102 protein-coding genes, 8 pseudogenes and 1 riboswitch (2 of these 111 only partly in view) are annotated in these 112932 nt (G+C 73.0%); of the genes and pseudogenes, 46 read left to right on the top strand and 64 right to left on the bottom strand.

Features of this window, described 5'->3' with window-relative positions; all coding sequences use genetic code 11:
* Positions 1–165 carry the 3' end of a PLP-dependent transferase gene (locus ABZ858_RS09415; protein ID WP_361374533.1) on the top strand. It extends 1044 nt beyond the left edge of the window, so 165 of the gene's 1209 nt are visible here — the last part of the coding sequence; the start codon falls outside the window, past its left edge; the stop codon is at positions 163–165.
* Between the two features lie 113 nt (positions 166–278).
* On the opposite strand, the gene ABZ858_RS09410 is transcribed toward ABZ858_RS09415, so the two are convergent.
* From ABZ858_RS09410 to ABZ858_RS09400, 3 genes are all read right to left on the bottom strand, one after another.
* Entirely contained in the window at positions 279–1745 is a 1467-nt protein-coding gene (locus ABZ858_RS09410; RefSeq protein ID WP_361374355.1) for a GNAT family N-acetyltransferase, read from the bottom strand.
* 190 nt (positions 1746–1935) lie between these two features.
* The gene (locus tag ABZ858_RS09405; RefSeq protein WP_361374353.1) at positions 1936–3528 is read right to left on the bottom strand and encodes an alkaline phosphatase D family protein; all 1593 of its coding nucleotides are present in this window, start codon (positions 3526–3528) and stop codon (positions 1936–1938) included.
* A 244-nt stretch (positions 3529–3772) separates the two neighbouring features.
* Positions 3773–5332, bottom strand: coding sequence for a PLP-dependent aminotransferase family protein (locus ABZ858_RS09400; protein ID WP_361374351.1), 1560 nt, complete (start codon positions 5330–5332; stop codon positions 3773–3775).
* On the opposite strand from ABZ858_RS09400, the pseudogene ABZ858_RS09395 reads away from it, so the two are divergent.
* Positions 5323–6216, top strand: a pseudogene (locus tag ABZ858_RS09395) (EamA family transporter); the annotation flags it as partial. The gene ABZ858_RS09400 and the pseudogene ABZ858_RS09395 overlap by 10 nt on opposite strands.
* A gap of 45 nt (positions 6217–6261) precedes the next feature.
* Here ABZ858_RS09395 and ABZ858_RS09390 read toward each other — a convergent pair.
* Positions 6262–7092: an alpha/beta fold hydrolase gene (locus ABZ858_RS09390; protein WP_361374349.1), complete on the bottom strand. Its 831-nt coding sequence runs from the start codon at positions 7090–7092 to the stop codon at positions 6262–6264.
* Positions 7093–7408: 316 nt separating this feature from the next.
* On the opposite strand from ABZ858_RS09390, the gene ABZ858_RS09385 reads away from it, so the two are divergent.
* Positions 7409–8170, top strand: a complete 762-nt coding sequence (locus ABZ858_RS09385) for a GntR family transcriptional regulator (RefSeq protein WP_361374347.1) — start codon at positions 7409–7411, stop codon at positions 8168–8170.
* A gap of 182 nt (positions 8171–8352) precedes the next feature.
* Here ABZ858_RS09385 and ABZ858_RS09380 read toward each other — a convergent pair whose 3' ends face one another.
* A complete protein-coding gene (locus ABZ858_RS09380; RefSeq protein WP_361374345.1) occupies positions 8353–9510 on the bottom strand; it encodes an ROK family transcriptional regulator in 1158 nt (385 codons plus the stop codon).
* A gap of 278 nt (positions 9511–9788) precedes the next feature.
* Here ABZ858_RS09380 and ABZ858_RS09375 point away from each other — a divergent pair, with 278 nt between their 5' ends.
* On the top strand, positions 9789–10238 hold the full coding sequence (locus ABZ858_RS09375) for a hypothetical protein (protein WP_361374343.1): 450 nt from the start codon (positions 9789–9791) through the stop codon (positions 10236–10238).
* Positions 10239–10242: 4 nt separating this feature from the next.
* On the opposite strand, the gene mug is transcribed toward ABZ858_RS09375, so the two are convergent.
* The 8 genes from mug to ABZ858_RS09335 all read right to left on the bottom strand — a co-directional run bounded on the left by mug (position 10243) and on the right by ABZ858_RS09335 (position 20140).
* Complete coding sequence (gene mug / locus ABZ858_RS09370) at positions 10243–10743, bottom strand: G/U mismatch-specific DNA glycosylase (protein WP_361374341.1); 501 nt, start codon at positions 10741–10743, stop codon at positions 10243–10245.
* A 44-nt stretch (positions 10744–10787) separates the two neighbouring features.
* On the bottom strand, positions 10788–12230 hold the full coding sequence (gene purB, locus ABZ858_RS09365) for an adenylosuccinate lyase (RefSeq protein WP_361374339.1): 1443 nt from the start codon (positions 12228–12230) through the stop codon (positions 10788–10790).
* 129 nt (positions 12231–12359) lie between these two features.
* Complete coding sequence (locus tag ABZ858_RS09360; protein ID WP_361374337.1) at positions 12360–13163, bottom strand: SGNH/GDSL hydrolase family protein; 804 nt, start codon at positions 13161–13163, stop codon at positions 12360–12362.
* A 101-nt stretch (positions 13164–13264) separates the two neighbouring features.
* Positions 13265–14287, bottom strand: a complete 1023-nt coding sequence (locus ABZ858_RS09355) for a hemolysin family protein (RefSeq protein ID WP_361374335.1) — start codon at positions 14285–14287, stop codon at positions 13265–13267.
* The gene (locus ABZ858_RS09350; RefSeq protein WP_361374333.1) at positions 14284–15747 is read right to left on the bottom strand and encodes a hemolysin family protein; all 1464 of its coding nucleotides are present in this window, start codon (positions 15745–15747) and stop codon (positions 14284–14286) included. The genes ABZ858_RS09355 and ABZ858_RS09350 overlap by 4 nt, the downstream gene beginning before the upstream one ends.
* 171 nt (positions 15748–15918) lie before the next feature.
* Positions 15919–16344 carry a GNAT family N-acetyltransferase gene (locus ABZ858_RS09345; protein ID WP_361374331.1) on the bottom strand — a complete coding sequence of 142 codons (426 nt, stop codon included), beginning with the start codon at positions 16342–16344 and terminating at the stop codon, positions 15919–15921.
* A gap of 273 nt (positions 16345–16617) precedes the next feature.
* Positions 16618–19185, bottom strand: coding sequence for an ABC transporter permease (locus tag ABZ858_RS09340; protein WP_361374329.1), 2568 nt, complete (start codon positions 19183–19185; stop codon positions 16618–16620).
* Positions 19186–19189: 4 nt separating this feature from the next.
* Positions 19190–20140 (bottom strand): ABC transporter ATP-binding protein, encoded by a 951-nt coding sequence (locus ABZ858_RS09335; protein WP_361374327.1) that lies wholly within the window; start codon positions 20138–20140, stop codon positions 19190–19192.
* Between the two features lie 300 nt (positions 20141–20440).
* On the opposite strand from ABZ858_RS09335, the gene ABZ858_RS09330 reads away from it, so the two are divergent.
* Both ABZ858_RS09330 and ABZ858_RS09325 read left to right on the top strand, forming a co-directional pair.
* Positions 20441–20659, top strand: a complete 219-nt coding sequence (locus ABZ858_RS09330; RefSeq protein ID WP_361374325.1) for a toxin-antitoxin system HicB family antitoxin — start codon at positions 20441–20443, stop codon at positions 20657–20659.
* 4 nt (positions 20660–20663) lie between these two features.
* Positions 20664–21038 carry a fic family toxin-antitoxin system, toxin component gene (locus ABZ858_RS09325; protein WP_361374323.1) on the top strand — a complete coding sequence of 125 codons (375 nt, stop codon included), beginning with the start codon at positions 20664–20666 and terminating at the stop codon, positions 21036–21038.
* 18 nt (positions 21039–21056) lie between these two features.
* Here the strand turns inward: ABZ858_RS09325 and ABZ858_RS09320 are convergent, their stop codons facing one another.
* The 4 genes from ABZ858_RS09320 to bioB form a co-directional block, all read right to left on the bottom strand.
* Positions 21057–21761: a class I SAM-dependent methyltransferase gene (locus ABZ858_RS09320; RefSeq protein ID WP_361374321.1), complete on the bottom strand. Its 705-nt coding sequence runs from the start codon at positions 21759–21761 to the stop codon at positions 21057–21059.
* A gap of 273 nt (positions 21762–22034) precedes the next feature.
* Positions 22035–22763 (bottom strand): dethiobiotin synthase, encoded by a 729-nt coding sequence (bioD, locus tag ABZ858_RS09315; protein ID WP_361374319.1) that lies wholly within the window; start codon positions 22761–22763, stop codon positions 22035–22037.
* 1 nt (position 22764) lies between these two features.
* The gene (locus tag ABZ858_RS09310; protein WP_361374317.1) at positions 22765–24045 is read right to left on the bottom strand and encodes an adenosylmethionine--8-amino-7-oxononanoate transaminase; all 1281 of its coding nucleotides are present in this window, start codon (positions 24043–24045) and stop codon (positions 22765–22767) included.
* Positions 24038–25330: a biotin synthase BioB gene (gene bioB / locus ABZ858_RS09305; protein WP_361374315.1), complete on the bottom strand. Its 1293-nt coding sequence runs from the start codon at positions 25328–25330 to the stop codon at positions 24038–24040. Before bioB ends, ABZ858_RS09310 begins: the two co-directional genes overlap by 8 nt.
* Before the next feature lie 147 nt (positions 25331–25477).
* On the opposite strand from bioB, the gene ABZ858_RS09300 reads away from it, so the two are divergent.
* Complete coding sequence (locus ABZ858_RS09300; protein ID WP_361374313.1) at positions 25478–26605, top strand: 8-amino-7-oxononanoate synthase; 1128 nt, start codon at positions 25478–25480, stop codon at positions 26603–26605.
* Positions 26606–26737: 132 nt separating this feature from the next.
* On the opposite strand, the gene ABZ858_RS09295 is transcribed toward ABZ858_RS09300, so the two are convergent.
* Both ABZ858_RS09295 and ABZ858_RS09290 read right to left on the bottom strand, forming a co-directional pair.
* Positions 26738–26968, bottom strand: coding sequence for a DUF397 domain-containing protein (locus tag ABZ858_RS09295; protein WP_361374311.1), 231 nt, complete (start codon positions 26966–26968; stop codon positions 26738–26740).
* A 28-nt stretch (positions 26969–26996) separates the two neighbouring features.
* Positions 26997–27857: a helix-turn-helix transcriptional regulator gene (locus ABZ858_RS09290; protein ID WP_361374309.1), complete on the bottom strand. Its 861-nt coding sequence runs from the start codon at positions 27855–27857 to the stop codon at positions 26997–26999.
* Between the two features lie 265 nt (positions 27858–28122).
* Here ABZ858_RS09290 and ABZ858_RS09285 point away from each other — a divergent pair, with 265 nt between their 5' ends.
* Positions 28123–28563 carry an ATP-binding protein gene (locus ABZ858_RS09285; RefSeq protein WP_361374307.1) on the top strand — a complete coding sequence of 147 codons (441 nt, stop codon included), beginning with the start codon at positions 28123–28125 and terminating at the stop codon, positions 28561–28563.
* Between the two features lie 50 nt (positions 28564–28613).
* Here ABZ858_RS09285 and ABZ858_RS09280 read toward each other — a convergent pair whose 3' ends face one another.
* Positions 28614–29087 (bottom strand): C40 family peptidase, encoded by a 474-nt coding sequence (locus ABZ858_RS09280; protein WP_361374305.1) that lies wholly within the window; start codon positions 29085–29087, stop codon positions 28614–28616.
* Positions 29088–29090: 3 nt separating this feature from the next.
* Positions 29091–29305: riboswitch (cyclic di-AMP (ydaO/yuaA leader) on the bottom strand.
* Between the two features lie 728 nt (positions 29306–30033).
* On the opposite strand from ABZ858_RS09280, the gene ABZ858_RS09275 reads away from it, so the two are divergent.
* From ABZ858_RS09275 to ABZ858_RS09245, 7 genes are all read left to right on the top strand, one after another.
* Positions 30034–30384 carry an ANTAR domain-containing protein gene (locus tag ABZ858_RS09275; RefSeq protein WP_361374303.1) on the top strand — a complete coding sequence of 117 codons (351 nt, stop codon included), beginning with the start codon at positions 30034–30036 and terminating at the stop codon, positions 30382–30384.
* A 43-nt stretch (positions 30385–30427) separates the two neighbouring features.
* The gene (locus ABZ858_RS09270) at positions 30428–30682 is read left to right on the top strand and encodes a type II toxin-antitoxin system Phd/YefM family antitoxin (RefSeq protein ID WP_361374301.1); all 255 of its coding nucleotides are present in this window, start codon (positions 30428–30430) and stop codon (positions 30680–30682) included.
* 197 nt (positions 30683–30879) lie between these two features.
* Positions 30880–32448 (top strand): alpha/beta hydrolase, encoded by a 1569-nt coding sequence (locus ABZ858_RS09265; RefSeq protein ID WP_361374531.1) that lies wholly within the window; start codon positions 30880–30882, stop codon positions 32446–32448.
* 209 nt (positions 32449–32657) lie between these two features.
* Positions 32658–33284, top strand: a complete 627-nt coding sequence (locus tag ABZ858_RS09260) for a DedA family protein (RefSeq protein ID WP_361374299.1) — start codon at positions 32658–32660, stop codon at positions 33282–33284.
* A gap of 74 nt (positions 33285–33358) precedes the next feature.
* Complete coding sequence (locus ABZ858_RS09255) at positions 33359–33889, top strand: DUF6153 family protein (protein ID WP_361374297.1); 531 nt, start codon at positions 33359–33361, stop codon at positions 33887–33889.
* Positions 33890–33994: 105 nt separating this feature from the next.
* Complete coding sequence (locus tag ABZ858_RS09250; protein WP_361374295.1) at positions 33995–34684, top strand: DUF305 domain-containing protein; 690 nt, start codon at positions 33995–33997, stop codon at positions 34682–34684.
* A 140-nt stretch (positions 34685–34824) separates the two neighbouring features.
* The gene (locus tag ABZ858_RS09245; protein ID WP_361374293.1) at positions 34825–35325 is read left to right on the top strand and encodes a DUF4396 domain-containing protein; all 501 of its coding nucleotides are present in this window, start codon (positions 34825–34827) and stop codon (positions 35323–35325) included.
* Between the two features lie 31 nt (positions 35326–35356).
* Here the strand turns inward: ABZ858_RS09245 and ABZ858_RS09240 are convergent, their stop codons facing one another.
* Positions 35357–35665, bottom strand: coding sequence for a hypothetical protein (locus tag ABZ858_RS09240; RefSeq protein ID WP_361374291.1), 309 nt, complete (start codon positions 35663–35665; stop codon positions 35357–35359).
* Positions 35666–35864: 199 nt separating this feature from the next.
* On the opposite strand from ABZ858_RS09240, the gene ABZ858_RS09235 reads away from it, so the two are divergent.
* Entirely contained in the window at positions 35865–36284 is a 420-nt protein-coding gene (locus ABZ858_RS09235; RefSeq protein WP_361374289.1) for a CBS domain-containing protein, read from the top strand.
* A gap of 57 nt (positions 36285–36341) precedes the next feature.
* Here ABZ858_RS09235 and rocD read toward each other — a convergent pair whose 3' ends face one another.
* The 8 genes from rocD to ABZ858_RS09195 all read right to left on the bottom strand — a co-directional run bounded on the left by rocD (position 36342) and on the right by ABZ858_RS09195 (position 43858).
* Positions 36342–37562, bottom strand: a complete 1221-nt coding sequence (gene rocD, locus ABZ858_RS09230; protein WP_361374287.1) for an ornithine--oxo-acid transaminase — start codon at positions 37560–37562, stop codon at positions 36342–36344.
* Complete coding sequence (ddaH, locus tag ABZ858_RS09225) at positions 37559–38389, bottom strand: dimethylargininase (protein ID WP_361374285.1); 831 nt, start codon at positions 38387–38389, stop codon at positions 37559–37561. The genes rocD and ddaH overlap by 4 nt, the downstream gene beginning before the upstream one ends.
* A gap of 124 nt (positions 38390–38513) precedes the next feature.
* On the bottom strand, positions 38514–39017 hold the full coding sequence (locus ABZ858_RS09220) for an Lrp/AsnC family transcriptional regulator (protein WP_361374283.1): 504 nt from the start codon (positions 39015–39017) through the stop codon (positions 38514–38516).
* A gap of 195 nt (positions 39018–39212) precedes the next feature.
* Positions 39213–39383 carry a hypothetical protein gene (locus ABZ858_RS09215; RefSeq protein ID WP_361374281.1) on the bottom strand — a complete coding sequence of 57 codons (171 nt, stop codon included), beginning with the start codon at positions 39381–39383 and terminating at the stop codon, positions 39213–39215.
* Positions 39384–39507: 124 nt separating this feature from the next.
* Positions 39508–40455 (bottom strand): cytochrome c oxidase assembly protein, encoded by a 948-nt coding sequence (locus tag ABZ858_RS09210; protein ID WP_361374279.1) that lies wholly within the window; start codon positions 40453–40455, stop codon positions 39508–39510.
* Between the two features lie 150 nt (positions 40456–40605).
* Positions 40606–41631 (bottom strand): 6-phosphofructokinase, encoded by a 1026-nt coding sequence (locus ABZ858_RS09205; RefSeq protein WP_361374277.1) that lies wholly within the window; start codon positions 41629–41631, stop codon positions 40606–40608.
* A gap of 239 nt (positions 41632–41870) precedes the next feature.
* Positions 41871–42599 carry a glutamine amidotransferase gene (locus ABZ858_RS09200; protein ID WP_361374275.1) on the bottom strand — a complete coding sequence of 243 codons (729 nt, stop codon included), beginning with the start codon at positions 42597–42599 and terminating at the stop codon, positions 41871–41873.
* Between the two features lie 20 nt (positions 42600–42619).
* Positions 42620–43858: a MurT ligase domain-containing protein gene (locus tag ABZ858_RS09195; RefSeq protein ID WP_361374273.1), complete on the bottom strand. Its 1239-nt coding sequence runs from the start codon at positions 43856–43858 to the stop codon at positions 42620–42622.
* A gap of 157 nt (positions 43859–44015) precedes the next feature.
* Between ABZ858_RS09195 and def the strand changes: the two genes are divergently transcribed.
* Complete coding sequence (def, locus tag ABZ858_RS09190) at positions 44016–44561, top strand: peptide deformylase (RefSeq protein WP_361374271.1); 546 nt, start codon at positions 44016–44018, stop codon at positions 44559–44561.
* 55 nt (positions 44562–44616) lie between these two features.
* Here the strand turns inward: def and ABZ858_RS09185 are convergent, their stop codons facing one another.
* On the bottom strand, positions 44617–45261 hold the full coding sequence (locus ABZ858_RS09185; protein ID WP_361374269.1) for a TetR family transcriptional regulator: 645 nt from the start codon (positions 45259–45261) through the stop codon (positions 44617–44619).
* 174 nt (positions 45262–45435) lie between these two features.
* Here ABZ858_RS09185 and ABZ858_RS09180 point away from each other — a divergent pair, with 174 nt between their 5' ends.
* Complete coding sequence (locus ABZ858_RS09180; protein ID WP_361374267.1) at positions 45436–46662, top strand: acyl-CoA dehydrogenase family protein; 1227 nt, start codon at positions 45436–45438, stop codon at positions 46660–46662.
* A gap of 110 nt (positions 46663–46772) precedes the next feature.
* On the opposite strand, the gene ABZ858_RS09175 is transcribed toward ABZ858_RS09180, so the two are convergent.
* The 8 genes from ABZ858_RS09175 to ABZ858_RS09140 all read right to left on the bottom strand — a co-directional run bounded on the left by ABZ858_RS09175 (position 46773) and on the right by ABZ858_RS09140 (position 54969).
* A complete protein-coding gene (locus ABZ858_RS09175) occupies positions 46773–47339 on the bottom strand; it encodes a cupin domain-containing protein (RefSeq protein WP_361374265.1) in 567 nt (188 codons plus the stop codon).
* Positions 47340–47345: 6 nt separating this feature from the next.
* The gene (locus ABZ858_RS09170; protein ID WP_361374263.1) at positions 47346–48587 is read right to left on the bottom strand and encodes a cytochrome P450; all 1242 of its coding nucleotides are present in this window, start codon (positions 48585–48587) and stop codon (positions 47346–47348) included.
* Positions 48584–49720, bottom strand: coding sequence for a type III polyketide synthase (locus ABZ858_RS09165; RefSeq protein ID WP_361374261.1), 1137 nt, complete (start codon positions 49718–49720; stop codon positions 48584–48586). The genes ABZ858_RS09170 and ABZ858_RS09165 overlap by 4 nt, the downstream gene beginning before the upstream one ends.
* A 498-nt stretch (positions 49721–50218) precedes the next feature.
* Positions 50219–50461 (bottom strand): DUF6213 family protein, encoded by a 243-nt coding sequence (locus ABZ858_RS09160; RefSeq protein WP_361374259.1) that lies wholly within the window; start codon positions 50459–50461, stop codon positions 50219–50221.
* Between the two features lie 25 nt (positions 50462–50486).
* Entirely contained in the window at positions 50487–51872 is a 1386-nt protein-coding gene (locus ABZ858_RS09155) for an NADP-dependent succinic semialdehyde dehydrogenase (RefSeq protein WP_361374257.1), read from the bottom strand.
* Positions 51873–51946: 74 nt separating this feature from the next.
* Positions 51947–52423 (bottom strand): NUDIX domain-containing protein, encoded by a 477-nt coding sequence (locus ABZ858_RS09150; protein ID WP_361374255.1) that lies wholly within the window; start codon positions 52421–52423, stop codon positions 51947–51949.
* Complete coding sequence (locus tag ABZ858_RS09145; protein ID WP_361374253.1) at positions 52420–53958, bottom strand: ATP-dependent DNA ligase; 1539 nt, start codon at positions 53956–53958, stop codon at positions 52420–52422. The genes ABZ858_RS09150 and ABZ858_RS09145 overlap by 4 nt, the downstream gene beginning before the upstream one ends.
* Before the next feature lie 57 nt (positions 53959–54015).
* A complete protein-coding gene (locus ABZ858_RS09140) occupies positions 54016–54969 on the bottom strand; it encodes an NAD(P)/FAD-dependent oxidoreductase (protein WP_361374529.1) in 954 nt (317 codons plus the stop codon).
* 131 nt (positions 54970–55100) lie between these two features.
* Here ABZ858_RS09140 and ABZ858_RS09135 point away from each other — a divergent pair, with 131 nt between their 5' ends.
* The 5 genes and pseudogenes from ABZ858_RS09135 (at position 55101) to ABZ858_RS09115 (ending at position 59332) form a co-directional block, all read left to right on the top strand.
* Positions 55101–55685: an XRE family transcriptional regulator gene (locus ABZ858_RS09135; RefSeq protein WP_361374251.1), complete on the top strand. Its 585-nt coding sequence runs from the start codon at positions 55101–55103 to the stop codon at positions 55683–55685.
* Between the two features lie 85 nt (positions 55686–55770).
* Entirely contained in the window at positions 55771–56748 is a 978-nt protein-coding gene (locus tag ABZ858_RS09130; RefSeq protein WP_361374249.1) for an NADPH:quinone oxidoreductase family protein, read from the top strand.
* A pseudogene (locus ABZ858_RS09125) lies at positions 56745–57937 on the top strand (acyl-CoA dehydrogenase family protein). The gene ABZ858_RS09130 and the pseudogene ABZ858_RS09125 overlap by 4 nt, the downstream one beginning before the upstream one ends.
* Positions 57934–59007, top strand: a complete 1074-nt coding sequence (locus tag ABZ858_RS09120; protein WP_361374247.1) for an acyl-CoA dehydrogenase family protein — start codon at positions 57934–57936, stop codon at positions 59005–59007. Before ABZ858_RS09125 ends, ABZ858_RS09120 begins: the two are co-directional and overlap by 4 nt.
* Before the next feature lie 130 nt (positions 59008–59137).
* Entirely contained in the window at positions 59138–59332 is a 195-nt protein-coding gene (locus ABZ858_RS09115) for a hypothetical protein (RefSeq protein ID WP_361374245.1), read from the top strand.
* 21 nt (positions 59333–59353) lie between these two features.
* On the opposite strand, the gene ABZ858_RS09110 is transcribed toward ABZ858_RS09115, so the two are convergent.
* The 4 genes from ABZ858_RS09110 to xylB all read right to left on the bottom strand — a co-directional run bounded on the left by ABZ858_RS09110 (position 59354) and on the right by xylB (position 64667).
* Complete coding sequence (locus ABZ858_RS09110; protein WP_361374243.1) at positions 59354–60586, bottom strand: phosphodiester glycosidase family protein; 1233 nt, start codon at positions 60584–60586, stop codon at positions 59354–59356.
* A gap of 236 nt (positions 60587–60822) precedes the next feature.
* Complete coding sequence (locus ABZ858_RS09105) at positions 60823–61422, bottom strand: N-acetylmuramoyl-L-alanine amidase (protein WP_361374241.1); 600 nt, start codon at positions 61420–61422, stop codon at positions 60823–60825.
* A 438-nt stretch (positions 61423–61860) separates the two neighbouring features.
* A complete protein-coding gene (locus tag ABZ858_RS09100) occupies positions 61861–63144 on the bottom strand; it encodes an ROK family transcriptional regulator (protein WP_361374239.1) in 1284 nt (427 codons plus the stop codon).
* A gap of 77 nt (positions 63145–63221) precedes the next feature.
* A complete protein-coding gene (gene xylB, locus ABZ858_RS09095) occupies positions 63222–64667 on the bottom strand; it encodes a xylulokinase (protein WP_361374237.1) in 1446 nt (481 codons plus the stop codon).
* A 205-nt stretch (positions 64668–64872) separates the two neighbouring features.
* On the opposite strand from xylB, the gene xylA reads away from it, so the two are divergent.
* Positions 64873–66039: a xylose isomerase gene (gene xylA, locus ABZ858_RS09090; RefSeq protein WP_361374235.1), complete on the top strand. Its 1167-nt coding sequence runs from the start codon at positions 64873–64875 to the stop codon at positions 66037–66039.
* A gap of 104 nt (positions 66040–66143) precedes the next feature.
* On the opposite strand, the pseudogene ABZ858_RS09085 reads toward xylA, so the two are convergent.
* Positions 66144–66971 (bottom strand): annotated as a pseudogene (locus ABZ858_RS09085) (esterase-like activity of phytase family protein); the annotation flags it as partial.
* A gap of 432 nt (positions 66972–67403) precedes the next feature.
* Here ABZ858_RS09085 and ABZ858_RS09080 point away from each other — a divergent pair.
* Entirely contained in the window at positions 67404–68477 is a 1074-nt protein-coding gene (locus tag ABZ858_RS09080) for an acyl-CoA desaturase (protein WP_361374233.1), read from the top strand.
* A gap of 167 nt (positions 68478–68644) precedes the next feature.
* A complete protein-coding gene (locus tag ABZ858_RS09075) occupies positions 68645–68827 on the top strand; it encodes a hypothetical protein (RefSeq protein ID WP_361374231.1) in 183 nt (60 codons plus the stop codon).
* A gap of 43 nt (positions 68828–68870) precedes the next feature.
* On the opposite strand, the gene ABZ858_RS09070 is transcribed toward ABZ858_RS09075, so the two are convergent.
* The gene (locus ABZ858_RS09070; RefSeq protein ID WP_361374229.1) at positions 68871–69743 is read right to left on the bottom strand and encodes a hypothetical protein; all 873 of its coding nucleotides are present in this window, start codon (positions 69741–69743) and stop codon (positions 68871–68873) included.
* A 196-nt stretch (positions 69744–69939) separates the two neighbouring features.
* Between ABZ858_RS09070 and ABZ858_RS09065 the strand changes: the two genes are divergently transcribed.
* Positions 69940–70848 carry an oxygenase MpaB family protein gene (locus tag ABZ858_RS09065; RefSeq protein ID WP_361374227.1) on the top strand — a complete coding sequence of 303 codons (909 nt, stop codon included), beginning with the start codon at positions 69940–69942 and terminating at the stop codon, positions 70846–70848.
* On the opposite strand, the gene ABZ858_RS09060 is transcribed toward ABZ858_RS09065, so the two are convergent.
* Positions 70825–71358: a PadR family transcriptional regulator gene (locus ABZ858_RS09060; RefSeq protein WP_361374225.1), complete on the bottom strand. Its 534-nt coding sequence runs from the start codon at positions 71356–71358 to the stop codon at positions 70825–70827. The genes ABZ858_RS09065 and ABZ858_RS09060 overlap by 24 nt on opposite strands.
* A gap of 129 nt (positions 71359–71487) precedes the next feature.
* Between ABZ858_RS09060 and ABZ858_RS09055 the strand changes: the two genes are divergently transcribed.
* A complete protein-coding gene (locus tag ABZ858_RS09055; protein WP_361374223.1) occupies positions 71488–72243 on the top strand; it encodes an alpha/beta hydrolase in 756 nt (251 codons plus the stop codon).
* Positions 72244–72276: 33 nt separating this feature from the next.
* Here ABZ858_RS09055 and ABZ858_RS09050 read toward each other — a convergent pair whose 3' ends face one another.
* Positions 72277–72876, bottom strand: a complete 600-nt coding sequence (locus ABZ858_RS09050; protein ID WP_361374221.1) for a class I SAM-dependent methyltransferase — start codon at positions 72874–72876, stop codon at positions 72277–72279.
* Between the two features lie 36 nt (positions 72877–72912).
* Entirely contained in the window at positions 72913–73341 is a 429-nt protein-coding gene (locus ABZ858_RS09045) for a PPOX class F420-dependent oxidoreductase (RefSeq protein ID WP_361374219.1), read from the bottom strand.
* 108 nt (positions 73342–73449) lie between these two features.
* Between ABZ858_RS09045 and ABZ858_RS09040 the strand changes: the two genes are divergently transcribed.
* Positions 73450–73863 carry a roadblock/LC7 domain-containing protein gene (locus ABZ858_RS09040; protein ID WP_361374217.1) on the top strand — a complete coding sequence of 138 codons (414 nt, stop codon included), beginning with the start codon at positions 73450–73452 and terminating at the stop codon, positions 73861–73863.
* 125 nt (positions 73864–73988) lie between these two features.
* Positions 73989–74807: pseudogene (locus tag ABZ858_RS09035) on the top strand (DUF6397 family protein); the annotation flags it as partial.
* A 169-nt stretch (positions 74808–74976) separates the two neighbouring features.
* Here ABZ858_RS09035 and ABZ858_RS09030 read toward each other — a convergent pair.
* Positions 74977–75843: an acyl-CoA thioesterase II gene (locus ABZ858_RS09030; protein ID WP_361374215.1), complete on the bottom strand. Its 867-nt coding sequence runs from the start codon at positions 75841–75843 to the stop codon at positions 74977–74979.
* Positions 75844–75883: 40 nt separating this feature from the next.
* Positions 75884–78397 carry a DUF3516 domain-containing protein gene (locus ABZ858_RS09025; protein WP_361374213.1) on the bottom strand — a complete coding sequence of 838 codons (2514 nt, stop codon included), beginning with the start codon at positions 78395–78397 and terminating at the stop codon, positions 75884–75886.
* Between the two features lie 145 nt (positions 78398–78542).
* Between ABZ858_RS09025 and ABZ858_RS09020 the strand changes: the two genes are divergently transcribed.
* Positions 78543–79337, top strand: coding sequence for a metal-dependent hydrolase (locus ABZ858_RS09020; protein ID WP_361374211.1), 795 nt, complete (start codon positions 78543–78545; stop codon positions 79335–79337).
* A 134-nt stretch (positions 79338–79471) separates the two neighbouring features.
* Here ABZ858_RS09020 and ABZ858_RS09015 read toward each other — a convergent pair whose 3' ends face one another.
* From ABZ858_RS09015 to ABZ858_RS09000, 4 genes are all read right to left on the bottom strand, one after another.
* Entirely contained in the window at positions 79472–79723 is a 252-nt protein-coding gene (locus ABZ858_RS09015; protein WP_361374209.1) for a type B 50S ribosomal protein L31, read from the bottom strand.
* 63 nt (positions 79724–79786) lie between these two features.
* The gene (locus tag ABZ858_RS09010) at positions 79787–80260 is read right to left on the bottom strand and encodes a DUF5709 domain-containing protein (RefSeq protein WP_361374207.1); all 474 of its coding nucleotides are present in this window, start codon (positions 80258–80260) and stop codon (positions 79787–79789) included.
* A gap of 255 nt (positions 80261–80515) precedes the next feature.
* Positions 80516–82297 carry an ABC transporter ATP-binding protein gene (locus ABZ858_RS09005; protein WP_361374205.1) on the bottom strand — a complete coding sequence of 594 codons (1782 nt, stop codon included), beginning with the start codon at positions 82295–82297 and terminating at the stop codon, positions 80516–80518.
* A complete protein-coding gene (locus ABZ858_RS09000; protein WP_361374203.1) occupies positions 82294–84213 on the bottom strand; it encodes an ABC transporter ATP-binding protein in 1920 nt (639 codons plus the stop codon). Before ABZ858_RS09000 ends, ABZ858_RS09005 begins: the two co-directional genes overlap by 4 nt.
* 433 nt (positions 84214–84646) lie before the next feature.
* Between ABZ858_RS09000 and ABZ858_RS08995 the strand changes: the two genes are divergently transcribed.
* The gene (locus ABZ858_RS08995) at positions 84647–85396 is read left to right on the top strand and encodes a L,D-transpeptidase family protein (protein WP_361374527.1); all 750 of its coding nucleotides are present in this window, start codon (positions 84647–84649) and stop codon (positions 85394–85396) included.
* 362 nt (positions 85397–85758) lie between these two features.
* Here ABZ858_RS08995 and ABZ858_RS08990 read toward each other — a convergent pair whose 3' ends face one another.
* Positions 85759–86226: a MarR family transcriptional regulator gene (locus ABZ858_RS08990; RefSeq protein WP_361374201.1), complete on the bottom strand. Its 468-nt coding sequence runs from the start codon at positions 86224–86226 to the stop codon at positions 85759–85761.
* A 117-nt stretch (positions 86227–86343) separates the two neighbouring features.
* Between ABZ858_RS08990 and ABZ858_RS08985 the strand changes: the two genes are divergently transcribed.
* Positions 86344–88146 (top strand): ABC transporter ATP-binding protein, encoded by a 1803-nt coding sequence (locus ABZ858_RS08985; protein WP_361374199.1) that lies wholly within the window; start codon positions 86344–86346, stop codon positions 88144–88146.
* 43 nt (positions 88147–88189) lie between these two features.
* Complete coding sequence (mltG, locus tag ABZ858_RS08980) at positions 88190–89053, top strand: endolytic transglycosylase MltG (RefSeq protein WP_361374197.1); 864 nt, start codon at positions 88190–88192, stop codon at positions 89051–89053.
* Positions 89054–89286: 233 nt separating this feature from the next.
* Here mltG and ABZ858_RS08975 read toward each other — a convergent pair whose 3' ends face one another.
* Entirely contained in the window at positions 89287–90366 is a 1080-nt protein-coding gene (locus tag ABZ858_RS08975; RefSeq protein ID WP_361374195.1) for an NAD(P)-binding domain-containing protein, read from the bottom strand.
* Between the two features lie 58 nt (positions 90367–90424).
* Here ABZ858_RS08975 and ABZ858_RS08970 point away from each other — a divergent pair, with 58 nt between their 5' ends.
* The 3 genes from ABZ858_RS08970 (at position 90425) to ltrA (ending at position 93744) form a co-directional block, all read left to right on the top strand.
* On the top strand, positions 90425–90847 hold the full coding sequence (locus tag ABZ858_RS08970; RefSeq protein WP_361374193.1) for a secondary thiamine-phosphate synthase enzyme YjbQ: 423 nt from the start codon (positions 90425–90427) through the stop codon (positions 90845–90847).
* A gap of 282 nt (positions 90848–91129) precedes the next feature.
* Complete coding sequence (locus ABZ858_RS08965) at positions 91130–91660, top strand: hypothetical protein (protein WP_361374191.1); 531 nt, start codon at positions 91130–91132, stop codon at positions 91658–91660.
* 653 nt (positions 91661–92313) lie between these two features.
* The gene (gene ltrA, locus ABZ858_RS08960) at positions 92314–93744 is read left to right on the top strand and encodes a group II intron reverse transcriptase/maturase (RefSeq protein ID WP_361374189.1); all 1431 of its coding nucleotides are present in this window, start codon (positions 92314–92316) and stop codon (positions 93742–93744) included.
* Between the two features lie 145 nt (positions 93745–93889).
* Here the strand turns inward: ltrA and ABZ858_RS08955 are convergent.
* From ABZ858_RS08955 to ABZ858_RS08945, 3 genes and pseudogenes are all read right to left on the bottom strand, one after another.
* Positions 93890–94571 (bottom strand): annotated as a pseudogene (locus ABZ858_RS08955) (IS5 family transposase); the annotation flags it as partial.
* 75 nt (positions 94572–94646) lie between these two features.
* Positions 94647–95287 (bottom strand): annotated as a pseudogene (locus ABZ858_RS08950) (hypothetical protein); the annotation flags it as partial.
* A 127-nt stretch (positions 95288–95414) separates the two neighbouring features.
* Entirely contained in the window at positions 95415–96239 is an 825-nt protein-coding gene (locus ABZ858_RS08945) for an SAM-dependent methyltransferase (RefSeq protein ID WP_361374187.1), read from the bottom strand.
* A gap of 432 nt (positions 96240–96671) precedes the next feature.
* On the opposite strand from ABZ858_RS08945, the gene ABZ858_RS08940 reads away from it, so the two are divergent.
* The 3 genes from ABZ858_RS08940 (at position 96672) to ABZ858_RS08930 (ending at position 99046) form a co-directional block, all read left to right on the top strand.
* Positions 96672–97226, top strand: coding sequence for a sigma-70 family RNA polymerase sigma factor (locus tag ABZ858_RS08940; RefSeq protein ID WP_361374185.1), 555 nt, complete (start codon positions 96672–96674; stop codon positions 97224–97226).
* The gene (locus ABZ858_RS08935) at positions 97223–97915 is read left to right on the top strand and encodes a hypothetical protein (protein ID WP_361374183.1); all 693 of its coding nucleotides are present in this window, start codon (positions 97223–97225) and stop codon (positions 97913–97915) included. The genes ABZ858_RS08940 and ABZ858_RS08935 overlap by 4 nt, the downstream gene beginning before the upstream one ends.
* Before the next feature lie 423 nt (positions 97916–98338).
* Positions 98339–99046 carry a DNA/RNA non-specific endonuclease gene (locus tag ABZ858_RS08930; RefSeq protein ID WP_361374181.1) on the top strand — a complete coding sequence of 236 codons (708 nt, stop codon included), beginning with the start codon at positions 98339–98341 and terminating at the stop codon, positions 99044–99046.
* Positions 99047–99251: 205 nt separating this feature from the next.
* Here the strand turns inward: ABZ858_RS08930 and ABZ858_RS08925 are convergent, their stop codons facing one another.
* On the bottom strand, positions 99252–99398 hold the full coding sequence (locus ABZ858_RS08925) for a hypothetical protein (protein WP_361374179.1): 147 nt from the start codon (positions 99396–99398) through the stop codon (positions 99252–99254).
* 601 nt (positions 99399–99999) lie between these two features.
* On the opposite strand from ABZ858_RS08925, the pseudogene ABZ858_RS08920 reads away from it, so the two are divergent.
* Positions 100000–100741: pseudogene (locus ABZ858_RS08920) on the top strand (phosphoketolase); the annotation flags it as partial.
* 119 nt (positions 100742–100860) lie between these two features.
* Positions 100861–101787: a pyridoxamine 5'-phosphate oxidase family protein gene (locus ABZ858_RS08915; protein ID WP_361374177.1), complete on the top strand. Its 927-nt coding sequence runs from the start codon at positions 100861–100863 to the stop codon at positions 101785–101787.
* 179 nt (positions 101788–101966) lie between these two features.
* Here the strand turns inward: ABZ858_RS08915 and ABZ858_RS08910 are convergent.
* Together ABZ858_RS08910 and ABZ858_RS08905 are read right to left on the bottom strand one after the other, a co-directional pair.
* Positions 101967–102415, bottom strand: a pseudogene (locus ABZ858_RS08910) (cyclic nucleotide-binding domain-containing protein).
* Positions 102416–102584: 169 nt separating this feature from the next.
* Positions 102585–103166 (bottom strand): TetR/AcrR family transcriptional regulator, encoded by a 582-nt coding sequence (locus ABZ858_RS08905; protein WP_361374175.1) that lies wholly within the window; start codon positions 103164–103166, stop codon positions 102585–102587.
* Positions 103167–103369: 203 nt separating this feature from the next.
* Here ABZ858_RS08905 and ABZ858_RS08900 point away from each other — a divergent pair, with 203 nt between their 5' ends.
* From ABZ858_RS08900 to ABZ858_RS08885, 4 genes are read left to right on the top strand one after another with little or no spacing between them, the layout of a single operon-like run.
* Entirely contained in the window at positions 103370–103957 is a 588-nt protein-coding gene (locus ABZ858_RS08900) for a 2Fe-2S iron-sulfur cluster-binding protein (protein ID WP_361374173.1), read from the top strand.
* Positions 103954–104946 (top strand): xanthine dehydrogenase family protein subunit M, encoded by a 993-nt coding sequence (locus tag ABZ858_RS08895; protein WP_361374171.1) that lies wholly within the window; start codon positions 103954–103956, stop codon positions 104944–104946. The genes ABZ858_RS08900 and ABZ858_RS08895 overlap by 4 nt, the downstream gene beginning before the upstream one ends.
* Positions 104943–107084 carry a xanthine dehydrogenase family protein molybdopterin-binding subunit gene (locus tag ABZ858_RS08890; RefSeq protein ID WP_361374169.1) on the top strand — a complete coding sequence of 714 codons (2142 nt, stop codon included), beginning with the start codon at positions 104943–104945 and terminating at the stop codon, positions 107082–107084. Before ABZ858_RS08895 ends, ABZ858_RS08890 begins: the two co-directional genes overlap by 4 nt.
* A complete protein-coding gene (locus ABZ858_RS08885; protein WP_361374167.1) occupies positions 107077–108264 on the top strand; it encodes an XdhC/CoxI family protein in 1188 nt (395 codons plus the stop codon). Before ABZ858_RS08890 ends, ABZ858_RS08885 begins: the two co-directional genes overlap by 8 nt.
* Before the next feature lie 43 nt (positions 108265–108307).
* Here ABZ858_RS08885 and ABZ858_RS08880 read toward each other — a convergent pair whose 3' ends face one another.
* The 3 genes from ABZ858_RS08880 to ABZ858_RS08870 all read right to left on the bottom strand — a co-directional run.
* Entirely contained in the window at positions 108308–111250 is a 2943-nt protein-coding gene (locus ABZ858_RS08880; protein WP_361374165.1) for an AAA family ATPase, read from the bottom strand.
* Positions 111251–111569: 319 nt separating this feature from the next.
* Positions 111570–112682: a (-)-alpha-amorphene synthase gene (locus tag ABZ858_RS08875; RefSeq protein WP_361374163.1), complete on the bottom strand. Its 1113-nt coding sequence runs from the start codon at positions 112680–112682 to the stop codon at positions 111570–111572.
* A 32-nt stretch (positions 112683–112714) separates the two neighbouring features.
* Positions 112715–112932, bottom strand: the final stretch of a protein-coding gene (locus ABZ858_RS08870; RefSeq protein WP_361374161.1) for a cytochrome P450. Its footprint extends 1186 nt past the window's final position; only the last 218 of its 1404 coding nucleotides appear in the window; its start codon lies beyond the right edge, outside the window; it ends in the stop codon at positions 112715–112717.

Raw genomic sequence — 112932 nt, 5'->3', positions numbered from 1 at the left:
GTGGACGCGGCGGACCGGCGCGGCGCCGGCGTCAGCGACCGGCTGCTGCGGATGTCGGTCGGCCTGGAGGACGTCGAGGACCTCTGGGCGGACCTGGACGCGGCACTCGGCCGGCACCACCGGCGACCGCCCGCGGTCAAGGGCCTGCACGAGGCGATGAACTGAGCTGAACTGAGCGGAGGCACAAGGAAGAGGCACAAGGAAGGAAGAGGGGGGGAGGGGCGGCAGAAGTCCGGCGGCCCGGTGCTCGCGCCCGGACCGCCCCGCGGTGGCCCCCGTCAGCCGCGTTCGCGCACGCCGGGACCGTCGCACTCCTCCCGCCGGCTGTCGTACGGCAGCCGTGAGGCGACCGGTGTCGCGTCCAGGCGGGCCGTGACCACCAGGGTGCCCTCCTCGATCTGGTAGTCCAGCGGCAGGCCGAGGCCGCGCATGGCGGCGACCATGCCGGTGTTGGACGCCTGGGTCACGGCGTAGACGCTGGCGCAGCCCGCCTCCACGGCCATCGTCACCAGCCGGCCCAGGAGTTGGGCGCCGACGCCGCGCCGCTGCCAGTCGTCCTCCACCAGCAGCGCGACCTCGGTCTCGTCGCCGTCCCACAGCAGATGGCCGAGGCCGATGATCCGCCCCGAGGCGGTCTGCGCGGCGAGCGTCCGTCCGAAGCGGGGGCTCAGCAGGTGGTTCAGATAGCGGTCGGCGTCACCGGCCGGCCCGTGGTAGCGCAGGGCCAGTGTCCGCGGCGAGCACCGGTCGTGCATCCGCCGGGCCGCGGGCAGGTCGCCGGTGTCGGCGCGGCGCACGGTGATCGCGTCGCCCGCCGGGAGCGTCAGCACGTCCTGGCTGCGCGGGATGCGCGGGCCGAGCCGGGTGTCCAGCTCGACCAGTGCCCGGGCCCGCGCGAACTCGGTGGGCGTGAACGGCAGGTACGGCCGCTCGACGGTGATCACGCCGCCCTCCGGCGCCCGCAGCCGCAGCACCGTGTCCTCGAGCACCCCTTCGGCCGGCACCGGCTCGGGCCCCCGGCCGCCGCCCGCCGGCCGGGCCGGCAGCGAACGGATGGTGCAGCGCCCCAGCAACTGGCGCAGGGCCAGCGGCAGTTCCGCCGTGTCCAGCGCGGTGCGCGCGGCCAGCCCCAGGACCCGTGTGGGCGCGTCGACCAGATCGTGCGCGTCGGCCCGCTCGATCCAGGTGTCGCTGCCGCCGGCCGCGGCGACCGAACGGGTCAGCTCCGCCGCCTCGATGCCGCCCGGGGCGCGCAGCAGGAACTCGTCCACCGTGCCCTGGGCCAGCGGATGCGTCTGCAGGCTGAGGATGTCCACGCCCCGGCCGGCCAGCGCCGCGCAGAGCGAGGCCAGCGACCCCGGTTCGTCCCGCACCGTCGTCCGCATCCGCCACAGGGCACTGGGCCCGGACGTCTCCTCGCCCGCCCCGCCCGCCCCGGAGGAGGAGTGCGGGGCGGAGGCGGACGGCCCGGCCTGCCGCCGGACGGCGGCGCGCGGCCGGGCACCGGTATCCTCCGCCGGAGGCGCGTGGCCGTGGCGCCGTGCCCACCAGGTGTGGAACCCGGCCGTCGCCAGCAGCGCCACCGCCGAGACCAGCAGCAGTCCCGGTCCGTCCGGGCCGTGCCCGATCAGGTTCGCCACGCCGTCCGCCACCGCGACCGCCGTGAACAGCGCGGCCAGCTCGACCACGTCACGCCGCCAGTGGTGCACGGGGCGCCCGTGCTTCGTCCGTGTCACATCAGACATCGCTCGACTCATGCAGCCACTGTGGAGGAGGGGTGTTGCCTGATCGCGAACGCCCTGTGACTTACTGGTAAAGAGCGGATCTGCGCGCTTTGCGGCCCTTACGGCCTTTGCCGCGCCATGGATCGGCGCGGCGGTGCCGCGCGCCAGGGGATGACGCCGGTGCGCGGCACCGGTCAAGAGAGTACGGGAGTCACTGCCCGACCCGCCCCGGCCGCAGCGCCCGCGTGAACAGGACCGTGCCGTCCTGCTCGCGCAGCCGGACCGTCAGCTCCCCGCTGTCGCCGTCGATGTCGACCTCGCCGAAGAACTGGTAGCCCTCGGCGGGCGAGACGTTGGCGGCGGCCGGCGCCTTGACGAACACCCGGTCGGGGCCGAACGTGCCGTCCAGCGCGCTGGCCGGGAAGGCGCCCGCGTTCAGCGGACCGGAGACGAACTCCCAGAACGGCTCGAAGTCCTTGAACGCCGCCCGTGAAGGGTCGTAGTGCTGGGCCGAGGTGTGGTGGACGTCCGCCGTCAGCCACACCGTGCCGGTGATCCGGCGGTGCTTGACGAACCGCAGCAGTTCGGCGATCTGCAGTTCGCGGCCGAGCGGCGCGCCGGGGTCGCCCTGCGCGACGGCCTCGAAGTTCGGCCGGCCCTCGACCGGGTCGGGTACCACCAGGCCCAGCGGCATGTCGGCGGCGATCACCTTCCACACCGCCCGGGACCGGGCCAGCTCCCGCTTGAGCCACTCCAGCTGCTCGCGGCCGAGGATGCCCTGCGGATCGCTCTGCTGGTCGTCGGGCGAGTTGGCGTCGCGGTAGGTCCGCATGTCGAGCACGAACACGTCGAGCAGCGGCCCGTGGTGGTGGACGCGGTAGATCCGGCCGTCGGGGCGGCCGCTGAGGGTGGAGACCGGGAAGTACTCGGAGAAGGCCCGCCGGGCGCGCGACGCCAGGTCGTCGAGCCGGGTGCCGGCCGGGTAGGGCGTGCCGGAACCGATGACCTCGCCCGGGTACCAGTTGTTGCGGACCTCGTGGTCGTCCCACTGGATGATTCCGGGCACCTGGGCGTTGAACCGGCGCAGGGCCGCGTCCAGCAGGTTGTAGCGGAAGTTGCCGCGGAAGTCGGCCAGCGAGACGGCGACGTGCGACTTCTCCTCGGTGGTGACGCTGCGGTAGAGGCTGCCGTCCGGGAGCGCGGCGGTCGCCGCGATCGGGCCGTCGGCGTAGATGTTGTCGCCGCTGCACAGGAAGAAGTCCGGGTCCAGCTTGGCCATGGCGTCGAAGATGCGGTAGCCGCCGATCAACTCGTTGATGCCCCAGCCCTGTCCGGCCAGGTCACCGGACCACACGAACCGCACGCCCCGGCGGCGTCGCGCGGGCGCGGTGCGGAAGGTGCCGTACGCCGGTTCGCCGGTGCGGCGCGGGTCGTCCGAGTCGCAGAGCAGCACGCGGTAGTGGATCTGCTCGCCGGCCGGCAGTCCGTGCAGCCGGGCGGTGCCCGTGAAGTCGGTGCCGGAGCCGAGCAGCGGGCCGTGCCACCTGCGGGGGTTGCGGAACGACTCGGTGGCGGACGTCTCGACGGTCATCCGGGCCGGGCGGTCCGCGCGCACCCACACCAGGCCCGAGTCGGTGGTCACGTCGCCCGCCTGCACGCCCCAGTCCGCCCGGGGGCGGCCGGACAGGGCGAGCGCCGGTGCCGCGCCGAGCGCGCCGGGCAGGGTGAGGGCCGCCGACGCGGCCAGCGAGCCGCGCAGCACGCTGCGGCGGCCGGGGAAGGGACGGTGGGGACGGTGGGACATGGGAGGCGCCTCCATGGACGGGGTCCGGCCGGTGTTCGCCGCCCACACCTACTGGTGCGGCGCGGCGCGCACGGAAACCACGAGTGAACACACGCCCCGCCGCCGGGCGTGCCAGGCACCGCCCGCCCGCGCCGACTCGACCCGTCAACCCCCCACCCGACCCGTCAACCCCCCACCCGACCCGTCAACCCCCCACCCGGCCCGCCAACTCACCACGCGACCCGTCAACCCGCCGCCCCACCCGTCAACCCGCCGCCCGCGCCATCAGCCGTACGCCTTCACGGAGCCGCGCGGGTGACAGGTGCGCGTACCCGAGGACGAGCGACACGCCGCCCTCCGGCGCGCCACCGGTACCCCGCACGCGCGCGTGCGGGCTTTCGACCGGCAGCAGCCCGCACCCGGTCGCCGCCTGGCCCCCCACGCGCGCGTGCGGGCCCCCGGCCCTCCCCACCGCCCCCTCCGTGCCGTCCGCGCCGCCCGCGTGCCGGTACGCCGTCAGGGTGCGCACCGCGACCCCGGCCTCGTCCACGCGCGCGAGGAACCGCTGCTCGGGACCGCAGCGCGCGGGCAGTTCGGCGATCAGGTGCAGGCCCGCGGCGATCCCGGACAGCCGGACCCCGGGGAAGTGCTCCTCCAGCGCGGCGACGAGCGCGTCCCGGCGCTCCCGGTAGGCGCGCTGGCAGCGGCGCAGTTGCCGGTCGTAGTCGCCCCGCTCGATGAAGTGGGCGAACAGCGCCTGGTCGACGGTGGGATGGCCGAGGTCCATGGTGCGCTTGCGTTCGACGACCTCGTCGGCCAGCGCGTCGGGCACCAGCAGCCAGCCCAGCCGCAGTCCCGGCGCCAGCGACTTGCTCACCGACCCCGCGTAGACGACGCGTTCCGGGTCCAGGCCCTGGAGGGCGCCCACGGGGGCGCGGTCGTAGCGGAAGTCGCCGTCGTAGTCGTCCTCGAAGACGAAGCCGTCCACCGACCGGGCCCACTCCAGCAGTCCGGCGCGGCGCCGCGCGGAGCAGGCGATGCCGGTGGGGAACTGGTGGGCCGGGGTCGTCACCACGGTCCGTACACCGGACCGGCGCAGCGGCTCCAGGGCGGGACCCTCGGCGTCCAGCGGCAGCGGCACGGTGGCGATGCCCGCCGAGGCGTACAGGGCGCTGTGCTGCGGGCTGCCGGGGTCCTCCACGCCGACCAGCCGGGTCCCGCGCGCGTACAGCACCGAACCGAGCAGGCAGGTGGCCTGCGCCACCCCCGAGACGACCACGATCCGCTCGGGGTCCGCGACGACCCCGCGGCGGCGGGCCAGCAGTCCGGCCAGCGCCGTGCGCAGCCGGGGCAGCCCGCGCGGGTCCGGGTATCCCAGGTCGTGGTGGGGGAGGTCCGCAAGGACGGAGCGGTGCGCGGCGGCCCAGGCGGCGCGCGGGAACAGCGACAGGTCCGGGGTGCCGGGCACGAAGTCCGCGCGGGTGCCCGGCGGGCGCGGCGCGAGGTCCCGCGCGCGCGTGGGCGCGGCCCGGACGGCACCGCCCACCCAGGTCCCGGCGCCGCGCCCGCTGCGCAGGTACCCCTCCGCCGTCAGCTGCTCGTACGCCTCGGTGACCAGCCCCCGCGACACGCCGAGGTCGGCCGCGAGGTCACGGCTGGAGGGCAGCCGCGTGCCCGGCGCGAGCCGGCCCGAGCGGACCGCCTCGCGCAGCGCCGCCTGCAAGGCACGGCCACGCGCGCGTGCGGGCGCCGCCGCGGCCGGCAGCAGCAGCTCCCAGGCGGCCGTGCCGGACAGGCCCGTCGGATTGGTCCCCGATGATGTCATGGAAGTGGACCTTAAACCGGGCCGCCGGACTCCCTAGCGTCGCTGCCATGAACGCCACCACCTCGCGCGGCGCGCTGCTCGCCGCGTTCGCCTGCGTCCTCGTCGGAGGATCCTTCACCGCCAACAGCGTCCTCGGCCACTACCCCTACGCGGGCGGCCAGTTCCTGCGCTACGGCCTGGCCTGCCTGCTGCTCCTGCCGCTCGCCGGACCCGGCGCTGCCGCCCGGCTGCGGCGGCTCACGCCCCGCCGGTGGGCGCGGCTCGCGCTGCTCGCCGCGGTGGGCATGGTCGGCTTCAACCTGGCGATCCTGGCCGCCGAGCGCTCCGCCGAACCGGCCGTGCCCGGCGTCTTCGTGGGCTGCGCCCCGGTGGTCGTCGCGGTCGTGGTGCCGCTGCTGGAACGCCGCCGCCCGCAGCGGGCCGTGCTGTACGGCGCCTCGCTGGTCGCCGTGGGCGCCCTGACCGTGCAGGGCTGGGGCCGGACCGACGGTGCCGGGATCGCCTTCTCCGCCTGCGCGCTGGCCGGCGAGGTCGGTTTCGCGGTCCTCGCGGTGCCGGTGCTGCGCCCGCTCGGGCCCCGGCTGCTGTCCGCCGCGGTGTCCGGCGTCGCCGCCGTGGAGGCGGCGGCCGCCGGGGTCCTGCTGGACGGCTCCTCCTGGCTGCGCCGCCCGGACGCGGGCGAGGCCGCGGCGCTGCTGTGGCAGGCGGCGGTCGTCACCGTGATCGGCTTCGTGTGCTGGTACATGGGGATGCAGCGGATCGGCGCCGAGCGCGCCACCCTCTTCTCCGGTCTCATCCCCGTCGCGGCGGCCTGCTCCGCCCCGTTCGTCGGCACCGGCTCCTACGGACCGGCCCAGGCCGCGGGCAGCGCCCTGGTGGGCGCCGGGGTCGCCCTGGGCTCGGGGGCGCTGCGGCGGCCCGGACGGAGGTCAGCGGCTGCCGTCGAGGATCACCCGTGCGACCAGCGCCGGGTCGTCGTTCATCGGGACGTGCCCGCAACCGGGCAGCCGCACCAGCCGGGCCTGCGGGATGACCCGCTTGGCGCGCACCCCCTGGCGGCGCAGCAGCAGCCGGTCCCTGGCGCCCCAGGCCACGGTGACCGGGACGCCCGGTATGTCGTCCGCGAACCGGACGCCGATGCCCGCCCGGAGGGTCTCCTCGAACCCGGTGGCCTGCGCCAGGGCCAGCGTCTCGGCGACCACGGCCTCGGGTGAACGCCGGGCCGGGTGCGCGTAGATGGTGCTCGTCAGCACGGTGCGGCCGGCGGCCGTCCGCGAGAGGCGCTCGACCAGCGGCAGCGGCGTCCGGCGGGCCGTCGACCGCATCGCCTGGAGCACACCGAACGCGTAACGGCGTTCGGACTCGGTCCAGAAGCCGGCCGGGGACAGCGCCGTGACGGAGCGGGCGAGCTTCTCGCGGCCCAGCTCCAGGGCGAGCAGGCCCCCCAGGGAGTTGCCGGCCACGTGCGGCCGCTCGATCTCCAGGGCCTCGCACAGGGCGGCCAGGGCGGCGTTCATCGTCGGCAGGTCGTGCCGCAGCCCGTCGGGCAGCGCGGGCGAGGCGCCGAAGCCGGGCAGGTCCACGGCGATCACGTCCCGCTCGCCCGCCAGCAGGTGGATCACCGGGTCCCAGGCCTGCCGGTGGTGCCCGATGCCGTGCAGCAGGAGCAGCGGCTCACCGCTGCCCACGCGCGCGTAGGACAGGGTCACGGTCCTGGGGCCGTGCGCGGCGGGGACCGGGAAGGAGACGGTGGTCGACATGGGTGCTCCTCGTCGGGATTCACTGACGGACGCCGAGTAGACAGCTTGTCAGCAATTACTACCGCCGGGTAGCCCCCGGGTGTGCCGGAAGCCCCCGCCCGCTCCAGGGCGGGGGCTTCGCCGTCATGTCGCGAATGCGACGGTGCGCGAACTTCGCGTGAACGCTGTGCGCGGCGGCGTCCGGGCGCCCCGGGAACGTCGATGATTGGTCTTGACCAAGGGGGAGGGCGGCCCTATGGTCGCAGAGAAGTACAACAACCTTTAATAAACAAGGGCGCTAAAACGCCGCCGGACCACGGCGATTGCGGAGGACAGGGTGGGGACCACGCAGCTCGAATCGGTGCCGGAGCCCAAGTACTGGCATCTGAAGACCGTACTCAGTGAGGCCCTGGACTCGGAGTTCTCGGTCGGCGAGGTCCTGCCCAACGAGCGGGATCTGGCCGCCCGCTTCGGCGTGGCCCGCGCGACCCTCCGCCAGGCCCTCGAACAGCTCGAACTGGAAGGCAGGCTCCAGCGCCGCCGCGGCGTCGGCACCACCGTCGCCCCGCCGCGCGTGGGCGTCGCCGTCGGCACCGAGCAGGACGCCTGGCCGGGCGCGGCCGGCGATGCCTGGCACCCCGCGGACTGCGAGCGGACGACCCCGCCGGCGGCCGTCGCCGACACTCTCGGCCTCGGTCGCGAGGAGACCGTGCACACGGTGCGCCGCTCCCGGGTGAGCCACGGCCAGCCCGTCGCGGCCGAGCTGCTCTACATCCCGGCGTCCTCGGTGCCCGACCTGACCGCGATCGACGCGCCCTCCGGACCGGCACGCGCGCGCGCCGTGCTGCGCGAGCTGCACCGGCTGGACCTGGACGGCCAGGAGCGGGCCGTCGAACTCGGCTCGGCCCGCGCGGACGTCGCCAGGGAACTGGACCGGCTGCCTGGCGCCCCCGTCCTCGTCGTCACCACCCGCTTCGTGGCCGAGGGCCGCACCGCGGCGCTCTCCGTGGCCACCTACCGCGCGGACACCTGCCGACTCACCTTCGGGGACTCGGGCGGCGTGGAGATCCACCACGGACCCGAGCGCCAGGCGTCCTGACCGCCGGCCGGCCACCGGCGCCGGCGGGTGACGGCCACGAACGCGGGGCGCCGCACACCGGAGGCGCCCCGCTCCATGGCGAGCACCCCGCCCTGCGGTGAGCGCCCCGCCCTGCGGTGAGCGCCCCGCCCTGCGGTGAGCGCCCCGCCCTGCGGTGAGCGTCCCGCACCCGCGCCCCGGTCTCACCGCCGGGACGTCACCGTGCTCTCCACCGCGAACAGCTGCTCCTCCACATGGTCGAGGGCCAGCCGCAGGGCGCCGGTCGCCACGGCCGCCTCGCCGAGCAGCGAGAGGGTCACCTGCGGGGGGCGCAGGCAGTAGCGGGCCAGTTCGCGCCGCAGCGGCTCCAGTACGCCGTCCAGGCCGGCCGCCCAGCCGCCGACCACCACCAGCTCCGGGTCCAGGGCCAGCGCCAGCGCCGCCACGTCGTGGACGAGCCGCTGGATGAAGCGCTCCATGGCGGCCAGCGCCTGCCGGTCGCCCTCGCGGGCCTGGGCGAACACCGCCGCCACCGCCTGCTCGTCCAGCGGGTGCAGCGGCTGGTCCGTGGTGGACAGCAGCGTCTCGGGGGTCTCGCCCCGCCCCAGCAGGTGCAGCGCGCCGATCTCGCCCGCGGCCCCGCCGAACCCGCGGTGCAGCCGGCCGCCGATCAGCGCACCGGCGCCCGGACTCAGCCCCGCCATCACCATCACCACGTCGTCGGAGTCCTTGGCGGCGCCCTTCCAGTGCTCGGCGACCGCGGCGGCATTGGCGTCGTTCTCGACCAGCACCGGGCACTTGAAGGAACGGCTCAGCCGCTCGCCCAGGTGCAGTCCCGTCCACCCGGGCAGCGCGGTGCCCAGGCGGACGACGCCGCCCGCCTCGACGATCCCGGGCGTGCCGACCCCGACGGCCCGCAGGGAGCTGCGCGGCACGCCGGCCCGGCGCAGCAGTTCGGCCACCGCCGTCCGCAGCCGTTCCAGGCGCTCGTCCGCGTCGGCGGCCTCGTCGACCTCCTTGGCCTGGGCGCCGAGCACCCGGCCGTCCAGATCGGCGAGCAGCGCGGCGACCCGGTGCGGGCCGATCTCCAGGCCGAGCAGATGCCCGGCCTCCGCCCGGAACCGGAACCGCCGCGCCGGGCGTCCCTGTCGCCGGGCGGCCCCTTCCTCGGCCGCCTGTTCGACGACGAGGCCCGCCTCGATGAGATCCTCGACGACGCCCTCGACCGTGGGCCGGGACAGCCCGGTCACCCGGGTGATCTCCGTGAGCGTCGCGCGGTCGGTGGCACGCAGCGCGTGCAGCACCACCGCGGAATTGATCCTTCGCAGCAGCGAGGGGTCCCCGCCGGTCAGCCGCCCCAACGTCCGTCCTCCCAGCTCGTGCGCGTGTTGGGCGGATCGTACTCGGCGCGGGCCGGGGCGGCGAGCGCCGGGATGCCGGCAGCGCGCCCGGGCCGGCACCGGCCCTTCGCGGGTCGCAGTCGCCACCGCCCACCGGCCACCACCGCCCACCGGCCACCACCGCCCACCGGCCGCCGCCGCTGGCCCGGCCACCGTCCGTCGCCACCGGCCGGTGTCCCCGGGCGGGCCGCCGCCTGACGCCCCGCCAATTGTCAGTGGTGGCCGGTTTACTGGAACGCATGGACATCGCGAAGGCGCTCGCCGTGATCGAGCGGCTGTGCTCCGGGCCGCTTCCCGCCGGGCCCGCAGGAGCCGGTACCGGCGTCGGCACGGCCGGACCCGGCTACCGCATAGCCGAGTTGGCGACGAGCGAGGACTTCTGGGAGGACGACGGCACCCGGCGCGAGGAGACGGCGGAGCAGTACGCATGCGACCGGGACGCACTGGCGCAGCGGCTGGCCGAGCGCTGGGGGCCGCCCCAGGTCTTCAGCCTGTACAGCGTGCTCGACCGGACCGTGCGCGGGGAGGAGGTGGCACAGCCGTGGGCCGCCCTGAGCGGCCATGTGCCCGACGTGCAGCTGTGGCGGTCGGAGCCGACCGGCCGGTGGACAGCGCTCGGCGTCTCCCAGTGGGACAAGGAGCTGCCGTTCCAGCTGCTCGCCGTCGTCACGGACATGGACCCGCCGTGACCCGTCAGCCGGCCTCCGCCGCCGTCCGCAGCCGGGCGAACTCGTGCGCCATGGTCTCGGCGGTCCAGTGCGCGTTGAGCCCGCTCGGATTGGGCAGCACCCACACCCGGGTGTCCCCGATCACCCGGTCCTGCGGCCCCACCCGCGCCTTGCGGTCCTCGAAGGCCGCCCGGTACGCGGTCACGCCGACCACGGCCAGCCACCGCGGCCGCAGCCGCGCCACCTTCAGCGCCAGCGTCCGGCCGCCCTCGCGGTACTCCTCGGGCGCCAGCTCGTCGGCGCGCGCGGTCGGCCGGGCCACCACGTTCGTGATGCCGAGACCGTACGACGGCAGTGCGTCCTGCTCGGCGGGGAGCAGCAGCCGGGGGGTGAACTCCGACCGGTGCAGCACCGGCCAGAACCGGTTGCCCGGGCGGGCGAAGTGGTGGCCCGTCGCGGCCGACAGCAGACCGGGGTTGATACCGCAGAACAGCACGCGCAGGCCGTCCGCGACCACGTCCGGCACCGGACGGTCGCGGGCGGCCTCCAGCTCCGCGCGGGTGAACCGGGTCAGAGGATCGCCCCCGGGGCGTACGCGGCGGCCTGCGGGTGCCGCTCGATGACCTCCTCGATCCGGGCGACGACCGCGGCGACCTGATCGGCGGCGGCGCCGGTGAAGGACAGCTTGTCGGCCATCAGCTCGTCCAGTTGCGCGCGGTCGAGCGGGAGGCGCTCGTCGGCGGCGAACTTGTCGAGCAGGTCGTTGCGCTCGGCACCCTGCTCCCGCATGGCGAGCGCGGTGGCGACGGCGTTCTCCTTGATGGCCTCGTGGGCGGCCTCGCGGCCGACACCGGCGCGCACCGCGCCCATCAGCACCTTGGTGGTCGCCAGGAACGGCAGGTAGCGGTCCAGCTCACGGGCGACCACCGCGGGGAAGGCGCCGAACTCGTCGAGCACCGTCAGGAACGTCTCCAGCAGCCCGTCCAGCGCGAAGAACGCGTCCGGCAGCGCGACCCGGCGCACCACCGAGCAGGACACGTCGCCCTCGTTCCACTGGTCGCCGGCCAGCTCGCCGGTCATCGACGCGTACCCGCGCAGGATCACCATGAGGCCGTTGACGCGCTCGCAGGAGCGGGTGTTCATCTTGTGCGGCATCGCGGAGGAGCCGACCTGGCCCGGCTTGAAGCCCTCGGTGACCAGCTCGTGCCCGGCCATCAGCCGCACTGTCCTGGCCACCGAGGACGGGGCCGAGGCCAGCTGCACCAGGGCGGTGACGACCTCGTAGTCCAGGGAGCGCGGGTAGACCTGGCCGACCGAGGTGAACGCCTGCGCGAAGCCGAGGTGGCCCGCGACGCGCCGCTCCAGCTCGGCGAGCCTGCCCGCGTCGCCGCCCAGCAGGTCCAGCATGTCCTGGGCCGTGCCGACCGGGCCCTTGATGCCGCGCAGCGGGTAGCGGCCGAGCAGTTCCTCGACGCGCCCGTACGCCACCAGCAGCTCGTCGGCCGCGGTGGCGAAGCGCTTGCCGAGGGTGGTGGCCTGCGCGGCCACGTTGTGCGAGCGGCCGGCCATGACCAGCTCGGCGTACTCCGCCGCGAGCCGGCCCAGCCGGGCCAGCACGGCCACCGTGCGGTCGCGCACCAGCTCCAGGGAGAGCCGGATCTGCAACTGCTCGACGTTCTCCGTCAGGTCCCGGGAGGTCATGCCCTTGTGCACCTGCTCGTGCCCGGCGAGGTCGTTGAACTCCTCGATCCGCGCCTTCACGTCGTGCCGCGTGACCTTCTCGCGCTCGGCGATCGAGGCCAGGTCGACCCGGTCGAGGACGCGCTCGTAGTCGGCGATCGCCTCGTCGGGGACCTCGATCCCGAGATCCTTCTGGGCGCGCAGCACGGCGAGCCAGAGCTGCCGCTCCAGCCTCACCTTCTGCTCGGGCGACCAGAGCGTGGCGAGCTCGGCGGAGGCGTAGCGTCCGGCGAGGACGTTCGGGATACGGGGCTTTGCGGGCGCAGCAGTCACGTGCACCGAGTCTACTGGCGATTCGTGCAGGCCAGCGCCACGGGGGTGTTCGTCGGAAGCTACGAGCGCGGAGAAGCCGTGAGGGCGGCGACCCTGGAGGGCGCATACGCCGTCGACGCCGGCCTGGTGCTACACCTGCCCGGCGTCGGCCGCGGCGGGAGCGTCCCCGTAGGGCAGCAGGTCGGGCCGCTTGGGCGGACGGCCGTCCCCGGAGGAGCGGCCGGTCAGGCGCCTGCCTATCCAGGGCAGCAGGTGCTGCCGGGCGAAGCGGGCGTCCGCGGCCCGGCGGGCCGCCCAGCCCGGCGGCACGGTCGTCGGCATCGGCGTGTGCCACTCGGTGTCCTCGGGCGCGTACCCGAGGGACTGCCACACCGCCTCCGCGACCCGGCGGTGGCCCTCGCCCGTCAGGTGCAGCCGGTCCATGTCCCACAGGCGCGGATCGGCCAGCGAGGGCGCGCCGTACAGGTCGACGACCAGGGCGCCGTGCCGCTCGGCCAGCGCGTCGACGCAGGCGTACAGCTCCTCCATGCGCGGCCGGAACCGTTCCAGGACGGGGCCCTGGCGGCCGGGGCTGCGCATCAGCACGAGCTGCCCGCACGACGGCGCCAGCCGCTCCACCGCCTCCGTCAGCAGGCTCCGCACCCGCCCCATGTCGCACTTGGGGCGCAGCGTGTCGTTCAGGCCGCCCACCAGCGTCACCACGTCGGCCTTCATGGCCGCCGCGACCGGGACCTGCTCGTCCACGATCTGCCCGATGAGCTTGCCGCGCACGGCCAGGTTGGCGTAGCGGAAGCCGGGGGAACGAGCGGCCATCCGGGCCGCCAGGAGGTCGGCCCAGCCCCGGTAGGAGCCGTCGGGCAGCAGGTCCGACATGCCCTCGGTGAACGAGTCGCCGACCGCGACCAGGCTGCTGTGTGTGGGATTCGTCTGCATGGCGTCAGCGATGGTATCCGGTGCCGACCCGCGCATACCAAGCGGTCGGTCCTGCCGTGGTACGGAGGGGACCGGCGCACGCAGATACGGCGAGGGCCGCCTCACACCCGCTGCCCGAACAGCTCCCGCAGCACGTCCTCCATCGTCACCAGACCGGCCAGCCGGCCGTCCGCGCCCAGCACCGCCGCCAGATGCGTACGGCTGCCGCGCATCGCGGTGAGCACGTCGTCCAGCGGCGTGCTCTCCCGGACCCGGGCGATGGGCCGCATGTCCCGCAGCCGGAACGGCTCGTCGTGCGGCGAGGCGTCCAGCGCGTCCTTCACATGGAGGTAGCCCACGATCCGGCGCCCCTCGTCGACCACCGGGAAGCGGGAGAAGCCGGACTCGGCCGACAGCCGCTCCAACTGCTCCGGAGTGACCCCGGGGCGGGCGTAGACGACCCGCTCCAGCGGGAGCACGACATCGCGCACCGGACGGCTGCCCAGCTCCAGCGCGTCGTGCAGCCGCTCCTGGGCGCGGTCGTCGATGAGACCGGCCTCGCCGGCGTCCTTGACGATCTCGGCCAGCTCGGTGTCCGTGAAGGTCGCCGACACCTCGTCCTTCGCCTCCACCCGCATCAGCTTCAGCAGGGCGTTCGCGAAGGTGTTCACCGTGAAGATCACCGGGCGCAGGGCCCGGGACAGCGCGACCAGCGGCGGCCCGAGCAGCAGCGCGCTGCGCACCGGCTCCGCGAGCGCGATGTTCTTCGGCACCATCTCGCCGAGCAGCATGTGCAGATACGTCGCCAGCGCCAGCGCGATCACGAAGGACACCGCGTGTCCCGCGCCCACGGGCACGCCCAGCGCGTGGAAGGCGGGCTCCAGCAGGTGCGCGATCGCGGGCTCGGCGACCACACCGAGCACCAGCGTGCACAGGGTGATGCCGAGCTGGGCCGCCGCCAGCAGGGCGGACACGTGCTCCAGGCCCCACAGCACGCTCCGCGCGCGCCGGTCGCCCTCCGCGCCCTCCTCCACGTACTGCTCGATCTGGCTGCGGCGCACCGAGATCAGCGCGAACTCGGCGCCGACGAAGAAGGCGTTGACGACCAGGGTCGCCAGACCGATCAGGATCTGTACGGCGGTCACCGGCCGGCCCTCTTCCTGTCGCTTCGGTGCTGGTCGCCCGGATGCTGGTCGCTCTGGTGCCGGTCGTTGTCGTGCCGGCCGTCCTGGTGCCGGTCGCCGGGACTCCCGGCGCGTGAGCGCTTGCCGCGCGGCGCGGCCGGGACGTCCGGCCGGTCGTCGAGCGGCGCGTGCAGCAGCACCCGCGCGGCCCGGCGCCCGCTCGCGTCCACCACGTCCAGCCGCCAGCCGGCGATCTGGAGGATGTCCCCGGTCTCCGGTATCCGGCCCAGCTCGGTGGCGACGAGCCCGGCGAGCGTCTCGTACGGCCCGTCCGGCACCCGCAGTCCCACGCGTGCCAGCCGGTCCACGCGGGCGGAGCCGTCGGCCGAGTACAGGGCGTGGCCCTCCGCGTCGGCGCCCGCCGGGGCGAGTTCCGGCGTCTCGTGCGGATCGTGCTCGTCGCGCACCTCGCCGACGACCTCCTCGACGATGTCCTCCAGCGTGGCCACACCCGCCGTGCCGCCGTACTCGTCGATGACGACCGCCATCGTCCGCCGGCCGGAAAGCCGGTCCAGCAGCCGGTCGACGGTCAGCGACTCGGGGACCAGCATCGGCTCGCGCATGATCTCCGAGACCCGCAGCTGGGTCCGCCGCCCGGCGGGCACCGCCAGGACGTCCTTGACATGCGCGGTGCCCACCACCGAGTCGAGGCTGCCCCGGTAGACGGGGAAGCGGGACAGCCCGGTCGCCCGGGTCGCGTTCGCCACGTCCTCGCAGGTGGCCTGCGCTTCGAGGGCGATGACCTGGACGCGCGGCGTCATCACGTGCTGCGCGGTCAGGTCGGCGAGGTTGAGTGTGCGCACGAACAGCTCGGCGGTGTCCGCCTCCAGGGCGCCCGCCTTCGCGGAGTGCCGGGCCAGCGCCGCCAGTTCCTGCGGGCCGCGCGCGGAGGCCAGCTCCTCGGCCGGCTCCACCCCGAGCCGGCGCACCACGCGGTTCGCCATGCTGTTGAGGTGGCTGATGAACGGGCGGAAGGCCGCGCTGAACCAGCGCTGCGGCGTGCCCACCCGCCGGGCGATCGCCAGCGGTGAGGAGATCGCCCAGTTCTTGGGCACCAGTTCGCCGACGACCATCAGGAAGACCGTGGACAGGGCGGTGCCCAGCACCAGGGCCACGGTGGTCGCCGTGGACCGCGAGAGGCCGAGCGCGCCGAGCGGCCCCGCGAGGAGCTTGGCGATCGACGGCTCGGCGAGCATGCCGACCACCAGATTGGTCACGGTGATGCCGAGCTGCGCGCCGGACAGCTGGAACGTCAGGTTCCGTACGGCCTTGAGGGCGCCGGCCGCGCCCCGCTCGCCCCGCTCGGCAGCCCGCTCCAGGGCACCGCGCTCCACGGTGGTCAGGGAGAACTCGGCCGCCACGAAGGCACCGCAGGCCAGCGACAGCAGTACCGCCACGAGCAGCAGGAGCACTTCGGTCATCGGTTCACCCCCGTCCCATGGTCGGACAGGGCACGGAGAATCGCGCGGTGGTGCCGGTGATGCCGGTGATGCGTACCGGGAGGCTCGCCCATGGGCGGACGCTCACAACCTTTCATGGAGGACCGAGTGCTCCCTCCAGGGTAAAGGACAGGCAAAAAACCTCCCGGGGTATCAGTCGGTGAGCGGCTTCACCCAGCGCCGCCAGTGCTCCTCGGGCGTGTACCCCGAAGCGCGCCAGGCCTGATGCGCGGTCTCGTTCCCGGTCAGCACCATCGCGTCCGCGCGCCGCCCGCCGAGCCGGGCGAACCGCTCCTCGGCGGCGGCCAGCAGCGCCGAGCCGACGCCCCGGCGCCGCCGGTCCGGGCGTACCGCCAGGCGGTACAGATGGCAGCGCCAGCCGTCGAAGCCCGCGATCACCGTGCCGACCAACTCGCCGGCGTCCTCCGCCAGCAGCAGCGCCCGCGGGTCCCGGGCGAGCAGTCGCCGCACCCCGTCCTGGTCGTCACTGATGCTCGTGCCCTCGGCGGCGGTCTTCCAGAACGCCAGGACAGGTTCGAGATCGTCGGCGGTCGCCGCCCGTATGCGCAGGTCGCTCATGCGGTGATCCCACCATGTGGGTCCGCGCCCCGAACGGAATTCCAGCATCCGGACGCGCCGGTCGCGCCGAATCCGGGTCATGGCCCGACCTGGTCCCTGGACCCGGACGCGGCCCCCGGAACTGACCCCGGCTCCTGCCCACCGGCCGGTCACCGCAGGACTCCACCGGCCGGTCACCGCAGGACCCCACCGGCCGGTCACCGCAGGACGCTCCTCCGCACCCGCCCTGCCCCGGCGGCCGCGTGCCCCGCCACACCTCGCCCGGCGACACCCTCACTCGTGCGCGATCGCCGCCAGCACGTTCATGCGGGACGCGCGCAACGCCGGCAGCAGGGCCGCCGCGACGCCCACCAGCGCCGAGCCGAGCACGACCGCGACGATCGTGCTCCAGGGGATCGCCAGCGCCCGCATGCCCTGAAGAGCCAGGACCCGCTGGGTGCACACGCCCCACACCAGTCCCAGGGCCAGCCCCAGGACCGCGCCGAACACCGCGATGACCACCGATTCCAGCCGGATCATCCGGCGCAGCTGCCGCCGGGACAGCCCGATCGCCCGCAGCAGCCCGATCTCCCGGGTCCGCTCCACCACCGACAGCGCCAGCGTGTTGACCACCCCGAGCACCGCGATGACGATGGCCAGCCCCAGCAGCGCGTAGACGAGGTAGAGCAGCACCGCGATCTGGTCATGCACCAGCTTCTTGTAGTCGGCCTGGTCGCGCACCTGCACGTTCGGATACGGGGCGAGGGCCTTCTCCAGCCGGGCGCGCAACGGTCCGGCGCCCGTGCCGGGGGCCGCGTTCACGTACAGGGCGGCGTCCTGGCCGCCGGGTACGTACCGGTCGAGGGTGCCGAGGCCGGTGTACAGCCCGCCCTGCAGGCCGAACCCCTCGGCCTGGTCCTGGTCGGTCAGGGCGCCCACGGTCAGCCCGCCCCGACGCCCGCCCTGGAACTCGGCGGGCAGCACGGTGCCCACCCGCACGCCGTGTTTCCGCGCGAAGTCCGCGTCCAGCGCCAGATGTCCGGCGGCCAGCGCCGAGGCGGTGTCCCCGGCCGCGTAGGAGAGGTGGGCGACCGCGTCCAGCGACCGGTCGTAGCCGGAGACGGCCGTCTCCACCCGCTTGCCGTCCGGCAGCCGCACCGCGACCGGCGCCAGCCGCTGCCGGACCAGGACGCCCGCGCCCGGGGTGGCTCGGACCGCGGCGGTGACCTCGGGCGGGAAGGGCAGGAACGTGCGGTTCTGCACGATGTAGTCGGCGCCGAGCGTCCGCTCGATCTGCCGGTCGATGGACCGGGTCATGGAGGCACTGGCCACGGACATCCCGCCGACCAGGGCCAGGCCCACCATCAGGGCGGCCGCCGTCGCCCCCGTCCGTCGCGGGTTGCGCAGGGCGTTGCGCTGGCTCAGCCGCCCCACCGGCCCGAACAGCGCCGGGAACGCCCCGCCCAGCACCCGGATCAGCGGACGCACCAGCAGCGGCCCCGCGGTCACGGTCGCCACCAGGGTCAGGACGACGCCGCAGCCCAGCAGCGCGACGGCGGTCGCCGTCCGGCCGGCGGCGGCGCAGCCCCCGAGCGCGGCCGCGCCGGCGGCGCCGACGACCGCGCCCGCCACCGCCCGCACCGTGAGCGGCCGCCCCACACCGGCGACCTCCGCGTCCGCCAGGGCCGCCATGGGGGAGACGGCCGCGGCGCGGCGGGCCGGGAGATACGCCGCCACGAACGTCACGGCGACACCGACGGCGTACGCCGCGACGGGCGTGACCCACCCGATGACCATGTCACCCGTCCGCAGCCGCATGCCGAAGGCGCTCAGCAGCCGGATGAGCCCGGCGGCGAGGCCGATGCCGGCCGCCAGGCCGAGTGTGGAGCCGACCAGGCCGAGCAGCACCGCCTCGGTCAGCACCGAGCGGCGCACCTGGCGCCGGTCGGCGCCCAGGGCACGCAGCAGCCCCAGCTCGCGGGTGCGCTGGGCGATCAGCATCGAGAAGGTGTTGACGATCAGGAAGACGCCGACCAGGACCGCGATCCCGGCGAAGCCGAGCATCACGTACTTGATGACCGCCAGGAAGGTGCCGAGGCTCGCGGCGGCCGACTTGGCCTGCTCGGCCGCCGTCCGCACGTCGTACGCCCCGCCGCCCACCGCCGCGGCGACCCGGCGCTTGAGCAGCGCGTCACCGACCCCCGGGGCCGCGTCGACCGAGATGGCGGTCGCGCGGGCCGTGGACCCGAGCAGCCGGGCCTGCGCGGCCGGCGTGTCGAGGTAGAGCAGTGTCGCGCCGGGGTTGGTGGTGGTGAACGTGGCGATCCCGGCCAGCCGCACCCGGAAGACGCCCGGCGGGGCCTGGACCGTCAGCGCGTCGCCGATGCGCAGGTGCTGGTGCGCCGCCGTGTCGGCGTCCAGCAGGGCCTCGCCGTCGCCGTGCGGGGCGTGCCCGGAGGTCAGTCTCGTGTCGCTGCGGCCGGCGGCCTCCCAGTTGCGGGCGACGGCGGGGGAGCCGCTGGTCAGGCCGACGGGACGGTTCCTGCTGTCGACCACCGCCACGTTCTCCACGACCGCGTCCACGTGGGTCGCCGCGACGCCCGGCACCCCGGCCAGCCGCCGGGCCAGCGCGGCGGGCAGTGTCGGGACGGCACCGGTCCGCACGGGCGACCGCAGATCCTGCCGGGGCGAGACCGTGACATCGGCGGCGGTCGAGGCGAAGAGCCGGTCGAAGGTGCGGGTGACGGTGTCGGAGAAGATCAGGCTGCCCGCGACGAAGGCCACGGACAGCAGCACGGCCAGGGCCGAGAGCAGCAACCGCCCCTTGTGCGCCAGGAAGCTGCGCAGGGTCGCCCGGAGCACGCCGTCAGGCCCCCTCGACGGCGGTGCCGTCCCCGTCCTGGAGCAGGGCACCGTCCTCGTCGAACGGGCTGCCGACCAGGCCGGGACCGGGACCCGTACTCGGGCCTTGGCTCGGACCAGGACCAGGACCAGGACCAGGAACGGGACCGGGACCGGGATCGGGACCGGAGCCGGGTGCCGGGCGGCCGTCGCCGGCGAACAGGCGCATGCGCTCCAGCACCGCCTCCGCCGTCGGCCGCTCCCGCTCGTCCACGATCCGGCCGTCCGCGAGATAGAGCACGAGATCGGAGTGGGCCGCCGCGCCCGGGTCGTGGGTGACCATGACGACCGTCTGCCCGAGGCCGTCCACGGCGTGCCGCAGGAAGCCGAGCACCTCCTGGCCGGACCGCGAGTCGAGATTGCCGGTCGGCTCGTCCGCGAAGATCAGCTCGGGCCGGGAGGCGAGCGCCCGCGCGCACGCCACGCGCTGCTGCTGTCCTCCGGAGAGCTGGGCGGGCCGGTGCCCCAGCCGGTCCTCCAGGCCCAGGGTGCCGATGACCTCCTCCAGCCACCGCTCGTCGGGCCGGCGGCCCGCGATGTCCATCGGCAGCGTGATGTTCTCCAGCGCGCTCAGCGTGGGGACGAGGTTGAACGACTGGAACATGAACCCGATCCGGTCCCGGCGCAGCCGGGTCAGCTCACGGTCCCCGAGCCCCGTGATCTCGGTGTCACCGATCCACACCTGTCCGGCCGAGACGGTGTCGAGCCCGGCCAGGCAGTGCATCAGAGTGGACTTCCCGGAGCCGGACGGGCCCATGACCGCGGTGAACCGGCCGCGGGCGATGCCCACGTCCACCGAGTCCAGGGCGAGCACGGCGGTCTCGCCCGTCCCGTACGCCTTGGTCAGACCGCGGGCGCGGGCCGCGGACCCATCGGCGGCCGGTGCCCGGCGCGGCGCGGCGGCAGGTGTGGGCACGGCGGCCTCCTCGGTGGTCCGTCGGACGGGAACGTCCCGGCTCATGACTGTTTGTCCCCGTCGAGCGTAGTGTGACCGGCGGCACAGCCGGTATCCCCCGTTGGGCCGAGTCCGCACTCCACCCCCGGGTCGGGACGGCGGTTCCGGTGTAGGGGACACCCTCCACCCGCTGCCCTTCCCACCGGCCGTACGCGCCGTCCCCCCAACCGGTCGCGCCCGCCGCCCGCCGCCCGACGCCCGCCGCCGGTACCCCCGCCAGTTCGCTTGCCGAAGCTAGCGTTCCGGCGCTAGCGTCGAAGCATGGCGAAGACCCAGCTGAACGTGAGGGTGGACGAGGGCACCGCCCGCGCCGCTCGGGAGCGCGCCCTGGCCCGTGGGATGAGCGTCAACCGCTACATCGAGGAACTCGTCCGCCAGGACACCGGAGAGGCGGGCCGCACCTTCGTGGAGGCCGCCGCCGACTTCATGAAGAACTACGAGACCGTCTTCGCCGAGGAGTTCGGCGAAGGACGGCGCTGATCCCTTGGACGACCTCAGCATCGACCTCGCCTGGCTGCTCATGCTCGCCGAGCGGATGACACCCGGCGACCCCCAGGTCACCGACTGGGGCGCCCTCGTGGCCGCCGTGGCCCGGCACCGCGCCGAGATCTTCGACGTACCGGTCTACGACAGCCCGCACACCCGGGCCGCCGCGCTCCTGCAACTGCTCGTCCACGTCCCCGCGCTGGAGCGGTCCAACGCCCTGTTCGCCTCCGCGGTGGCCTACGCCTATCTGGTCGCCAGCGGCCTCAAGGTCGTCACCTCGCCCGAGCAGGTGCGCGACCTGGTCCGGCTGGTCAAGAGCGGTGAGGCGTCGCTGCACGACATCGCGCGGGAGCTGCGCCAGTGGAGCCGGTGACCCGCGCGTGACCGCCGGTCAGCCGCCCGCCGGGGTCCCGTCCGCCGTCGGCCGCCAGGCGGTGCCCAGCGAACAGAACGAGCTGGGCAGCACCGGACCCGTCCCGGGCAGCAGCATCCGCCGGTAGGGCCCCAGTTCGAACCCGGCCGCCCGCAGCGCGGCGACCGGATCACGGGACAGATGGCAGCCGCCGGCCAGCGGCGGCCACACCGTGCGGTCCAGGGCGCGCTGGGTGAGCGTCATCGCCCGGCCGCCGCCGCTGCCGTGCTCCAGGAAGCGCACCTCGCCGCCCGGCCGCAGCACCCGGCGCGCCTCGGCGAGCGCCCGCGGCACATCGCGCACGCTGCACAGGACGAGGGAGAACACCGCGGCGTCGAACCCCTCGCTCTTGACCGGCAGCGCCTCGGCGCGGCCCGGCACCACGTCGACCGGCACCTCGGCCCGCAGGGCCGCCGCCACCGCCGCGCGCCGCAGCAGCCGCTCCGGCTCGATCGCGACGACCTCCGCGATGGCGCCCGGGTAGTGCGCGAAGTTCAGGCCGTTGCCCGCGCCGATCTCGATCACCCGGCCGCTCAGCCCGGCGAGCAGCCGCTCACGCACCCCGGCCAGGCCCATCCTGGTCTCCGCGACCACGCTCACCCGGGCGTAGCAGCGGGCGAACAGCGGGTGGCGGACGGGATCCCGCGTGCTCCGGCCGGAGTCGGCGGTGGACCGTAGCGGCATGGCGACCTCCCGGACCGGACGGGTGTACGGGGAGTGTCCCCCGTGCGCCCGCACCGCACGCGCGCGTGCCGCCGGAACCGCCCGCACCGTCGACACGCACACGCACGCACACGTACGTACGCACACGCACACGTACGTACGCACACGCGAACGTACGTACGCGCTGACGGTCGTACACACGCCTTGCTCGCGCGCGCGTACGCGACCGGCACCGTCGCCACGCGCGCGTACGGACCGTCCGACGCGAACGCACGCGTGCGCGTGCCGCCCGTCTCAGGCGAACGGCGCCGGCGCCTCCCGGACCGTGAAGGCCGCCGCGTCCCACCTGCCGTTCAGGCGGGGCGCCAGCCACTGCGGGGCGCCCGCGCGGAAGTCGGCGGGGTCGAGGGCGCCGGCGCCCTCGGGCAGCGCGCCGAGCAGCGGGGCGCCGGCCACCTGCGGCAGATCGGCGACGTTGCAGCGCGCCGCCAGGTCGGGCCGGCCGGGCCAGCTGCCGATCACCACGCCCAGCAGGTCCAGCTCGCGGAAGCGCAGCTCACGGGCTGTCAGCTCGGTGTTGTTCAGGGTGCCGAGGCCCGCCGGGGCGACGACGAGGACCGGCGCCCGCAGCAGCCTGGCCACGTCCGCGAGCGTCCCGCCCGCCTCGTCGAACCGGACGAGCAGGCCACCGGCCCCCTCGACCAGCACCAGATCGTGCCCGGCGGCCAGCTTGCCGGCGGCGTCGGCCACTTCCTGCGGCCGTACCGGGGCCCGGCCGGCCCGGCGTGCCGCCGTGCCCGGCGCCAGCGGCTCCGGATAGCGGGCGACCTCGGCCGCCGTGACCGCCCCGGCCAGGCGCGCGACCTCGTCGGCGTCACCGCGTTCGTCCGGGCCCACACCCGTCTGCGCGGCCTTCAGCACGGCCACCGACCGGCCGGCCGCGAGCGCCGCCGCCGCGACGGCCGCCGTGGCGACCGTCTTGCCGACCTCCGTGCCCGTGCCCGTGATCACCAGTACCGGCATCTCATCCCTCCCGCGCCGCCGCGCACACCGCGCGCGCGATCCGTGCCACGTCCACGTCGTCCGTGACGTACGGCGGCATCGTGTACACCAGATCCCGGAACGGCCGCAGCCACACACCCTCACGCACGGCGGCCCGGGTCGCCGCCGTCATGTCCACGGGGTGGTCGAGCTGGACGACGCCGATGGCGCCGAGAACCCGTACGTCCTTCACCCCGGGCAGCCGGGCCGCCGGGGCCAGGCCCTCGCGCAGCCCCGCCTCGATCCGCTCGACCTCCGTGCGCCAGTCCTGGCCGAGCAGCAGTTCGATCGAGGCGCACGCCACGGCGGCCGCCAGCGGATTGCCCATGAACGTCGGACCGTGCGCCAGCACCGGCACCTCGCCGCGCGAGATGCCCTCGGCCACCCGCGCGGTGCACAGCGTCGCCGCCATCGTCAGATAGCCGCCGGTCAGCGCCTTGCCCACGCACATCACATCCGGGGTGACCGCCGCGTGCTGCGCCGCGAACAGGGCGCCGGTGCGGCCGAACCCGGTCGCGATCTCGTCGAACACCAGCAGCACGTCGTGCGCGTCGCAGGCCTCGCGCAGCACCCGCAGATACGCGGGGGAGTGGAAGCGCATGCCGCCCGCGCCCTGCACCACCGGTTCGACGATCACGGCGGCCAGTTCACCGGCGTGCTCCTCGATCAGGTCGTGCAGCGCGGCGGCGTACGTCTCGTCGTACTCGGCCGGCGGTGCCCCGGCGAAGACCTGGCGCGGCAGCACACCGGCCCACAGCTCGTGCATCCCGCCCTCGGGGTCGCACACCGACATCGGCTGCCAGGTGTCGCCGTGGTAGCCGCCCCGCCAGGTCAGCAGCCGCCGTTTCTCCGGACGGCCCAGCGAACGCCAGTACTGCAGACACATCTTGAGCGCGACCTCGACCGAGACGGAACCGGAGTCGGCCAGGAAGACATGTTCGAGACCATCAGGAGACATGTCGACAAGGAGCTTCGCGAGCCGGACGGCGGGCTCGTGGGTGAGCCCGCCGAACATCACATGGCTCATCCGCTCCACCTGCTCGCGGACCGCCGCGTCGAGCACCGGGTGGCGGTACCCGTGGATCGCGGCCCACCACGACGACATGCCGTCGACCAGCTCGCCCGAGCCGTCGGCGAGCTTCAGCCGGACGCCGCTCGCCGACTCGACGACGAGCGGTTCCTGACGGCCGGGCATCGGACCGTACGGGTGCCACACGTGCCGCCGGTCGAGGTCCAGCAGCTCGGGCACGGGCAGGTCAGGCATTGGGGGCGAGGTCCGTTCCGGCGCCCCGGCGGCGGACGGCGACCAGATCCGTGCGCGGCTCACTCCCGGAGACGGGCGCGGGCGCCTGCGCCGGCGCGGAACCGCAGACCCCGCCGCCCTCGTGCGCCCCGCACCCCGCCTCGCCGTGCGAGCCGCACCCGGCGGCCTCGTGCGCCCCGCACCCGGCCGCCTCCCGCGCCCCGCGACCCGCCGCGTCCTCGCCCTCCTCGGACCCGCAGCCCCCGCCCGCGGGGGAGCCGCAGCCACCGCCCTGGGCCGCCGCCCGGTGCTCCGGCAGCGTCACCTCGCCGGCGCCCTCCACCTCGAACCCGGCGTCCGCGATCATCTCCAGGTCGGCCTTGCCGGCCTGGCCCTCGCTGGTCAGGTAGTCGCCCAGGAAGATGGAGTTGGCCAGGTGCAGCGCGAGCGGCTGCAGGGTGCGCAGATGCACCTCGCGGCCGCCCGCGATACGGACCTCCACGTCCGGGCAGACGAACCGGACCATGGCGAGGATCCGCAGGCAGCGCTGCGGGGTCAGGTTCCACTCCTTGGCGAGCGGAGTGCCCTCGAAGGGGATCAGGAAGTTCACCGGAACGGAGTCTGGGTCCAGCTCGCGCAGCGAGAACACCACGTCCACGAGGTCCTCGTCGCGCTCGCCCATCCCGGCGATCAGTCCCGAGCAGGCGGACAGCCCGGCCGCGTGCGCCTTGTGCACCGTGTCCACCCGATCGGCGTAGGTGTGGGTGGTGGTGATGTCGCCGTACGTCGACTCGGAGGTGTTGAGGTTGTGGTTGTAGGCGTCGGCCCCGGCCTCGCGCAGCCGCTCCGCCTGGCCGTCGGAGAGCAGCCCGAGACAGGCGCACACCTCGACGCCCTCGTTCTGGTCCTTGATGGCCTTGATGGTCTGCGAGACCCGGTCCACGTCGCGGTCGGTCGGGCCGCGCCCGCTGGCCACCAGGCAGACCCGCTTGGCGCCGCCCGCCAGCCCGGCCGCCGCGGCCTTCGAGGCGTCGTCGGGCTTGAGCCAGGTGTACTTGAGGATGCCCGCCTGCGAGCCGAGCCGCTGCGAGCAGTAGGAGCAGTCCTCGGGGCACAGGCCCGACTTGAGGTTGACGAGATAGTTGAGTTTCACCCGTCGGCCGAACCAGTGGCGGCGCACCTTCCCGGCCGCCGCCACCACATCGAGCAGTTCGTCGTCGGAGGTGGCCAGCACGGCCAGCGCTTCCCCGCGGGTCGGCAGCTCGCGCCGAAGCCCCTTGTCCACCAGCGTGTTCAGCAGGTCCATGGGAGCCGATCCTGTCCTACCGGACCGCCCCGGGCCAAGGAGAGTCCGCACAACACAGACGGTTCGACGTGTGGGTATTGCCACACCATGGGCGACCCGTCCGCCCGCTAGTGTCTGTCCACTGCCTACAAAAGCCCCGGAGGAGCCATGGCGTTCGGCTGGATCGACGAGCAGGCGGCCGCGCGCCGCCGCGCCGGACTCGTCCGCACGCTGCGCCCCCGCCCGGCCGACTCGCCGCTGCTCGACCTGGCGAGCAACGACTACCTGGGGCTGGCCCGCCACCCCGAGGTCACCGAGGGGGCCGCCGCCGCGGCGCGCCGGTGGGGCGGCGGGGCCACCGGGTCCCGGCTGGTCACCGGCACCACCGAACTGCACGCCGGACTGGAACGCGAACTGGCCGCCTTCTGCGGCTTCGAGGCCGCCCTGGTCTTCTCCTCCGGCTACGCGGCCAACCTCGCCGCGGTCACCGCGCTCGCGCCGCACGGCTCGCTGATCGTCTCCGACGCGGGCAACCACGCCTCGCTCATCGACGGCTGCCGCCTGGCCCGCGCCGCCACACAGGTGGTCGCGCACGCCGCCCCGGACGCCGTACGCAAGGCGCTCGGCACCCACACGGGTGACGCGGTGCTCGTCTCCGACACGGTGTTCTCGGTCGACGGCGACGCCGCCCCGCTGGCCCGGTTCGCCCAGGCGTGCCGGGAACACGGCGCCGGGCTGGTCGTCGACGACGCGCACGGCCTCGGCGTCCTCGGCGACGGCGGCCGCGGCGCCGCGCACGCGGCCGGGCTCGCGGGCGCCGACGACGTGGTCGTCACCCTCACCCTGTCCAAGTCGCTCGGCAGCCAGGGCGGAGCCGTGCTCGGGCCCGCCCGGGTCATCGACCACCTGGTCAACGCGGCGCGGACGTTCATCTTCGACACCGGACTGGCCCCCGCCGCGGCGGGGGCCGCCCTGGCGGCGCTGCGCCTGCTGCGCCGCGAGCCGGAGCGCGCGGCGCGGGCGCGGGCGGTCGCCGCCGAACTGCACGCCCGGCTGACCGCCGCGGGGCACGAGGCGGTGCGCCCGGACGCCGCGGTGGTCTCCGTGCGCGCGCCGTCCCCGGAGGCGGCCGTGCGCTGGGCGGCGGACTGCCGTACGGCGGGCCTGGCCGTGGGCTGTTTCCGTCCTCCTTCCGTACCCGACGGTGTCTCACGGCTCCGGCTGACCGCCCGGGCGGACCTCTCCGGGGCGCAGATCGAACGCGCTGTACGGGTGATCGGCGAGACGCGACCATGAGTCGGCGTGACACGGCCGTGCGTCGCCGGGAACAGGGGAATGGGGGGACCGGGGAAATGGGGGATCGGGGGGACAGGGAGGACGGGAAGAACGGGGAAGCGGAAGGCCGGTTCCCGGCCGTCCGGCGGGCGGTCAGAAGCGGTGCGCCGCGGCCGTGAACCGCGTCCAGCTCCCCGGCGAGAAGAGCAGCGCGGGCCCGGCCGGCCGCTTGGAGTCGCGCACGGCGAGCAGTCCGGTGTACGGCCCGCGGGCCGGCCGGGCCGTCTCGACGCAGTTGTTCGCTCCCGTGCTGTGACTGCTGCGCAGCCAGCGCACGCCGGGCAGATCGGTCGTGGAAGGAACGTTCCGAGGCAGAGCAGGCATGAAGCCTCCATGACGCGGTCGCGTGCTGTCATCCCTCCCGGAGCAACCCGGCGATGAAGTCCAGCGAGTCCTCGATCGAGAGGGCATGGAACCTGAGAGTGTCGAAGGCCAGGGTGTAGGCCACTACGTCTTCTTTCCGTTCGAGATGGAAGCTACTCGTCAAGTTGTCGAGAACGACCACATCCAGATCAGAAGTGTTCGAAAACGAGAAGATGACGAAAGGCCCGGTGAGGCCGATGTGCGCACCGGCCGCGAACGGCAGGATCTGCAACCGCACTTGAGGCAGCCGGGCCGCCTCCATCAGCCGCTCCAGCTGCCGCGCCATGACCTCGGGCCCGCCCACCTCCCGGCGCAGCACCGCCTCGTCCAGCACCGCGTTCAGCTCCAGCGGGGGAGCGCCGCGCAGCACGTCCTGCCGGGCCAGCCGCACCTCCACCAGCGCGTCCAGCCGCTCGTCGGCCGGCCCGTCCACGGCGGCGCGGGTCACCGCGCGGGCGTACTCGGGGGTCTGCAGCAGCCCGGGGACCACCGATGTCTCCAGCGTGCGCATGGCGCTCGCCTGCGACTCCAGGCTGATGAAGTCCCGGTACGTCGGCGGCAGCACGCCCCGGTAGGCGTGCCACCAGTGGTGCCGCCCGTCGCCGTCGTCGGAGCCCGCCAGCACGAGCAGCAGGTCCCGCAACTGGGCGTCCCGGACCCCGTAGGCGTCCAGCAGGATCCGCACATCGGCCGGTTTCACCCCGCTGGCGCCGGTCTCGATCCGGCTCACCTTCGACTGGTGCCAGCCCACGAGGCGGGCCGCCTCGCCGCTGGTGAGGCCCGCGCCGCCGCGCAGCGCGCGCAGTTCGGCGCCCAGCTTCCGGCGGCGCACCGCGGGACCGTGCTGCATGGACAGCTCCTCACTCCTTCTGTGGGCTCCCCGCCCGGGCGGCCGCCCGGGCCCGCCGGGTTGGGCGTCCGGCGACCGGCGACAAATACGTTCTGCCGTCGCAGGGTTCACCGCTTCGAGCGACAGATATATGCATATCCCGGTGGATCGCCACCGTGACGGCCCCGGTGGTGGCAGTCTGACGGCGAAGCACCAGTCCGGGACCGTACTCGAACCATCCGCTCCGTGTCGGACCGCGGTCCCGTGGGAAAGGGGCGACCTCGCCATGGCAGACCACCTGGAAGCATCCGTCACTCTGCCGAGCGATCCGGCCTCGGTCGCCGCCGCCCGCGCCCACGCGGTGGGCACGCTGGTGGAGTGGGGCCTGCCGTCGGACGCGGACACCGCGGACTCGGTGCGGCTCATCGTCTCCGAACTCGCCACCAACGCCGTACAGCACACCCTCGGGCAGTCACCCACCTTCCGGGTGGATCTCGTCCTCGACCGTGACGAACGCTTGCGCATCGGAGTGACCGACAGTCATCCGCGGTTCCCCAAACGGCTGCCGGCCGCTGTCCAGCAGGACAACGGCCGGGGCATGGTGATCATCAGATGGCTCACCGCGGAGTGCGGGGGCAGGGTGACGGTCCGTCCCACCCGCGAGGGCGGCAAGACGGTCTGCGTCGAACTCCCGTGGCCGGAGCCGGCGGACCGGCCCGGGCCGTAGCGCGCCCGGGCAGACGCCGCCGCTCCCGGCCGGACCAGGACCGATGAGGATCAGGAGATCCGGCCGTACCAGACGCTCCTGGTCCAGATCTTCTCCAGCCGCACCACCGCACCGGTCTTGGGCGCGTGCCAGATCTTGCCCCCGCCGGCGTAGATGCCGACGTGGTAGACGTACGAGCCCGAGTGGAAGAACACCAGATCCCCGGCGCGGCGGCTGCCCGAGGAGATGTGCCGGGCCTTGTTGTACTGCTGCGCGGCCGTGCGGGGCAGCTTCTTGCCGGCTCGCTTGAAGGAGTACAAGGTGAGGCCGGAGCAGTCGAATCTGTACGGGCCCGTTGCTCCCCATTGGTAGGGAGAGCCCTTCTTGGACGCCGCGATCCGCAGCGCCTTCGTCGCCATCGTCGCGGCGGAGGCGTCGGAGGCGGCACCGGGGACCACGATCGAGCCGCCCACGGCGGCGATGGTCAGGGCCGAGGCCGTTCCGGCCCGGGCCATGAGCGACGGGACACGATCGAGCGCACTCATGCGCAACCCTTCGTCAGCCGCCTGTGAAGGATGACCTGTCGGATTCGGGCTGGCGAAGTTGCCCGGCCGCACGGTGTGCGGCTTCACCCCAAGGGCTGCGCGGTCCGGCCGTGGCATGACCGTTCCGGCGACCCGTCGTGCTCGGGTCCTCCACTCCTGCCGATCCACTTCCGTCGACCGGTCGTCCAGGCGGCGGCAGGACTCGGCGTCCGCCCGGACCGCCCCGCCGCTGGTGGCGGGGGCTTGTCGTCAGACAGGGATCTTGACCCACACATGTCCGAAAATCCCAACGGAACCGGAGGTTTGTGTTGTTACTCACCACTCGTCCGTTCGGGTGGGTATCCGTGTGTTCGAGCAGCGGTGTTCTTCGTCAACAGGCCCCGGACCAGCGGCGAAGCGCCTTGTTCCGCCATTCGGGCAGGGGGGCCGCGCAAGCCCGGCGGCGCCGAAAAAAGATGTTTGCCTACGCCGAACAGCGGTAATCCGTGTGGACCGTTTCGACCCGTGTCCGCGTGTCGCGCTCCCGCCGCTCTGCTGTGCGTCTGCCCGCGCGCCTGCGCGCGCCGGTCCGTGTGTCTGCCCCTGCCCGTGGCGGACCCGCCTCCGGCCGTGGGCGTCAGCGTGCCTCGTCCGGTGGCACGGTGACCCGGGCGGTGCGCCGCTCGCCGTCCAGCACCCGCAGGGCCCGGGCCGGCAGCGGCTGCGGCTCGGGCGTCGGCACCGGCGTCATGTCACTCCCCGGCCGGGGTAGGGCACTCGGACGGTCGGGCCATGGGCGTCCATCTCCGGACGGCGGCCTGCGGGCGGCGGCCCTGTGGAAAACGTACAGGACGTACGGGAGGCGGGGAGGAAAACCGCAGGCCGGCCGGCCTCCGGTCGTGCGCCGGGGAGTCCTGGAGCAAGCTGGAGGTGGAACTCCGGCCGCTCGACGACCCAGGGGACCTCCATGGTGTTCTTCGCGATGTCCCGGCGGCACCCCCTCCAGCCGCTGTCCCTCACCGATCTGGTGCTGGAGCACGAGCGATTGCACGAGGAGATCGACCAGCTGCGGTACGCCCTGACCTCGCACGCCGTCATCGACCAGGCCATCGGCGCGCTGGTCGCCCTCGGCCGGATCCCGCCCGACGACGCCTGGCAGGTCCTGCGGGAGGTCTCCCAGCGCACCAACACCAAGCTGCGCACGGTCGCCGAGCACGTGCTGAAGTTCGCCCAGGGCGGCGCCCTGTCCGACACCGAGCTGGAGGAGCTGAGACGGGCCCTCGGCCGGCATGCGGCGCGCTGCTCCACCGGCCGCTGAGCGCACCGGGAGCGACGGGGCGCGCGCCCGTAAGGTGGGGTTCATGGCCCACGAGATTCCGGTGACGCGCGCCAGGGCGGAACTGGCCGATCTGATCAACCGGGTGGTCTACGGCGGCGAGCGCGTCGTGGTCACCCGGCACGGCAGGCCGCTGGTCGCCCTGGTCTGCGCGGCCGACCTGGAACGCCTACAAGCGTGGGAGCGGTCCGCCGGGAAGCAGGCGACGCCGGCCGCCCCCGTCCGCGAATCGCCCAGTCCCGGCCTCACCGCCGGACACCGGGGGCACCGGGCCGGGTAGCGAACGGCAGCGCCCCGGACCGCCGCCCCGACGCGTCTCCGCTGAGCGGAGCACACCACGCCGGTTATCGGATTGGTAAAGAAGGTCAACAGCCCCTGTTCTCAGACGCCTCACAGCCGGAAGGATCCCCCGTACCCAATTCGTAACGACGTACGGGGAGGTCCCACTTGAGGGTCAACAGACCGAAGAACCGGGTCATGGCGCTCGGTTCGGCCGGTGCGCTGGTCACCGCGACCCTGATAGCCGGCGCCGTGGCGGCCCCCGCGGCGAGCGCGGACAGCCGGCACGGCCAGGACCGGGAGGCCATCGGCGCCACGATCGCCGCGGCCCGCGCCGCCCGGGCCGGGATCGACTGGCAGGACTGCCCCGCCGACTGGGCGCTGGCCAAGCCCATCCAGTGCGGCTACGTCTCGGTGCCGCTGGACTACGCCCACCCCTACGGCAAGCAGATCAAGCTCGCCGTCGACCACATCGGCAACACCGGCACCCCGCAGGAGCGCCAGGGCGCCCTGGTCTACAACCCGGGCGGCCCGGGCGGCTCGGGCCTGCGCTTCCCGGCCCGCGTCACCGCCAAGAACCCGGTCTGGGCGAACGTCGCCAAGGCGTACGACTTCGTCGGCTTCGACCCGCGCGGTGTCGGCCACTCCACCCCCATCTCGTGCGAGGACCCGCAGGAGTACGTCAAGGCGCCGAAGGCGGACCCGGTGCCCGACTCCGAGGCCGACAAGCGGGCCCAGCGCAAGCTGGCCCGCGAGTACGCCGACGGCTGCCTCGACCGCACCGGCCGCGCGATGCTCCAGCAGATGACCACTCCGAACACCGCCCGCGACCTGGACGTCATCCGTGCCGCGCTCGGTGAGAAGAAGATCAACTACCTGGGTGTCTCCTACGGCACCTACCTGGGCGCCGTCTACGGCACGCTGTTCCCGGGCCACGTCCGCCGGATGATCGTCGACAGCGTCGTCAACCCGGCGCAGGAGAACATCTGGTACGAGGCCAACCTGGACCAGGACGTCGCCTTCCAGGGCCGGTGGAACGACTGGCAGGACTGGGTCGCCAAGAACGACGCCAGCTTCCACCTGGGCACCACCCGCGACGCCGTCCAGGCCAAGTGGCTCCAGCTGCGCGCCGCCGCGAAGAAGCAGCCGATCGGCGGGGTCGTCGGCCCGGCCGAGCTGCTCGCCTTCTTCCAGACCGCCCCGTACTACGACTCCTCGTGGGTGCCGGTGGCGACGGCGTTCAGCAAGTACTTCGCCGGTGACTCCCAGCCGCTGATCGACGCGGCCGCCCCCGACATGACCGACATCGCGGGCAACATCTCCGCGGAGAACGGCAACGCCGTCTACACGGCCGTCGAGTGCGCCGACGCCAAGTGGCCCACGAGCTGGCGCAAGTGGGACCGGGACAACACGCGGCTGAACGCGCAGTACCCGTTCCTGACCTGGTCCAACGCCTGGATGAACCTGCCGTGCGCCACCTGGCCGGTCAAGCAGCGGACCCCGGTGAACGTCAAGACCGGCAAGGGCCTGCCGCCGGTGCTGATCGTGCAGTCCACGCGTGACGCCGCGACCCCGTACCCGGGCGCCGTCGAGCTGCACCAGCGCTTCAAGGGCTCCCGCCTGATCACCGAGAAGGACGCGGGCTCGCACGGCGTGACCGGCCTGGTCAACCCGTGCATCAACACCCGGGTCGACACCTACCTGCTCACCGGGCAGGTGGACCGGGCGGACGTGACCTGCGGACCGCACGCCACGCCCAAGCCGTAAGGCACGACCGCCGCGAACCGGCGGACGCGAGGCTCCGAGGGGCGGCCGGGATCATCCGGCCGCCCCTTGCGCACGCCGCGCCGACACCCGCGCACGCCGCGCCCACACCCGCGTACGCCGCGTGCCGCACGCACGCCGTGGGGCTCCCCGTGGCCGGCAGGACGCGGCGCCTGCCGGGCCCCGCCCGCCCGGCGTCGTACGGTGGGGGCATGGCTCCTCCGCTACCGGGTCCGCTGGAGCACCTGGCACCGCTGCTCAGCCACTACGGCTACTGGGCCGTCGGGGGCGTGGTCTTCGTGGAGGACTTCGGGATCCCCGCTCCCGGCGAGACGATCCTGATCGCGGCCGGCGTGTACGCCGGGGCGGGCGAGCTGAACATCGTCGCCGTGGGGGTCATCGCGTTCGCCGCGGCCGTCGTCGGGGACAACATCGGCTATCTGATCGGCCACTTCGGGGGCCGCGCCTTCGTCCACCGCTGGGGCAGGTACATCTTCCTGACACCGAAGCGGTTCGAGACGGCCGAGCGGTTCTTCACCCGGCACGGCGGCAAGATCGTCACGGTGGCGCGCTTCGTCGAGGGGCTGCGCCAGGCCAACGGCATCATCGCCGGCACCACCGGGATGCACTGGCTGCGGTTCCTCGCGTTCAACGCGCTCGGCGCGGCCCTGTGGGTGGGCCTGTGGGTGAGCCTCGCCTACTTCGCGGGGACCCATATCGACACCGTCTACGACACGGTCCGGCGTTACGAGGTGTACGTCCTCGTCGCGCTCGCCGTCCTCGTCGTCGCGCTGATCGCCCGCCATCTGGTACGGCGCCGGCGGCAGCGCGAGTCGTGAGCGGCGGGGGATCGGGAGGTGCCCTCGGCGGGGGTACGGCGTACAGCGGGCCGGCCGCTCCGTACGATGGGCCCATGACGTCCGGCGCCCGCACCCGCTCCCTGGTGAGCCGTGCCCGCCGGACGCTGCTCGTCCTGACGGTGCTCGCCGGCGTCTTCGCCATGCACGCGCTGACGCCCGCCGGGATGCCGGCCATGGGCCAGCACGACGCGATGCCGCCGCTCGTGCCGGCCGCCCGCGCCGCCGCGCCCGCGCATCCGGCCGGCCACCTCACCGCGCCCGCGTACCCCTTGCACCTCACGCACCTGGGCGGTCACCTCACCGCGCCCGCGCACCTGACCGGTCACCTCGCCGCCCCCACGCACCGGCCCGGCGACTCCCGCAGTCATCTCTCCGACGCCGGCTCGGGCGGTACGGCGATGCGGCACGCGGGCGGGACCTGCGCGGCGGCCGGTACGTCCTCGGCCTACACCCCGCCCGCCCTGCCGCCCGCGCTCGCCGTGCCCGTCGCGCCGCCCCCGACGGTCCGTACCGGTCCGGCCGCCCGGTCGGCCGACTGCCGGGCCCCGCCCGATCTGTCCGAGCTGCAGCTGCTGCGGATCTAGAGGCGCCCGCACGGCACCCCGCCCGGGGTGACGTGCTCCGGCCCGTCTCACGATCCGCTGTTCCCGCGTGCCCGCACGCGGGCGTTCCCAGGAGCTGTAGCACTCATGGCAATGCGCCGTACCCTTCTTCTCCCGCGCACCGCGTTCCGCCGTGGCGCCGCGCTGGCCGCCGCCACGACCGCCGCGCTGGCGCTGACCGCCTGCGGCGGCGGCGACTCCACGCCCGGCCACTCGGCCCACAGCACGGCGGCGGCCTCCGGTCCCTCGGTCGCGCCCTCGGCCGCCCAGGACGGACACAACGCGCAGGACGTCGCGTTCGCGCAGCAGATGATCCCGCACCACCGGCAGGCCGTCACCATGGCCGCGCTCGCCCCGACCCGGTCCGCGTCCCCGCAGGTGAAGAGTCTCGCCGCGCAGATCAGGAAGGCCCAGGACCCGGAGATCGCCACCATGACCGGCTGGCTGAAGGCGTGGGGTGCGAACGTACCGGACGCCACCGCCTCCGGGATGGGGGACATGCCGGGCATGGACCACTCGGGCGCGGGCCACTCCGGCTCGTCGATGCCCGGCATGATGTCGGACGCGGACATGGGCGAGCTGGGCAAGCTCTCCGGCGCCGCCTTCGACCGGGCGTTCCTCCAGATGATGATCGGCCACCACGAGGGCGCCGTCGTCATGGCGAAGGCCGAACAGGGCAAGGGCGGTTACCGTCCGGCCAAGGCCATGGCGGGGTCCATCGTCACCTCGCAGTCGGCCGAGATCACCGAGATGAAGAACCTCCTCGGCGGGCGGTGACCCCCAACGGTGACCCGGGGCGGCGGCCGTGTGCCCGCCGCCGCCCCGGGTCACCGGCCCACCACACCCGGCGGGAATACCCCCGGGGGGTATAGGGTTCACACGTCAGGTGCCTTCTTCACCAGCAGGGGAGAGCGACGATGACACACCAGGAACAACAACACCGGCATCACCACCAAGGCCACGAGCACCACGGCAGCGACCACCGCGCCTCCTGGCGGACGGCCGCGCAGGCCACCCTGCACTGCCTGACCGGCTGTGCGATCGGCGAGGTGCTCGGCATGGTGATCGGCACCGCCGCCGGCCTGCACAACGCGGCCACCGTCGCCGTCTCGATCGCCCTCGCCTTCGTCTTCGGCTACGCGCTGACGATGCGCGGCGTCCTGCGGGCCGGCATCCCCCTGCGGCAGGCGCTCAAGGTGGCCCTGGCCGCCGACACCGTCTCCATCGCGGTGATGGAACTGATCGACAACACCGTCATGGTGGGCGTGCCGGGCGCCCTGGCCGCCGGCCTGTCCGACGTGCTGTTCTGGCTCTCGCTCGTCCTCTCCCTCGCCCTGGCCTTCGTGGTGACCACCCCGGTCAACCGCTGGATGATCGGCCGGGGCAAGGGTCACGCGGTGGTGCACGCGTACCACTGACACCCGCGCCGGCGAGCACGGCCGGCCGGGGTCAGGGGTAGCGGCGGTCGTCCCGGCGCGTGGTGTCGTCCACCGGACGGGTGTCCGCCGGGCGGCCGTAGCGCGCGGCCCGGTGCAGCCGGCGGTGGTGCGTCGCGGCGCCGGCCATCAGGGACAAGCCCAGGCAGAAGAGCAACGCGAGCGCCAGTCCGGCGCTGAAGATCGCCAGCGTGTTCATGGTGACGAGGTGGTTTCCGAGCATGGACACCGAGTAGTCGGGGCCGCCGGACAGGTTCCCGGCGATGGCCAGACCGACGAAGGCTCCTGTGGCCGCGAGGAGGAGCAGGCCGATGAGCAGCATGGGAGTCATCTCCTCAAGGAAGTGCCGTCACCGGCCGGGTACCCCCTCACCGAGAGGCCAACGAGTCACGGAAAGGCCGACTAGCCGTCCCGCCTCCCGGATCCGCCCCCGGCGGCAGGAGTGCGGCGCCGTCCGGCCCGGGTACCCGGGCCGGGCAGAGCGGTGGACGCCACCGCAGGACCCGAGGAAGGGAGGCGTCATGGCTCAGCACGTCCGCGACATCATGACCAGCCGACTGGTGACGGTGGAGCCGCAGACCTCGGTCACGGCGGTCGCCCAGAAGATGCGCGACGAGGACATCGGGATCGTCCTGGTGACCGAGGGCGACGAACTGCGCGGCCTGGTCAGTGACCGGGATCTGGTGGTGCGCTCGCTGGCGGAGGGCGGCGACCAGGAGCAGCGGACCGTCGCCTCCGCGTGCAGCGGCGACCTGTTCACGATCTCCCCCGACGAGGAACTCGACCACGTGGTGGAGCTGATGCGGGAGCACTCGGTGCGCCGCGTGCCGGTCGTCGACCACGGCCACGCCGTGGGCATCGTCTCCATCGGGGACCTGGCCATCGAACGCGACCCGGACTCCGCGCTCGGCGACATCAGCGCGGCCAAGCCCAACGAGTAGGAACGCCACGACCGCCGGCGGCGCCCGGACGGGGCGCCCCCGGCGGTGTGCGCCCGCTCAGGCGGCCAGCACCTTCGCCAGCGAGGCGACCGCCGAGCGCAGTTCGTCCTCGGTGACGGTCAGCGGCGGGGCCAGCCGGATCGTGGAACCGTGGGTGTCCTTGACCAGGATGCCCTCGCGCATCAGGCGCTCGCTGATCTCCCGGCCGGTGCCGATGGCCGGGTCCACGTCGACACCCGCCCACAGGCCGCGCGAGCGGAAGCCCACCACGCCCCGGCCGACCAGCTCGGTCAGCTCCGTGCGCAGCACCGCGCCCAGCCCGGCGGCCCGGCGCTGGAACTCGCCCGTCTCCAGCAGGCCGATCACCGCCGAGCCGACCGCCGCGGCCAGCGGGTTGCCGCCGAACGTCGACCCGTGCTCGCCCGGACGCAGCACGCCGAGCACCTCGCGGCTGCCCACCACCGCCGACACCGGCACGATGCCGCCGCCCAGCGCCTTGCCCAGCAGCACCACGTCCGGCACCACGTTCTCGTGCTCGACGGCCAGGGTGCGCCCGGTGCGGCCCAGGCCCGACTGGATCTCGTCGGCCACGAACAGGCAGCCGGCCCGCCGGGTCAGTTCCCGCACCCCGGTGAGGTAGCCCTCGTCGGGGATCAGCACCCCGGCCTCGCCCTGGATCGGCTCGATCAGCACGGCCGCCGTGGTCTCGTCGACCGCCGCTTCGAGCGCCGCCAGATCGTTGTACGGCACGACCTTGAAGCCCGGCGTGAAGGGGCCGAAGCCCGCGCGGGCCGTCTCGTCCGTGGAGAAGCTGACGATCGTCGTCGTCCGGCCGTGGAAGTTGTCCGCGGCGACCACGATCGTCGCCCGGCCGTCCGGGACGCCCTTCACGTCGTACGCCCATTTGCGGGCCACCTTGATGCCGCTCTCCACCGCCTCGGCGCCGGTGTTCATGGGCAGCACCATGTCCTGGCCGGTCAGCCGGGCCAGCCGCTCGGCGAAGTCGGCGAGCCGGTCGTTGTGGAAGGCCCGCGAGGTCAGGGTGAGCCGGTCGAGCTGGCGGTGCGCCGCCTCGACGAGCGCCGGGTGGCGGTGGCCGAAGTTCAGCGCCGAGTAGCCGGCCAGCATGTCGAGGTAGCGGCGGCCCTCCACGTCCTCCACCCAGGCGCCCTCGGCCCGGGCGACGACCACGGGCAGCGGGTGGTAGTTGTGCGCGAGCACCGGCTCCTCGGCCGAGATCAGCTCGCCGGAGGTACGGGTGCGGGCGGGTGCGCTCATGAACGGATCTCCTGGGTGCAGCACTTGATGCCGCCGCCGGCCTTGTGGAACTCGGACAGGTCGACGGGGACGGGGACGTAGCCGCGCTCGGCGAGCCGGGCGGCCAGGGCGGTCGCGCCGGGCGCGATGAAGACGTGCAGCCCGTCGCAGACGGAGTTGAGGCCGAAGGCCGCCGCGTCCTCGCGGGTGGCGAGCACGGCGTCCGGGTACAGCCGGGCGAGCACCTCGCGGCTGCCGGGGGAGAACGCCTCCGGGTAGTAGGCGATGTTCGCGTCGTGCCCGTCGCTCCCGTCGTCGAGCACGAACAGCGCCGTGTCCAGGTGGTAGAACCACGGGTCCACCAGGGTCAGGCCGATCACCGGCACGCCCAGGTACTCCTGCGCCTCGCGATGGGCCTCGCGGGTGGTGCGGAAACCGGTCCCGGCCAGTAGCCAGCGGCCGGCCGGCACGAAGTCGCCCTCGCCCTCGCACACGGACTCGGGCCGGTAGACGTCGAACCCGGCCGACTTGAACCAGGTGTCGTAGGGGACGGATTCCGGGCGCCGCTCGGGCGCCTTGAACAGGGAGCCGAAGACACGGCCGCCGAAGACGACCGCCGCGTTGGCGGCGAAGACCATGTCCGGCAGCGCGGGCACGGGTTCCACGGTCTCGACGGTGTGGCCGTGGGCGCGGTAGGCGGCCACCAGCGCCTGCCACTGGGCCTGCGCGCGGCCGGTGTCGACGGGACGGTCCGGATGCATCCAGGGGTTGATCGCGTACTGCACGGCGAAGTGCCTGGGTTCGCAGGCGAGGAAGCGCCGTCGGCGCGGCACACGGGACTCGGGCACGAAGGGGTTCCTCCGCTTCCTGGCGTGTCGACTGAGGGTTGCCACCAAGGTAGGAAGGGACGGATACGGGCGACAAGCAACGAAAGCTGCGTGTCCGCGCCGGAACGCTGCGTGTTCGGCCTGCTCAGCGCACGTCTGCTGCGTCCGGCGGGGCGGGCTGGCTGGCCGCCGCCTCCGGGCTGTCCGGCAGCAGATGGGAGAGCACCATCACGCTGATCGTCTTGCGGATGAACGGCTCCGTCCGGATCCGTTCCAGCACCTCCTCGAAGTGCTCCACGTCCCGCGCCCGCACGTGCAGCAGCGCGTCCGCGCCGCCGGTCACCGTCATCGCCGCCGTGATCTCCGGATGGTTGCGGACCACCTCCGCCAGCCGCCGCGGCGGGGCGGCGCCCTCGCAGTACACCTCGACGTACGCCTCCGTGCGCCAGCCCAGCGCCGAGGGCGTGACCGTGGCCGTGAACCCGGTGATCACCCCGGACTCGCGCAGCCGGTCCACCCGGCGCTTGACCGCCGTCGAGGACAGCCCGACACAGGCGCCGATCTCCGCGAAACTCGTACGGGCGTTCGCCATCAGTGCGGTGAGGATCTTCCGGTCGAGGTCGTCGAACGGCGTGGACCTGCTGTTCATGTCGGCACTGTATCCACAGCGGACGACGCTCCCCGGCACATGTCCCGGGCCGCCCTTCGCCCCCACGCTCCACCATCATGCTGCGCGCCCCCGCCGCCGCCGACGAACGCCCCTCCCCGGAGGAACTGCTCTGCCTGCCCGGCGCCGGCCCCCGGGCCGGCTCGCGCCGGAGTGACGGCCCGGGGAGCGGCGGGCTCAGCCGTCGTGGGTCACGACCATGCCCAGGGTGACCAGGCCCAGCACGACCCAGCCGAACCACAGCCAGCCGTTGCCGCCGAGCGCCACCGTGTAGGCCGTCACCACGACCAGGGCGCCCACGGTGAGCACCCCCATCGCCCTGGTGGAACCGTTCGCCGAACCGGGCATCGCGCCACCCTCCTGCTGGTCCGTTTCCCTCCATGGTGCCCCGGCCGCGCCGCCGAGGGGACGACTGTGCGGGAAGTGAGGGGACGGAGGTGAGGGAAAGGACGGCCGGGACGGCCGGCGGCGCTCAGCCGCGGGTGTTGAGCGAGGCCAGATAGGCGTTGTACGCCGCCAGCTCCTTGTCGCCGTCCCGGTCGGCGGCCCGGTCCTTGCGCTTGGCCTGCCGCTGCTCGGAGCGGTACCACTGGAACAGCAGTGCGAGCAGCACCAGCACCGAGGGGACCTCGCTGAACGCCCAGGCGATGCCGCCGGCCGCGGTCTGGTCGGACAGCGCGTCGATGCCGAGCGAGGCGGGCGGGTCCTGGAAGGTCTTCACCATGGGCGTGGAGCCCATCATCAGCGCGATGCCGAAGAACGCGTGGAAGGGCATGCCGGCGAACAGCTCCAGCATCCGCATGAGGTAGCCCGGCCGGTGCGGGCCCGGGTCGACGCCCATGATCGGCCAGAAGAACGCCACGCCGACCGCGAGGAAGTGCACCATCATCGCGATGTGCCCGGCCCTGGACCCCATCAGGAAGTCGAAGATCGGGGTGAAGTACAGCGCGTACAGGCTGGCGATGAACAGCGGGATGGTGAAGGCGGGATGCGTGACGATCCGCATGTAGCGGCTGTGCAGCAGGGCGAGGAGCAGCTCGCGCGGCCCCTTGCGGCCCCGGCCGGCCACCGGCAGCGCCCGCAGGGCCAGGGTGATCGGCGCGCCGAGCAGGATCAGGATCGGCGACAGCATGCTGATGACCATGTGCTGGACCATGTGCACGCTGAACATGACCATGCCGTAGTCGTTCAGCTTGGTGCACATCACCAGCAGCACGGTCAGCACCCCGGCGACGTAGGCGATGGTGCGGCCCACCGGCCAGGAGTCGCCGCGCCGCCGCAGCCGCACCACGCCCAAGCCGTACAGGCCCAGAGCGAGCAGGCAGGCGACGAGGAAGAACGGGTCCGCGGACCATTCCAGGCCGCGGCCGAGCGTGAACGGCGGCAGGTCCATGGTCATGCCATGCCCGCTGTGATCCATCCGCCGGCTCCTGATTCGTGGGGGTTGTGCGCTGTCTGACCACAGCTGTGCGTGTCCGCAGCCGTCTGTCCACAGCTGTCTGTCCGCACCCAGAGTAGAACCGCCCCCGGCCGCGCTCGCGACCGGGGGCGGCTCGGGGCCGGACGTGTCCTACAGCACGCACTCCGCCTCGGCGTACCGGTCGGCGGGCACCGTCTTGAGGGTCTCCACGGCCTCGGCCAGCGACACCAGCACGATGTCCGTGCCGCGCAGCGCCGTCATCCGGCCGAACTCCCCGCGGTGCACGGCCTCCACCGCGTGCCAGCCGAACCGGGTCGCCAGCACCCTGTCGTACGCCGTCGGGGTGCCGCCGCGCTGGACGTGCCCGAGGATGACCGGCCGGGCCTCCTTGCCCAGGCGCTCCTCCAGCTCCACGGAGAGCTGCCGGGCGATGCCGGCGAACCGCTCGTGGCCGTAGATGTCCTTGCCGCCCTCGTCGAAGTCCATGGTGCCGGGCAGCGGTTTGGCGCCCTCGGCGGCCACGACGATCGCGAACCGCTTGCCCGCCGCGAACCGCTCGCCGACCTTCCGGGTCAGTTCCCCGATGTCGAAGGGCCGTTCGGGGACGACGACGGCGTGGGCGCCGGCCGCCATGCCGGACTGGAGCGCGATCCAGCCCGTGTGCCGGCCCATGACCTCCACGATCAGCACCCGCTGGTGGGACTCGGCGGTGGTCTTCAGCCGGTCCAGGGCCTCGGTGGCCACGGTCACCGCGGTGTCGAAACCGAAGGTGACGTCGGTGACCGCGATGTCGTTGTCGATGGTCTTGGGCACGCCGACGATGGGCAGGCCGTTGTCGGACAGCAGCCGGGCCGCCTTGAGGGTGCCCTCACCGCCGATCGGGATGATCGCGTCGAGCCCCAGCTCCCGCACATGGCCCCGGGCCCGCTCCACCCCGTCGCGCAGCTGCTCGGGGCGGACCCGGGAGGAGCCGAGGATGGTGCCGCCGCGGGCCAGGATGCCGCCGACGGCGTCGAGGTCGAGCTTGAGGTAGTCGCACTCCAGGAGGCCCTTCCAGCCGTCCCGGAAGCCGATGACCTCGTCGCCGTGGTCGGCGACGGCGCGGTGCACGACGGACCGGATGACGGCGTTCAGGCCGGGGCAGTCGCCGCCGGACGTGAGGACACCAATGCGCATAGCCCGAACAACTTTCTCCACGTGGGCCGGGACCGGACCGCGCTGTCCGGCTCGATCCCCGCCACCCTAGCGGCACCGGGCGGCAGGTCCGAACCAGGCGTCCGCCTGCTGGACGACCCCGCTCACCTGTGCGTACGGCCCGTCAGACGGGCTGGTTGCGCCGTGCCGACGGGCCGGTGTACGCGAGGTGGCGCCGGGCACGGGAGACCCGCTCCGCCCGGCCCGGACACCCGTGGGTGCTACGCGGGCTGCTGCGCCGCCGCGATGCGCTCGTCCCGCAGCGCCTCGTACCAGCGGTCGTCCGTCGGCGGCAGCGCGTTGACGTCGAGCGCCAGCTTCAGCAGCAGGTCCGCGATCAGCGGGTTGCGGGCCAGCACCGGCCCGTGCATGTACGTGCCGAAGACGGTGTCGTTGTACGCGCCCTCGGTGCCGTCGCCGGTGCCGTTGCCCCGGCCCACCCGGACCTGGGCGAGCGGACGGGCGGTCGGGCCGAGGTGGGTGACGCCCTGGTGGTTCTCGAAACCGGTCAGCGGCGGCAGGCCGAGCCGGGGGTCGATGTCGCCCAGCACGTCGCCGACGCACCGCTCGCCCTCGCCGCGCACCGACACCACGTCGAGCAGGCCGAGGCCGGGCTCGCGCTGGCCGAGGTCGTTGACGAACTCGTGCCCGAGGATCTGGTAGCCGGCGCACACCGAGAAGACGATGGCCCCGTTCTGCACGGCCTGGTACAGGTGGCCGTCGCGGCGCAGCCGCTCGGCCGCCAGCCGCTGCGGCCGGTCCTCGCCGCCGCCGATCAGGTAGATGTCACCGGAGGTGGGGATCGGCTGGTCGCTGCGCACGTCGAGCCGGGCCACGTCCAGGCCGCGCTGCCGGGCCCGGCGTTCCAGGACGAGTGCGTTGCCCTGGTCGCCGTAGGTGCTCAGCAGGTCAGGGTAGATCCACACCAGCCGCAGTTGGTTGTCGCTCATGAAGTGGTCGTCCTCCGTGATCAGTTGCCGACGCGGCGGCGCAGGTCCTGGAACGCGGTGTAGTTGGCGATGACCTCGATCCGCCCGGGCGGCGCCTGCTGCACGGCCTGGTCGAGGGAGTCGCAGACCTGGAAGTGCTGGTTCGCCACCTCCAGCCGCACCGCGAGGTCCAGCTTCCGGTCACCGATCACGAGGAGCGGGTGGCCGGTCAGACGGGTGTAGTCGACGTCCCACAGCCAGGAGGTGTCGGTGCCGTCGGCGCCGCGCGCGTTCACCGACAGGATCACCGGGGTGGGCGGCGGGTCGATCAGCGAGAAGGTCTCCAGCCAGCCGGCCGGGTTCTTCGCCAGCAGCAGGCGCAGGTCGCGGCCCTGGAACTGGACGACGTCATAGCGTCCGGCGACCGCCTGCACCTGGTACATCCGCTCCAGCGCCACCTGCGGCGGCACCCCGAAGACGGCGGCGACGGCCGCGGACGAGGTGGCGTTGGCCTTGTTGGCGCGGCCCGGCAGCTGGAGGTGGATCGGCCAGGCCGAACCGTGCGGGTCCAGGACGTGGTCGCCGGACAGGGCCCAGCTGGGCGTGGGCCGGCGGAAGCCGCACTCGCCGCAGTACCAGTCGTCGCCCGGCCGTTGCATCACACCGCCGCAGGCCGGGCAGGACCAGGCGTCGTCCTTCCACATCTGGCCGGCGGCCACCCAGATCACGTTGGGGGAGGAGGACGCGGCCCACACCACCAGCGGGTCGTCGCAGTTGGCGACGACGACGGCCTTGGAGCCGGCCAGGCCCTCGCGCCAGTTCTCCGCGAGCATCCGGGTCTCGGCGGCCCGGTCCAGCTGGTCGCGGGAGAGGTTCAGCAGCGCGATGCACTTGGGGTCGGTGTCCCGGGCCACGCCCGCGAGATACTTCTCGTCGACCTCGATCACCGCGAACTTCGCGTCCGAGCCGCCCGCCAGCGCCGAGGTGATGCCGGCCGGCATGTTGGCGCCGAGCGCGTTGGAGACCACCGGGCCCGCGGCGCGCAGCGCCTCGGCGATCAGCCGGGTGGTGGTGGTCTTGCCGTTGGTCGCCGACACCAGGACGACGTCCAGGTGCTGGGCGAGCCGGGCCAGCAGGTCGGGGTCGAGTTTGAGCGCCACCCGGCCGCCGATCACCGAACCGCTGCCGCGCCCCGCGGCGCGCGATGCCGCCGCGACCGCCTTGCCCGCGGTCACGGCCAGCTTGGCCCGCGGCGTGAGCGGGTCCGAGTTGCCTGCCATCAGTTCTCGATCCTCCTTGCGTACGCGCCGCGCCAAAGCCATCCGGCAACGTGGTGTGGACCTCAGCCTATCGAGATCCGTTCACGCACCCGAATTCCGGACCGTCACGGCGCCCGCGCGCCGTTCGCGCGTGCAGGAGGACCGTACCCTTGCCGCCATGCGACACCGCTCGATCCCCGGCGCCCGCGGGCGCGTACGGCCCCTCACCCTGCTCGGCGGCGAGGCCCTGCGCGCGCCCTGCCGGGAGGTCACCGACTTCGGCCCCGAACTCGCCGCGCTCGTCGAGGACTTGTTCGCCACGATGTACGCCGCGCAAGGGGTGGGACTGGCCGCGAATCAGGTCGGCGAGGCGCTGCGCGTGTTCGTCTACGACTGCCCGGACGACGAGGACGTACGGCATCTGGGGCATGTGGTGAACCCGCGGCTGGTGGCGGCGGACGGCATCGTGCTGCGGGGGCCGGAGGGGTGCCTGTCGCTGCCGGGCCTGGAGGCGGGCGCCGAACGCCACGACCACGCGGTGGTGGAGGGCTTCACGGCGGCCGGGGAGCCGGTCACCGTGGACGGGACGGGCTTCTTCGCCCGGTGCCTGCAACACGAGTGCGACCACTTGGACGGCCGCCTTTATGTGGATCACCTCACAGACCGCGGCCGCCGCCGGGTGCTGGCGAAGGCGGCGCGGGCGCCCTGGGGCCGCCGGGGGTGAGCGGCGCGGGGCGGTGCGCCGGGACGGGGCCGGGACCCCGGGCCGGAATCCTGGATCAGAACCCCGGGCCGCCGGGCTTGTCGCCGGCCGCCGCGAGCCGGCCCCAGAGCAGGTCGGCGAGGCCGCGCACCAGCTCCGCCCGCGAGCAGGGGCGCTCGCCCAGCCACCAGTCGCCGGCCGCGTGCATCATGCCGACGATGCCGTGGCCCCAGACCCGGGCCAGCAGCTGGGTGCCCGGGCCGAGGTCGAGGCGCTCCTCGACGACCTGGGCCAGCTCCTCGCCCATCCGGCGCAGCAGCGGCGCCGAGTGCTTGCCGACGTCGAAGCCCGCCTCGCCGCCCTGGCCGCCCTCGGCCGGATGCATCAGGAACCGGTACACCTGCGGGCGGGCCTCTATGGCGGCGAGGTAGGTGTCCAGCGTGGCCTCGACGCGCTCGCGCCGCTCTGCGGGGGCGTCGAGGGCGGCCCGCAGCGAGTCGAGCAGGGCGTCGGTGTGCCGCTGGGCGAGGGCGGCGTACAGGCCGCCCTTGTCGCCGAAGTGGCGGTAGAGGATCGGTTTGGTGATGCCGGCCTCGGCGGCGATCGCGTTCATCGAGGCGTGCGGGCCGTCGCGCAGCACCACCCGGTCGGCGGCCTCCAGCAGCTCGCGCCGTCTGCGGTCGGCGGACCGCTGCTGATCGGTCCGCTGCGTGGTGTCCATGGTGTCTCCCCACCCGTGCTGAATCGGTGACGCCTGCGCAAAGTAACACTGACGGTGGCCTCGACCTCGAACGGGCGGCCGAGGGACCGTGCGGGGCTTGACTTTTCCTACTGATCGGTAACACAGTACGGTTACCGCAAGTAACGCCACCTCGCGTGTGCCACTGGAGGGGACATGGCCGAGTTCACCATGGAGCTCAACGACGAACAGAAGGAGGTCCGGGACTGGCTCCACGGCTTCGCCGCCGATGTGATCCGCCCCGCGGCCGCCGAATGGGACGAGCGTGAGGAGACTCCCTGGCCGGTCATCCAGGAGGCCGCCAAGGTCGGCATCTACTCCCTGGACTTCTACGCCCAGCAGTACTTCGACGCCACCGGTCTCGGCATCCCGATGGCCATGGAGGAGCTGTTCTGGGGCGACGCAGGCATCGCCCTGTCGATCGTCGGCACCGGCCTGGCCGCCGTCGGCGTCCTCGCCAACGGCACCGAGGAGCAGATCGGCACCTGGATCCCGCAGATGTACGGCGACGCCAACGACGTCAAGGTGGCCGCCTTCTGCTCCTCCGAGCCGGACGCCGGCTCCGATGTGGCCTCGATGCGCACCCGCGCCGTCTACGACGAGGCCAAGGACGAGTGGGTGATCAACGGCACCAAGACCTGGGCGACCAACGGCGGCATCGCCAACGTCCATGTGGTCGTCGCCTCGGTCGACCCGGAGCTGGGCTCCAAGGGCCACGCCTCCTTCATCATCCCGCCGGACACCCCGGGCTGCTCCCAGGGGCAGAAGTTCAAGAAGCACGGCATCCGCGCCTCGCACACCGCCGAGGTCATCCTCGACAACGTGCGCGTCCCCGGCTCCTGCCTGCTCGGCGGCAAGGAGAAGCTGGACGAGCGCCTGGCCCGGGCCCGGGAGAAGGCCAGGACGGGCGGCGAGCGCGTGAAGAACGCGGCGATGGCCACCTTCGAGGCGTCCCGCCCCGCCGTCGGCGCCATGGCCGTGGGCACCGCCCGGGCCGCGTACGAGGTCGCCCTCGACTACGCCAGGACCCGCGAGCAGTTCGGCCGGCCGATCATCGACAACCAGGGCGTGGCCTTCCAGCTCGCCGACATGGCCACCGCCGTCGACGCGGCCCGCCTGATGGTGTGGCGGGCCTCCTGGATGGCGGTCAACGGCAAGCGGTTCACCGCCGCCGAGGGTTCGATGTCCAAGCTGTTCGCCAGCGAGACCGCCAAGAAGGTCACCGCCCAGGCGATCCAGATCCTCGGCGGCAACGGCTACACCCGGGAGTACCCGGTGGAGCGCATGCACCGCGACGCCGCGATCTACACCATCTTCGAGGGCACCAGCGAGATCCAGCGCCTGGTGATCTCCCGGACGATCTCGGGCCTGCCGATCCGCTAGGGCCGCTCGTTCGGATCATGCCGGATCCAAACGAAAGACCCCAGCCCGTGGCACGCGTGCGCCCCGCCCGGCAGGTGCGGGCGGAGCGCATCGGTGTGCCGGGCCGGCGGTCAGCGGTGTCTGAGCGGTGTCAGCTGCTCGATGTCGTAGCGCTTGCGCAGCGCCTCGATCGCCGCGTGGTCCGGCGGACCGCCGCTGTCCAGGATCTCCAGGAGTTCCTCGAAGTACCGCTCGTGGTCGGGCGGCGGCGACGCCTGGAAGAACATCTTCGCCGGAGTGCCGGTCGGGTTGGCGAACGCGTGCGGGCAGCCCGGCGGCACGACGATGACCGTGCCGGGCGTGGCCCGCACCACGCGGTCGCCGGAGCGGGACTCCCACCGCTGCCAGCCCTCGGACGTGCGCACCCGCGGCTCGAACGCGAGCACGTCCAGCTCGCCCTCAAGGACGTAGAACAACTCCTCGCTGCGGGTGTGCACATGAGCGCCCACGTCGAACCCCGGGGGGACCTCCACCTCGAAGGTGGAGGCCGTCCGCGAGTGCGAGCCGGTCACCTTGAAGGTCACGCGCTGGGCGGCCGTCTCGACGACCCGGCCGTGGCCCGGTGGCACGAGCAGCCCGTCCACCGCGGTGACCGGGGGTCCCTCGATCGCCGGGATCTGCGGCTCGATCGTCGTCATGGGCGCTCACCACGCCACGGGCAGGGCCTCGGGCCCGCGGATCAACGCGCCCTTGCGGAACGGCACCTGATCCGCCGGCACCGCGAGCCGCAGCCCGGGCAGCCGGTCCAGCAGCGCGTCCACCAGCAGCTCGGACTCCATCCTGGCCAGCTGGCCGCCGGGACAGTAGTGCGGGCCGAAACCGAACGCCACATGCGGGTTGGGGCTGCGCGAGAAGTCGACCGTCTCCGGGTCCGGGAAGACCTCCGGGTCGCGGTTGGCGGCCAGGTACGACACATAGACCGGGTCACCGGCCCGGACCCGCACCCCCTTGATCTCCACGTCCTCCAGGGCGATCCGGGACAGCCCGACCGCGTTGCGGTGCGGGATGAAGCGCAGCAGTTCGTCGATGGCCTGCGGGCGGACCGACGCGTCGGCGCGCAGCCTCTCGGCCAGGTCCGGGCGGGTCAGCAGCAGGTAGAACATCTGCCCGCTGTTGTTGGTGACCGCCTCGCCGCCGATCTGCAGCAGGACCGCCAGACCCACGGCCTCCCGCAGGGTGATCTCGCGGCGGCCCACGGCGGCGCCGAGCAGCGAGGCCACGTCCTCCTCCGAGCTGTCCACGCGCGCGTCGATCAGCTCCGCGAAGTACGCGCCCATCTCCTCCTTGGCCTGCTCGCTGACGTCGGCGCCGTGCGAGGAGGACAGGATCAGCTGGGTCCAGGTGTGCATGCCGTGCCGGTCGGCGGCCGGGACGCCCATCAGCTCGCAGATCACCGCGATGGGGAAGGGGCTCAGCACCGTCTCGGTGAGGTCGGCGGGCGGACCGGCCGCGATCAGCTGGTCGACCAGCTCGTCCAGCATCCGCCGGGAGCTGTCCCGCACCCGCCCGACCCCCCGCGCCGTGAAGGCGGGGGCGACCGAGCGGCGCAGCCGGGTGTGGTCGGGCGGGTCGAGGAAGCCGACCGCGCCGCGGGACGGGATGAAGTGCGGCGCGAGCCGGGTGACCTGCTGGTCCATGACGGCCTCGCGGCCGAACCGCGGGTCGTTGGCGACCAGCCGCACATCGTCCATGCGGGTCACCAGCCAGGCCCAGCCCTCGCCGTTGGGCAGCTCGATGCGGGTGACCGGGCCCTCCTCCATCAGCTCGGCCAGCACCGGGTCGAAGTCGACGCCGGTGAGATCGAGCGCCGGCCAGTGCCGCACCGGGCACCGCCCGCCGGCGAGGGCGTCCGGCCCGGTGAGGGCCGTCTCGGTCGTGTCGGTCATGAGCCGTCCCCGATCTGCCAGTTGCCGAGGGACATCTCCGCGGTGATGCCGGGACCGAATCCGGCGAGCAGCCCGCGCGCCCCGTCCTCGACGCCGCCCTCGTCGAACAGCCTGCGCAGCGCGTCCAGGACGACGGCGCTGGCGATGTTGCCGTACTCGGTGAGCGTGGCCCGGCTGAACCGGAACGCGTGCGGTTCGACCTTCAGGAACTTGCTGAGGTCGTCGAGGATGCGCGGGCCGCCCGCGTGGATGACGTAGAAGTCGAGGTCGGACGCGTCCCAGCCGTGGAGGCCCGCCAGGTCCTGGAGCGCCGGGGCGAGCGGCTCCATCGTGGTGGGCACCCGCTTGTCCAGCAGGAAGTGGAAGCCGGTCGCCCGGACGTCGTACGCGATCCAGTCCTCGGTCTTGGGGATGAGGTAGGAGCCGTTGCGCTCCAGCCGGACGCCGGTGCCGCCGGTGCCGCGGACCACGGCGGCGGCGATGCCGTCGCCGAACAGGCCGTTGGAGAGCAGCGAGCCCACACCGAGGTCGGTGGGCTGGTAGCACAGCGAGCAGAACTCGCAGGCCACGATGAGCGCGTTGGCGTCCGGGTAGGCCGTGCAGAAGTCGTGGGCCCGGTTGATCGCCGCACCGCCGGCCGCGCAGCCCAGCTGGGCTATGGGTATCTGACGGGTCGTCGAGTCGAAGGCCATCTCGTTGATCAGCCACGCCGTGAGCGAGGGCATCATGAAGCCCGTGCACGAGACGTAGATGATGACGTCGATGTCGGTGGTCAGGAGTTCCGCGTCGTCGAGCGCCCGCTGGATGACCGCGGGGACCCGGGCCTTCGCCTCACGCTCGTAGAGCTTGTTGCGGTCCTCGAAGCCCGGGTGCTGGAGGGTCTCCTCGATGGGCTGCACGATGTGCCGGGTACGCACGCCGGTGTTCTCGATCAGCCGCAGAGCCAGCGGGAGTTGCGGGTGGTCCGCGTGGTGGGAGCGCGCGAGCCGCAGCGTCTCCTCCATGGTGATCACGTGCTCTGGGACGGACACCGAGGGCCTGCACAAAGTCGCCATGATCCGTGCCTGCTTTCGCCTTCCGGAAGGCCGGTAGCCCCCCGGACAGAGGGTGGTGCACCCAGAAGGGTGGTCCACCCACGATCACCCGGGAGAGCGACGATCTCTCGCCGGACTACTCCAATCCGGCGACGAGGGGGCCGGGCGGCACGGCCCGCCGGGCGGCGCACGGGCGGCGGCGGGGCCACTCGCGGGGACGGGGAAAGCGCTGGTCAACGGCGTCGCGCCGGACAGCTGAAGCACGTCGGGGGACCGGCCTGATCCGGCGCCCGTCGACGGCACGGCGGCCAGGGAGGCGCGCGCCGTGCCGGCGGGGCCGGGGACACGAAAGGGGGAGTGATCGCCGGCGACGAGGGGAGGGCACGTGGCAGGCAGGCAGGCAGGCAGGCAGGCAGGCAGGCAGGCAGGCAGGCGGGGCGGGGCGGGCACGCGTCGCGGGGAGCGCACGCGGCGCGGAGAGGGCACGCGGCGCGGAGAGGGCACGCGGCGCGGACTTCACGGGCCCCCGCAGGGGCCGGACGGTCACCGGCGAGGACGGCCGCCCCCGCTCACCCGGCCCCCCCACACACACCCGGCTCACCCGGACGAAGCCGCTCCGCTGCTGTGCGCGATGCAGGCCACGTCGATCCGGTCGGCCAGTTTGGCCAGTTCGATGGTGAGGGCGGCCACCGTGTCCTCGTCGAGGTTCTCCTGCCCGGCCTCCACCAGGCGCAGCCACCGGCCGCCGACCGTCCGCAGCAGCTTGCTCACATCGGCCGCGGCCACCTGCAAGGTACCGCGGTCGTCGACGATCAGAGGGAGTGTCACTTCGCGGTTCACGAAAGGGATCGTAGCCGTGGAAGCCTCACGCTCCGTGCCATACCGTGGTGATGTTGCAGAACTCGCGGATTCCGTGCCCGGACAGCTCACGCCCGTACCCCGACCGCTTGACCCCGCCGAACGGCAGCGCCGGATGCGAGGCGGTCATCCCGTTGAAGAAGACCCCGCCCGCCTCCAGGTCCCGTACGAACCGGTCGACCTCCGCCTCGTCCCGGGTCCACACGTTGGAACTCAGCCCGAACGGCGAGTCGTTGGCGATGAGCACCGCCTCGTCCAGGTCGGCCGCCCGGTAGAGCGTGGCGACCGGCCCGAACGCCTCCTCGCGGTGGACGCGCATCTCGCGGGTGATGCCGGCCAGCACGGTCGGCGGGTAGTACCAGCCGGGTCCGGCGGGCCGTTCGCCGCCGCACAGCACGCTCGCCCCGCCGCGCCTGGCGTCGTCGACCAGCTCCTCCAGATCGGCCCGGCCCCGCTCACTGGCCAGCGGCCCCACCTCGGTCTCCTCCCGCATCGGGTCGCCGACCTTCAGGGCCTTCATGCCGGCCGCGAAACGCTCGGCGAAGGCGTCGTGGACGTCGGTGTGCACGATGAACCGCTTGGCGGCGATGCAGGACTGCCCGTTGTTCTGCACCCGCGCGGTCACCGCCACCTCGGCGGCCCGGTCCAGGTCGGCCGAGGGCATCACGACGAACGGGTCGCTGCCGCCCAGCTCCAGCACCGTCTTCTTGATCATCTCGCCGGCGGTGGCGGCCACGGCCCGCCCGGCCGGCTCGCTCCCGGTCAGCGTGGCCGCCTTCACCCGCTCGTCGCGCAGGATGTCGTCGACCGCGCCGGAACCGATCAGCAGCGTCTGGAAACAGCCCTCGGGGAAGCCCGCCCGGTGGAACAGGTCCTCCAGGTACAGGGCGGTCTGCGGCACGTTCGACGCGTGCTTGAGCAGGCCGACGTTCCCGGCCATCAGCGCGGGCGCGGCGAACCTGACCACCTGCCACAGCGGGAAGTTCCACGGCATCACCGCGAGCACCGGGCCCAGCGGCCGGTAGCGGACCAGGGCGCGCGAGGCGCCGGAGTCCTTGACGTCGGCGGCGGCCGGCTCCTCGTCGGCGAGCAGCTCCTCGGCGTGCTCGGCGTACCAGCGCATCGCCTTGGCGCACTTCGCGGCCTCCGCGCGCGCCTGCGCCACCGGCTTGCCCATCTCGGTGGTCATCACCCGGCCGATCTCCGCCTGGTCCTCGTCGAGCAGGTCGGCGGCCCGCAGCAGCATGCCCGCCCGCTCGGCGAAGGACGTCGTCCGGTACGTGCGGAAGGTGGCCTCGGCGAGCTGGAGCCGGCGTTCGGTCTCCTCCTCGCCCATGGCCCGGTACGTCTTGAGCGTCTCGCCGGTGGCCGGGTTCACCGTGGCGATGGACATGGCTGACCTCCCTGGGGGCGGGCTGTGCTTCGACCTTCGCGCGCCGCGGTGCCCGCCGCAACGCGTGCGGCCTCCTACCGGGGCGAGTGCTCAGCCAGCCGGTCCAGAAACGCGCTCTGGGCCGTGACGATCAGCTCGCGCGCCCGGTCCGTGCCGAGCCACGCCACCCGGTCCAGCTCGGGGAACTCCCGCGTCCGCCCGGACCGCGGCGGCCACTCCATCGTGAACGTGCCGGGGACGACCGCCGCCGGGTCGAGGTCGCCCTCGACCGCCCAGACGGTCACGGTCTTGCCGCCCGCCTGCCGGACCTCGCCGAGCGGCACCGCCTCGCCGTCGGGCGGCGGCAGGCCCAGCTCCTCCTGGAACTCGCGGCGGGCCGCCTGCCAGGCGGGTTCGTCCGGCTGGTACTCGCCCTTGGGCACGGTCCACGCCCCCGCCTCGCGCCGGGCCCAGAAGGGGCCGCCCATGTGACCGAGCAGCACCTCCAGGCCGTCGCCGGTGCGCCGGAACAGCAGCAGCCCGGCGCTGTGCCGGCTCCGTCCCTCCCTCACGGCCGCACTCCGGGGTGCGCGGCCAGCAGCGTCTCCACGGTGTCCGCGTCCTCGGGGCGCTTGTCCTCGCGGTAGCGCACGAGACGGGCGAAGCGCAGGGTGACACCGGCCGGGTAGCGGGTGGACCGCTGGAGGCCGTCGTAGGCGATCTCCACGACCAGCTCCGGACGGACGATCACGCCCCAGCTCCGTTCCTCCACGGCCAGCTCCCGCAGCCGCTCGGTCTGCCAGGCCAGCAGGGCGTCGGTCATGCCCTTGAAGGTCTTGCCGAGCATCGCGAGACCGCCGTCGGCGGTGCGGGCGCCCAGGTGCAGGTTGGAGAGCCTGCCGGTGCGGCGGCCGTGGCCCCACTCGGCGGCCAGTACCACCAGGTCCAGGGTGTGCACCGGCTTGACCTTCAGCCAGGACGCGCCGCGCCGGCCCGCGCTGTAGGGGGCGTCGAGGGCCTTGGCGACCACGCCCTCGTGGCCGCGCTCCAGGGTCTCGGCGAGGAAGTCCTCCGCCCGCCCGGTGTCCTCGGGACCGGCGACCAGGGCGCGCCGGACCCGCATCGGCTCCGGGACCAGCCGGGCCAGCTCGGCGTGCCGCTCGGCGAACGGCAGGTCGAGCAGGTCGCGGCCGTCGACCGACAGCGCGTCGAAGAACACCGGCGCGACCGGCACCGCCTCGGCGGCCGTGGCCACGTCCAGCCGGGAGCCGACGCGCCCGGCGGTCTCCTGGAAGGTGCGCGGGCGGCCCTCGGGTGTGAAGGACAGCACCTCGCCGTCCAGGACGAACCGCTCACCGGGCAGCGCGAGGGCCGCCGCGGTCACTTCGGGCAGCCGGTCGGTGATGTCGTCCAGGGTGCGGGTGTGCACGCGTACCGTGTCGCCGTCGCGGTGCACCTGGACCCGGATGCCGTCCAGTTTCTCCTCCACGGCGCACGCGCCCAGCTTCTCCACCGCCTCCGCCACCGAGGAGGCGCTGTGCGCCAGCATCGGCAGGACGGGACGGCCCACGGTGAGCCGGAACCGCTCCAGTGCCGCCGGGCCGTCCGCGAGCAGCGTCCGCGCCACCGTCTGGAGCGATCCGGCCAGCATCACGGCCCGCCGTACGTCCGCCGCCGGCGTGTCCGTCGCCGCGGCCAGTCCCTCGACGGCGACCGCCTCCAGCGCCCCCTGCCGGACCTCCCCGGTCAGCAGCCCCAGCAGGAACCGCTGCTCGTCCTCGGTGGCCGCGCCCATCAGCTCGCCGACGATCCGCGCGCGTTCGGCCTGCGATCCCGGCCCGGAGACCTTCCCGAGTTCCCCGAGCCGGGCGTCCACCTCGCGCACGGTCAGGGAAGGTGCGGCGGCCGGGGGGATGCGGCGGCCGAGCACCTTCCAGCCCACGCCGAGCCGCCCCTGCGGCAGCCGCCCCGCCAGATACGGGATCACCACCGGGACGTCGTCCGCCTCCGCCTCCCGGAACAGCTCCGCGAGCAGGGCGGTCTTGCGGGACCGCGCCGAGGTGTCCGTGACCGCGCGCGAGACCTGGGCCAGCCGGGCGAGCAACATGCAGTCATGGTGCACCGCCCAGGCCGCCTCCACACCTGCGGATCCGAACGGGCGGTCTCAGGCGCGGCCGCGCGCGACGGCCGCGTCCAGGTCGGCGAAGAGCAGCTCCCCGTTGATCGCCGACCCGGCCCGGTAGCCCCGGCTGGCCGCGTTGATCACCTGCTCGGCGAAGCCGCTCGCGTTCCCGGCCGCCCACAGTCCCGGTACGGTCGTCAGACCGCGCTCGTCGATCACCGGGTAGGCGCCGAACGGCGTCTCGCGCAGCTCGGCGCCCAGCCGCCGCAGCAGGCCGTCGCCCGGCACCGGGCGTGGCGCGGCGAACAGCACCTCGCGCGCGTGCGCGGTCCCGTCCGCGAGCCTGACCCCGGTCAGCCGGTCGTCCTCGACGAGGACCTCCGCCACCTCGCCGGGCACCACCCGGACCCCGGCCGCGGCGAGCCTGCGCAGGTCGCCGTCGGTCAGCTCGTCCTCGGCGAGCCGGTGCAGGAAGAGCGTGACGTCCTTGGACCACTGGCTCACCATCAGCGCCTGGTGCACGCTCATCGGGGTGGTGGCGAGCACCCCGAAGGCCTGGTCGCGCACCTCCCAGCCGTGGCAGTAGGGGCAGTGCAGCACGTCCCGGCCGAAGCGGCCGGCCAGGCCGGGGACCGCGGGCAGCTCGTCCTTCAGCCCGGTGGCGACGACCAGCTGGCGGGCGTGCACGGTGCGCCCGCCAGCCAGGGTCACGTCGAACTCCCCGTCCCGGTCCCGTACGGCGTCCACCGCCCGGTCCCGCACCAGCTCGACGCCGTAGCGCGCGATCTCCGCGCGGCCGACGGCCAGGAACTCGGCCGGTGACATGCCGTCCCGGGACAAGTAGCCCTGCATGTGCGCGGCGGGCGCGTTGCGCGGCTCGCCCGCGTCCACCACCAGGGTGCGGCGCCGGGCCCGGCCGAGGACCAGCGCGGCCGACAGCCCGGCCGCGCCGCCTCCGACGACGACCACCTCGTACGACCCGGCGCCGCATTCCATGCTCCCGGCGCCCCCGGCCTTCTCGTTCTCTTCCGCGTGCTCGGTCACGATGACCACCTCCCTCTCCCGTCCGACGGTGGCCCGGAACCTGCCGGATTGACAAAACTCTTTGCTGATTCTGCAATGGCGTCATGACCACGGACGACGTACTGGCAGGTGTGGGACCGAGGCTGCGGCGGCTGCGCAAGGAACGGGAGGTGACGCTGGCGGCGCTCTCCGAGACGACCGGAATCTCCGTCAGCACCCTCTCCCGGCTGGAGTCCGGCCTGCGCAAGCCCAGCCTGGAACTGCTGCTGCCGATCGCACAGGCCCATCAGGTCCCGCTCGACGAACTGGTCGGCGCGCCGCCGGTCGGGGACCCGCGGGTGCGGGCCAAGCCGATCGTGCGCGGCGGGCGCACCCACTGGCCGCTGACCCGGCAGCCGGGCGGACTCCAGGCGTACAAGGTGCTCGAACCGCAGCGCAAGCTGGAGCCGGAGCCCCGCAGCCACGAGGGGTACGAGTGGCTGTACGTGCTGTCCGGGAGGCTGCGGATCGTGCTGGGCGAGCACGACGTGGTGCTCGGCGCCGGGGAGGCGGCCGAGTTCGACACGCGGGTGCCGCACTGGTTCGGGTCGACGGGGGAGGGGCCCGTGGAGTTCCTGAGCCTGTTCGGGCCGCAGGGCGAGCGGATGCACGTGCGGGCGCGGCCCTCGCGGCACGGCGAAGCGGACTGACCCACGGTGTTCCGCCAGGGGCAAGCGACTGCTTAGTATGCGAACGACCCCAGGTTCGAGGAACGCGGTCCCGTGGAGGCGGCGCATGCAGGCATGGCGAGTGCACGAGAACGGCGAGCCGCACGAGGTGATGCGGCTGGAGGAGACCGAGCCGCCGGTGCCCGGTGAGGGCCAGGTGCTGCTGCGGGTGCGGGCCGCCGACGTCAACTTCCCGGACGCGCTGCTGTGCCGGGGCCAGTACCAGGTGCGGCCCCCGCTGCCGTTCACGCCGGGCGTGGAGATCTGCGGCGAGACCGAGGACGGCCGCCGGGTGCTGGCCACCCCGGCACTGCCGTACGGCGGCTTCGCGCAGTACGCCGTCGCCGAGGCCGCCGCGCTGCTGCCCGCCCCCGAGGCCCTGGACGACGCCGAGGCGGCGGCCCTGCACATCGGCTACCAGACGGGCTGGTTCGGCCTGCACCGCCGGGCCCGCCTGGAGGCCGGCGAGACGCTGCTCGTGCAGGCCGCCGCCGGCGGGGTCGGCAGCGCGGCCGTCCAGCTGGGCAAGGCGGCCGGCGCCACGGTCATCGGTGTCGTCGGCGGCCCCGGCAAGGCGCGGGTCGCCCGTGAGCTGGGCTGCGACGTCGTGATCGACCGGCACGGCCAGGACGTCGTCGCCGCCGTCAAGGAGGCCACCGGCGGCCGGGGCGCCGATGTGGTCTACGACCCGGTCGGCGGCGCGGCCTACACCCAGTCCGCCAAGACCGTCGCCTTCGAGGGCCGGATCGTGGTCGTCGGCTTCGCCAGCGGGACCATCCCCAGCCCGGCGCTGAACCACGCCCTCGTCAAGAACTACTCGATCCTCGGCCTGCACTGGGGCCTCTACACCACCAAGGACCCCGAGCTGGTCCTGCGCTGCCACGAGCAGCTCACCGAACTGGCCGCCCGGGGCGCGATCAAACCGCTGGTGAGCGAGCGGGTGCCGCTGAGCGAGGCCGCGGCCGCCGTGCAGCGGGTCGCCGACGGCGTCACCACCGGCCGCGTCGCCGTACTGCCCACGGCGCGGCACGGGGCCACCGCATGACCGGGAGCGGCGTCGACGCGGCCGGACTGCGCCGGCGCACCGCCGGACTGCTGGCCGCGCACCCGCCCGCGACCACGGACCGCCTGGACTTCCTGCGGGCCCGCTTCGACGCCGGACTGGCCTGGGTGCACTACCCGGAGGGCCTCGGCGCCTCGGCGCCCCGCGTGCGCTCCAGGCCGTCGTGGACGCCGAACTCGCGGCGGCCGGCGCCCCCGACAACGAACCCCGCCGCATCGGCATCGGCCTGGGCATGGCCGCCCCGACCCTCCTGCGCCACGGCACCGACGAGCACAAACGGCGCCACCTGCGGCCCCTGTGGACCGGGGAGGAAGTGTGGTGCCAGCTGTTCAGCGAGCCCGGCGCCGGCTCCGACCTGGCCGCGCTCGGCACCCGCGCCGTCCGCGACGGCGACACCTGGGTGGTCGACGGGCAGAAGGTGTGGACCTCCGGCGCCCACCTCGCCCGCTGGGCCATCCTCCTCGCCCGCACCGACCCGGACCTGCCCAAGCACCAGGGCATCACCTACTTCCTGTGCGACATGACCGACCCCGGCGTCGAGGTCCGCCCGCTGCGCCAGATCACCGGCGAGGCCGAGTTCAACGAGGTCTTCCTGACCGGCGTCCGCATCCCCGACTCCCGCCGCCTCGGCGAGCCCGGCGACGGCTGGCGGGTCGCCCGGACCACCCTGATGAACGAGCGCGTCTCCATCGGCGGCATGCGACTGCCCCGCGAGGGCGGCATGATCGGCCCGGTGGCCAGGGCCTGGCGGGAACGCCCCGAACTGCGCACCCACGACCTGCACCAACGGCTGCTGGACCTGTGGGTGGAGGCCGAGGTCGCCCGCCTCACCGGCGAACGGCTGCGCCAGCAGCTCGCCGCCGGCCGGCCCGGCCCCGAGGGCTCCGGCACGAAACTCGCCTTCGCCCGCCTCAACCAGGAGATCAGCGGCCTGGAGATCGAACTCCTCGGCGAAGAAGGTCTGTTGTACGACGACTGGACCATGCGCCGCCCCGAACTGGTCGACTTCACCGGCCGCGACGCCGGCTACCGCTACCTGCGGTCCAAGGGCAACAGCATCGAGGGCGGGACCAGCGAGATCCTGCTGAACATCGTCGCCGAACGCGTCCTGGGCCTGCCCGCCGAGCCGCGCACCGACAAGGACGTCGCCTGGAAGGACCTCACCCGATGACGGACCTGCTCTACTCCGAGGAGGAAGAGGCCCTGCGCGCCGCCGTCCGCGACCTGCTCACGGACCACTGCGACGCGGCGGGCGTCCTGGCGCGCACCGAGTCGGACGCCCCGCACGACGTGCCGCTGTGGAAGTCGCTGGCGGGCACGATGGGACTCGCGGGCCTGCTGGTGCCCGAGGAACTGGACGGCCAGGGCGCCACGCACCGGGAGGCCGCCGTCGTCCTGGAGGAACTGGGACGCGCGGTCGCCCCCGTGCCCTATCTGACCAGTGCCGTGGTGGCCACCGAGGCGCTCCTGGCCTGCCGCGCCGACGACCTGCTCGCCCGGTCGGCGCAGGCCACCACGACCGCCGTCCTCACCGTCCCCCTGCACACCGCGCCGGACGGCCCGGTCAGGCCGGTACGGCTCGAAGGCGGCGCGCTGCACGGTGAGCTGACCGGGATCGCCGACGCGGCCGCGGCCGACCTGCTGCTGGTCCCCGCCGACGACGGCGGGCTGTACGCCGTCGACGCCGCCGCCGCGACCGTCGTACCCCAGGTCTCCCTGGACCTGACCCGGCCGCTCGCCACCCTCTCCCTCGCCGGGGCGCCGGGCCGCCGGCTGGGCGAGGCCGAGCCCGCCGTACGCCGCGCCCTGCGGGCCGGTGCCGGACTGCTCGCCTCCGAACAACTCGGCCTCGCCGAGTGGGCGCTGACCGAGACGGTCCGCCACCTCAAGGAGCGCAGGCAGTTCAACCGGCCCGTCGGCGGCTTCCAGGCACTCAAGCACCGGCTCGCCCAGCTGTGGCTGGAGGTCGCGAGCCTGCGGGCCGCCGCCCGCAACGCGGCCGACGCGCTCGCCCGCGCAGCGGACACCGACGTGGCCGTCGCCGTCGCCCAGGCCTACGCGGCCCGCGTCGCCGTCCACGTCACCGAGGAGGCGCTGCAACTGCACGGCGGCATCGGCATGACCTGGGAGCACCCCGTCCACCTCTACCTCAAGCGGGCCAAGGCGGACTCGATCGCCTACGGCACCGCGGGCGCCCACCGCGCGGCACTCGCCGCACTGGTCGACCTCCAGGCACCCTGACCCCGACCCGGCGGCCGCCCCACCGGTGAACCACACGTTCGGCGGACACGTCAGCCGCCCGGCCGCACCCTCCGCTACGCCACACTTGCGGCCGAAAGCCGCGAAACCGGCGTGGCGGAGGAGGGTGACGATGGCCATTTCCATCTCGGTGGTGCTGCTGCTCGCGATCCTGGCGATCATCTTCGTACGCAACTGCGCCCTGAAGTTCTCGCACGCCCTCGTCTGCGGCATGCTCGGCTTCTTCCTGGCCGGCTCCAGCATGGCGCCCACCATCCACGAGGGCCTGATCGCCACCGCCCAGATCGTCAGCAGCCTGCACCCCTGACCCCGCCCCCACCGGAGCCCGTCAACCGGAGAACACCCCCACCCCGTTGGCGACCGCCCGCTCGGCACCCCCGCTCGGATGGTTGAGCACGCTCACCGCCCCCTTGCCCGGCTTGCGGACGACCAGCGTGCTGGAACCGCCCCCGTCCAGGTCGAACCCCTCCGCGGCGCCCAACCGGTGCAGTTCGGCGGCCAGTTCGGCGACGGTGAGGCCACCGCGGTACTCGGCCGAGCCGTCCGTGACCAGGAGCAGCAGCCGGTGACCGCCGCTCGCGATGCCGACCCCGGTGCGCACGGCCCCCGTCGCGGCGTCTAGGCCGGGCAGCGCGGCACCGCCCCGCAGCACCGGGAAACCGCCCACGGCGAACGCGTACGTGACCCCGGACGCCGCCACCAAGTGGTGCTCCACCCGCACCGCTTCGCCCGTGTGCAGCGCGCGCAGTCGCCGCGCTCCCGCCTCGCGGCCCACCAGCACCGTGGTACCGGCCGGGATCGCGCCGCCGCCCGGCCCGGTGCTCGTGGCGACGACCCGACCGCCGCGGACCGTCACCTCGTAGGTGTCCTTGCTGCACGGCGCGCTGCGGGTCGTGTCGGTGCCGCACACGGCCCGCGCACGGGAGACGGCGCCCCACTCGCCGGTGTACGCGCCGATCGAACCGACCGGCAGCGCGTACTGGTTGAGCCCGCCGAGCGCGAGCCGCCCCTCCGGTGTGGTCACCGAACCGGACAGCGTGAGCCGGTCGGTGCGGGCCGTGCCGCCCGTGTCCACGCCGACCACGTCCTCGGTGGCCGCCCCCGGCGGCAGCGCGGGCCCGAAGCGCTGCCCGCGCGGCACCGCGGCCTTGAGCGCGCTCCCGTTCGCGATCTCCGGACCGACCGACGAACCGGTCGCCGCCACACCCGGATGCTCGGACTCGGTGATGTCGAAGAAGTCACCGTTGACGCCCGCCACCGCACCCTGGGCGTCGGCCAGCCGGGACACCGTGGCCCGGGCCGCCACGGACCCCGGACGCAACAGGCCGATCCGGACGTGCCGTTTGTCCAGGTCGACGCTGACCAGATGCGCGTGGGTCACCCCGTGGGACGCCGGGAGGTCGAACTCCCGGTACTCGACGCCCGGCGCGATCTCCTCGGCCCGCCGCGCGCCGTCGGCCCGCGCCGGCCCGGCGAGGGCCGGCCCGGCCAGTGCGCCACAGGCCAGGAGAACCGTCAGTACCGTCCCGAACCGGCCGCTACGCCGTGCCGCACCGCTCACCGTGCCCCCTGATGACTCGTCAACCGTGCCCGGACTGACGGCAGTGCACCAGAAGCCGGCACCCCGCGCGGTGTCCGGGCACCGACGACGCGGGAACGGGTGGGAAAACGCACTCCTTCGGGTGTCTTCCGGGTGTCTCCGAGTGCTTTCGGATGCCTTCTGGAGCTTCCGCGTGTCTTCAGCGCTGCCGGTGCCTCGGTGGCGAGGGGGGGTGGAGCGGCGGCGTGTGGCCGGGCTCAGGCGAGGTTGACCAGTCTTATGTAGCGGACCCAGTCCCAGTTCGGCCCGGGGTCGGTGTGGTCCGTGCCCGGGACCTGATAGTGCCCGATGATGTGCGCGCGGTCCTTGGGGATCCCGTACCGGTCGCAGACCGTCGCGGTGAGCCGGGCCGACTGCGCGTACAGCGCGTCGGTGAAGTACTCGGGCTGGTCCACCCACCCTTCGTGTTCGATGCCGACGCTGCGGGTGTTGTAGGACCAGTTGCCCGCGTGCCAGGCGATGTCGGTCTCGCGCACGCACTGCGCCACATGCCCGTCCGCCGACCGGACGAGGTAGTGCGCGGACACCTGCTTCTGCGGATTCTGGAAGATGGCCAGGGTGTTGGCGTACGTCTCCTGCGTGACGTGGATGATCACCCGGTCGATGGCGTAACTGGTGGGCCGGTCGGAGACCGTGTAGTTGGAGGTGCTCGCCGGCTGCCACTCGGCGGGCGGATAGTCGACGGCCTGCGGCCGTGCGGTGGCGCGGGCGGCGGGCAGTAACGCGTAGGGGAGGGCGGCGAGGGCGGCGCCTTTCAGGATGCGCCGTCTGCTGGGCTGGGGGGCTGGCCGGTCCATGGGCGATCACCTCTCTCGTGCGGAACGGGGCGGAGCCGGTGTGGAACAGGTGCGGAGCAGAGCAGGGCGGAGCCGGTGCGGGACGCGTCGTGGCGGACGCCTCTTTCGGAGCGGGGACGCCGACTTCGTCGGGAGCGTTTCCTCGGGTGCTTGGGAATGCTCCGGCTTCGTCGGGGGTGTCCGTCGCTGGCGGTGAGTCTCGCGCATGGCCGGTCGCTCCTCGCGGAGCCCGTGCCGCACGCGCGGTCGGTGTCGCACGCCTGGGCCCCGGTGTGCGACCGCCCGGGTGCGTGTCGCCGTCGGCTGCTCGCGGACGGCGCCTCGCGTTCATCACGGTACGGGTCCGAGGGATCGCGCAGAAGGGCCCGGTGAGGATCCGTGGACGTCCGGGGGATTGTGGACAACTCGGCCACTCGGACGAGTGAAGTGCGCCGGGTTTCAGGCGCGTTCGGCCACCGCCGCCGGGTCGTCGAGGACGGCACGTACCACCGCGTGCGCGGCGCCCAGCAGCGGTCCCTCGGAGCCCAGCGGGGACACGGACACCGGGCACGCCGGGCCCGCGGTGCGCCGGTCCAGCTCGGACTCCAGCGACGGCAGCAGCCAGGGGGCGAGTGCGGCCAGCGCGCCGCCGAGCACCACCGCTTCGGGATCCAGCAGGTTGACCGCACCGGTCAGGGCGACCCCGAGCGCCCGGCCGGCATCGCGCAGCGCGTGCCGTACGTCCTCGTCGCCCGCGGCGGCGCGGTCGGCGAGCAGCCCGACGCGGCCCTCGCCCGGTGCCAGCCCGGCCGCCCGCAGCACCGCTTCCTCGCCCGCGTACTGCTCCAGGCAGCCGCGCCCGCCGCACGGGCAGGCGGGGCCCTCCGGCTCGACCGGCACATGCCCGAGTTCGCCCGCGAAGCCGCGGCTCCCGCGCAGCAGCCGGCCGTCGACCACCACGGCTGCGCCGATGCCGATCTCCGCCGACACGTGCAGGAAGTTCTGCGGGGTGTCCTCGCCCAGCCGGAGTTCGGCGAGGGCGCCGAAGTTCGCCTCGTTGTCCACGGCCGGGGAGAGGCGGGTCGGCAGCAGGGCGCCGAAGTCGGTGCCGTGCCAGCCGAGGTTGGGGGCCCGGACGACCGTACGGCCGTCCCGCGCGACCAGACCGGGTACGGCGACGGCGAGCCCCGCCGGCCACAGGCCCTGCCCTTCCGCGTCGGCGACGACCCGGGATATCAGCGCGGTGAGATCCTTCGCCACCGGTTCGGGCGAGCGGCCCCGGTTCGTACCGTGCCGCACGGCCCGGGCCCGGACGTGTCCGCGCAGGTCGACCACGCAGGCGGCCAGGTGGTCGACCCCGACCTCGGCGCCGACCCCGGCCGGGCCGCGCCCGCTGACGGCGAGCGCGGAACCGGGGCGGCCCACCCGGCCGGGCCGCTCGGGACCCAGTTCCTCCAGCAGCCCCGCGCGGACGAGTTCGTCGACGAGGGTGGACACCGCCGCCCGGGTCAGCCCGATCCGCGAGGCGACCGCCGCCCGCGACAACGGCCCCTCGGCGCTGACGGTGCGCAGCACCCGGGCGAGATTGCGGCGGCGCATCCCCTGCTGGGTGTCCGGCAGTGCACGCTCCGGGGCCGCCGATGGCCGGGGCTCGTACGGCGTGTGTTCCGAACCGGCCCGGTACGGCGCGTGTGGCGTGTGTCCTGAACCGGCCGGGTGCGGCTCGTACGGCGGTGCGGTCATGCCTGCGTCGTTCCTCGGTCGGTGTGGGCCAGCAGGTCGGCCGGTCGGTACGGGCCGGCGGGCGCCCACCGGCACCGTCACTGGCTGCGCGGTGCCCGCTCCAGCAGCGGGGCCGCGTCGGAGAGTACCCCGGAGATCCTGTTCAGCGTCTCCTCGTCGCGGTCCACCGCCTCCAGGAGCGGCCCGTCGGCGGTCTTCCAGCGGCGGGCGACCGCGGCCGGGTCCTCGCCGGTCAGCAGCCCCGCCGCCTGCGCCGCGGCACCCAGCGCGACCAGCTCCCCGGCCTCCGGCACCCGCACCGGCCGACCCGACAGCCGCCGTACCGTCCGCTGCCAGGCCGTGCCCCGGGCCCCGCCGCCGATCAGCAGCAGCGGAGCGGCGGGGTCGGCGTCGCGGTCGAGGACCAGGTCCAGCGCGCCCAGCAGGGAATGCACGGCGCCGTCGTAGGCGGCCTGCAACAGCTGCCCGGCCGTGGTGTCGTGGCGCAGCCCGTGCAGCAGCCCGGAGGCGTGCGGCAGGTCGGGCGTCCGTTCACCGTCCAGGTAGGGGAGCAGGGTGGCGGTGCCGCCGGACTCGACGGCCTCCCGGTCCAGGCCCAGCAGGGCGGCGACGCGGTCCACGGCGAGCGTGCAGTTGAGGGTGCAGGCCAGCGGCAGCCAGTCGCCGCGCGCGTCCGCGAAACCGGCCACCGTCCCAGACGGGTCGGCGGGACGGTGCCGGGAGACCGCGTACACGGTGCCCGAGGTGCCGAGGCTCAGCACCGGGGTGCCCGGCCGCAGCCCGAGACCGAGCGCGGCGGCGGCGTTGTCACCGGTGCCGGGCGCCACCAGGGTGCCCTTGGAGAACGGCAGGCCGTGGATGTCCCGCACCGTGCCCGCCACCTCCCCGGGCCGCACCACCCGGGGCAGCAGCGCCGGGTCCAGCCCGACCCGGCCGAGGATCTCCTCGTCGTACGCCTCGGTGGCGGACGCCCACCACCCGGTGCCCGAGACGTCGCCGCGGTCGGTGGTACCCGCACCGGTCAGACGTTCGGTCAGATAATCGTGCGGCAGGCGCACCGCGGCCACGGCGCGCGCCGCCGCCGGCTCGTGCTCGGCGAGCCAGGCCCACTTGGCGACCGTGAAGGACGCGCCCGGGACGCTGCCGGTGCGCTCGGACCACGCCTTCGGGCCGCCCAGCTCCGCCAGGAGACGACGGGCCTGCGGTGCCGAGCGCACGTCGTTCCACAGCAGGGCCGGCCGTACCGGATCACCGTGCGCGTCCAGGGTGACCAGCCCGTGCTGCTGGCCGGCCACCGACACGGCCGCCGCCTCGTGCGCCGCCTCCCCGCACTGGTGCAGGGCCGCGCACAGCGCGTCCCACCACTGGCGCGGATCGCTCTCACGGCCCGCGCCGGCGGAGACGGTGTGCGGGGCCTGGCCGCTCGCCACCACCCGGCCGGAAGCCGCGTCGACGACGAGCACCTTGGTGGACTGGGTGGACGAGTCCACACCGACGACGAGCGGTCCATCGGCTGCTGACATCGGCTCTCCCTCTTCTTGCGGCCTTCGCTGCCGTTCGCGGCTGCTGGCGGCCCACGGATCTGACCTGCGGCTTCACCGGTGCTTCCGGGCCGTGCACCCCGGTGGCGCCCTGTCCCGGCCCTGTTGTCCCTTCCCAGGGACGCGTCCGCATACTAATTTGTCAATCGCCATGACGAATAGGGTCGAGCGCACGAGGAGCCGCGGCATGAACTACCAGCCCACCCCCGAGGACCGGTTCACCTTCGGCCTGTGGACCGTCGGCTGGCAGGGCCGGGACCCGTTCGGCGACGCCACCCGCCGCGCCCTCGACCCCGTCGAGTCGGTGCGCCGGCTCGCCGAACTCGGCGCCCACGGAGTGACCTTCCACGACGACGACCTGATCCCCTTCGGCGCCTCGGACACCGAGCGCGAGTCGCACGTCAAGCGCTTCCGGCAGGCACTGGACGCGACCGGTATGACCGTGCCGATGGCCACCACCAACCTCTTCACGCACCCCGTCTTCAAGGACGGCGCGTTCACCGCCAACGACCGCGACGTACGCCGCTACGCGCTGCGCAAGACCATCCGCAACATCGACCTGGCGGCCGAGCTGGGAGCGCGGACGTACGTGGCCTGGGGCGGCCGCGAGGGCGCCGAGTCCGGCGCCGCCAAGGACGTCCGCGCCGCGCTCGACCGCATGAAGGAGGCGTTCGACCTCCTCGGCGAGTACGTCACCGCGCAGGGCTACGACATCCGCTTCGCCGTCGAGCCCAAGCCCAACGAGCCGCGCGGCGACATCCTGCTGCCCACCGTCGGCCACGCGCTGGCCTTCATCGAGCGCCTGGAGCGGCCCGAACTGTACGGCGTCAACCCCGAGGTGGGCCACGAGCAGATGGCCGGCCTCAACTTCCCGCACGGCATCGCGCAGGCCCTGTGGGCGGACAAGCTCTTCCACATCGACCTCAACGGCCAGTCCGGCATCAAGTACGACCAAGACCTGCGCTTCGGCGCCGGCGACCTGCGGGCCGCGTTCTGGCTGGTCGACCTGCTGGAGAGCGCCGGCTACGCGGGGCCGCGCCACTTCGACTTCAAGCCGCCGCGCACCGAGGACCTGGACGGGGTGTGGGCCTCGGCGGCCGGCTGCATGCGGAACTACCTCATCCTCAAGGAGCGTTCGGCCGCCTTCCGCGCCGACCCCGAGGTCCAGGAGGCGTTGCGCGCCTCCCGCCTGGACGAGCTGGCCCGGCCCACGGCGGCGGACGGCCTTGAGGCGCTGCTCGCCGACCGTGCGGCCTTCGAGGACTTCGACGTGGCCGCGGCAGCCGCGCGCGGGATGGCCTTCGAGCGGCTCGACCAGCTGGCGATGGACCACCTGCTGGGGGCGCGGGGCTGAGCCGCGGCGGGCGGCCTGATGCGGAGCCCCGGAGTCGGCGGGCTGATCCGGAGGACTCGGGGCGGCCGCATACGCGCGCGTGCGCCCGCCCGAGTGACGGCCGCTCAGAGGTCCCGGGGCAGCCGCACGTACGTCACCGTCGTCCGGACGCCGCTGTCCACCAGCCGGCCCTGCGCGTCGAAGGCGCCGGCGCCGTCGGTCATCCCGAAGTCGTCGTCGTTGGCGAGGGCGACGGTGTGGTCGTCCACGCGGGCGATGCCCTCGATCTTCCCCGGCACCCCGGCGACCTTGCCCAGGTCGACGACAAGACGCTTGGCGAGCACCGGCACCCCGGCCGCCGCCGGGTCGTCGAGCTGCTCCAGCGACGGCGAGGCGGTGTCGTCGTCCCAGCGGCTCCCGAGGATGTCCGACCAGCGGTCCAGGCGTACCACCTGCAGACGCGCCGCCTTGTCGGTGCGTTCCTCCACCAGCAGCCGGTCGCGGCCCACGGCCACCACCGAGGAGATCTTCAGCTCCGAGGTGTCGTCCTCGCCCGGATCGACCACGTCCACCGGGTCGAAGCGGTAGGCGTACTCGGCGGTGACCGTCCGCTCGCGCGGCGAGAAGCGCAGCAGCCTGCTCGTCCGCGAGGCGTCCCCGACGGCCGCGTCCGGCAGCGACAGCGGGCTCTGTACGGCCATCACCAGATCACCGCCGGGCAGCAGGGCCAGCCCCTCGAACCCGCGGTTGACCTTCCGGTGCAGCAGCACGGACGGCAGCGCCTCCACCACCGGGTAGTCCGTTCCGGTCAGCCGCAGCCCCTTGGGCACATAGCGCGTGAGCACCCTCCCGCGCGCGGAGACGTGGACGAGGGACGGCCCGTACTCGTCGACGAGCCAGAACGTGCCGTCCGCGGCCCGCACGATGCCCTCCGTGTCCAGCCCGTCGGGGTCCCCCGGGTCCCGCGGGACAGCGACCGTCAGGTCCGCCACGCGCGCGTGGGGGATCTCCGGGGGCGGGGAGCCGTCCGGGTGCCAGAAGGCGATCCGTCCGGCGCGCGCGGGGTCCCCCGGCAGGAACACGGCGCAGCAGCGGGTCGGTTCGGGAAGATCGGGCGGTGTTGCGAGAGGGGTCCTCTGCACGGTGATGCCGATTCCTCAAATTTGACTACACGGGACGGGCCGCCGAGGGCACAGCACACCTCCGGTTGTCCGGGAACCCCGCGGCATCGGACAGGACGGGCCCTCAAGGGTGTTGGCAGCCCCCCGTCCCGCGCGGGGCTGCCCCCCGCCCGTATCCGGGGGCTGGCGCCATGGTCGGGTCGGGGCTCCGATTCATACGTTTGCTCAGGTCAGGCCGTTGCCGAGAGAGCCGGAGACCCCGCCATGCCCCAGCCCGTCGCTGCCGTCGCCGCAGTCGCAGCCGTCGCGGACAGCACCGAAGCGAGGGCCGGCGGCGCGTCCGCCGGCAGTGAGTTCGCGCCCCTGCTGCGCACCGTCAGGAACCGTGGCCTGCTGGGACGGCGACACGCGTGGTACGCCCGTGTCATCACCGGCAACGCGCTCGCCCTGGCCGCGGTCGTCGCCGGACTCTTCCTGGTCGGCGACTCCTGGTGGGCGCTGTCCCTGGCCGTACCGTTCGCCGTGCTCTTCGCCCGCACGGCCTTCATCGGCCACGACGCGGGCCACGCCCAGATCACCGGGAACCGCGGCGTCAGCCGTGCCATCGGCCTGGTGCACGGCAACCTGCTGCTCGGGCTGAGCTACGCGTGGTGGAACGCCAAGCACAACCGGCACCACGCCAACCCCAACCACATCGACAAGGACCCGGACGTCGCCGCGGACGTGCTGGTCTTCACCGGTGGACAGGCAGGCGTCCGGCAGGGCTTCCGCCGCTGGCTCACCCGCAACCAGGCGTGGCTGTTCTTCCCCCTCACCCTCCTTGAGGGCGTGGCCCTCAAGGTGCACGGCTTCAAGGATCTGCGCCGGCAGCCCGTCCGGGAGCGAGTCGTCGAGGGCGCGCTGCTCGTCGCCCATGTCACCGCCTACACGGCCCTGCTGCTCACCGTGCTGTCTCCCGGCAAGGCGCTCGCGTTCGCCGCCCTCCACCAGGCGCTGTTCGGCCTGCACCTGGGCCTCGCCTTCGCCCCCAACCACAAGGGCATGGAGATGCCCGACCCGGACGGCGACCGATGGGGACATCTGCGCCGCCAGGTGCTCACCTCCCGCAACATCCGCGGCGGAGCCCTCACGGACTGGTTCCTGGGCGGCCTGAACTACCAGATCGAGCACCACCTGTTCCCCAGCATGCCGCGCCCCTACCTGCGACGCGCCCAGCCCCTGGTGCGTGCGCACTGCCGTGAGGTGGGCATCCCTTACGTGGAGACCGGTCTCGTCGACTCCTACCGGCAGGCCCTGCGCCACCTGTACGAGGTCGGGGAGCCGCTGCGGGCGGAGTAGCCGGAGGGCGTGCCCGTACGACGCCCGTGCCGAACCGGTGGTGACCACAGGCCGTGCGACCCGTAGGGGGCGGTTCAGGGAAGTCTCAGGGGTATGGTCCGGAACCGCCGTGGTCGCGCGGCCGTTTCCACGGCAGAGAGCGGCAGTGGCCGCGAAGGAGGCGACAGATGTCGAAGAACGCGAAGATCGCCGCGGGCGGCGTGGCGGTCGGGCTGATCCTGCTGATCTGGCTGCCCTGGTGGGCGTCACTCCTGATCATCCTGGGAGTCCCGGCCGCCGCCTACCTCGCCCTGGACCCCTCCCAGCGCCGCAGGCTGCGCCGCGTCACCCGTAAGGAGCTGGGCCGCTGAAAGGAGACTGAGCCACCGAGAAGAGGTTCGGCGGACCGCCGGTTCAGCTGGGGCGTACCGCCAGCTTGTCGAGCGCCTGGAGCAGGCCCGGCAGCTCCGGGCCCCGGCCGACCGGCAGGACCTCGCCGGGCTCCTCGTCGAGGAGGATGAACGCCATGTCGTCGGTTCGGGCCACCATCGACCAGCCGGGGCCGTCGGCCCGCAGGGTCCGCGCGTCGCCGGGGGCGAAGGACGACCTGACGCGGCCCACCGGCGGCGGCGACTCCACGTACGCCCGGGCCTCCGCCAGGACGCGCCGGACACCGGTCAGCGGCACGTCCGCCTCCTGGCCGGCCTCGCCGGCGACCCCGCCCTCCGCCCCGGAGGCGGCGCCGTCCTGGGCTGCCCCATCTTCGGCTTCGTCGCGGGTGGAGAAGGCGGCGTCATCGACCTGCTCCCGCCACATCGTCCACCGCAGGGCGATCTCGTCGGCGCCGAGACGGCGCTGCGCCGGACCCCACAGGTCGGTGTCCGGCGGCGACAGCAGAGGGCCGTCGGCGGCTTCCGGGGCCGGGTCGTGCGGCGCGGGCACACCGGGCGCCGCGACGGCGACGGCCAGGGGCCAGCCCGGCAGGGCGGCGACCACCGTGCGCTCGTCGGGCGACAGGTCGTACTCCATGCCGCAGTCCCAGGAGGCGATGGCCACGGCGACCAGCGACACATCGTCGATGACGACCGTCCACCGCGCCCCGGCACCGTCCTGGCCGAGCACCAGGCCGTACCCCTCGGCGAGCGGCGCCAGGCCGAGCGTGGCGCACGCCTGCGGATAGTCGTCGCCCAGCACACTCGGGAACTGTGCCGGCGTCAGCAGTACCGCCGTGAGCACATAGAGCGCGTCGTCCGCGGCGGCGACGGCTTCCTCGTCCGTCCCGGCCATTCCAGCCTCCCATCGCTTCGCCCAACGGCGCGCACCCTAGTGCGAGTGGAAGCCGGTTGTCACGGCTCCCTGACCGCCCGGACCTGCAGTTTTCCACCTGGACGGGGGCGAAACGGCCACCTCGGTCTTCCGTCACCCATCGCGTGCCCGCCGCCACGCGCCGTACAGTTGAGTTCCGGCGGCAGAGGGGGACGACGTGGCGAAGCGGTTCGACCGGCTCGAACAGATCCGCCGCATGGACCCGGTGGCGGACGCGTCGGAGATCTACCGGCTCACCGCCGCGTACGAGTTCCCCTGGGACATCACCCGCGCCCTGGAACTGGCTCTCTTCCGGACCTACGCGGTTCCCAGCATCGGCCGACTGCTCGCCGAGACGGCGGAACTGACGGACCGCTCGCAAAAACGCTACGACGACACGTCGTTGCTCCTCGACACGGTCGTCGAGCACGGCTTCGCGAGCGAGCCGGGCCGCACCGCGATCCGGCGCATCAACCAGATGCACCGCAGCTACGACATCAGCGACGACGACATGCGCTATGTGCTGTGCACCTTCGTCGTGGTGCCCAAGCGGTGGATCGACACATTCGGCTGGCGCCGGCTCTCCCGGCACGAGATCGTCGCCTCCACCGTCCACTACCGCGCGCTCGGCCGGCACCTGGGCATCAAGGACATCCCCGAGTCCTACGAGGAGTTCGAGGCCTGTCTCGACGCCTACGAGCAGGCGCACTTCGGCTGGGACGAACGGGCCAGAACCGTCTCGGACGCCACCCTCGACCTGATGACCTCCTGGTACCCGAGCCCCCTCGCGCCCGTGCTGCGCGGCGCCACCCTCGCCCTGCTCGACGAGCCGCTGCTGAAGGCGTTCCGCTACGAGCCCCCGGCCGCCCTCACCCGCGCGCTCGTGCGCCGCGCGGTACGCGCCCGGAGCCGTGCCGTGCGCCTGCTGCCGCCGCGCCGGGCCCCGCACTTCGCGCGCCAGAACCGTGAGATCAAGAGCTACCCGGCCGGCTACCGGGTGGCCGACCTCGGCACCTGCCCGGTCCCGGGCGTACGAGGCTGTCCCGTACGGCACTCCGGAGGCTCAGCCGGCGATCCCGTCCAGTGAGTCGACGGTCGTCCGCAGCCAGGCGAGTTCGGCGCGCGACGTGGCCCGTGCCACGGTGAGGATGCCGCGCCGGAAGGGGTCGTCCAGCTCCTCGGCGCGCAGCGGCCGGTCGCCCTCGTAGAAGAAGCTCGACGGTGTCTCCAGGAAGGCCAGCCTGCGCCGCAGTACGGCCGCCTGGGCGCCGGGGTCGTCCAGGTGCCGGAGAAAGGCCAGGACGGTGAACCAGCGGTTCTCGTCGGTGAGGTCCCGCTGCACCGGTTCGGCGAGCCTGCGCCGCAGTTCACGCCTGCCGTCCTCGGTGAGGGTGAGGACGTGCCGAGGTGCGGCGACGGCCCCTGGTTCCGTGGCGCGTTCGAGCAGACCGGCCTTCTCCAGCCGTTTGATCGCCGGATAGAGCGTGCTCTCGGCGACCGGCCGGACGTGCCCGGTCAGCGCGGTGATGCGTTTGCGCAGCTCGTAGCCGTGCAGCGGGGCGTCGTACAGGAATCCCAGGATGGCCAGCTCCAGCATGCACGTATTGTCGCGCATCACCGTGGTACCTCGGCCACTGCATACCTATGTATCGCAATACCTCGTAACCGATGTACTCTCTTGATGGGGGTGTCGGCAGCGCGGCGCCGCGATGTGCGGGAGGGTGACATGGAAGAGGCCGAGTTCGATGGGGCGGGCAGCCGTATCCGCTGGACGGAGACACCCGGCGCGGAACCCGCGCGGGTCTATCTGCACGGACTGGGCGCGGTCTCGTCCGTCTACCACGCGCACATCGCGGCCCGCCCCGAACTGGCGGGCCGACGCAGCCTCTTCGTCGATCTGCCCGGCCACGGCATCAGTGACCGGCCGGCGCACTTCGGTTACACCCTGGAGGACCACGCGGACGCCCTGGCCGCGGCGCTGGACGCGGCGGGGCTCGGCGGCGCGGAGCTGATCGCCCACAGCATGGGCGGCGCCGTCGCGATCGTGCTCGCCCACCGCAGGCCCGATCTGGTCTCCCGGCTGGTGCTCGTGGAGGCCAACCTGGACCCCAGCCCGCCGCTGACGGCCGGCAGCAGCACCATCGCCTCCTACGAGGAGGAGGCGTTCGTGGACGGCGGTTACGCGCGCGTGCTGGAGAAGGTGGGCCCCGTATGGGCGGCGACCATGCGACTGGCCGATCCGCGCGCACTGCACCGCAGCGCGGTCGCACTCCGGCGCGGCACGGAGCCCACGATGCGCGCCCTCCTCGCGGACCTCGCCGTGGACCGCGTCTACCTACAGGGCGAACTCAGCGACGAAGTGCCGGACATGGACGGGCTGGAGGCGGCGGGCGTACGCGTGGTGACCGTGCCCGGCGCGGACCACAACATCATGTTCGACAACCCGGAGGCGTTCGCCGCCGCCGTCGCGCGAGCGCCGTGACAGCCCCCGGCCGGACCCGGGAACCGGGCCGGCTCAGTCCTCGCGCACGGCCAGCGCCAGGAACCGGTCGTCCTCGTCGGTGTACGAGGTCATGCGCCACCCCGAAGCGGCCAGCAGACGCCGGAGATTGGGCTCGGCACGCAGGTCGTCCGATGTGATCTGCCGTCCCTGGCGCGCCGCGAGCGCCGCCCGGCCGATCGGATGGAACAGCGCCAGCGTGCCGCCGGGCCGCACCACACGGCGCAACTCGCGCAGATTCTCGGCGGGCCGCGGCAGGTGCGCGACCAGCCCGGCGGCGAACACGGCGTCGAACGACTCCGCCCCGAGCGGCAGCGCGCCGACGTCGGAGAGCAGCAGCCATCCGTCCCGGTGCCGGCCCGCCCGTACCGCCGCCCCGAGCATCGCCCAGGTCAGGTCCACGCCCACGACGACACCCGCCGCTCCCACGGCGGCCCGCAGCGGCGGCAGGGCGCGCCCGGTGCCGCACCCCGCGTCGAGCACACGGTCGCCCTCGCCCAGGCCCAGGCCGGCGACCGCGGCCGCGTAGGCGGGGCCGTCGTCCGGGAACCTGCTGTCCCAGTCGGCGGCACGGGCGGTGAAGAACTCCTGCACGCGGGCGTGGTCGTCACTCATGCTCCGCATGATCCCTCACCGGGACGCCCGCCGTCCTCAGCCGGCGAGGTCCCGCACCGCCACCACCTTGTCGAGGGAGACGCGGACCAGCAGCTCGCCCGGGACGCCGTTGCGGCCGCCGAACTCCTCGGCACGCTCCTCACCCATGTACCGGGCGCCGATCCGCGCGGCCCAGTGCCGGAGCTCGTCCAGGTCCTCCGACAGCCGGGCGCGCCCCTGCAGCACCACGAAGGAGAACGGCGGCCGGTCGTCGTCGACACACAGGGCGGCCCGGCCGTCCCGCGCCAGATTGCGTCCCTTCACGGTCTCCTTCCCGGTGTTGAAGACCACGTCGTCGCCGTCGAGCAGGAACCAGATGGGCGCCACATGCGGGCTCCCGTCGGCCCGGACGGTGGACAGCTTGCCGGTGCGGGTGCCGTGCGACACGAACGCCCGCCATTCCTCGTCGGTCATCTCCTGTGCCATGCCTCCCATCTTCCTTGCCGGGACCGCGGTCGTGCGGAAGGCTGGCGGGAGTTCCTCCGGACAGGGGGAGACGGCAGGGGGAGAGACCTCTCGGGGGGAGACCGGTTCATGGCGCAGAACCAGACGCTCGGCTGGCTGCTCGACGACCTGACCCAGCGGGTGGAACACGTACGGCACGCGTTGGTGCTGTCCAACGACGGGCTGGTCACCGGGGCCAGCACGGGGCTGCGGCGCGAGGACGCGGAGCATCTCGCGGCCGTCTCGGCCGGACTGTACAGCCTGGCCAAGGGCTCGGGACGGCACTTCGGGGCGGGCTCGGTGCGGCAGACGATGGTCGAGTTCGACGACGCGGTGCTCTTCGTCATGGCCGCGGGCGCGGGCAGCTGCCTGTGTGTCCTCAGCGGGGCCGAGGCCGACATCGGCCAGATCGGCTACGAGATGACCCTGCTGGTGAACCGGGTCGGCGACCACTTGGACGTGGCCGCCCGCCATCCTCGGCCGAATCCATTAAACGACCTCTGACCTGCACGTTCGCTGATCTCCATGGAGTTATCCACAGGCTCGCGCAGAGATGTACGGCACCGGCTACCGTTTTTTGCGGAGGAAGCGCCGACAGCGCGAACCACAACTCTCACGGGGGCAGGAACATGTCCGGCAACACCATCACCGACGAGATCACTCCCGCGGCCGAACGAGCCACCGGCCGGCTCGGAACGCCTTTCACCCAGAGCCGCGCGGCCCGCGAACTGGGACTCAAGCGCAGCGAGTTCGACCTGGCCGTACATCTCGGCCACATCCGCACCCTCCCGGACGAAGGAGGAGGCGGCCGCCGGGTGGCCCGGGCCGAGGTCGAGCGGCTGCGCGAGCGGCCGGCCTTCTCCGCAGCACTGCGCGAGCGGATCGAGGCCGTCGGCACCAAGGACGCCGCCGGGCTCATGGGCGTGACGGCCGCCCGGTTCACCCGGCTGGCCCGCCTGGGCCTGGTGACACCGGTCTCCTTCTACCTCAACCGGTACCGGACCGTCGTCTGGCTGTACCTGTCCGAAGAAGTGCGCGCGTTCGGCGCCGACGCGAAGAACACCTCGCTGCTGACCCGGCCGCTGCCCGAGGGACTGCGTGACCAACTGGACGCGGGCCTGGACCTGCGCCCCCGCAACTGGCGCGGGCGGCACCTGGGTTTTCTGCTGCGGCAGGCCGACGGACCCTGGCAGCAGGCGGCGGCCGTGGCCTCGCTGCTCGACCCGTTCCAGGTCTCCGAGATCGTCACCGACCCCTATGAACGCGCTCTCCTGAGCCGCTTCCGCGCGCAGCCGCCCGCGCACGGGGCACCGGGATCGCCCGCGGCGCACCTCGCCGAGCGGATCGCGACCGCCGAGGACCCGGACGAGATCGCCTGGCTCCGAGCCGACCTGGAGCGGACCGTGGCGGAAGCGCGCGGCCACCACCCCGCGCCCCGACCGGCAACCCCGCACCCCCGACCGGCCTCCCACACACCATCACCACCACCCGCGCCCGGCCGATCGGCCCGCGCACTCCCGGCGACCCGGAGACTCCGCGAGGTCACGCGGGCTGCTGCGGAGGCTCTTCCGCAGCAGCACCTGAACCACCGCGGCGCCGCAGCCGCGAACCGGGCGCCTACACCGCCCGGAACAGACCCTCCTGGACGACCGACACCAGCAGACGTCCCTCCGTGTCGTAGATGCGCCCCCGGGCCAGTCCCCTCCCGCCCGTGGCGATCGGTGACTCCTGGTCGTACAGGAACCACTCGTCCGCACGGAAGGGCCGGTGGAACCACATGGCGTGGTCCAGCGACGCCATGTCGAAACCGCGCGGGCCCCACAGCGGCTCGACCGGGAGGCGCACCGCGTCCAGCAGGGTCATGTCACTGGCGTAGGTCAGCGCGCAGGTGTGCACCAGCGGGTCGTCGCCGAGCGGCCCGACCGCGCGCATCCACACGGCGCTGCGCGGTTCGGCGTCCTCGACCTCCTCGCGGGTCCAGCGCAGTCGGTCCACGTAACGGATGTCGAAGGGCTGACGGCGCGCCATGCGCTCCAACTGCTCCGGGAGGGCGCCCAGATGCTCCTGGACCTCCTCGGCGACCGTCGGCAGGGACTCGGGGGAGGGGACCTTGCGGGCGGGCGGCAGCTGGTGCTCGAAACTCCCCTGTTCCGGCTTGTGGAAGGAGGCGGTCAGCGTGAAGATCGTCCGGCCCTGCTGCACCGCGGTGACCCGGCGCGTCGTGAAGGACCGCCCGTCCCGTACCCGCTCGACCTGGTACACGATCGGCACTCCCGGCCGGCCCGGACGCAGGAAGTACGCGTGCAGCGAGTGCACCGGGCGTTCGCCGTCCGTGGTGCGGCCGGCGGCGACCAGTGCCTGGCCCGCGACCTGGCCGCCGAAGACCCGCTGCAGGGACTCCTGCGGACTGCGGCCGCGGAAGATGTCGTTCTCGATCTGCTCCAGGTCGAGCAGGTCGACAAGCTTTTCGGCGGGATTCGTCATGAGAGGGATTCTCCTGTGCTCACAGCCGGCGGACGTCCGCTCACAGCTGGCCGACGTCGGTCACGCGGACGACCGCACGGCCCTCGGCATCGGAGGCGGCGAGGTCGACCTCCGCGCTGACGCCCCAGTCGTGGTCGTCGTTCGGGTCGTCGAAGATCTGCCGTACGCGCCACAGCCCGTGCTGCGCGTCCTCGTCGATCACCAGCAGCTTGGGGCCGCGCGCGTCGGGCCCGGTGCCCAGGTCCTCGTACTCGTCCCAGTACTTGTCCATCGCCTCGCCCCACGCGTCCGCGTCCCAGCCGGACTCGGCGTCCAGCTCGCCCAGCTCCTCGACCTGGTCGAGCGCGGCCAGCTCGACCCGGCGGAACATGGCGTTGCGCACCAGGACACGGAACGCCCGCGCGTTGGAGGTGACCGGCTTGACCTGATCGGCCTTCTCCCGGGCCTCCTCGGCGGTCATCTCCTCCGGGTTGGCCAACTGCTCCCACTCGTCGAGCAGGCTGGAGTCGACCTGGCGCACCATCTCGCCGAGCCACGCGATCAGGTCCTGCAGATCCTCGGACTTCAGATCGTCCGGGACGGTGTGCTCCAGGGCCTTGTAGGCGCTCGCCAGGTAGCGAAGCACGATGCCCTCGGTGCGGGCCAGCTCGTAGAGGGACACCAACTCCGTGAAGGACATCGCCCGTTCGTACATGTCCCGGACCACGGACTTGGGCGACAGCGGGTGGTCACCCACCCACGGGTGGCTCTTGCGGTAGGTGTTGTACGCGTGGAAGAGCAGTTCCTCCATCGGCTTGGGGTAGGTGACGTCCTGGAGGCGCTCCATGCGCTCCTCGTACTCGACGCCGTCCGCCTTCATCGCGGCCACCGCCTCGCCGCGCGCCTTGTTCTGCTGCGCGACCAGGATCTGCCTCGGGTCGTCCAGCGTGGACTCCACGACGGACACCATGTCCAGGGCGTAGGACGGCGACTCGGGGTCCAGCAGTTCGAACGCGGCGAGCGCGAACGTGGACAGCGGCTGGTTGAGCGCGAAGTCCTGCTGCAGATCGACGGTGAGGCGCACGATCCGGCCCTCGGCGTCCGGCTGGTCGAGCTTCTCGACGATGCCGCCGTCCAGCAGCGAGCGGTAGATCGCGATGGCCCGCCGGATGTGCCGCAGCTGCTGCTTGCGCGGCTCGTGGTTGTCCTCCAGCAGGTGCCGCATCGCCTCGAAGGCGTTGCCGGGACGCGCGATCACCGACAGCAGCATCGTGTGCGTCACCCGGAAGCGGGACGTCAGCGGCTCCGGCTCGGCGGCGATGAGCTTGTCGAAGGTGGTGTCCGACCAGGCGACGAAACCCTCCGGGGCCTTCTTGCGGACCACCTTGCGGCGCTTCTTCGGGTCGTCGCCCGCCTTGGCGAGCGCCTTCTCGTTCTCGATGACGTGCTCGGGCGCCTGCGCGACGACGAACCCCTCCGTGTCGAAGCCGGCCCGCCCGGCCCGGCCGGCGATCTGGTGGAACTCCCGGGCGCGCAGGGTCCGCACCCGGCTGCCGTCGTACTTGGTGAGCGCGGTGAACAGCACCGTGCGGATCGGGACGTTGACGCCCACCCCGAGTGTGTCCGTGCCGCAGATCACCTTCAGCAGACCGGCCTGCGCGAGCTTCTCCACCAGACGCCGGTACTTGGGCAGCATGCCGGCGTGGTGCACGCCGATACCGTGCCGGACGTAGCGGGACAGGTTGCGGCCGAACTTGGTGGTGAAGCGGAAATTGCCGATCAGCCCGGCGATCTCCTCCTTCTCCTCGCGCGAGCACATGTTGATGCTCATCAGCGCCTGTGCCCGCTCCACCGCCTGGGCCTGGGTGAAGTGCACGATGTACACCGGCGCCTGCCGGGCCTGCAGCAGGTCGGTGAGCGTGTCGGTGAGCGGGGTGCGCCGGTACTCGTAGGACAGGGGCACCGGGCGGGTCGCCGAGCGGACCACCGCGGTGGGCCGGCCGGTGCGCCGGGCGAGGTCCTTCTCGAAGAACGAGACGTCACCGAGGGTGGCCGACATCAGCACGAACTGCGCCTGCGGCAGTTCCAGCAGCGGGATCTGCCAGGCCCAGCCGCGGTCCGGCTCCGCGTAGAAATGGAACTCGTCCATGACGACCTGGCCGACGTCGGCGTTCTTGCCGTCCCGCAGCGCGATCGAGGCCAGCACCTCGGCGGTGCAGCAGATGACGGGCGCGTCGGCGTTGACGGAGGCGTCGCCGGTGAGCATGCCGACGTTCTCCGTGCCGAACAGCTTGCACAGCTCGAAGAACTTCTCCGACACCAGCGCCTTGATCGGCGCCGTGTAGAAGGTGACCTCGTCCCGGGCCAGGGCGGCGAAGTGCGCACCGGCGGCGATCATGCTCTTGCCGGAGCCCGTGGGCGTCGACACGATCACGTTCGCACCGGAGACCGCCTCGATCAGCGCCTCTTCCTGGTGGGAGTAGAGCGTGAGACCCCGCTCCTGGGCCCACGACTCGAAGGCTTCGTAGAGGGCGTCGGGGTCGGCGGTCGGCGGCAGCTGATCGATGAGGGTCACGCCCCCATCTTGCCTGGCCGTCCGGCCCTGACGGGAATCGGCTGCCGAAGGGAAGATCACGACCGATACGCTGGGCCGCCGGGGGAGCGACAGCGCACCGCTTCAACTGGACAGCGACGCACGAGGAATGGGGCGGGGAACGGCCATGATGGGACCAGCACACTCACTGTCGGGTGCCGCGGCCTGGCTCGGCGTGGGCGCCGCGGCCGCCGCAGCGGGGCACCCGATGCCCTGGCCGGTGCTGCTGGTCGGCGCGCTGATCTGCGCCGGTGCCGCTCTCGCCCCCGATCTCGATCACAAGGCCGCCACCATCTCGCGCGCCTTCGGACCGATCTCGCACGCGGTCTGCGAGATCGTCGACAAGCTCTCCTACGCCGTCTACAAGGCGACGCGCAAGCAGGGCGACCCGCGCCGCTCCGGCGGCCACCGGACGCTCACGCACACCTGGCTGTGGGCGGTGCTGATCGGTGCGGGCGCCTCCGTGGCGGCGATCACCGGAGGCCGCTGGGCGGTGCTGGCGATCCTCTTCGTGCACATGGTGCTGGCCATCGAGGGCCTGCTGTGGCGGGCGGCCCGCGGCTCCAGCAGCGATGTCCTGGTGTGGCTGCTGGCCGCGACCAGCGCCTGGATCCTCGCCGGGATCCTGGACAAGCCGGGCAACGGCTCCGACTGGCTGTTCACCGCCCCGGGCCAGGAGTACATGTGGCTGGGGCTGCCGATCGTGCTGGGTGCGCTGGTGCACGACATCGGGGACGCGCTGACCGTCTCCGGCTGCCCGGTGCTGTGGCCGATACCGGTGGGCCGCCGGCGCTGGTACCCGATCGGCCCGCCCAAGGTCATGCGCTTCCGGGCGGGCAGCTGGGTCGAGCTGAAGGTGCTGATGCCGGTGTTCATGCTGCTCGGCGGGGTGGGCTGCGCGGCGGCGCTGAACGTCATCTGAGGCACTGGCCGCAGGCCCCCTGCCGCCCTGACGCGGGTAGTGGCGGCGTCCGGGCCGGGGCCCGGCCTCGCACCGGGACCTCTCCCGGTGCCGAAGCGGCACCCGGTGTCGAAGCGGCACCCGGTGCCGAAGCGCTACGCCTTCTCACCGCCGTAGCGCCGCTCGAACCGGGCGACGCGGCCCTCGGAGTCCACCGTGCGGGCCTTGCCGGTGTAGAAGGGGTGGCTCTCCGAGGAGATCTCCACGTCCACCACCGGGTACGTCTGCCCGTCGTCCCAGTCGATGGTCTGCTCGCTGGCCGCGGTGGACCGGGTGAGGAAGGCGTAACCGGCGGCGCGGTCGCGGAAGACCACGGCGTGGTAGTCGGGCTGCTTGTCCTGCTGCATGGGTGCTCCTCGTGCGGCGGTGTCGGGGGCGGGGCCCGGGGCGACGGCGCGCGGACGGCGAGGTCAGCCGGAGAGGGTGTCCTCGTCGACGACGTGCACCGCGGCCTCCTCCGCGGAAGCCGCCGCCCCGTCGATGCCCACGTCCGTGGCGACCAGGGCGGCCTCCTCGTCCTCGTGCGCTCCCTCGTCGGGGGCGACGAGCCGGCCGGAGCGGGCGGCGCCGACCTCGTTGTCCAGGAGTTCCCCGTCCGAGCCGTCGCAGTCGCCGATGCCGTCGCCGTCCGGCGCGGCGGGATCGGGCAGCTCCTCGGCCAGCCGCTGGTCCAGGGTCTCGCCGCGCAGGCCCTCCGCCGCGGTCACACCGGTGTGCTCCACGGCCCACGGCCGCTCCGGAGGGGACCAGCCTCGGTCCAGGGGATCGTCGACGCCGTCGTACTCCAGTGTGTCCTCCGAGTCGAGCACTCCCGTGTCTTCCTTGATCTCGGAGTCGTCATCGGGCTGGTAGACGTCGTCTCCCCATCCGTCGGCGCTGTCCACGGGTACCTCCAGGTGGTGGGGACGGGCCCGTTCTCACCGCGGCCTGCGAGCGGCCGGCGGTGCGCGGGGCGCGGCTCTCGCCCGGTACGCACCGTGCGGTTCCCGGGCGCTCCCCGAGCCGCTGCCTCATTCCAGCCTTCCACCCCTGTTCGGCACCGCGCAACGGCACGGAAGCCGCGAGCCGCCCACGCGCCCTCCGCCACCGGTCCGGCCCCGGCCGCCCGGCAGGCTCTGCCGGGCGCCGCCCGCGCCCGGTCAGCCGTGCCAGGAGCGCCACAGCGCCGCGTACGCGCCGTCCGCCGTGACCAGCTCGTCGTGGCTGCCCAGCTCGCTGATGCGGCCGCTTTCGACGACGGCGATCACGTCCGCGTCATGGGCGGTGTGCAGCCGGTGGGCGATGGCGACGACCGTGCGTCCGTCCAGGACACGGGCCAGGGACCGTTCCAGATGGCGGGCCGCGCGCGGGTCCAGGAGCGAGGTCGCCTCGTCCAGGACGAGCGTGTGCGGGTCCGCCAGGACCAGCCGGGCCAGCGCGATCTGCTGGGCCTGGGCCGGGGTGAGCGCCAGGCCGCCGGAGCCGACCTCGGTGTCCAGGCCGTCGCCGAGGCCGCGTGCCCAGCCGTCGGCGTCCACTGCGCCCAGCGCCGCCCACAGCTCGGCGTCGGCCGCGTCGGTACGGGCGAGCAGGAGGTTGTCGCGCAGCGAGCCGACGAAGACGTGGTGCTCCTGGTTGACGAGGGCGACGTGGGAGCGGACGGTTTCGGCGGGCATCCGGGACAGTTCGGCGCCGCCGAGGGTGATCCGGCCGTCCCGGGGGGCGTAGATACCGGCGAGCAGCCGGCCCAGCGTGGACTTGCCGGCGCCCGAGGGGCCGACCAGCGCCAGCCGGGTTCCCGGTGCCACCTCCAGGGACACCCGGCGCAGCACGTCGACGCCCTCGCGGTAGCCGAAGTGCACCCGGTCCGCGTGCACGTCCCGGCCCCCGGGGACGACCGAGGTGTCCCCGGAGGCCGGCTCGATCTCGCGGACACCGACCAGCCGGGCCAGCGACACCTGCGCCACCTGCAGCTCGTCGTACCAGCGGAGGATCAGGCCGACCGGGTCGATGAGCATCTGCGCGATGAGGGCGCCCGTCGTCAGCTGGCCGACCCCGATCCAGCCCTGCAGCACGAACGCACCGCCGACCATCAGCACGGAGGCGAGCACGGTCACATGGGTGACGTTGATGACCGGGAACAGCACCGACCGCAGCCACAATGTGTACCGCTCCCACGCCGTCCACTCCTTGATCCGGCGCTCGGACAGGGCGACACGCCGCCCGCCGAGCCGGTGCGCCTCCACGGTGCGGCCCGCGTCCACCGTCTCGGCGAGCGCGGCGGCCACCGCGGCGTAGCCCGCCGCCTCCGAACGGTAGGCGGACGGCGCCCGCCGGAAGTACCAGCGGCAGCCGATCACCAGCAGCGGCAGCGCCAGCAGCACGGCCGCGGCCAGCGGCGGCGCGGTGACGACCAGACCGCCCAGCAGCAGCCCCGCCCACACCACGCCGATCGCCAGCTGCGGCACGGCCTCGCGCATCGCGTTGGCGAGCCGGTCGATGTCCGTGGTGATACGGGACAGCAGATCGCCGGTGCCCGCCCGCTCCAGCACCCCCGGCGGCAGCCCGACCGCCCGCACGAGGAAGTCCTCCCGCAGGTCGGCCAGCATCCGCTCGCCCAGCATCGCGCCGCGCAGCCGCACCTCGCGGACGAACACGGCCTGGACCACGAGCGCGAGGACGAACAGGGCGGCGGTGAGCCCGAGATGGAGTTCGCGCGCATGGTCCGAGACCCGCTCCACCAGATCGCCCAGCAGCCAGGGACCCGCCATGGAGGCGAGCACCGAGACCGTGTCGGCGGTGATCAGGAGCAGGAAGGCGCGCCGGTGCCGGCGGAACAGCTCACGCACGTACGCGCGTACGGTGGCGGAGGCGCCGACGGGCAGGGTGTCGGCGGTCGTCGGGGCCGCCGGGTCGTACGACGGTGGGGCCACGCCGATCACGCCGTCTCCTCGATCTCTTCCATCGCGTCCCGCAGGGCGGCCGCGTCGTCGTCCAGGGAGTCCTGTGCGGTGCCGCGCGACGCCGCCTCGGCGGCCGGTCCGCCGCTCGCGGCGCGTTCCTCGTCCGTCTCGCGGGTCACCACCGCCCGGTACCGGGGCTCGGTGCGCACCAGGTCGCGGTGGGTCCCGACCGCCGCGACCGTGCCCGCATGGAGGAGCATCACATGGTCGGCGTGGTCCAGGAGCAGGGGCGAGGAGGTGAGGACCACCGTGGTGCGGCCGGCCCGCAGGGCGCGCAGGCCCTCGGCGATCCGCGCCTCGGTGTGGGAGTCGACGGCCGAGGTGGGTTCGTCCAGGACGAGTACCTCGGGGTCGGTGATCAGGGAGCGGGCCAGGGCCAGCCGCTGGCGCTGGCCGCCGGACAGGGACCGGCCGCGTTCGGTGATGCGCACGTCCATCGGGTCCCCGGCGGACGGCGAGGACTGCGCCAGCGCCTCCAGCACGTCACCGCACTGTGCCGCCGCGAGCGCCGCGTCGGCGGCGACCTCGCCCGAGGCGGGCACGTCGAGCAGGTCGCGCAGCGAACCGGACAGCAGTACCGGGTCCTTGTCCTGGACCAGGACAGCCGTGCGCGCGGCGTCGAGGGGAAGGTCGTCGAGCGGCACACCGTCCAGGAGCACGGACGGGCCCGGTTCGGTGGGGTGCCCGCCCAGACGCTCCGCCAGCCGGCCCGCCGCGTCCGGATCGCCGCACACCACGGCGGTCAGCCGCCCGGCGGGCACCCGCAGTCCGGTCGCCGGGTCCCACAGGCCACGGCGGAACCCATCCCCTCGGTCCTCGGACGGAGACGGCCCGGCTGCTGTCACGGTCCCCGCCGTGGTCCCCGTCGTTGCCTCGCCTTCCGGGGCACCGTCGTCGATGGTCCGTTCCAGCGACAGCACCCGTGCGGCGCGTTCGGCCGAGGGGCGGGAGAAGGAGTACGCCATGGCGATCTCCTCGAAGTGCCGCAGCGGATAGGTGAGGACCATGACGGAGCTGTAGACGGTGACGAGTTCGCCCACGTCGATGCGGCCGGAGCGGGCCAGGTGCACGCCGTACCAGACGACCGCGATCAGCAGCAGGCCCGGCAGCAGGACCTGGACGGCGGAGATCAGGGACCACATGCGCGCGCTGCGGACCGCCGCCTGCCGGACCTCCTGGGAGGCGCGCCGGTAACGGTCGAGGAACAGGTCCTCGCCGCCGATGCCGCGCAGCACCCGCAGGCCGGCGACCGTGTCCGAGGCCAGTTCGGTGGCGCGGCCCGCCTTCTCGCGCTGGAGGTCGGCGCGGCGCGTGGCGCGCGGCAGCAGCGGCAGCACCGAGAGGGCCAGTACGGGCAGGCCCACGGCGACGACCACGCCGAGCGCCGGCTGGTAGACGAGCAAAGCGACGCAGACCAGCACGACGGTGACGGCCGCCGCGGTGAACCGGGACACGGCCTCCACGAACCAGCCGATCTTCTCCACGTCACCGGTGGAGACCGCCACCACCTCGCCGGCGGCGACCCGCCGGGTCAGCGCGGCGCCCAACTGGGCGGTCCTGCGGGCCAGTAGCTGCTGGACACGGGCGGCGGCGGTGATCCAGTTGGTGACCGCGGCGCGGTGCAGGAAGGTGTCGCCGAGCGCGTTGCCGGCACAGGCCAGGGCCAGCAGGCCGCCGCTCAGGGCGAGCCGTGAGCCGGACCGGTCGACCACCGCCTGCACGGCGAGGCCGACGCAGAACGGCAGGGCGGAAACCGAGGAGAAGTGCAGCAGCCCCCAGGCCAGTGCTCTCAGCTGACCGCCGAGCTGGTTCCGTCCCAGCCACCACAGGAACCGGGAGCCCGAGCGTGCGTCCGGCACACCCGGGTCGGGATACGGGAGGTCTTGAATCTGCATGGCGTCCCAGTGGCTCGTGTCAGAGGGCGGAAGGGGTCGCGAGGGCGGCGACGAGCCGTGACAGGTTCGCCGCGCGCCGTCGTCCGGGGCAAGTGGTTTTCCGCGGCCGGGGACGGATGGTTCCTGCGGCCGGGGGAGGGGCCGTTCCCGTGGCCGGGCAGGGGGGTTGGCCGCTTCGCGCACGGTTGGCGCACGGTTGGCCCACCCCTTGCGGGGTACCTTCGTCCGGCGTGTCGCCGCGTCAGGCCGGCGCGTGCGGCGGGCGCCGTGCTCCCGGCGCGCACCAGGGACGATCGGTCGGCCGGGCGTGCGCCGGGGGGCCAGCACATCCGGGGCTTCCGGCGCGCTCGCCACGCCCCGACGGAAGGCAAATAAGGCTATTTGGTCCAATCCCGAGTAGATCATCCGGAACGCGGTGGCCACCATGGATCTCATGCGAAGTGGCGGCGTAAGGCGTGCGACGGTCGCGTTGGCGACCTGTGGAATGTTCCTGACGACTCTGGCCGCGTGCAGCGGCTCGCGGACCGAGGTCCGCCATGGAGACGTCCCCAGACCCGGCGGTCCCTCGGGGGCCGCCCGGCCGAGTCCGACAGCGAAACCGGCCCGTGTCCCCGGGGTCGGCGAGCGGTTGTGGCAACGGGTCCCGGCGGGCACCCGGCAGATCCTGACCGTGTACGGGGACGGCAAGAACGACCCGAACGGCACGGTCGTGCTGTACGAGAAGCACGGGACGGCGTGGCAGCGGGTCCAGAGCTGGCCGTCGCACAACGGCAAGCGCGGCTGGACCACGGACCACCGGGACAGCGACGAGCGCAGCCCCGTAGGAGTGTTCACTCTCTCGGACGCCGGTGGCCTCCTCGACGACCCCGGCACCAGGCTGCCGTACACCCAGGACGAGGAAGCCTTCGCGTCCCCGTACGCCTGGGACGAGAACCACTGGCACGACTTCGACTACGTCATCGCCATCAACTACAACCGGCTGGCGGGCACCCGCCCCGACGACCCGACCCGCCCCCAGGGGCAGAGCAAGGGCGGCGGCATCTGGCTGCATCTGGACCACGGCGACGGCACGTTGGGCTGCGTGAGCGTCCCCGGGTCCGCTATGGAGTACCTGCTGCGCAGGCTGGACCCGAAGGGCAAGCCCGTGATCGTGATGGGCGACAAGGCCGACCTTCAGGCGTGACGGCCACGCGGCCGACCGGAGCGTCGGCGCGCATGGCCCCCGGCGCCCCTGACGCCCCTGACGGTCCGTGGGCGCACCAGGCTCCCCTCGTCTGCGGGCGCACTCGGCTCCGGCCCGTCCGTGTCCACCTGGACATGGCCCGTCAACCGGTTCAGCCGGTTCGGCCAGTTCGGCCAGTTCGGCCGGTTCACCTGGCTCCGGCCCGCCCGGCGTCCGAGCCCGGCTCGCTCAACTCCGCGAGTGGCTGGGCTAGTTAGTTTCAGGTGATGCCCCCCAGGTGATGTAACCGCCCCGGTCATGCCACTGAGACCGATGCCCCAGCCGGCACCGGGCTCCCTGGGCCCGCTATCGGACTCCCCGGCTCAGCAGGCCCGACGCTTCCGCGCGCCCCGCTCGGGCACCACGCCCACCAGCGTGTCCAGCAGGTCGCCGAGCGTGTCGCGCTGCTCGCCCGTGAGCGGTGCGAGGATCTCCTCCGCGGCGGACCGGCGCGCGCCGTGCAGTTCGCGCAGGGCGGCGCGCCCGTCATCGGTCAGTTCGATGCGGATGACCCGGCGGTTGGCCGGGTCGGGGACCCGGCGCACCTTGCCGCCGGCCTCCAGCCCGTCCACGAGTGTGGTCACCGCGCGCGGCACGACCTCCAGCGCCTCGGCGAGGTCCGCCATGCGCGGGGGCTCGCCGTAGTGCGCCAGGGTGCGCAGCAGCCGGGACTGCGCCGGGGTGATGCCCAGGGCGCGCTGCTCCAGGTGGCGCTTCTGGATGCGGTGCACCCGGCGGGTGAGCCGCAGCAGCTGCTCGGCGAGGAGGCCGTCCGCGTCGGGGGTGCTCATGCGGGAACAATATCAGGATGACGTGCATTGTGAGTATAGGTAACAATGAGCTAGCATCCGGAAGCCATCGCCGGTCACCTGTGTCGGCCGGCGCCCGCCCACCCCCCGTAGGAGCCCATGCGCCCCGACCGCCAGTCCTCCTGGACCCCACCTGCCGACGCGAAGGAACAGCCCCGGCAGGTCCGTCGCATACTCAGGCTGTTCCGCCCCTACCGCGGCCGCCTCGCGATCGTCGGCCTGCTGGTCGGCGCCGCCTCGCTGGTCTCCGTGGCGACGCCCTTCCTACTGAAGGAGATCCTCGACGTCGCGATCCCGCGGGGCCGCACCGGCCTGCTGAGCCTGCTCGCCGCGGGCATGATCCTCAGTGCCGTCCTCACCAGCGTCTTCGGCGTCCTGCAAACCCTGATCTCGACGACCGTCGGCCAGCGCGTGATGCACGACCTGCGCACCGCCGTCTACGGCCAGCTGCAGCGCATGTCGCTCGCCTTCTTCACGCGCACCCGCACCGGCGAGGTGCAGTCCCGCATCGCCAACGACATCGGCGGCATGCAGGCCACCGTCACCTCCACCGCCACCTCCCTGGTCTCCAACCTGACCAGCGTGGTGGCCACGATCGTCGCGATGGTCGCCCTCGACTGGCGGCTGACCGTCGTCTCGCTCCTGCTGCTGCCGGTCTTCGTCTGGATCAGCCGCCGGGTCGGCAACGAACGCAAGAAGATCACCACCCAGCGCCAGAAGCAGATGGCCGCGATGGCCGCGACCGTCACCGAGTCGCTCTCCGTCAGCGGCATCCTGCTCGGCCGCACGATGGGCCGCTCGGACTCGCTGACCGCGTCCTTCGCCGAGGAGTCGGAGGGCCTGGTCGACCTGGAAGTGCGCTCCAACATGGCCGGGCGCTGGCGCATGGCCGTCATCACCATCGTCATGGCCGCCCTGCCGGCGGTCATCTACTGGACGGCCGGCATCGCTCTGCGCTTCGGCGGACCCCAGGTGTCCATCGGTACGATCGTCGCCTTCGTCTCGCTCCAGCAGGGCCTGTTCCGGCCCGCGGTGAGCCTGCTGTCGACCGGTGTGCAGATCCAGACCTCGCTCGCCCTCTTCCAGCGCATCTTCGAGTACCTCGACCTGCCGATCGACATCACCGAGCGCGAGCGGCCCGTCCGCCTCGACCAGATCAAGGGCGAGGTCCGCTTCGAGGACGTCACCTTCCGCTACGACGGCAAGGGCGCCCCCGTCCTCGACGGCATCGACGTCACCGTCCCGGCGGGCAGCAGCCTCGCGATCGTCGGCCCCACCGGCGCCGGCAAGTCCACCCTGGGCTGTCTGGTGCCGCGGCTGTACGACGTGAGCGGCGGCCGCGTCACGCTGGACGGGGTCGACGTGCGCGACCTCGACTTCGACACACTCGCCCGCGCGGTCGGCGTGGTCGCACAGGAGACGTACCTCTTCCACGCCTCGGTCGCCGAGAACCTGCGCTTCGCCAAGCCCGACGCCACCGACGAGGAGCTGGAGGCGGCGGCGAGGGCGGCCCAGATCCACGATCACATCGCGGCCCTGCCGGACGGGTACGGCACGGTCGTCGGCGAACGCGGCCACCGCTTCTCCGGCGGCGAGAAGCAGCGCCTGGCCATCGCCCGCACCATCCTGCGCGATCCGCCGGTCCTCCTCCTCGACGAGGCCACCAGCGCCCTGGACACCCGTACGGAGGCCGCCGTGCAGAAGGCCATCGACGCGCTGTCCGAGAACCGCACCACCCTCACGATCGCCCACCGCCTGTCCACCGTCCGCGACGCCGACCAGATCGTGGTCCTCGACGCCGGACACGTGGCCGAACGCGGCACGCACCAGGAACTGCTGGAGCTGGAAGGGCGCTATGCGGCGCTGGTCCGCAGGGATGCCCGACTGGAGCCGACAAGCTGACGATGTGCCGGGTTTGTGAACTCTTGGGGGTTACCGTGCCCGCATGCAGACGAACACTGGGTCACGGAAGACCGTCAAACTGACGCGGCGCGGCCGACTGGTCCTCGTCGTGTCCGGGGCCGTCCTGGCCGGCACCGCCGTGGCGGTGCCGCTGCTGACCGTGCACGTCGGGCGGCCCGCGCGCCCGCGCACCCTGGTCGTTCCGGAGGGCTGGCGGGCGAGCCAGGTGTACGCCGCCGTCGACCAGGTCCTCGCCCTGCCCGCCGGCAGTACCGGGCGGGCAGCCGCCAAGAGCGGCCTGAAGCTGCCGGACACCGCCGAGGGCAACCCGGAGGGCTACCTGTTCCCGGCCACATACTTCGTCGACGACCGGACCACCCCGCAGTCGCTGCTGTCCGCCATGGTCGAGACCGCCCATAAGAAGTTCACCGCCGCCCCGGTCGCCGCGGGCGCGCCGCGCAACTCCATCAACCTCCACCAGGCGATCACCATCGCCAGCATCGTCCAGGCGGAGTCCGCCTCCAAGGCCGACATGGGCAAGGTGGCCCGGGTGGTGTTCAACCGGCTGGACCGCGGCATGCCCCTCCAGATGGACTCCACCCTCAATTACGCCCTGGGCCGCTCGACCGTCCGCACCACCGCCGAGGACACCCGGCTGGACAGCCCGTACAACTCGTACCAGCGCATGGGGCTGCCGCCCACCCCCATCGACAACCCCGGGCTGGACGCGCTGCACGCCGCCTACAACCCCACCCCGGGCGACTGGCTCTACTTCGTCACGGTCAAGCCCGGCGACACCCGCTTCACCGCCGACTACACCGAGCACGAGCGCAACGTCGCCGAGTTCAACGCCCGGCAGCAGAGCCTGGCGCAGCAGGAGAGCGGGAGCCCGCAGCCGGCGAAGTGAAGCCGGAGAAGTGGGCCGACGCGGCCCGAGGGTGCCACGGTCCGCGTCGGGTGCCAGACCGCTGGCGACGCTGCGACCCGACCACGGCACCGATCGCCGTACCAGCAGCCGCACTGATCGTCGTATCAGCTACCGCACTGACCGCCACACCAGCCACCACACCGACCGTGTCACCAGGACACCAGTTACCGCACCGTCCGTGTCACCAGCCAGCGCACCGCCCCCGACTCGGCTCAGGCAGCCGCAGCCCGGTCCCCGGCAAGCAGCCGGCGGATGTCCCGTACGGCCGCGCGCCCGGCCCGGTTGGCGCCCACCGTGCTGGCCGACGGGCCGTAGCCGACCAGGTGGATGCGGGGATCGGCGGCGACCCTGGTCCCGTCGAGGCGGATGCCGCCGCCCGGCTCGCGCAGCCGCAGCGGCGCGAGATGGCCGAGCGCGGCCCGGAACCCGGTCGCCCACAGGATGACGTCGGCGCCGACATGCCGGCCGTCCGCCCACTCCGCGCCGTCCGGGGTGAGCCGGTCGAACAGGGGCAGGCGGTCCAGGACGCCGTCGGCCAGCCCCTGCCTGATGGCGTCGTCGAGCGGCAGGCCGGTGACCGAGACGACACTGCGGGGCGCCAGCCCCTGGCGCACCCGTTCCTCGACCAGCGCGACCGCGGAGCGGCCCGCGTCCTCGTCGAACGGGCCCTCGCGGAAGACCGGCGGGCGCCGCGTCACCCAGGTGGTGGCCGCCGCACGCGGCGCGATCTCCAGCAGATGCTGGGTCCCGGACGCGCCGCCGCCGACCACGATCACCCGCCGGCCCGCGAACTCATCGGGCCCCCGGTACTGAGCGGTGTGCAACTGCCGCCCGCGGAAGGACTCCTGGCCCGGGTAGCGCGGCCAGAACGGCCGGTCCCAGGTGCCGGTCGCGTTGATCAGAGCCCGCGCCGACCACACACCCGCCGAGGACTCCACGAACAGCCGCCCCGCCGGGCCCTCCCGCACGGCGCTCACATCCACCGGCCGCCGCACCCGCAGGTCGAAGGCACGCTCGTAGTCGGCGAAGTACCCGCCGACGACATCGGACGAGGGCCGCGCGGGGTCCGCGCCGGTCAGCTCCATGCCCGGCAGCGCGTGCATCCCGTGCACCCTGCCGTACGTCAGCGTCGGCCACCGGAACTGCCAGGCGCCGCCCGGACCGGGGGAGTGGTCCAGCACGACGAAGTCGCGGTCCGGCTCGAAGCCGGTGCGCCGCAGGTGATGGGCGGCGGCCAGGCCCGCCTGACCGGCGCCGACGACGACCACGTCGACCTCGCGTGTGCTGTTCACGCCGGGACCAACCGCGCCGCGGGCGCGGATCTTCCCCGGGATCGAGGAGGATGGGTTCATGTCACAAGCCTTCACCACCCGAGTGCTGAACGTCGCCTCCGGCTCGCAGGAGACGGTCGTCGACCTCACCCACGACTGCGAGGCCTTCCTGCGCGAGGCATCCGCCGGCCGTGACGGCCTGCTGAACCTCTTCGTCCCGCACGCGACCGCCGGGATCGCCATCATCGAGACGGGCTCCGGCAGCGACGACGACCTGCTCGCCGCGCTGCACACCCTGCTGCCCGCCGACGACCGCTGGCAGCACCGCCACGGCAGCCCCGGCCACGGCCGCGACCACGTCCTGCCCGCCCTCGTCCCGCCGCACGCGACCATCCCGGTCATCGGCGGCCACCTGGAACTGGGCACCTGGCAGTCGGTGTGCCTCGTGGACACCAACAAGGACAATCCCGACCGGAAGGTCCGGCTGAGCTTCCTGGGATGACCCAGGGCCACCAAGATCGTCCTGGGTGCGGCCGCCGATTCCCCTTACGCTCTGGCGAAACGGGAGAAACACGCGTGGCCTCACCCTGGACGAGGTCGAGCAGCCGTACGACAGCGACGGCTGTGGAAAGTACCTGCCCGGAGTCCGCCGGCTGTCGCGGGTGAAGGCGGCGACGACCTCGCCGGAGCGGCAACGGGAGGACGCGCCGACGGCTGCGACGGCGGTCGGCGGACACATCGCTGCCTGGGCCGATGACCGGGAGGTGTCAGGCGCCCCGACCCGATGACCCGTCCGAAACTCGGCCCCTGGCTGCGCGCCGAGCGGGGCAAGTACGACGGGATCGTCACCTCGGCTGTCGACCGGCTCGGCCGCAACGTCGTCGCCTACGGGCACGAGGGCGTCTGGAACCTCGACGACCCGAACGACGAGAACCGCTTCACGAGGGAAGCGTGGGGCGCGCAGATGGAACTGCGTGCCATTCAGCGACGCAACCGGGACGCCACCAAGAAGATCAGGGCCGCGGGCCGCCCGAAAGGCAAGCCGTCGTACGGCTTCCGGTACGTGCGCACCATGCCGAACGGCCGGGGTCGACAGCGTCGAACTGCACCCGCATGCGGCGGAGAGTCTCACGGACCGTCGCCGACCGCATCCCTGGCCGACCCCGAGAACGTGACGCCCAGTAGCGAAGGGGCTCGCCTCAACCGCCTGGACGAGCTGGCTTCGGCCGATCACCTCGCCGTCATGTATGGCAAGCCGGCGGTGTCGGTCGGCCCTAGGGGGGGTGTCTTGTCGATCATCGGTCGAGCCAGATGAGGGTGCTGGCGGTGAGGTAGCGGTCGGGGTGTTTGTCGTAGCGGGTGGGTGCGCCACGAGGCGCCATGGAATCGAGTGAGGTGAGAGACCTTCACCACCGGGTTGTCGTAGCAATTCGGTTGAAGCTGGGGGCAGTTCGGTTCGGGGGATGCCGAGCCGGGCGGTAAGCAGCCCCGACAACGCCGGGACGGGTTGGTACTGCCAGGCGACCCGGGTCCGGCTAGCGAGACAGGAAGGTGCACGCGAGAAATCAGTGCCTGACGCCCCGTAATTACGACACCGGCTCGAATCTGGCGGATCTGGGCCGGACGCAGTGCACGACCACCAGCGCTCGTCGGTGGTCGACTCCGAAGCCGACTCTACTCATGGGTGGGGAGGCCACGCCGAAAGTCTGCGGCGTAAGCGTGGCGATGCTGCCGGGGTAGAGCTGGGCACCTCACCTGTCGATCGATTTCGTGGTGAACGTGGGAACGGTCCGCGGTCGCCCCCATATCGGACATCCAGTCCGGTCGGGGGCAGGTCCATCGCCGGCTGATGGCCGTCGGGCAGGGCGGAGGCTCCGTAGTACTCCGAGGCCGGGAAAGCCGGTCACATGGGGAAGGGGGCCAGCAAGTCAGCAGTAAGGAGACTGGAATGCCAGGAGGCTGTCGCCGGTGAATACCGACGAGCTGGAATGGGCCTTGCTGAAGGCCGAACGCCGGGTACTGGAGATTCAGACCAAGCTGTACCGTTGGGCTGCCGATGATTCTCATCGCAGGTTCGACGACCTGTTCAACCTCGTGGCCGATCCCGCCTTCCTGCTGGTGGCGTGGGACCGTGTCCGGGGAAACAAGGGTGCCCGCACGGCCGGAGTGGATGGGAAGACCGCCCGCTCCATCGAAGCCGGGCAAGGAGTCGAGGCGTTTCTCGACAAGCTGCGGATCCAGATCAGAGACCGCAGTTTCCATCCGGTTCCTGTCCGCGAGCGGATGATTCCCAAGGCGAACGGCAAGCTTCGTCGTCTCGGGATTCCGACCGTGGCGGACCGAGTGGTCCAGGCGTCCTTGAAACTGGTGCTGGAGCCGGTATTCGAAGCGGATTTCCTCCCGTGTTCCTATGGGTTCCGCCCGAACCGCCGTGCTCACGATGCGATCGCCGAGACTCGCTACCTCGCCAGCCACGGATACGAGTGGGTGGTGGAGGGCGACATCACGGCGTGCTTCGACGAGATCGCGCACCCGGCCCTCATGGAACGGGTGCGGAATCGAATCGGGGACAAGCGGGTGTTGTCCTTGGTGAAGGCGTTCTTGAAGTCCGGGATCCTGTCCCGTGACGGAGCCTTCACGGACACACGCACCGGGACCCCGCAGGGTGGGATTCTGTCGCCGTTGCTGGCCAACATCGCGCTCTCGGTCCTGGATGAGCACATCGCCCAGGGCCTCGGAGGACCAGATGGCACCTCCGAGGATCGGCGCAGGAGACGGCGCCGAGGATTGCCCAACTACCGGCTGGTCCGGTATGCGGACGACTTCCTCGTACTCGTCTTCGGGCGCCGCGACCATGCCGAGGAACTACGCGACGAGGCCGCGGAGGCATTGAAGCCGATGGGCCTTCGCCTGTCGGTGGAGAAGACACATATCACGCACATTGACGAGGGCCTTGATTTTCTCGGATGGCGCATCCAGCGTCACCGGAAACTTGGCACTGACCGGCAGTACATCTACACCTACCCTGCACGGAAATCAGTGCGTTCCGTCACGGGGAAGGTGAAGGAACTGACCGGACGGCAGAACGTCGGCTTGACGCTGGAGTCCTTGCTCCACCGACTGAACTCGGTGTTGCGAGGATGGTGCGCGTATTTCCGTCCCGGAGTTTCGAACGTCGCTTTCTGTTACCTCAGCCACTACGCGTGGATGAGGGTGACACGATGGATTCGACGCAAGCACCCCGGGATCACTTGGAAACAGCTCCGTCGGCGCTATTACGGCGGCGGCTGGTGGCCCACCACAGAGGAAGCGGAACTGTTCAACCCGGCAAAGGTAAGCACGACCAGATACCGATACCGGGGAAAACTCATTCCGGCTCCGTGGCCCACTACGGCATGAGGAACTGAACATCCTTGAACGGGATTTGTGGAGAGCCCGGTGCCCGGAGACGGGCACGCCGGGTTCGGGAGGCGGCTCGGGGAAACCCACTGGTGGAAACACCAGCAGGGCGCCCCGAGTCGACCTCACCGATGCCGCGCCATTGTTTGAGGCGGTGGAAGCAGCGTTCGACGACGTTGCGTCGCCGGTAGGCGGCTCGGTGGAATCCTTCCGCAGGGCCGTTCCCGGCGCCGTCTGCGGCCGGCGAGTTGGTCGATGCGTTCGGGGATCGTGGCCATGATCCCGCGTCGGCGCAGCTAGGCCCGGAAGGCGCGGGCGGAGTGGCCCTTGTCCGCGACGACGTGGTCGGGCCGGGTCCGTGGTCTTCCCGGTCCGGGCCCGGCGACGCGGATGCGGCTGATGACGGCTTCGGCCTGGGCGCGGTCGTTGCGGTTGCCCACGGTGAGCAGGAAGGCCAGCAGTCTGCCCAGGCTGTCACAGGCAGGTGGACTTAGCTGGTCAGCCCGCCTCGGGAGCGTCCCGGTCCGCGTTCTCCGAGCCCCCTTTGGCGGCGGTGTGCTGGTGGGCGCGGACGGTCGTGGAGTCGATCGCGACCAGCCGGTCCACCTCCGCCCGGCTCTGGGCGGCGGCCAGGAGGCGGGCGAAGGCGCCGTCCGCGGCCCAGCGGGCGAAGCGTCAGTGCACGGTCTGCCACGGGCCGAACCGCTCGGGCAGATCCCTCCAGGCAGACCGGTACGGAACTTGAACACGATGCCCTCAAGGACCTGACGGTGATCCTGCCACCGGCCGCGAGCCTGCCCCACGGGCGGCAGCAACGGCTCGATCATCGCCCAGGCGGCATCGGAAATCTCCCCATCCCTCACGAGCAGACCAACAATCCGATGATCGGAAAGACACCCCCTAGGGGCCAGGCCGGACAGTGCGGAAGCATCCCATGTGTCCGTGCACTTCTGGGAGGCGGGCGTCCATGCCTCGGGCAGTCTCTGGTGGCCGTCATAGGCGAAGCACTGGGTTTCCGCGAAGCCAGTTCCGCCCAGGTTGGTCGGGTCGCCGACTGACGTGACGTTGCCGGCCTCGTCGTAGCTGTAGTTGAGATCCTTCAGCATGTACGAGTGGGCCTGGTCGTGGTGTGGCTGCGGATCAGTCGGCCGGTTCCGGCTTCGTAGGTGCTGGTGACATAGACACTCTTGTTGCCCGTGCCGCCCGTACCCAGTGTCAGCTGCTCCGGCTGTGCGAGTGCCGAGTACGAGACGCCGAGCAGGTACCCGGTGGCACCGCCGAAGTCCGTCAGATCGCCAAGGGCGTCATACCCGTAGTCGATGTATTCGGACGGCAAGCCGCCGAGCGCCGGCTCCTTGGGCATGTTCAGGGTGCCGTCGACGTTGTAGTCGCTCTCGAACGACAGCGTGGAGGGCTGGCCTGCCTTGACGAACGGGTCGCTGTCGGGCAGCTGCAGTTGGGTTCCGGTGGCTCGGCCGAGACTTTCGTAGGCGGTGACAGTATTGGTGTAAGCGGCGCCTGTCGCGCCGTGCCTTCGGGAAGCACGGATCCGACACCGTGCCGATCAAGACCTCCAAGCACGCGGCCCGCAGATGCTTCCGGGGCCACGCGAATTTCCGGGCCGGGCAGTGAACAACCGGTAGGCCGCGCTGCCAGAATGGGCATACGAGTCAGGGACGGATAGCTACGGCTCCGTAGCAGGATGCTTCAGGATCGGTGGTGGGCTCATCCGCGCCGTCATGGTCGGGACGCCATCGAGGAGTAGGGACGATGCCGGGATCGACAAGGTCCCAGCCATCGAAGAACTGCGCGAACTCGTCGCGGCTGCGGGCACGTGTCGGGGTGCCGGCCGCCGTGTAGACCTGGGTGACACGGGACGTTTCTTCGGGAGCGAACTCCGCCGTGAGATGACTGACGGCCAGCGCGCTGCCGCGGGGAAGAGCTGCTTTGAGCAGCTCGGTGATCTTGTGGGCGCCGTCCGGTACGAAGTGCAGCACGGCGTTCAGGCTGAGTGCGATCGGTTCCGAGAAGTCCAGTGTGTCGTGGGCCGCTTCGAGGATTCCGTCGGGCTGGTTCACGTCGCCCTGCACATAGGCCGTGACGCCTCTAGGAGACCCTTTCAACAGGGCTTCGGCGTGGATGAGGACGATCGGGTCGTTATCGGCGTACACCACCCGCGCCTCAGGATTTACCTGCTGGGCGACCTCGTGAAGATTGGGCGATGTGGGAATTCCGGTTCCGATGTCGATGAACTGCCGGATGCCCGACTCGGCCAGATAACAGATCGAGCGTCGCATGAACCCGCGGTTGGCCCGAGCGGCCGTCCGGGCGTAGGGGAACACGGCCAGCGCGCGCCCCGCGGCCTCTCTGTCGGCCGGGAAGTTGGTCGTCCCGCCGAGGTAGTAGTCGTACATCCGTGCTGAGTGCGGCACGTGGATGTTCAGGTTGACCTCCGGGCCTTGACCTGCGACGTCGCGGGTGATCTCTTCGGCCATACGCTCCCCCTGGATCCTCGGCTCCGGCGATCCCACAGCTGCGTCACGCCCCCGACCCCCACGTCCTGGTGGCGTGGCCTGGCGAACCCTGGCGCGGCCTCAGTCACTATGCCCACTGTGTCAGGTGGAAAATCGCTCGCGGCGGCCGCACCGGCCGGAATAGCGATTCAGCGTGACCGAATAGCACTGGCTGACAAGCCTCATAGTGGTCGAGTCATACAAGCTTTCTGATCTTTGATCGCCTCTGCCGATCGTTATCGATCATCACTTGTGACGGTCGAACACCAGGTGCCCTGATGCGCTCCAATGTGCCTACGGGGGACGCCAGTTCCCCTGACAGGTTGCTGCTCCGCCCTGTCCGAAGTTCCGGGCGGGCCGGACGGCCTTCGCCGGGCGCCACCGCGAGGTGAGGCGCCGGGAGGGAATGGGGACGTGACTGAGAGCGAGTGGGCGGTGGCTCACCCGAGTGGCCTTCGCCTGGCGTTCGACGCGTTCTGCGAGACGCACGAGCGGGCGTGGATCGGGATCGCCCGAGCGCGCCTCCGCGACGACGACGCGGCACGGGAAGCGGTCAAGAGGATGAAGGACCGCCTCTGGCGGCAGTGGCCGCGCGTGCTCCGTGAGCAGGTTCCGGCGGTCCGCGCCTGGGCTTTCATCAAGGAAGAGATCGGCATCGCCCTGGCGGAGAGGATGGTGAGGGCCGACGAGCAGCCAGCGGTACCGGACTGGGTGGCGGTCATCCGCAAGGCAGTCGAGCTCGCCGAGGACCGCGCCGAGGCCCAAGGGGTCCACGAAGCCCTCTTCGCCGCGATCAGGGGCCTGTCGGAACGGCGCCACGACGTCGTGGTCCTGCGCTACCTGCTCGACCTGCCGTACAGCACCATCGCGGAGTACATGGACACCACGGAGGCGAACATCCGCTCCACCGCATGCCAAGCCCTTGCCCGCCTCGCCCGGGCACTGCGCGACGAGCGAGGAGAGTGGTGAACACGGAACAGCAGCGGCTTCTGCCCGACATGCGCCGCGCCGCCGGCCCCGCGATGCAGCGGAACCGTGCGACGGAGCCCCCCACGCACTCTCGATCCTCCCAGACCCAGGACAGCGGCTGGACCCGGTTACTGGCAGCACCGAGCCCGCTGCCGTCGGACCATGAGCAAGCAGCTCACGAGCTGGACCTGGCGGCGGCCCTGGTCCTGGCCATGCCGACCGCCGCGGCCTCCTTGGCGCTGCTCGCCAACAGCCAGTCCATCCACCCCGAAGGCGCCCTCGTCCTCGGAGCGCTCCTGTACGTCTCCGGCCACCGTGACGGCAGCCAGTTCTGGCTGCAATTCGCGGCCGGGGGCGGCAACCACACCGCCGCCTCCCTCCTGAGCCTGCTGCATCGCAGCCTGGGAGAGGTCCTGGACGCCGAGGCATGGCGCCGGCAGGCGGACACACTGGCCAACGCACGGGAACAGGGGATCGTCCAAGAAGTCTTGGACCCTTCCGACGAACTCCTGCCCCGCGCGGTGCGCGCCGACATAATCGCGCGCTGCCACGAGGGCCTCGACGTCCGGCTGCCGGCACGCATCGCCGCGGTGCTTCACCAGCTCCCCGTCGACGGCGACGACCCGGAGTACGGCGAGGTGCCGCAGGTCAGCGCCAGCCTCGTCCGCGAACTGGCGGCTGCCGTGTAGGTGCCTCCAACGGGACAATGATGGGCGGGACCACCGGTACGGCCGACCGGTGATCCCGCCCATCATTCGGGGCGGACCGTGCAGGATTCCGGTGGAACGTCCTCTGTCAGGTTGGGGGTGTTGCGGGGCAGGGGAACAAGGAACATCTCGGTGTCCGCGGCATCCGGATGCCTGGCCCGAGCTACCCACGCGGGCGTGGGGACGACGTTCGCGCGGGGGTGGTCGCCGTGGGGGCGGAGGCCACTGTCGTACCTCGTGCGCTTCACATCCGGCGATGCCTCCGAAGCCCCCATCGAATCAGAACCCCCACAACCGGTCCCACCCCGTCCCTGTCCCCACTCGTACGACGCCCAAGGCGGACTATGAGGAAGCGGGCTGGTCCGTGGGAGATGGCGTGAGCGCGTGGTCTTTTCCGCTCAGAGCATGCTCGACCTGGCCGGCGTCATGGCGCTCATCGCGATGAAGGCGCTGGCTCCGCACGCGCTGCTCGGTGACGGTACGGGGGGGATGGACACCGGGAATCGTGCCGACTGTCGTCGCGGCGGTGAGGGCTGGGTGGAGTACGGCTACCTCGGCAGCGCGAACGGCAACCGGGCCACCGGCGTGGAGGCGCGCCTGGACAGAGGCTACCTCGACACGCACAAGGGCACCCCGACAGGCCGGGAGATCAAGCCGCCCGGTTACCAGTGGGCCAGGGCCTACCTGGGGCACCTCGGCGGTCTCAAGACAAGCTCCGCCATCAACGCCTGCCACTTGCTCGGGAGCGACCTCACAGGCTCGGGCACGGACCTGCGGAATCCGGCCAGCTGCTCACGCCAGGCGAACACCCAGGTGCGGGGCGACGGGCGGATCGGTGACCACATGTTCTCCTACGAGAGCCAGGTGAAGGCCGCTGTCGACAGCGGCCAGGTGATCCACTGCTCCGTGACACCGCGACACTCAGGCGCGTACACCGTGCCGGTCTCCTTCGACATCACGGCCGAGGCCAACATTCCCGACGGTTCCCCGGGTATCGCGTTCAAACAGACCGTCCCCAACTCGGTCTATAGCCCGCGCGAGGACTGGAAGAACCTCGGCTTGGTCACTGACAGCCGCACCGGCCTGCCCGTACCTACCGGTTCGCTGCCGTAATACTTTGAGAGGTGGTGATCGGCCCGTGGACAGGGGAGGTGGATCCGTTCGCAGGGATGTTCTGATACTGAGTGAAGCGCATGCGTACCTGTTTGGACAGTGCCCCCAGTTTCCCGGAGCCTGGCAGGTGTGCCCGGGCTGCCCACCAGGGAGCCCAGGGGCTGACCGGTGAACTTCAAGCCCGCCTCATAGGCGACACTGAGGGTCAGCTCCGGCCTGGCAGCAACGGGTGCCGGATCGGCTCGGCGACTGTCCTCGGAAGTTCGGGACGGATGCCCCTGCCGCCGGTGTCGCTGCCGGAGACGCTGCTCCAGGCGACGTTGGAGAAGGCCCCGTAGTGGGAGGACCACATTCTGGAGGTCCTTGAGCGGGCTGCCGCCGAATGCTGAGGCGGGCACGGAGCCAAAGCCGCAATATGACCCGTCGCGCCCGCTGACCGCGCGGGACCGCGCGAAGGGCGTCGAACTGACGGTGGCCGGCCCCCACGTGAGCGCGAGCGCGGTCGCCGACTACCGGCGCGAGGTGATGCAGATCGACTCCACAGCTCGCGCGTCCACGCACCGCTTGGGCCGTTCTGGTACGTTGTACCGACCATGTCCCCCTGCTGCCATGTTGATCTCAAGCAGAGCGCGGCGCGGGGGCGCCGACGGCGCAGCGCTGTCCGAGATCCGGGGATACGCCGGGGCTGCGGCTCGGTAGACCTGCGGCCCAATGTTTCTTGGGCGTGCAGTGCACTTCCTGTGCGTCGGTGGCGCCCTTGCCGCCCGAGTAGGGCGGCAACCCGCTTGCGGTGCGCAGGGCATCCATCTGGCTTGCGGGCAGGAACGGAGCCTGAGGTACGGAGCGTCGGAACGCGCCCTGGCCACCACCTCCTTCCGTACCCCTACCTCCTTCCGTACCCCTACGATCCCTCCTGTCCGACTGTCGTCTGCCGGAGAGGGCGAAAGGCGTTCCTCAACAAGAGCCCCGAGGCGGTCCGGGTCTACTTCCCGCCGGACGCCAACACCCTGCTGTCGGTGGCCGACCACGCCCTGCGCAGCCGGGACTACGTCCATGTCGTCGTCGGCAAGCAGCCCTGCTTCGACTGGCTCTCCATGGAGCAGGCGAAGGTGCACTGCGCGCGCGGGGCCGGCGTCTGGGACTGGGCCGGCACCGAGGACGGCAGCCGCGAACCGGACGTGGTCCTGGCCTGCGCGGGCGACGTGCCCACCCAGGAGGTGCTGGCCGCCGCCCAGCTGCTCCGCCATGAGCTGCCCGAGCTGGCCGTACGGTGGTGAACGTCGTGGACATCGCTCGGCTGCTGCCCGGCGAGGAGCACCCGCACGGGATGACCGACTTCGCGTACGACGGCCTGTTCACCGCCGACAAGCCGGTGATCTTCGCGTACCACGGCTACCCGTGGCTCATCCACCGCCTCGCCTACCGCCGCAACGGAGCCGCAACGGACACCGCCACCTGCACGTGCGCGGCTACAAGGAGATCGGCACCACGACCACCCCGTTCGACATGGTCGTGAGCAACGACCTGGACCGCTACCGCCTCGTCATGGGCGTCATCGACCGGGTTTCCGGACTCGCCGTGCGCGCCGCCGCCGTACGCCAGCGCATGGAGGACGCCCGGCTGCGCCACCACGCCTGGGTCCGTGAGCACGGGACGGGTCTACCCGAGGTCGCGGACTGGACCTGGGACGGCTGACGGCCCGCGAGCCGTCCCGACGACGGAGCCGTACGTCCCTTCCCGGGGACTCGCGGCCCGTTGGCGGGGGCGGCGGCGACGGGCGATCCTGGAGGGCGGAGCCCGAGGGAGGCACGACCATGCACGCTCAGCGAGGCGATCGACTGGTCGTCGAGAGCCCGGTCACCGGCGCTGCCCGGCGCGACGGCGAGATCGTCGGCCTGCACCACGGCGACGGCACCCCGCCGTACGACGTGCGCTGGTCGGACACGGGCGAGATCACGCTGGTGTTCCCGGGGCCGGACGCGCACGTCCAGCACCTGGGCCGCGAGAAGATCCCGGACGACGGCGGCACGGCACCCGGAACCGCCCGGTCCGGTGAGGAACAGGCGGGTGCCGGGGCCGGTGCTGGTGCCGCTTCGGGGCGGCCCGGGGACTTCGGCCGGCGGTTGGCGGCCGCCCGCCGCCGCAAGGGGCTGGGACTGGCGGAGGCGGCGGGGCGGGCCCGGATGTCCCCGCAGTACCTCGCCTATCTTGAACAGCACCCCGCGAAACCGGGCACGGCGACCGTGCTGCGCCTGGCCGACGCGCTCGGCACCACCCTCGTCGCGCTGCAGGGCGGTGACCAGGAACTGCCGCCCGGACAGGGGAAGGCGCTGCCGCACCCGCGGCTGGCCGACCTGACCGAGGACGAGTGCCGGGCGCTGCTGTCCCGGCACGGCGTCGGCCGCATCGCCCTGGCCACCGGGGACGGGCCCGCCGTGTTCCCGGTCAACTACGACGTGGTGGACGGCGCCCTGGTCTTCCGCACCGCGCCCGGCTCGGCCCCCGCCGCGGCCGTCGGCGCCGAGGTCGCCTTCGAGGTCGATCACATCGACGAGACGATGAGCCGGGGCTGGAGCGTCCTCGCGGTCGGGCGCGGGGAGGCGGTCACGGACGCCGGGACCGTGCGCAGGCTGGAGGAGCGGGCCCACTCCGAGCCCTGGGCCGGCGGGCGGCGCACCCTGTGGGTGCGGATCCGTCCCTTCCGACTCACCGGCCGCCGCATCACACCGGCCGACCACTGAGGCACCGGGACGCGGGCGCGGCCTCCGGCTCCAGGGGCGATACCCCATTCTTCGACGGGCGGTGCAGCCCCTTCTACGGGCGGTGCGGCCTCTGCTACGGGCGGTGCAGCCTCTTCTATGGGCGGTGCGGCCTCTTCTACGGGCGGTGCGGCGCCCGGCTCACGAGTGGTGCGCGTCCCTCACCTCTCCCCGCTGCCGTACGGCGCGTAGAGGTCGAGGAGCCGGATCCGGGCCGAGTGCAGCCGGTGGGCGACCACCCGGCCGACCCAGACGGCGACCGCCCGGCCGAACTCGGCGTCCTCGGCGCACAGGGCCCGTACGGTGCCGGCGTCGAACTCGTAGGCCCGCACCGGGCTCATGGCCTCGGCGCCCAGCTGCCATACGTACGGCGGGAAGTGCCCCCGACCAGTTGGCCCTGCCCCAGGGACTCGATGACGGCGGCGCGGCGACCGGGGACGTGCAGGTCGAGGGCGACGGTCCCGGATCTGATGATCCAGAACCGGTCGGCGTGCCGGCCCTCCTCGAACAGCCGGCGGCCGACGTCGAAGGACACGTCGTGGGCGAGGTCCATCAGGCGTTGGCGGTGTTCGGCGGGCAGCGCCTTGGCCAGGGTCGCGGGAGGGGTCATCGCGCCGACTCCTTTCGTCCGCGAGGTGCGGTGCGGGGATCACGGGGGCCACTGCTCCCAGGCTCCGCCCGCGCGTGCCGCGCCGCCACCGGCCGTCCGGGCCGCCCATGAGGGACCTCGGCCCCTGTCCGCGGGGCCGGGGGATCACTAGGGGGCCCGGACGCGGTCCTCAGCGCGGCCCGGGCGCCCCGGCGCGCAGGCCGTCCATCACGATGTCCAGGAGACGCCTCGCGCGGGACTGCCAGTCGCCGTGCGGGTCGAGCTGCCAGAGGCCGGCGATGGCCAGGAGGAAGTCGTCGGCGCTCACGCCCGGCCGGATGGTGCCGGCCTCCTCGTTGGCGCGGAGCAGCAGTCCGGCCGCGTCGGCCACCGAGCTGTGCCCCGGTTTCGCGGGGCTGCCGGGGCCGCTGGTGGCCTGCCGGATCGCGTCGGCCAGCCCGGCCTTGGTCATGGCGAACCGGGCCAGGTGGTCCATCCACTCGCGCAGCGCCCGCCCGGGTTCCCGGGCCGCGAGCAGCTCGGCCGCGCTGTCGGCGACCTGCTGCATCTCGTGCCGGTAGATCTCCAGGACCAGCGCCTCGCGGTTGGGGAAGTTGCGGTAGAACGTGGCCTGCCCGACGCCCGCCTTCTTGGCGATCACACTGAGCGGGGCGTCGGCGCAGCGGGTCAGCTCGGCCACCGCCGCTTCCAGGATGCTCTCGCGGTTGCGCTGCGCGTCCGAGCGCAGGGGAACGGCCTTCTTCTGCTGCACCCGTCCTCCTTTCGGGTGTCTGCCCGAAACAGCCTTGATAACCGGACAGCTGTCCGGTAGATTTCTCCATAACGGACAGCTGTCCGCTTCGCTCACCATAGTGGCGGACAGCGCTCTTTAGCCACCCAGCACTCTTTCTGATTCGCCGTCTGCCAGGCCGTCCCCTCTTCGACGTGTTTCCGGATAAGCGAAAGAAGCTGATCATGGACCGAGCCGCTTCACCGACCCACAGTCCTGTCACCTTGAACATCAACGGCGACAAGCACACGCTCGCCATCGACCACCGCACCACCCTGCTCGACGCCCTGCGCGAGCGGCTCGACCTGACCGGCACCAAGAAGGGCTGCGACCAGGGGCAATGCGGCGCCTGCACGGTCCTGCTCGACGGCCGGCGGGCGGTGTCCTGCCTGCAACTGGCCGTGGCGGCCGAGGGGCGTGAGATCACCACCATCGAAGGTGTGGCCGAGGGCGAGCGGCTGCATCCGGTGCAGCAGGCGTTCCTCGACCTCGACGGTTACCAGTGCGGCTACTGCACCCCGGGACAGATCTGCTCGGCCGTCGCGGTGATCGAGGAACACGCGGCCGGCTGGCCCAGCGCCGTCACCGACGACGTACGGCCCGACGCAGGCCCGCCGTCCCTGACGCCCGACGAGATCAGAGAGCGGATGAGCGGGAACCTGTGCCGCTGCGGCGCCTACGTGTCGATCGTCCAGGCGGTCGCCCGCGCCGCCGAGACCGTGCGGACGGGCCGGGGCGCACCGGCCGGCCAGGACGAGGAGGCCGTGGCATGAGGGAATTCGGCTACGACAGGGCGTACGACGTCGCCGGAGCCGTCGCGCTGCTGGGCGCCGACCCGGACGCCCGCTTCCTGGGCGGCGGCACCAATCTCGTCGACCTCATGAAGAGCGGCGTCGAGCGGCCCACCCGGCTCGTCGACGTACGCGAACTCCCGCTGGACACCATCGAGCAGGACGAGGACGGCGGCCTGCGCATCGGCGCCACCGTCACCAACAGCGAGTTGGCCGCCCACCCCGAGATCCGCCGGCGCTACCCGGCGCTGACCCAGGCGGTCCTGGCCGGTGCCTCCGGGCAACTGCGCAACATGGCGACCGTTGGCGGCAACCTCCTCCAGCGCCCCCGCTGCGGGTACTTCACCGATGTCACCAAGGCGTGCAACAAGCGCGTCCCGGGCAGCGGCTGCCCCGCCATCGAGGGCGAGCACCACAATCACGCCGTCCTCGGTGCCTCCGCGCACTGCGTGGCCGTCCACCCCTCGGACATGGGCGTCGCCCTGGCCGCCTTCGACGCGGTGGTCCGCTTCGAGACGGCGGACGGGCCGGGCCGGCTGCCGCTCGGTGACTTCTACCTGCCCGTGGGCGACACCCCGCACCGGGAGACCGCCCTGCCGCCGGGCGCGCTGATCACCGGTGTCACCCTGCCGCCCGCCCCGGTCGCCGCCCACTCGCGCTACCGCAAGGTGCGCGAGCGCGCCTCCTACGCGTTCGCCATCGGCTCCGTGGCCGCCGCGCTGGACGTGCGGGACGGCATGGTGCGCGAGGCGCGCCTGGCGCTCGGCGCGGTCGCCTCCCGGCCGTGGCGGGCCCACGCGGCCGAGCGGGTGCTGACGGGCGCACCGGCCGATGCCGCGACCTTCGCCGCCGCCGCGGACGCCGAACTGGCCGCGGCAAGGCCACTGCCCGGCAACGGGTACAAGGTGACCCTCCTGCGCAACCTCGTGGTCGCCGTGCTGTCCGAACTCGCCGAGGAGAGCGCCCGATGACCACCACCACGACCGGGAAACAGACCACCACGCGCGGCTCCGTCGGCACCGCGCACACCCGAGTGGAGGGCCGCGACAAGGTCACCGGAGCCGCCCGGTACGCCGGTGAGATCCCCTTCGCCGAACTCGCCCACGGCTGGCTGGTGCTGTCCACCGTCGCCCGTGGCCGGATCCGGTCCCTCGACACGGCCTCCGTCCTCGCCATGCCCGGCGTCCTCGCCGTCCTGCACCACGAGAACGCCCCCCGCGTCGACACCGACTACATCGGCATGCTCGGCGTCCCGCCGGACCCCACCTGCGCCCTCTTCCAGAACGACCGGGTGGCGCACCTGGGCTGGCCGGTGGCGCTGGTGGTCGCCGAGACCTCCGAACAGGCGAGGGAGGCCGCCGAAGCCCTCGTCGTGCGCTACGAGCAGGAACCGCACGACATCGACTTCTCCGCCGACCGCACCGACGCCTACCCCGCGGAGGGCCACGCGCCCGCCGTGACTGGCAAGGGCGACCTGGAGGCCGAACTCGCCGCATCCGACATCGTCCTGGACGCGCGCTACACCACCCCCGAAGAGCACCACAGCATGATGGAGCCGCACGCGGCGACCGCCCGCTGGGAAGGCGGCCGGCTCGAACTCGTCGACTCCAACCAGGGAGCCAGCTGGGTCGTCGGCGAGCTGGCCAAGCTGTTCTCGCTCGACCCGGCCTCCGTTCGGGTGCGCTCCGAACACGTCGGCGGCGGATTCGGCAGCAAGGGCGTGCGCGCCCACCAGGTGGCCGCCGTGATGGCCACGACCGTGCTGCACCGCCCGGTGCGTGTGGTCATGACCCGCCGGCAGATGTTCTCCCTGTCCGGGTACCGCAGCCCCACCGCGCAGCGGATCCGGCTCGGCGCGGACGCCGACGGCCGCCTGCGTGCCTTGGAGCACCGCTCCGTCAGCCAGACCTCCACCGTCCACGAGTTCGTCGAGCAGAGCACCACCCCGTCCCAGGTCATGTACGACGCGGCCGCCCACCACACCGCCGCCGAGGTGGTGCGGCTGGACGTGCCGACCCCGACCTGGATGCGCGCCCCGGGAGAGGCCCCGGGCTCCTTCGCCCTGGAGTCGGCCCTCGACGAGCTGGCCGCGAAGTGCGGCCTCGACCCGATCGAACTGCGCCTGCGCAACGAACCCGACCAGGGCCCGGTCTCCGGGCTGCCGTTCAGCACCCGCAACCTGCCCGCCTGCTTCCGCGAGGGCGCTCGCAGGTTCGGCTGGGCGGACCGTGACCCGCGTCCCGGAGTGCGCCGCGAAGGCCGCTGGCTGCTCGGCACCGGTACGGCCGGTGCGTCCTTCGGCGCCGGAGCGGCCCCGTCCACGGCGACCGTGACGGCCGAGGCGGACGGCACCTTCACCGTCCGGATCGCCGCCGCTGACATCGGGACCGGCGCCCGGACCGCACTCGGTCTGGTCGCCGCCGACGCCCTGCGGACCACGCCGGACCGGGTCCGGGTGCGCATCGGGGACAGCGACTTCGGACCCGCGATGATCGCGGGTGGTTCCATGGGCACCCGCTCCTGGAGCTGGGCGGTCACCGCCGCCGCCGGAGAGCTGCGGGAGCGCCTCGCGCTCGGCGCCGACATTCCCCCGGAGGGCATCACCGTACGGTCCGACACCACCGAGGCCATCGGCGCACTCGCCCGCACGGAACGGCACTCCTACGGCGCGCAGTTCGCCGAGGTCGCCGTGGACGTCACCACCGGCGAAGTACGGGTGCGCCGCATGCTCGGCATCTTCGCGGCCGGTCAGATCGTCAACCCGTTGACCGCGCGCGGCCAGCTCATCGGCGGCATGACCTGGGGCATCTCCATGGCGCTGCACGAGGAGGCGGTCCGGGACCGGGCCACCGGCGGCCACTACAGCCCCGACCTCGCCGGCTACCACGTCGCCACCCACGCCGACGTGCCGTTCATCGAGGCCGACTGGGTGGACGACTTCGACCCGGACGACCCCGTGGGCATCAAGGGCGTCGGGGAGATCGGCATCGTCGGAGCGGCCGCCGCCGTCGCCAACGCGGTCTGGCACGCCACCGGCGTCCGCCACCGCGACCTGCCCATCCGACCCGACCGCGTCCTGCGCGCCGCCGCCGGAGCCAACGATGCTTGACATCGCGGAGGAGCTGCACCGCTGGATCGAGGAGGGCCGCGCGTTCGCCGTCGCCTCCGTCGTGGCCGTCGGGGGAAGCGCGCCGCGCGGACCGGGCGCCGCCCTCGCCGTCGACAGCGAGGGCACCGCCATCGGTTCCGTCTCCGGCGGCTGCGTGGAGGGGGCGGTCTACGACCTGTGCCGTGAGGCGATGCGGGACGGCACCACCGTCGTGGAACGGTTCGGGTACAGCGACGAGGACGCCTTCGCCGTGGGACTGACCTGCGGCGGAGTTCTCGATGTGATGATCACGCCGGTGGGGGAGCGGGCACCGGTGCGGACGGTGCTCCGGGCGGCGCTGTCGGCCGCCGTCCGCGGTGAACCGGCGGCCCTCGCCCGGGTCGTCCGAGGCCCGGACCACCTCCTGGGCGCCGCGTTGCTGGTCCGGCCGGACGGGACGTACGAGGAGGGGGAGGGTGAAGGCGGGCTCGGCGGTGGCCTGGAGCCGGTCCGATCCGCCGCGGCCGAGGCCAGGGCCCTACTGGAGGCCGGCCGTACCGGCACGGTGGAGCTGTCCGAGGACGGTTCGCACTGCCCCGGCGGGCTGACGCTGCTCGTGGAGTCGAACATGCCGCCGCCGCGCATGATCGTCTTCGGGGCGGTCGACTTCGCCGCGGCGCTGGTCAGGGCGGGCAAATTCCTCGGGTATCACGTGACGGTGTGCGACGCGAGGCCGGTCTTCGCCACACGGGACCGATTCCCGGAGGCCGACGACATCGTGGTGGAGTGGCCGCACCGCTACCTGGAGCGGGTAGCGACCGACACCCGCACCGCGCTGTGCGTCCTCACCCATGACGCCAAGTTCGACATCCCCCTGTTGACGGCCGCCCTGCGTCTGCCGGTCGCCTTCGTCGGCGCGATGGGCTCACGGCGTACGCACGAGGACCGTCTGGACCGGCTGCGGGAAGCCGGACTGGGCGAACGGGAACTGGCCCGGCTGCGGTCCCCGATCGGACTGGACCTCGGCGCCCGCACCCCCGAGGAGACCGCCCTGTCGATCGCGGCGGAGATCGTCGCGACCCGGCGCGGCGGCACGGGCGTGCCGCTGACCGGCTCCCGGGTGCCGATCCACCACGACCACGACCACGATCACGATCACGACCATGATCACGGACAGCGGGACAGCGCCCGGGCGGCGTGAGCGTCACCGGGACGGTGGCGAGGGCCACCGAGCCGGCGGCGGCTCACGGACGGGGGCGCGGGAACGTCCTGAGAGCCTCGGCGAGACCGGCGGCATCGGTGCCGATCTTGCGGTAGGCGACGGAGAGGAGTTGGCGTACACCCTGCTCGGTGAGGTGGAGTTCCTTCGCCACCACCGCCACCGCCTTGCCCTCGGCGGCCCGTTCGGCGGCCTTGCGTTCCTGAGCGGTGAGCGTGTCGGTCTGCGCGTACTTGAGGGGCAGCGGCCGCAGTCCGGCGGCCGACAGCTCCGTGCGGGCCCGGGCGGCCAGGGCCTCGGCCCCGCAGTGGACCGCCGTCTCCAGGCCCTGGTAGAGCCGGTCGGCCGCCTCCTGCACGCGGCCGTTACGGGCCAGCGCGGCACCATGGCCGACCAGCGCGCGGGCCAGTTCGTAGGCGGCGGGCGAGCCCTCCAGGAGGGTGACGGCCGCCGCGTGCAGATCGAGGGCGGCCGGACCGCCGGTCACCTCCGCCAGGGTGCACAGCGTCTGCCCGTGGGCCGACGGGGCGCCGAAGGCCCGGGCCCGTCCGACGGCCTCCTGGGCCAGGCGGACCGCGCGGTCGGGTTCGGTGGGGGCCAAAGCCGATGCCAGGTCGAGCTGCCACGGGCACCAGGCGGGGTTGCGCCACGCCCGCGTGTCCAGCCACTCGCCGACCTCCGACAGCAGCCGGGCCGCCTCGGCGTTCCGGCCCTCGGCCAGCAGCAGTTCGGCGTACACCGTGCGCGGGTCGGGGTAGATGACGGCGTTCGGCACGGTCTCGCCGAACCGGTGGGCGTCGGCGATCCGCCGGGCCTCGCCGGCCCGCCCGCGGGCCAGCAGGGTCTGGATCAGGATGCCGACCGCGAACCACTGCGCGGGCACGGCACCCTCCACCCGGTCGGCGATGCGCAGGCCCTCCCGGACGAGGTTCTCGGCCTCGGCCAGGTCGCCGCGGTGGTAGCGGATGTAGCCGAGGAGCGTCTGCCCCAGCGCCAGATGGGAACCGCGCCAGCCCTTGGCGGCGCACTCGGCGATGCCCCTGCCGAACAGTTCCTCAGCCCGCCGGGGCTGGTCGCAGTACATGAACACCAGGGCCACCGAGACGGGCACCTCGAAGCCCCGGTTCTCGTCGGTCCAGCTCAGGCCGCCGCGCAGGGCGTTCTCAGCGTGGTCGAGGACGGTCCGCCGTGACTCGCCGCGCACCAGGGCGTCCCAGGCGCGCAGCCCCAGGATGGAGCGTTCCTCCAGCGTGCGGCCGGTCAGCCGTTCCGCCAGCCGCGCCAGCTTCCGGGACCGCGCCGGTGAGTCGGGCTCGTCGGCCCGGAAGGCGCTCCACACGAAGTGGTCGGCCTGCATGCGCAGCCGGATCCGGGGACTGGTGGCCTGCTGCGCCTCCTCGGCGGCCACCGCCGCGGCCTCCGCCGTCCGGTCCGTGTGCGCCAGCGCCTGGGTCAGCCGGTAGACGATGGAGGCGTGCAGCTCGGGGGCGATGTCCGGCTCCGCCAGCGCCGCCCGCAGATGGCGGACGGTGGCCGCGGGTTCGATGAGGAAGGTCGCGCAGGCCAGTTCGTGCAGCAGCGCGGCCCGGTCCTCGGGCAGGGGCGGTTCCTGCAGGGCACGGGTGAGGACCCGTCGCGCGGCCTCGGGGGCCCCGGCACGCAGGTACTGGCGGGCGGCCTCCCGCAGGCAGGCGACGGCTTCGGCGTTGCCCTCGCAGGGGACCTCCAGCAGATGCCGGGCGGCGTCGAGGGGGCCCAGGCCGGCGGCGCGCACGGCCACCGCGGCGGCGTTGTGCAGCCCCATCCGGAACGAGGGGGTGATGGCCTGGTAGATCGTCGTGGCGATCAGCGGGTGGAAGAACTCCAGGCCGCCGCCCGGAGCATGGCTGTCGGTCAGGATTCTCGCCGCGCGCAGTTTCGCGGTCTCCTCGGCGGCCTGTTCGACACCGATCACGGCGATGGCGGCGGCGAGGTCCTGCGAGAAGGTCGTGCCCAGCACGGCGGCGGCCGAGGCGAAGCGGACGGTGGTCGTGCCCAGCCGGTGCAGCCGGTCGAGCAGCCCGGGTCCCTTGACCGCCGACGCCAGCTCCCGCATCACCGGCAGCTCGTCACCGGTGCCGGTGATCTGCCGTTCGGCGAGCCGGATCGCCAGTTCCACCGTCTCGAACGGGCTGCCCTCGGTGACCGTCCAGCATTCCGCGCAGAAGGCGTCCTCGGCTTTCTCGCCGACGTGTTCCCGGATGATCCGGGCCACGCCGTCGGCGGTGAGCGGTTCCAGGGTGTGCGGACGGTTCCCGTTGTGTTCGAGCAGCGCGCCGAACGCGGCGGCCTCGGGCGGCAGTGCCTCGGGCCGGTAGGCGACGACGATCAGCAGCGGAAGGCTCTCCACGCGCGGGGCGAAGGAGGCGAGCCAGCTCAGGGACTCGGTGTCGGCCCAGTGGGCGTCGTCCAGGAGCAGCACGACCGGTTTGCGCAGCACGGTCAGCCGGGTCATGACCCAGTCCAGGCCGTCCCGTACGCCGGTGGGGTCGGGGACCCGGGCGGTGCCGGACGCCTCCAGGCCGAGGGCGGCGGCGACGATGCCGTACCAACTGCCGAGGAAGGACCGGCGTTCCGGCTCGGTCATCTCGGCCAGCGCGGGCTGGATGAGCTGGCGGACCACGTGGAAGGCCAGTTCGTGTTCGTTCTCGCCGCCGCGGGCCGACAGCACCGTGAACCCCTGGGCCACCGCCCGGGTGCGCAGCTTGGCCATCAGCGTCGTCTTGCCCAGCCCGGTGGGACCGGTGAACGCGAGCAGTCCGCCGCCCGGTGGGCGCGGCACCCCGTCCACGGCGCCCTTGAGGTCCGCCAGTGCCGCGTCGAGCGCGCACAGTTCTCGATGCCGTTCGAGCAGCGGCTGCGGCTGCGGCTGCGCCTGCGCCTGCGGGTGCTGCTGCTGGGTGCTCGTATGCCGTGGCCCATGTGCCATGTGCCTACCGCTTCCTGGTGTCCGGCCGTCCGGGGGAGAGGCCAGAGCGTACGCCTGCGTAGGTCCCGGACGGCCGAACGGGGCACGGAAGGGGCAAGGACGGGTGAATCGCCGGCCGCGGACGGTTCATTCGCGCCACGGACGGGTAAGGCCGCTCGAATGGGTCGCAGTCAGACGGCTGTTGACGGGCGATCAGCGCCGGTCGGTCGGCGCCGGTCGGTCGGTACTGGCCGTTCGGTACTGGCCGTTCGGCATCGACCGTTCGGTACTGGCCGTTCGGCATCGACTGTTCGGTGCCGGGTGGCGCTGGTGTTCGTTGTCAGTGGGCGGGCGTCCGGGCCGCGTCCGCGTACCGCGGCACCGTGCGGGACCAGTGGTAGCAGCCGCGGATCCAGCCGGCCATGCCGTCCACATAGCCGACACCGGCCGAACCGAGCTGCGGTTCCAGTTCCGCGCGCAGCCGCTCGAACTCACGGATCGTGGCGTTGATCCGCCCGATGGCCGGCAGGACGGCCTCCGACAGCGAGCAGCCGTAGGCGGCCTGGTAGCCGAGAGCCAGGTTGATCATGCCGCCGGACCGCTGCTCCTTCACCGCGGAGTAGAGGTCGGGTATCCACACCGCGGCATCGGCGGACAGCCGCGCCAGCCGCCGCATGAGCGGGTGGTGCAGCTCGGCGGGGGTCAGCTCGCGGCACTGAGCGGCCTCCTGCAGCGGATAGAACGGCTCCACCCCGGCGATGAGCGACCGTATCGACGTACACACCCCGAGGTGCGGCGGGGCGGTCCCGGCCTGGGCCACCGCCTCGTACATCAGCCCGTGCACGTACTCCCTGCCGTGCCACGCCCAGCGTTCCGCCTGCGCGGGTGTGCAGCGCCGCCGGACCCGCCGGTGGAGGTCGGCCAGGGCCGCTCCGAGGGGGGTGACCGGCGGCTCGCCGTCGCGCAGGATCGCCACGCTCTCGCACAGCATGGGCAGCAGCCGCTCGGGGCCGTCCCGGCCGGTCTCCTCCGCGCGGTCGTCGTAGACGAACTGGTAGGCGATCTGGTCGGCGACGATCCGGAGGATCTCCGCGTCCATGTCCGGGCCGTTGTAGGAGGCGAGCTGGGCCGGGCGGGTACGGGTGATCATGTCGGCCACGCCCGGTTCGGCGGTGAGCCCGCAGGCGTCCAGCCACGCGTCCACACCGGCCACGGCCTCGGCCTCGTGCGGGTTGCTGCGGAAGGGGAAGGGCATGTGGAGATGGGCGTCGATCAGGGCGGGCAGCGTGCCGGCCGGGGCGACCGGCACCGCCGACACGGCCCCGGCGGCCTGGGCGACCGCGCCGACTTGAGCGCCCTGGCCGACCTGGCCGACCTGGCCGACCTGGCGGTCCGGTCCGGTCGGCCGGTCGGTGGCTGCGGGGCCGCGCTGTGCCACCGTGCGTTCTGCCACTGTGCGTTCCTCGTGGCTCGTCGTCACCACGGTCACCTGTCCTTCGGGAGGTCGTGCGCAGCGAGCGGACGCGGTTCGCAGGTCATCACCAGCGACCGCGGGCCCAGGGTCACCGCGGGACGCGGAGGTGCCACCGGCCCGGGCAGGTGCCGCAGGCGCCGGCGGCCGGCGATGGTGGCGAGCGCCACCGTGGCCTCCGCCACCGCGAACGCGTCACCGACGCATTTGCGGTTGCCCGCGGCGAACGGGA

Source organism: Streptomyces sp. NPDC047017, assembly GCF_040644175.1.
In the GTDB taxonomy this organism is placed as follows: Bacteria; Actinomycetota; Actinomycetes; order Streptomycetales; family Streptomycetaceae; genus Streptomyces.
The sequence above is the reverse complement of the archived record's forward strand: the minus strand, read 5'-3'. Positions and strand labels throughout refer to the sequence as shown.

Bases quoted from the DNA above. Each gene is read 5' to 3' on its own strand.
- ABZ858_RS08995 (WP_361374527.1), top strand. From the start codon at position 84,647: ATGCGAAGTGGCGGCGTAAGGCGTGCGACGGTCGCGTTGGCGACCTGT.
- ABZ858_RS08880 (WP_361374165.1), bottom strand. From the start codon at position 111,250: ATGGCACATGGGCCACGGCATACGAGCACCCAGCAGCAGCACCCGCAG.
- ABZ858_RS09040 (WP_361374217.1), top strand. From the start codon at position 73,450: ATGGCGCAGAACCAGACGCTCGGCTGGCTGCTCGACGACCTGACCCAG.
- ABZ858_RS09080 (WP_361374233.1), top strand. From the start codon at position 67,404: ATGCCCCAGCCCGTCGCTGCCGTCGCCGCAGTCGCAGCCGTCGCGGAC.
- ABZ858_RS09195 (WP_361374273.1), bottom strand. From the start codon at position 43,858: ATGGCAGGCAACTCGGACCCGCTCACGCCGCGGGCCAAGCTGGCCGTG.
- rocD (WP_361374287.1), bottom strand. From the start codon at position 37,562: ATGAGCGCACCCGCCCGCACCCGTACCTCCGGCGAGCTGATCTCGGCC.
- ABZ858_RS08915 (WP_361374177.1), top strand. From the start codon at position 100,861: ATGCACGCTCAGCGAGGCGATCGACTGGTCGTCGAGAGCCCGGTCACC.
- ABZ858_RS09275 (WP_361374303.1), top strand. From the start codon at position 30,034: ATGGTGTTCTTCGCGATGTCCCGGCGGCACCCCCTCCAGCCGCTGTCC.
- bioB (WP_361374315.1), bottom strand. From the start codon at position 25,330: ATGGACCTGCTGAACACGCTGGTGGACAAGGGGCTTCGGCGCGAGCTG.
- ABZ858_RS09255 (WP_361374297.1), top strand. From the start codon at position 33,359: ATGACGTCCGGCGCCCGCACCCGCTCCCTGGTGAGCCGTGCCCGCCGG.
- ABZ858_RS08970 (WP_361374193.1), top strand. From the start codon at position 90,425: ATGTCACAAGCCTTCACCACCCGAGTGCTGAACGTCGCCTCCGGCTCG.
- ABZ858_RS09280 (WP_361374305.1), bottom strand. From the start codon at position 29,087: ATGAGTGCGCTCGATCGTGTCCCGTCGCTCATGGCCCGGGCCGGAACG.
- ABZ858_RS09145 (WP_361374253.1), bottom strand. From the start codon at position 53,958: ATGTTGCTCGCCCGGCTGGCCCAGGTCTCGCGCGCGGTCACGGACACC.
- ABZ858_RS08890 (WP_361374169.1), top strand. From the start codon at position 104,943: ATGACCACCACCACGACCGGGAAACAGACCACCACGCGCGGCTCCGTC.
- ABZ858_RS09205 (WP_361374277.1), bottom strand. From the start codon at position 41,631: ATGCGCATTGGTGTCCTCACGTCCGGCGGCGACTGCCCCGGCCTGAAC.
- ABZ858_RS09345 (WP_361374331.1), bottom strand. From the start codon at position 16,344: ATGAGCGACCTGCGCATACGGGCGGCGACCGCCGACGATCTCGAACCT.
- ABZ858_RS09400 (WP_361374351.1), bottom strand. From the start codon at position 5,332: ATGACATCATCGGGGACCAATCCGACGGGCCTGTCCGGCACGGCCGCC.
- ABZ858_RS09360 (WP_361374337.1), bottom strand. From the start codon at position 13,163: ATGCAGACGAATCCCACACACAGCAGCCTGGTCGCGGTCGGCGACTCG.
- ABZ858_RS09140 (WP_361374529.1), bottom strand. From the start codon at position 54,969: ATGGAATGCGGCGCCGGGTCGTACGAGGTGGTCGTCGTCGGAGGCGGC.
- ABZ858_RS09100 (WP_361374239.1), bottom strand. From the start codon at position 63,144: ATGACCGCACCGCCGTACGAGCCGCACCCGGCCGGTTCAGGACACACG.
- def (WP_361374271.1), top strand. From the start codon at position 44,016: ATGCGACACCGCTCGATCCCCGGCGCCCGCGGGCGCGTACGGCCCCTC.
- ABZ858_RS08925 (WP_361374179.1), bottom strand. From the start codon at position 99,398: ATGTGGTCCTCCCACTACGGGGCCTTCTCCAACGTCGCCTGGAGCAGC.
- ABZ858_RS09115 (WP_361374245.1), top strand. From the start codon at position 59,138: ATGGCCATTTCCATCTCGGTGGTGCTGCTGCTCGCGATCCTGGCGATC.
- ABZ858_RS09185 (WP_361374269.1), bottom strand. From the start codon at position 45,261: ATGGACACCACGCAGCGGACCGATCAGCAGCGGTCCGCCGACCGCAGA.
- ABZ858_RS09210 (WP_361374279.1), bottom strand. From the start codon at position 40,455: ATGGATCACAGCGGGCATGGCATGACCATGGACCTGCCGCCGTTCACG.
- ABZ858_RS09070 (WP_361374229.1), bottom strand. From the start codon at position 69,743: ATGGCCGGGACGGACGAGGAAGCCGTCGCCGCCGCGGACGACGCGCTC.
- ABZ858_RS08945 (WP_361374187.1), bottom strand. From the start codon at position 96,239: ATGGCCGAAGAGATCACCCGCGACGTCGCAGGTCAAGGCCCGGAGGTC.
- ABZ858_RS09295 (WP_361374311.1), bottom strand. From the start codon at position 26,968: ATGCCTGCTCTGCCTCGGAACGTTCCTTCCACGACCGATCTGCCCGGC.
- ABZ858_RS08930 (WP_361374181.1), top strand. From the start codon at position 98,339: ATGCTCGACCTGGCCGGCGTCATGGCGCTCATCGCGATGAAGGCGCTG.
- ABZ858_RS09000 (WP_361374203.1), bottom strand. From the start codon at position 84,213: ATGCAGATTCAAGACCTCCCGTATCCCGACCCGGGTGTGCCGGACGCA.
- ABZ858_RS09215 (WP_361374281.1), bottom strand. From the start codon at position 39,383: ATGCCCGGTTCGGCGAACGGTTCCACCAGGGCGATGGGGGTGCTCACC.
- ABZ858_RS09240 (WP_361374291.1), bottom strand. From the start codon at position 35,665: ATGCTGCTCATCGGCCTGCTCCTCCTCGCGGCCACAGGAGCCTTCGTC.
- ABZ858_RS09055 (WP_361374223.1), top strand. From the start codon at position 71,488: ATGGAAGAGGCCGAGTTCGATGGGGCGGGCAGCCGTATCCGCTGGACG.
- ABZ858_RS09320 (WP_361374321.1), bottom strand. From the start codon at position 21,761: ATGCCGCTACGGTCCACCGCCGACTCCGGCCGGAGCACGCGGGATCCC.
- ABZ858_RS09045 (WP_361374219.1), bottom strand. From the start codon at position 73,341: ATGGCACAGGAGATGACCGACGAGGAATGGCGGGCGTTCGTGTCGCAC.
- ABZ858_RS08985 (WP_361374199.1), top strand. From the start codon at position 86,344: ATGCGCCCCGACCGCCAGTCCTCCTGGACCCCACCTGCCGACGCGAAG.
- ABZ858_RS08965 (WP_361374191.1), top strand. From the start codon at position 91,130: ATGACCCGTCCGAAACTCGGCCCCTGGCTGCGCGCCGAGCGGGGCAAG.
- ABZ858_RS09130 (WP_361374249.1), top strand. From the start codon at position 55,771: ATGCAGGCATGGCGAGTGCACGAGAACGGCGAGCCGCACGAGGTGATG.
- bioD (WP_361374319.1), bottom strand. From the start codon at position 22,763: ATGCCGGTACTGGTGATCACGGGCACGGGCACGGAGGTCGGCAAGACG.
- ABZ858_RS09015 (WP_361374209.1), bottom strand. From the start codon at position 79,723: ATGCAGCAGGACAAGCAGCCCGACTACCACGCCGTGGTCTTCCGCGAC.
- ABZ858_RS09410 (WP_361374355.1), bottom strand. From the start codon at position 1,745: ATGTCTGATGTGACACGGACGAAGCACGGGCGCCCCGTGCACCACTGG.
- ABZ858_RS09330 (WP_361374325.1), top strand. From the start codon at position 20,441: ATGGCGAAGACCCAGCTGAACGTGAGGGTGGACGAGGGCACCGCCCGC.
- ABZ858_RS09050 (WP_361374221.1), bottom strand. From the start codon at position 72,876: ATGAGTGACGACCACGCCCGCGTGCAGGAGTTCTTCACCGCCCGTGCC.
- ABZ858_RS09200 (WP_361374275.1), bottom strand. From the start codon at position 42,599: ATGAGCGACAACCAACTGCGGCTGGTGTGGATCTACCCTGACCTGCTG.
- ABZ858_RS09260 (WP_361374299.1), top strand. From the start codon at position 32,658: ATGGCTCCTCCGCTACCGGGTCCGCTGGAGCACCTGGCACCGCTGCTC.
- ABZ858_RS08885 (WP_361374167.1), top strand. From the start codon at position 107,077: ATGCTTGACATCGCGGAGGAGCTGCACCGCTGGATCGAGGAGGGCCGC.
- ABZ858_RS09220 (WP_361374283.1), bottom strand. From the start codon at position 39,017: ATGAACAGCAGGTCCACGCCGTTCGACGACCTCGACCGGAAGATCCTC.
- ABZ858_RS09030 (WP_361374215.1), bottom strand. From the start codon at position 75,843: ATGACGAATCCCGCCGAAAAGCTTGTCGACCTGCTCGACCTGGAGCAG.
- mltG (WP_361374197.1), top strand. From the start codon at position 88,190: ATGCAGACGAACACTGGGTCACGGAAGACCGTCAAACTGACGCGGCGC.
- ABZ858_RS09180 (WP_361374267.1), top strand. From the start codon at position 45,436: ATGGCCGAGTTCACCATGGAGCTCAACGACGAACAGAAGGAGGTCCGG.
- ABZ858_RS09120 (WP_361374247.1), top strand. From the start codon at position 57,934: ATGACGGACCTGCTCTACTCCGAGGAGGAAGAGGCCCTGCGCGCCGCC.
- ABZ858_RS09405 (WP_361374353.1), bottom strand. From the start codon at position 3,528: ATGTCCCACCGTCCCCACCGTCCCTTCCCCGGCCGCCGCAGCGTGCTG.
- xylA (WP_361374235.1), top strand. From the start codon at position 64,873: ATGAACTACCAGCCCACCCCCGAGGACCGGTTCACCTTCGGCCTGTGG.
- ABZ858_RS08900 (WP_361374173.1), top strand. From the start codon at position 103,370: ATGGACCGAGCCGCTTCACCGACCCACAGTCCTGTCACCTTGAACATC.
- ABZ858_RS09175 (WP_361374265.1), bottom strand. From the start codon at position 47,339: ATGACGACGATCGAGCCGCAGATCCCGGCGATCGAGGGACCCCCGGTC.
- ABZ858_RS09020 (WP_361374211.1), top strand. From the start codon at position 78,543: ATGATGGGACCAGCACACTCACTGTCGGGTGCCGCGGCCTGGCTCGGC.
- ABZ858_RS09285 (WP_361374307.1), top strand. From the start codon at position 28,123: ATGGCAGACCACCTGGAAGCATCCGTCACTCTGCCGAGCGATCCGGCC.
- ABZ858_RS09075 (WP_361374231.1), top strand. From the start codon at position 68,645: ATGTCGAAGAACGCGAAGATCGCCGCGGGCGGCGTGGCGGTCGGGCTG.
- ABZ858_RS09105 (WP_361374241.1), bottom strand. From the start codon at position 61,422: ATGGACCGGCCAGCCCCCCAGCCCAGCAGACGGCGCATCCTGAAAGGC.
- ABZ858_RS09350 (WP_361374333.1), bottom strand. From the start codon at position 15,747: ATGACCGAAGTGCTCCTGCTGCTCGTGGCGGTACTGCTGTCGCTGGCC.
- ABZ858_RS09390 (WP_361374349.1), bottom strand. From the start codon at position 7,092: ATGTCGACCACCGTCTCCTTCCCGGTCCCCGCCGCGCACGGCCCCAGG.
- ABZ858_RS09310 (WP_361374317.1), bottom strand. From the start codon at position 24,045: ATGCCTGACCTGCCCGTGCCCGAGCTGCTGGACCTCGACCGGCGGCAC.
- ABZ858_RS09375 (WP_361374343.1), top strand. From the start codon at position 9,789: ATGGACATCGCGAAGGCGCTCGCCGTGATCGAGCGGCTGTGCTCCGGG.
- ABZ858_RS09060 (WP_361374225.1), bottom strand. From the start codon at position 71,358: ATGCTGGAGCTGGCCATCCTGGGATTCCTGTACGACGCCCCGCTGCAC.
- ABZ858_RS08990 (WP_361374201.1), bottom strand. From the start codon at position 86,226: ATGAGCACCCCCGACGCGGACGGCCTCCTCGCCGAGCAGCTGCTGCGG.
- ABZ858_RS09135 (WP_361374251.1), top strand. From the start codon at position 55,101: ATGACCACGGACGACGTACTGGCAGGTGTGGGACCGAGGCTGCGGCGG.
- ABZ858_RS09235 (WP_361374289.1), top strand. From the start codon at position 35,865: ATGGCTCAGCACGTCCGCGACATCATGACCAGCCGACTGGTGACGGTG.
- xylB (WP_361374237.1), bottom strand. From the start codon at position 64,667: ATGTCAGCAGCCGATGGACCGCTCGTCGTCGGTGTGGACTCGTCCACC.
- ABZ858_RS09170 (WP_361374263.1), bottom strand. From the start codon at position 48,587: ATGACCGACACGACCGAGACGGCCCTCACCGGGCCGGACGCCCTCGCC.
- ABZ858_RS09155 (WP_361374257.1), bottom strand. From the start codon at position 51,872: ATGTCCATCGCCACGGTGAACCCGGCCACCGGCGAGACGCTCAAGACG.
- ABZ858_RS09300 (WP_361374313.1), top strand. From the start codon at position 25,478: ATGGCGTTCGGCTGGATCGACGAGCAGGCGGCCGCGCGCCGCCGCGCC.
- ABZ858_RS09265 (WP_361374531.1), top strand. From the start codon at position 30,880: ATGGCGCTCGGTTCGGCCGGTGCGCTGGTCACCGCGACCCTGATAGCC.
- ABZ858_RS09245 (WP_361374293.1), top strand. From the start codon at position 34,825: ATGACACACCAGGAACAACAACACCGGCATCACCACCAAGGCCACGAG.
- ABZ858_RS09290 (WP_361374309.1), bottom strand. From the start codon at position 27,857: ATGCAGCACGGTCCCGCGGTGCGCCGCCGGAAGCTGGGCGCCGAACTG.
- ABZ858_RS09250 (WP_361374295.1), top strand. From the start codon at position 33,995: ATGGCAATGCGCCGTACCCTTCTTCTCCCGCGCACCGCGTTCCGCCGT.
- ABZ858_RS09270 (WP_361374301.1), top strand. From the start codon at position 30,428: ATGGCCCACGAGATTCCGGTGACGCGCGCCAGGGCGGAACTGGCCGAT.
- ABZ858_RS08895 (WP_361374171.1), top strand. From the start codon at position 103,954: ATGAGGGAATTCGGCTACGACAGGGCGTACGACGTCGCCGGAGCCGTC.